This window comes from Nonlabens sp. SCSIO 43208, assembly GCF_050703575.1.
Taxonomy (GTDB): domain Bacteria; phylum Bacteroidota; class Bacteroidia; order Flavobacteriales; family Flavobacteriaceae; genus Nonlabens; species Nonlabens tegetincola.
This window is the reverse complement of the sequence record NZ_CP065365.1, coordinates 2,076,032-2,191,374: the sequence shown is the minus strand read 5'-3', so window position 1 is coordinate 2,191,374 and position 115,343 is coordinate 2,076,032. Positions and strand designations below refer to the sequence as shown.

Here is a 115,343-nt window from a genome sequence, read left to right as displayed (position 1 = left end):
ATTGCTGTATTAGAAACTATTCTTTGTTGGGATGGATTGTACCAAACAACTCGTATACGATTATCCGGTCTCAAAGAAAGTTGGAATCCGCTAGTACCTTCACGTTTAGCAACAATAGTTCTATGATTACCTAAATCGTTACTACCGGCACTTAAAACCCATGCACTAGCAGAAAATGTACTACCTAATCCAGTACCATTATCAATAATTATGTGATCATCAACACCATCAAACACAACTGATCTATCTTCAAATTCAACATAGGAAACACCTATTGAAAAATACTTAGTGCCATCAAAATCATATTGAGTCCTTTGGTAGGCACCATCTTCCCAGAAAAATCTTGTTTCGAAATTAGTGGTAAAGTTAGGATCATCTGCAACTAATAAAACGTATTCCATATCAGTTGTTAGAGCTGGTAAACCGGAAAGGTCACTTGTAGCAACTCTAATTCCAGTTACTGGAATATCAGTTGCCACTTCATTGATTTTCCACACTCGATTCATTCTCTGAACTCTCGTATTTACCGCATCTGTAATACCTAAATCATGACTTATATCTCCACTTCTCAAATTAGTGTCTTGACCATTATGACCCCAAATTAGAAAGTCTTGATCATTATTGAAGTTTTGACTGTTATCTGTTCCTATATCTTCTACATTATTTAATCCTATAGCAACAATGCTTGTGGAGTTTTCACTTTTAGATTGTTTTTGAGTAAGTTCAGATTTATCATCTCTTCCGATACCAGCCACATCCCAATTGTAACCAGAATTACTTGCATAATCCCAAATAACAGCATCATCACTATTTAAATAATCCCAATCTGCTTGATGATCATCACTAGTACTTGATGGGTTTTTAAGAGAAACACCGTTTTTAATAGCTAAGTAGGAATAAATACGTTGTTGTACAGCCGAACTAAGTCTATTTCTATAACTAAAAACTTCAGTGATTTGTCCATCTAAATGTGTATCAAATGGCAATCCATTCATTTCATATCTTCCTGCAGCTAAATAAAAAGGCTTGTTTTCAAATTCTTTAAAATTTAATGTTTGCCCACTTACTGTGGTTGTTCCAGTAACGTTATCAACTTTTCTTCCATTAATATATATTTCAGTACCACTATCAGAAGGGTTGTTTTTTACATTGATAATATGTACATCATCAAAAGTTCTAGTTGGATTTGAATACGCACGACCATAACTGTATTCATTAGCATCATTTTCAGATACAGTACTTACATTGTGTGCTAATACCTCATTGTTGTATCTAGCACTTGTAGGTCCCCAACCTAGACCACTTGGATCCTTTGCAGGGTTAATAGGAGCAGCCTTAGCTCCTAAAAGCATAGTTTCATTGGATATACTACCTGACATATCTAAACTACTTCTAACAACAATCCAGTATTCGTCAGAATTGAAACCTCCTTTACCTCTCATATGTTGTTTTGCAGAACGATCAAAACTAACTGTAGGATTAAAATTGATGTTTTCAACTGGATTATTGGCAAAATTAGGGGCATCGGAAGGATTTTCAAATGCATCATTATCTAGAGCTTGATCTTCCCAAACAGTAAGTAAATCGCCATCAGTTGCTGGAATATCTTGAGAACGTAACCATAGCGATAAATTATCATCAACATCGGCTGGACCATCTGGAGCAACCATAGGTGTTAAAGGAGTACCTGTAATGATGATATTATCGAATAATACTCCATCATCTCTTGTATTGTCTCCATCTGATCTAAAAACTATTCTAAATCTAACAGTTGGATTGTTATTTAAAACGGCTGGTAAACTGTGAGTAGCCTCTTCAAATCTACTTAGAGAAGGATCAAGTACAGAGTTGTCAAGCGCCCAAGCATCAGCTCCATTAGCAAAACCATCTACATCGGTTTCATTATACCAGTTTTCTCCTGAGCCTACACTTCCTAACACATTCCATGTAGTTCCACCGTTTGCACTATATTCAACACGCATACCATCATCATTGTCATTGGTATTTGTTCTAAAATCAATTTTAAAATTCATGTCTACCCATCCTATAGTAGAGATAATAGGACTAGTGATACGAGCGTTTGCATTACTAGGATAATTATTAAAATTATCTGTGTACCAGTAATCACCTTCACCTTTTTCACCAGTGTCACCTTCATTTCCTAATGTCCAAACAGTACCACCTGTATTACTGCTCCATCCAGCAGGTCCATTGTCAAAATTCTCATAATACAATGTATTTTCTGCTGCTACAGATTCACCCGTAATATTAAACACATAAGGATTTTCATCAGCATCATCATTAGTGATGGTAAGTGTGGCATTACTTATACCATAAGTTGCTCTAGAGAAAGAAACATCAAAAGTGGAGCTTGAATTTCCTGGTATTATTGCATTTGGTTGATTATCAATGCTAAAATCTGCAGCATTTACCCCAGATAAAGAAACTGAATTGGCTCCTAGATTTAGGTCAACCACTCCTAAGTTTTGAACAGTAAAGGTTCTTGTTATTGTTCCATTATCTACAACTGTACCGAAGTCAGTACCGTCTGTTAAACTAGGTGTGGTGTCGTTATTTACAATATCATTACCTAACCCTTGAATATTAATTTCTTGCGTGGTACTACCACAGGTTCCTCCACCGCCGCTAACAGTAAAATTATAACTGCTACCTGATGCTCCTCCAGGTAAGTTTTGATCAAAAACAACAGATCCTCCGCTAGTAATTCGGATATACCCTGAACCATTCCATCCATCATTATATCTATCCCACAACCTAGCTCGATAAGTACCGTTAGGTAAACATCCTAGATCTATTGTTGTAGAATAAGCAACAGAACTACCATTATAACAATTAGTTGGATTACAAATTCTAATTATTTCGTTACCTGCATTGTCATATATGATGACATAGTTTTCACCAGACCATTGTGGCCAGTTAATTTCTACATCTACTTGACTAGTTTGACTAATTGAATAAAAACCTATGAATATGATTATTAGGGTTAACCAATTCATTTTAATCGTAGGGGTAATGTTTTTCATACTAACATTTTTTAATATCCGGACTAAAACTATATCCGTTTAACGATAAAAAAATGTTTTTAAACGATAAATCGGTAAAATACAGATTAAATATGCATTTAATCGATATAATTAACCTTAGTTACAATTACTATTTTGAAATAATTGGAGATTATTAACAATTGATAATAATTCGTTATTTATGTATTCTATATATAATAATAAATCCTTAGGAAAAATAAATGCGTGAGAATTTCTAGGGTTAGGGTATGATTATTAAAAAATCAAACTCCGAAGATTACAAATAAAAAAACCGTTTCCTTAGGAAACGGTTTTTAAAGTAGCGTGGGGCGGGCTCGAACCGCCGACCTCAGCATTATGAGTGCTGCGCTCTAACCAGCTGAGCTACCACGCCGTGATTCTGGTTTAGCGGCTGCAAATATACTGTTATTTATTATTCTATTCCAAAGCTTTTTTAGATTTAATTTTCTTCTTAAAAATTTTAACTTTTATAAATATACTTTATATTGCCAGCAAAACCTTAATCCATGGATGAACCAATCAAGTTTGACTTAGAATTCGTAATACAAGTATCTCCTTCATTATTATATAATTACATTGCAACACCTTCCGGTATGTCAGAATGGTTTGCAGACAATGTGAACAGCCGTGGTGAATTCTTTAAATTTATATGGGATGGTCAAGAAGAGAAGGCAAAAATCATAAAAAGAGTTTCTGGTGAAAGAGCTAGATTCCAATGGGATTATGATGAGGATACTAAAAAATATTTTGAACTTAGAATCCAAGTTGATGAAATTACTAAGGACGTGTCTTTGATAATCACGGATTTTGGTGACGACGACGATGAAGTTGAGGAACAAAAAATGTTTTGGGAAAATCAAATTGCAGGTCTTAAAAAAGTCTTAGGTTCTAGATAACTTACTCAAATACATTATATCTTTGATCCCTTTATTCTAAAGGGATTTTTTTATGATTGTTCTCAACGGAGAGTTGGTTTCAAAAGATAAAAGCTTAATACCGTTTAATAATCGCGGTACTTTTTATGGTGATGGAGTATTTGAAACACTAAGACTGTTCAAAGGCAAGGCATTGTTCTTTGAAAATCACTATTTCAGGCTTATGTCTGGAATGAGAATCATGAGAATGCTTATTCCAGAATCATTTACACCAGAATATTTTGAAAAATCTTTCACTGATCTTATATCAAATAATAATTTTGAAAACACAGATCATTTAAGAGTTAGGATTAGTGTGTGGCGAAAAGAAGGAGGAAAGTATACCCCAAATTCGAGAGAGGTCAATTTCTCTATGGTAATGGAACCTTTGGATAGTTCCTTTGAGAATAATGAAACTTGCGAAGTAGAGCTTTTTAAGGACTTCTATATATATGCTGATTTATTGAGCAATCAAAAGACTATTGATAAAAAGGTGAATATTCTTGCCGGTATTTTTGCCAAAGAAAACTCCTACGATGACATGTTTTTAATGAATCATAATAAAATGATTATTGAAACAATTAGTGGCAATGTATTTTTAAGAAAAGATAATATTATAAAAACACCTCCTTTATCTGATGGATGTTTGAATGGTATAATGAGAGAGCAGGTTATTGATCAATTGAAAAAAATGATCAACTATGAAATTGTAGAAGAGACAATAACACCCTTTGAATTACAGAGAGCAGATGAAATTTTTACTACTAACGTCATTAAAGGAATTCAAAGTATTTCAAAATATCGTAAGAAAAAATATTCTAGAGATGCTGCTACTGAATTATTGAGTTTATTGAAAGAAAAACTTTTCTAATTGTAATTAGGATTTTCAGGAGCATTAAGCCATAATTGATAATTACCACCTAATGTTTTCATTTTTTCTTTCCAAAACGCTAGCATGTTCTTTGTTAGTAGTTTCTTTTTATCTGTGTTTTCAACTACAACCCACGAATTAGCATTAAGTTCATTATCTAGTTGTTTTAATTCCCATCCAGAATATCCCAAGAAGAATTTAATATTACTAGGTTCAATTAGGTTTTTGTTAATTAAATCAATAACCACATTAAAGTCTCCGCCCCAGTAAATATCATCCTTAATAAGATGTGAATCAGGAATTAATTCTGGAACATTATGCAAGAAATATAGGTTATCAGTATCAACTGGTCCACCTTGAAACACCTCAAAATTGACACTTACTTCAGGTAATAGTTGGTCAAGAGTACAGTCTAGTGGTTTGTTTAAAATAAAACCTACAACTCCTGCTTCATTGTAATCAGTAATTAGGACTACAGATCTAGAAAACGAGTAATCACCTATTACACTAGGTTCTGAAACCAATAGATGTCCGCGGTCTGGTGCTACTATTTTCATTTTTTGGTTTTTATTTGTACTCTAACTTAGTCAAAAATTCTTACATAACCATAAAAACATGTTTTTAGGTGAATTTTATCGGGTTAAAAGCAAAAAAAAACCTCACTATAAGTGAGGTCTTCTATAAGTTAAACTAAAGAATTCTTAGTTTACTGCTTTTTGTAAGTCGCTACCAGCTTTAAACTTCACTACATTTTTTGCAGCGATTTTGATTGTTTTACCAGTTTGAGGATTTCTTCCTTCACGAGCTGCTCTTTTAGAAACTGAAAAAGAACCAAAACCTACAAGAGATACACGGTCTCCTTTTTTAAGGCTTTTTTCTACACTTCCTAAAAATGATTCTAAAGCTTTTTTTGCAGCCGCTTTTGAGATTCCAGCGCTTTCTGCCATTCCTTCGATAAGATCTGTTTTGTTCATAATAGTAATTAAATTAAAATGTTGGTTAAACTAAAACGTATAACAAATTTAGAGGTAATTCGCGTTCACACAAGTAATAGCTTGATTTTCTCATTATTTTGTTTATAAGTATGAGGAATTGTTAATAAGTTATAGCAAAAAGGCCTATTTCGTCTTAACCCTTATAGAATCTAGCATTAGGATGAAACTGATATCCATTTAATAAGTCTTTCACTTCCATCGCTTTTTTACCCGGTAATTGTAATCGATTTACCTCGATAAAATAATCATTTGTAGCAATAAAGAGTTTTTTGTCCTTTAGTAACAAAGTTCCTGGTGGCACATGATCTGATTTTTCTTCAGAAATTACCGCAGTATGAATTTTACATCGTAGCTCGTCGTCATTATTATAAAACAACGCCTTGGCTACAGGATATGGATATAATCCTCTTATTAAAGAGGTAACTTCAGCAGCAGATTTGGTAAAATCAATTAAGGTGTTCTCATTATTTAATTTGGGAGCAGCTTTTAACGAGCTAGAATTGGATTGAACTCTAGTACTAATTTTATTATTTGCTATATCATTTACCGTTTTAAGAGATAAATCTGCTCCCAAATTCATTAAACGACCATAAAGACTACCTACATTTTCATTCTTTTCAATTTGCGTTTCAACTTGATCGATTATAGCTCCTGTATCAATTTTATCATCTATAAAAAATGTAGTCACTCCCGTTTTTTGCTCCTGATTAATAATAGCCCAATTTATAGGTGCGGCACCTCTATATTCAGGAAGCAAACTCGCGTGCAGGTTAAACGTACCCATTACAGGTATGGACCAAACCACCTTTGGCAACATTCTAAACGCCACAATCACTTGCAAATCTGGATTGATTTCTTGTAATTGTTCAATAAAATCGGGTGATTTTAAATTAGTAGGCTGCAAAACAGGTATATTATTATTTACCGCAAACTTTTTTACATCACTTTGTTGTAGTTTTCTACCACGTCCAGCAGGTTTGTCTGGTGCAGTAACTACTGCTTTTATATTATGATTCGATTCGTGTAATTTTTTAAGTACACCAGTTGCAAATTCTGGAGTACCGTAAAAAACGATATTTAATTTTTTACTCATTTATTTGAAATAAATTGTTCTGTACTTTTTTAAGTTTATTGTTCTCCATCAAGGATTTTACTGATGAAATCAAATTTTCCATTGTAATACCACTTGAAATGGAAACTTGTGATAGGGTAGTTGGGTGATTAAAAAAAGGCAGCAAGTTACTCTCATTTATAATAACGCAGTTACTACAAGATCCACAATTTTCAGTATTCTTTTCTCCGAAATAGGAGAGTAGCATTTTGTTTATACAAATCTCTGTATTAAATACTATTTTAACAAGAGCCTGTAGCTTTTCTGCTTTATGGGAATTCTGTATCTCTAGTTCTCTTGAAATTCTATTAATCGCTCGATCATCATCCCTAGGTTCTAAAAAAGTGATAGAATTATCAGTGTTTATCAAAGTAACATCGGCTAGCTGTTGCTCGTGCATTTTTGATAGAGTTTGTATAACTTGAGCTTCAGTAATATTACTTCTGTGAGCAATGAGCGGTATTTGAACACTTATATTTTGATTACTGCTTCCACCATAGGTGCGCAAAATAGCTTGGATGATTGCGTAATAGGAATCATTAGTTTGGGCAAACTGTCTTGTTTTTTCTGCGCTTTCGCGAAAGCGTACTAAACACTTTCTTTTAAACACAGGAGATAACTTTATAATTCCAAATCTATCTAAAGTATTAAGTGCTGTATGGGCAGGTAATCCTAATAAGTCATAGGTTTTACAAAATTGAGAAAACGATAAGTAATGAGTGGTTTGATAACCTTCTCCAAAAGCAATATTTAAATAGTTATGTAAATGTTTGTAAATCTTTTTTAAGTAATGTTTATCGGGTTGAGAAGCCACAAATTGATGATGAGCATGATTAACATCATTTCGATTAAATATGAAAATGGCATTTGAAGGCTTACCGTCACGTCCAGCACGTCCTGTTTCTTGATAATAACTTTCAATACTATCGGGAAATTGCAGGTGATACACTTGTCTTACATCTGGTTTATCTATTCCCATTCCAAACGCGTTTGTGGCAACCATAACTTGAGAACTGTTATTCATCCATGATTGGGTGTGCTGTTCTCGTTGTTTGGGTGTAAGTCCACCGTGATAGTGAGTTGCAGTAATACCTCGTGCTTTAAGTTGATTAGCAAGGATAACAGTGTTTTTTCTACTGCGCATGTAGATTATACAGCTGCCAGTAAGCTCCTTTAAATATTCTATTAATACACTAAGCTTGTTCTCAGTTTGTACAAATTGATACTTAATGTTATGGCGTTTAAAACTACTTTTTATAACTACAGGATCCTTTAATTCCAGATTAATAGCAATATCCTGTTGCACCTGAGTAGTAGCAGTTGCTGTAAGTGCCACCATAGGTGCTGCTATTCCCAATTCACGTAAAATTTTAATACCTCTATAAGCTGGTCTAAAATCATGTCCCCATTCACTGATGCAATGTGCCTCGTCAACTGCTATTAGGTTTATGGGCATTTTTTGAAGTCTTTGTTGAACAAGGTCTTGTTGTAAACGCTCTGGACTTAGATATAAAAACTTATAATTACCATATATACAATTATCCAGCCGTTCATCCAATTCTTGATGGCTTATACCACTTGTAATTTCGATTACTTTAATTTGTCTAGATCTTAAAGATTGTACTTGATCTTTAATTAAGGCAACAAGTGGAGATATTACAATGGTAATACCATTCATTGTCAATCCAGGAACCTGGTAACAAACTGATTTACCACCACCAGTAGGTAAGAGTGCTATGGTGTCATTACCTTTTAAGATATTCGATATAACTTCTTCCTGATTACCTTTAAAGCAATCATAGCCAAAAGTGTTTTTTAATATCTCTCGAGCGTAATCTATCATTTAAATACGTTCCAAAAGGTATTTTAATCTCTGGTCAACCGGTAAATGAGGTACTTCTATAAGTTCATAATTCAAATTATTGTAATACGTTGTTAAAATTTGAGCAATGGTTACAGCCTGTTCATAGGTTTCATAGCGCTCCTCATCGGTTTGATAAATATCTTTCCAAGGCGGTAAAAAAAACACCTTATCATATCGATAATCCTCACAAGCCTGTTCGTATCGTTGTGGAATTTCTTCGTCTTTATATACATGATAGGCTGGAACATCAGGAATACCTCGATCATAGAAGTTAATTCCCTTTTGCGCTTGTTGGAATTGTTGGATACGTCCTTCTAACAAAGCATCGCTAAATGCAAACGGTTCTACAAGAAATAGTTGATCTATGCCACGTTCTCTCGCTTGAGCTGTAACTTGTCTAGAAATTTCAGGATGAATAACATGTCCAGATTCCTCTATAGCTTGAATTAAGGTAGTTTTACCAGTTCCTGGACCACCAATTAATAGAATTCGCTTAATTTCATTCATAGGTTACAAAATAACTAAATCTAACGCTACGTATAGCCGATCTCTTGAATTATATTTGCACAACTTTATGGCAACACACAAAAACTCAGACGAATTTTACAAAAAATTGAAAGAGCAGTTAGCAGATACGTCTAGCTGGCCTAGTAAATACATGTATAAATTTATAGTTCCATCAGATCAAAGTAAAATTGATCAAATAGAGAACATTTTTGATGGTACTGGCGCGGTGATTAACACAAAAGCCTCTTCAAAAGGCACTTACACAAGCTTATCTATAGTGGTAAATATGCCTAGTCCAGATGCTGTCATTGCAAAATATAAGAAAGTAGGAAAAGTGGAAGGCGTGATAAGTTTGTAATTCAAAGTTATTGCTTACATTGCACCTTACTTCACAGAATTTAAATCAAGACTATTTTGATATCTTCATTAGAATACAACACTGAGCGTAATAAGCTTAATATTCCAGAATATGGAAGACATATTCAAAAACTAGTTGAACACTGTAAATCATTACCCTCAAAAGAAGAGCGTAATAAAATGGCACATGCCATAATTGGTGTAATGGGTAATTTAAATCCACACTTAAGAGACGTACCAGATTTTCAACATAAATTATGGGATCAATTATTCATCATCGCAGACTTTGATCTAGATGTTGAATCACCATACCCTATACCAGATAAGGAAGAGCTAGAGGCACGTCCCGAAAGGATGTCATATCCACAAAAACGACCTAAATATCGTTTCTATGGGAATAACATTCAGAATATGATTGATGTTGCCGTAAGTTGGGAAAAAGGAGAAAAACGTGAAGCCTTGACCTTCATTATTGCCAATCATATGAAGAAGTCTTTTCTTAATTGGAATAAAGACAGTGTAGATGATTCAGTAATATTTGGTCACCTTTTTGAAATGAGTGACGGAGCCATAAACCTGGCTGCAAAAGATGAAGATTTACTAGAGTCTAAATCTCTTATTTACCGTAATACCAATTCTAATAGAAGTCGTAATAACAATCATAGAAGAAATAACGGTAAAAAGAATAATCGTAATAACCAGCGACGTCGTAGATAAGCAATTATTAAGATATATAGTTTATAAAGAAGCTCTAATAACTAGATTATTAGAGCTTTTTACTTTAATAATTCTTGTGCTTGTTGTTTCCAGTTATCTCTTTTAATCCTACCAGGAAAAAAAGCTATTAATTCAGTTATCTCCTTCTCTTGATCATCAGTCATTGAGGCAAGTTGTTCAAACTGGAAAATACCGATACTGTTTAATTTATTCTCTATGGCTGGACCTATACCCGTGATTTTCTTTAAGTCATCAGCATTTTGAGCGTTTCCTTTCCCCAGTGGGAAATCTTGAAAATTAGTAGTGTCATCAGTACTCAATCTAGGGTCAATCAATTCTCCAGTTCTGTCCCTAGTTTGTCTAGCTCTTATTTGTCCTGGTTGTATGTAATCCGTTAACTCTTCCGTATCTAGCATATTAGATTGATCAAACTTTTTACTGGAAGATTTTTTAGGTGGTTCTTTGATGGAAGAGGCACTACGTCCAATAAGGTATGCACCTAGTAGCATTAGGAATAAAACTAATACCACTATGAACTCATTCTGAAAAATTTCCATTGTATCCTATTTTGAACTTATAATCAATTTAATACCACTAGCTGCCATGCCGTTTTCAAATGGAATAGAAGCAACATGAGGACGAACAAGTATCCTTTCTCGAGATATTCCTGTACTTCTTAATAGTCTGGCAATGTAATTACCTCGATTTTCAGCAGCGTTTGTCACCTCATTTTCATCTTGATAACTGTGAATGGTGACAATACTAGTCGGGTACTTTTCTAGTAGTTCTTTTACGGTTACACCGTAGCGACTACAATTAAACGGTAATTTTATCTTAGCTTGATTGTAATACATTTTGACTTGTGAACCACAATCAAATGCTACAGAGTCATCTGGATTAATAATTTTAAAGTCAATATCGTAATCTAAATTTCTTTCCTTGTTAATTACTTCATCTCTAACTCCTGATACTCTATTATCAATAGAAACGTCTTCTTTATTTGTTGTTGAAATACTATCGGAAACTTTAATGGAATTATCTATTAAACTATCGGTTTGTAGTATTTCTGTATTTGAAGTTTCTGTAAAACTCCTTGCTTGCTCAAGTTGTAGATTTTTGGTAGACGTATCTTCTTTATTATCAACAAATTTTGTGGTTGTGTAGATATAATAAAATAGGGTACAGCACACAGCGCTATACAGCAAGAAGAGTAGGGGATTTTGAAAAGATTTGTTCACAGGAACTAAATATTTGTTAAATATAGTAACTGTTTTGAAACTCTTTTGGTTTTTGCTATAAAAACTTAGCTTTAAGTTCTGGTGTTGGAATCATGCAACTTTCTTTTTTACCGAACCATTGATATCTATTTGAGGCAATCCAGTCATAAACTGCGTTGGATATAAATCTAGGAACGATTCTTAGAATAGCGAGTGCTGGCCACAGTCCAGATAATTGTTGAGCAATGCGTAATGCTGCTCCCGCTTTCGCGAAAGCGTTATTATCATCAACCAAAATAATAGAATCGGTTTTTTCTGGATCTATTTGATGTTTTCTCAATAACTTTTCTCCTATCTCACTTTGCAAGGCAGCAAATCTAAAAACATCTTTTTTATCGCGCTTTATAATAAAGACAACAGCACCATTACACAGGTTACAAACACCATCAAATAAAATGATTTTTTTGTCTTGCATTATTTTACCTTCTCTAATTTTTCTAGGTCTACTTGAGTAGTGAACAATCCATAATTTACGATAGCTTTACCTTTTTCAATACTATCAATCGTACCAACAGATTTTGAATCGAGTAGCCTTACTTTGTCATTAAGTTTAAGTTCCACCTTAGGTTGTGGTGGTGTCACATTATTTACACGTTCTTTTACTTTTTGACTTCTTATTTTTTGAACCTTTTGAATAACTTCATTTTCAATCTGTTTATCTCTAGATTTTTGAGTTTTGTTTGCTGGTTTTTTCTTTTGAGCAGGGCGATGTTTTACATTTTCTGTAATCACCAGTTTCATAAGTTCTTCCTGCAGTTTCTTTTTCTTTTTATCTTTATTAAAAGTTGCAGCAAGTTGATCAAATTTTTTACCTAATTGAATGAAACGCTGGTAATTATCATACAATTCTTGAAAGTCCTGAAGTTTTTGCTGTACTCTTTCTTGAGTAACTTCTAGTTTATTAGCCTTTTTGGTAGCTTCGATCTCTTTGTCCCTTAAATTCTCATTATTACGTCTTAAATGAGAACGTTCTTTTTGCAGGGCTGCAATGGACTTATCAAAGCGTATTTTACCTCGTTCGACTTTCTTTTTAGCTTTATTAATTAAGCTATAAGGAATACCATTCTTTTGCGCCACCTCAAATGTGAACGAGCTACCTGCTTCACCCATTTGCAGTTGATAAACAGGTTGCAAGGATCGAGAGTCAAACAACATATTGGCATTGCTCATTTCTGGAACCTCATTTGCCAGCATTTTTAGATTAGTATAGTGTGTTGTAATGATTCCATAGGAAGAACGGCTGTGCAATTCTTCTAACATACTTTCAGCTAGTGCTCCTCCTAATTCTGGATCTGATCCTGTTCCAAATTCATCTATGAGGAATAAGGTGTTTTCATCGGCTGTTTTTAGAAAACCACGCATGTTCTTAAGTCGATAACTGTAAGTACTCAAGTGGTTGTCTATACTTTGATTATCTCCTATATCAGAAAGTATTTTCTTGAATAGGCAAACTCTGCTTTTTTCATGAACGGGTATCAACATTCCTGTTTGAATCATTACTTGTAATAATCCTACTGTTTTTAATGTGATGGATTTACCACCAGCATTAGGTCCAGAAATTACTATGATACGATTATCCTTATCTAATTTTATAGTTTGTGGATAGGTCTTTTCTCCACGAGCCTGATTTGCAACCAACAATAAAGGGTGGTAGGCATCAACCAGTTCTAATTCACGATGATTAACCATCATGGGTAAAATACCTTGTATTTTTTGGGCATATCTAGCCTTACCACTAATGATATCAGTATGAATTAAATAATCTCTATAGGTTTCAAAATCTGGGATAAAAGGCCTTAAGAAGTCGGTAAGTTCTTTAAGAATACGTTTAATTTCGTCCTTTTCTTCTATCTCGAGCTCTGCAAGTTGTCTACTTAGATTTAATACGCGTTCTGGTTCTATATAGGCAATGCTACCCGTTTTAGAACTACCCATTACCTTACCCTTTACCTTACGACGGTACATAGCTCTAACTGCTAGAACCCTGCGGTTTTCCATAACGGTTTCCTTAATGTCATCTAGATATCCTAGCTGACCATAATGGGCTAGCGCTTGTCCAAAACTTCCATTCAATTGTCCACGCACGGCATTCATAGAACGTCTAATGTTCCTTAAATCTGGTGACGCATCATCTTTAATTTCACCATATTTATCAATAACATCATCCACACGAGCAGGAATCAGTTCGTTATAGGGTATACCTTCTAATCGTTCACTTAAAGACGGGAAATGCTCAACCGTTTTTCTAAAAAACTTATGATGCTCATTAATCGTTTTGGGTAACGAGGCTAGTTTGCGTACACCTTCTTTCTCTAGCGTACTGTTTTCTATACCTAAAAGTAGTAATTCTCGTTCAATAGGATCAAATCCATGATTTGGAATTTGATATTCACTAGAGTAGGACGCCACATACTCATTAGTGTGGTTTAAAGCAGTAAGCACTGCATTTTTATTTACATGTGGTTTTTGAAGTAAGGCTTGTTCCTTACCGTCATCGGTCACACAATTTGCTGCCAGCTGTTTTAAAACTGACGGAAATTCTAAATCTTCTAGTGTTTTCTGTGATATCTTACTCATAAATCCTTAGACAAAAATACGCTGCTCGCCATACTTAAGTCGGGATTTTTGATAAAATTATCATTACTCGTGATGGTAGGGCTCATTACGTAGAATGGTAAACGCTCGATAGATTTGTTCTACAGCAAATAATCGTACCATTTGATGTGAAAAGGTCATGGCGCTCAAGGATAATTTAGATTGACCTCGTTCATACACTTCTTGAGAAAAACCATAGGGACCACCTATGATAAAGATCAAACGTTTTAATCCAGAAACACTACGTTTATTTATTAATTGAGCAAACTGACTACTGGAGTAGCTTTTTCCTTTTTCATCTAATAAGGTGACAAAATCGCTTTTGTCAATCTTATTCAATATCAACTTTCCTTCTTCATTTTTTTGGTGTTCGATACTCATATTTTTTGTGTTTTTGAGATCTGGTATAACTTCCATTTCAAAATTCACATAGTGTTGTAGGCGTTTTTGATACACGTCTATCAAATCTGCAATACGATTATCATCGGTTTTACCAACGGCAAGGAGCGTAATTTTCATAGTGCAAAAGTAAGGAGGTAGCTTCATATTCGTCACAATGTTTCTAAAACCGTATTTTTGAACTTTAAACCATATTATGAATTATAATAGTCAGGAATTTCAAGATGAACTCACACGTATTATTACCAATGCTTTGCGTGAGGATGTAGGTGATGGTGATCACTCAAGTCTATCCTGTATTCCCAGTACTGCAACTGGCAAGGCTCGTTTACTCGTAAAGGATAATGGTGTAATTGCTGGTCTCGCTTTCGCGAAAGCGGTATTTCAACAAGTAGATCCCGATTTAAAAGTAGAATTTTTAATGAAAGACGGTGATACTGTTAAGTATGGTGATGAAGCATTCTATGTATCGGGTTCATCACAGTCTATTCTAAAGGCCGAAAGACTAGTGCTTAACGCCATGCAAAGAATGAGTGCCATCGCTACAAAAACCAGAAAATTTGTAGATGTTCTTAAGGGAACAAATACCAAAATACTGGATACTAGAAAAACCACTCCTGGAATAAGAGCTCTTGAAAAATGGGCAGTTGATATAGGTGGTGGCGTTAATCATAGATTTGGTCTCTACGATATGATCATGTTAAAGGATAATCATATTGATTTTGCTGGTGGAGTAGTAGAAGCTATTGAAAAAACTAAACAATACCTAAAAGATACCAAGAAGGATCTTAAAATTATTGTTGAAGCCAGAAGTCTAGAAGAAATTGAAAAAATCTTAAGTGTTGATGGTGTATATCGTATTTTAATTGATAATTTTAATTACAAAAACACTAAAAAGGCCGTAGCCCTTATAGGCGACAAATGTTTAACTGAGAGTAGTGGTGGAATAACCCTTGATACTGCAAAAAACTATGCAGATTGTGGAGTCGATTTTATCTCTAGTGGTTCACTTACTCACAGCGTCTATAATATGGATTTGAGCCTGAAAGCAATGCATGAGTAAAAAGGTTAAAATAGTTCAACGCTTTCCCTTTTTAAAGAAACTGATTGATAAGGCAGATTCTATACATCTTCCTGGTTTTGAAGGAATGACTGCGTGGGATTTATGGGAAACCTATGCCGAAGGAATAACTAATGGGGCTTTTAGCGCACGTGCTAGTTCTATTAGTTATAGTTTTTTTATGGCCATTTTTCCTTTTGTACTATTTATCCTTAACCTGATACCCTTTGTACCTATTAATAATTTTCAAGAAGACGTAATTAGATTTTTGAATGATTTATTGCCTTATCAAGCAGCTGGTGCTTTTGATGGGATTTTTACCGAAATCGCTTTAAAAGAAAATACAGGCTTATTGACGATAGCTTTTTTCTCTTCCTTAATTTTTATGACAAATGGTGTAAATGCCATTTTTGATGGTTTTGAGCGCAGTTATCATTCGGTTTTGAATCGAGGTTTCTTTAGGCAATATGCAGTGTCTTTACTGGTTTCCATCATGCTTGTGTTGTTTTTATTTGTAGGTGTTGTTTTAACCATCGCAGTGGAATATTTTTTAAGTGAACTACAAGCTAGGGAATATGTATCAGAAAGTAGCAGTAGTGTGTGGTTACAACTTATTAGATATGCAACTTTAATATTCATGCTATATGTATTTATAGCAACTTTATACTATGCTGGTACTAAAACTGGTAGACAAACCAGGTTCTTTTCTATAGGCGCGACGGTAACTACAGTTTTGATTCTCGCGGCCTCTTATTTATATGGTATCTATCTAGAAAACTTTGCTACCTACAACGAAATTTATGGTTCGATAGGAGCTATAATTATTTTAATGGTTTATATCTGGCTGAATTCCAATCTTTTACTTGTTGGTTTTGAATTAAATGCATCTCTAAGATCGTTAAAGGCACGGAATTTGAATAACACTTAGTATATTGTAACACATTAAACAAAATACAATGAAAAAATACATTTTTATTTTAGCTGCGGCTTTCATGACCTTTACTGCTCAAGCACAACAAACTGTAGAAGGAGTTGAAGTAGAAGGTTCTCTTTCTAAGTACGGTAAGGAACTTACCTTAAACGGTGCTGGTTTAAGAGAAAAAGTGTTTATCGACCTTTATGTAGGTGGACTTTATGTAACTGAAAAAAGCGATGACGGTGAGACACTTACAAGTTCTGATCAATCAATGGCAATCACATTAGATATCGTGAGTAAATTAGTAACTCAAGATAACATGATAAGTTCTATAGAAGAAGGTTTTGAGAACAGTTGTTCTAGTAAGGAATACAAGGCCCTTTCAGGTAAAATTGAAAAATTTATCGCTCTCTTTAATGAAGAAATCGTAAAAGGTGATGAGTTTGTATTGTTTTACATTCCAGGTGAAGGAACTAAAGTTTCAAAAAATGGTAAAGAGCTAGGTACCATTCCAGGATTAGACTTTAAAAAAGGATTATTTGGAATTTGGTTAGGTGATTATCCAGCAGATGAAGAGTTAAAAGAAGGTTTATTAGGATTGTAATCCATCAACCTTATTGTATATTCCAGCTGTCTCTATTTGAGACAGCTTTTTTTTTTTTAAAAATTAAAACTATGAAATACGCATTTGTACTGTTGTTATCACTAACGAGCTTTTTCAATGTCTTGCAAGTAAGTGCTCAAGAAAAAGATATTACTGGAACTTGGAAAACGATAGACGATAAAACAGGAATCGTCAAATCCCATGTAGAAATCTATAAAAAAGGTAATAAGTATTATGGCAAAGTAGTAAAGATTCTTGATCCAGATGCTCCTGCTAAACCATTGTGTGAGAATTGTGATGGTGAGTTAAAAGATGCACCTATCATTGGATTAGAGATATTAAAGAATTTTGAAAAGGAGGATGATGAATATGAAGATGGTACTATCCTAGATCCAGAAAATGGAAAAACCTATAAAGCAAAACTTTGGCTAGATGAAGAGGATGAGAACAAACTAAATGTGCGTGGTTACATTTTATTCTTATATAGAACTCAAACTTGGGAAAGACTCTAGGAGACAATTTTCTCATATAAATTCTGGAGCTTTTCAAGATCGCCTGTATTCTCTATATGTTCTTTACAGTCGTGCATGAGAAGCTCTGCTTGCTTATGAATACTCTTATAATAATCTTCCTTAGAAGCTGGATTTTGAAGCAATTGTTCATACATGGACATCATTTTCAAGGAAACTATTACATCATTTCTAGAATAAGTACGCAGCGCTGCACAAGTAGTATAAATAAGCTCTTCAAAAGAAACCGTTTTTATTTCAATTAACTCCTTGTCGTCTTCAATTAATAGTTCTAGATCTGGTTTATTCATTCTTACACAAAAAAGCTGTGTTAGATAATTGATCGCATTAATAGCAGTTCCTGGATCATTAATTCCAGGTGACATAGCTTTTACCGCAATTTCTGTAATTTGCTTAAAACCTAAAACATAATTGTCACTTACCAATTCAGGTTCTCTAAATAAAAAATACTCCTGAATCTCGTCTGTAACTTTTTCGTCTATATCTTTATTAATTTTAAACAAGGGACTATTAGCGAGTAGGTAAGTACCTTTTATCTGTAAAAGCTTAATCTTGATATCTTGCTCATTAGCTATCTTTTGGAGACCCGAAATACTAATATTTTGCAGCGTACCGCTGTTTTTTGCTTTAAATGTGATCCAATCATCGGTGTTAGAAAATGAACCATCCTTGTAATTAGAATCGATTACTTTATTCAAACGTTTTAATGCTTTGGAAAACACATTTTTCAAAATATTATTTATCTGAATATTAGAAGAAATGTTATGAATAAAAAATACGAATGCCGCAAGCGAAATAATAGCTGCTGTTAAGCCTAGTAAAACACTTAAAATAGGAATAGTCTGATTTTGTGTAGGTTCATCAATCCCAATTAAAGTAATAATGTTGTATAATATACTTCCTAAAAAAGCTCCTAGTATCAATTGATGCTTTCTATTAGAGATCAAACTAGGTAATACACGCGGAGAATAATTTGCCGCAGCCTGACTGAGTAGAAGCATCACCATGTTAAAGGTGAAAACTAGCATACTTATTCCACCAGCTATTAAGGTAGTAAGTAAATTACGAGCTGTATCAACATCAGTTATTTCTAATCCAGGAAACCATTCTATCAATTGTTTAGAAGCATCTACCGTTTCAATATATTTCATAAAGAAAGCCAGAAAAATAGCCAGTATAGAATAAAAGGTAGGATAGAAGGCTATACTACCGGTCAAAATATTATAAAACGAATTAACCTTGGTAAATAATTTTTTCATATGATTATAAATGTAGGTCGGTTTTAGATTAAGCTAGGTTAATGCTATGCTAATGCATATTATATTTCACAAATAATTAATACCTTGCTACCACACAAAGAAATTATGGGCGATTCTACAACACTTAAAAAAGACTTACTTAACCAACTTATCTTGATGGCTCATCGAGACGGAAAATTAGATAGTAAAGAAATCTCTTTTGTCCTTAATGTAGGTAAAAGACTAGGATTTGAAGAAGTTGATGTTGTAGACATGATTAAAAATCCATCTGCTCAAATTGAAAAACCTCCTAAGGATTTTACACAACGCATTGTACATTTTCATCGTCTTATGATCATGATGTATATTGATGGTCACGTCGATGATAAAGAATTACAATTTCTATATGAACTAGGCCTTACTTATGGGTTTAGAAAGTCGACGATTGACACCTTACTTAGAATGATGGAACGCTATCCAAATGGTGACATTCCTGCAAGTGAACTCATAGAAATACACTCAAGAGACTATAACTAATGTCATAATGTCATTTCAAAACAGCTTAAAACTGTCTTTTTGTCTTATTTTTCAATTGGTATTCAATTTGCCTATTACAGGTCAAATAAGTTGAATAAATAAAAAATTGAAATATGACACTTACAAAAAGAACTAACAACTGGTTACCATCTTTAATTGATGAAATGTTTAATCAAGATTTTAATGGTGGTAGTATTATTAATGAAAAGCCATTTATTCCTGCTGTTAATGTAATTGAAGCAGATAATGCTTTTTCACTAGAAATGAGTATTCCTGGATTTAAAAAGGAAGATGTAAACATTGAAATCGATCAGGATGTCTTGACTATTCAATCAGAAGTTGAAACTTCAAAAGAAGAAAAAACAGAACAATTCACTCGTAAAGAGTTTTCTAAAAAATCTTTTAAGCGCAGTTTTAATTTACCAGAAACAGTAAATCAAGATCGCATTGAGGCTAATTATGAAAACGGTATTCTTAATATAAGTTTACCTAAAAAAGAAGAAGCCTTACCACAGCCTAAAAGAATGATTACTTTAAAGTAACCAAATCAAGATGTAGCTTAAAGCCAGCAGTATTGCTGGCTTTTTTTTAACATAGAACTAGCATCAGTTTAACGTCTAGTTGGGTGAACCTAGAATACACGCCAACTATCTTTAACCTAAAACAAGAATATGAGTAGTAGTGATATACTTTACAGCAAAATAACCAGCGCACAAGACTTTAAAAATAGAATAGTGATGGCACCAATGACTCGTAGTCGTGCTACCGAGGATCACATTCCTACACCTATAATGGCTGCCTATTACGGCGAAAGAGCATCTGCAGGTTTATTGATTACTGAAGGAACATCTCCATCTCCTAATGGAGTAGGCTATGCACGAATACCTGGAATTTATAACGATCAACAAATTGATGCATGGCGTGCCGTGACTAAGGCAGTGCATGCTAATGGAGGAAAAATATTTTTGCAAATCATGCACACAGGACGTGTGTCTCATCCAGATAACATGCCCAATGATGCAAAAATTGTAGCGCCTAGTGCTATTGCTCCAGAAAACACAAAAATGTGGGTAGATGGTAAGGGCGAGCTAGAAATACCAGTACCTAATGAAATGACCTCAAGCGATATAGAACAAGTAATTGAAGAGTTTGTTCAAGCTGCTCAAAATGCTATCGCTGCCGATTTTGACGGTGTAGAAATTCACGGAGCAAATGGGTATTTACTAGAACAGTTTTTTAATCCAGCCTCTAATAAACGAGAGGATGAGTACGGCGGTAGTGTCGAAAACCGAAGTAAGGTAATTCTTGAAATTGCCAAAAGAACCGTAGCTGCTATAGGAGCAGATCGTGTAGGAGTGCGTTTAAGTCCTAATGGGGTCATGAATGATGTAGGTCCTTGGGAATCTCAAAAACAAGACTTTGAATACCTGGTATCACAATTCAATTCTTTGAATCTACTTTACCTTCATTTACTGGATCATCAGGCAATGGGAGCAAATCCTCTACCTGAAGATATACGTACAAGCCTGCAATCTAAATTTGAGGGAATAAATATTCTTTGTGGCGGATACGACAAGTCAACCGCCATTAAGGATCTTACTAATGAAAAAGCCGATATGATTGCCTTTGGACGTCCATTTGTTGCAAATCCCGATTTGGTGGAACGATTTAAACAGGATGCCGATTTGAATGAGGTTGATCAGGATACTCTTTATACTCCAGGGAAAGAAGGTTATCTAGATTATCCTAAAATGGAGCCTATATCCTAATTATTGATTTTATTTTTGCGCTTTCGCGAAAGCGTAAATCCTTTAAACATTTTTATGAAAGTACAAGCATATGGTGCTCACGCATCAGATAAAGATTTAGAACCTTTAACTATAGAACGACGTGAATTACTTAGTAATGACGTTAAAATTAAAATCATTTATTGTGGTGTATGCCACAGCGATATTCACGCCAAAAATAACGACTGGGGTAACGCAAAATATCCTATCGTACCTGGCCATGAGATCATAGGAAGAGTAGAAGAAGTAGGAGCTGAAGTAAGTAAATACAAAGCAGGTGATCTAGTAGGAGTAGGCTGTATGGTGGATAGTTGTCAAGAATGTTCTCAATGTAATGATGATATGGAACATTTTTGTGAAAACGGTAGCACCAGTACCTACAATAGTAAGGATAAACACTTGGGTGGACACACCTTTGGCGGTTACTCTACTCACATTGTCGTAAGAGAGGAATTTGTATTGAGTGTTTCAGAGAAATTGGATACTAAAGCAGTAGCACCACTACTTTGTGCTGGAATTACTACCTATTCTCCTTTGCGTCATTGGAATGTAAAGAAAGGAGATAAAGTAGGAGTTGTAGGATTAGGTGGATTAGGACACATGGGAATTAAGTTTGCTCATGCTCTAGGCGCCGAGACCTATATGATTACCACTTCACCAGAAAAAGCACAAGATGCAAAACGATTAGGTGCCGATGGTGTTATTATATCAAAGGACGATGAGGACATGAAAAAACATTTTGGGACTTTTGACTTCATTTTAAATACTATTCCTGTAGGTCACGATTTAAATCCGTACTTACAAGTGCTTAAACCAGACGGAACAGTATGTTTAGTAGGTGCCATAGAACCGCTAGAACCTTTCCACGGTGGTAACCTTATTTTAAGACGTAAACGTATTGTAGGTAGCTTAATAGGAGGAATTGCGGAGACTCAAGAAATGCTTGATTTCTGTGCAGAACACAATATTACTAGCGATGTAGAAATGATTGATATCAATGAAATAAATACTGCTTTTGAACGCGTTCAAAAAAACGATGTCAAATATCGTTTTGTTATTGATATGGCATCACTTAATTAATCTTTTGCATGGCAGTGATACGCTGCAGCAGGCTGGGATGTGAATATTGAAACCACACTACAGCCGGATGCGGAGTTAAATTACTTAAACTAGTTTTAGTTAGCGTCTTTAATCCTGTGATTAAAGGCGCTGCTTTATAAGTACGCACTGCATAAGCGTCGGCTTGATATTCAAATTTGCGAGAAAGGATGTTCATAAAAATACTTGTAATCATAGATATAGGTGAATACAGCAAGAAAAAGGCTACTAGTCCTATGTGAAATGATGAATTTGAAACACCCAATGCTCGTGCCATCAAATCGCTGTCCACCACAAGAGAAAATAAGTATAGAGTAAATCCTGTGGTAAGCGTACCAGCTAGTAGGTTGTATAAAATATGTTTTTTCTTATAGTGACCAACCTCGTGTGCAAGAACAGCCACTATTTCTTCTTCGGTTAATTGATCAATTAACGTATCGTATAAGGTCACCCGTTTTTCACTTCCAAAACCACTGAAATAAGCATTGGCCTTGGTACTTCTTTTGCTACCATCAATCACAAATATTTTAGTAAGTTCAAAACCTACTTGGTTGGCATATTCAGATATTTTATCTCTTAAACTACCTTGTTCCAAAGGTGCCTGTTTATTGAATATAGGAACGATCAATCGGGCGTAAAACATATTAAGTAATATACTCACGATAAAAATGACGATCCACGCGTACCACCAAAAATTTGAATCTGCCCAATTGTAAATAAGAATAAGAACCGTAAGTAATCCACCACCTAGAATTAGTGTCATAAACCAGCCTTTTATCTTGTCCAGAGAAAATAGTTTTTTTGTGGTTTTATTAAACCCATATTTTTCTTCAATAACAAAAGTACTGTAATAGGATAGAGGAGTAGAAAGTAAATCACTGGCCATAAACAACACCCCAAAAAATAACAAACTAACCACGGTTTCATTATTGGTAATACTACGACACCATTGATCTACTAGGGCAAATCCATCTAGAAATATAAATACCAAAATACCAACAATAGAAATGAAACTATTTAACGTACCAAATTTGAAGCGCTCCTTTTTATAAGCTTGTGACTTCTCGTATTCCTCTTGTTTATAAACATCGGACAGGACTGCTGGTATAGGTTTTGAATACCAAGTATAATTAAGAAAGGACAAAACCTCATTCAGTAAAAAGTCAAATACTAGAATACCGATTATGCAATAAAATAAAACTGTTGGAGTCATGATTAAAAATCTCTTTGACGTTTTGCTTCAAATAATAAAATGGCAGCACTTACTGATACGTTCATACTATCAATCTCACCACTCATAGGAATGATGATGTTTGCCTTGGCTGCATCTCTCATTTCGTCTGTAAGTCCAGTAGCTTCAGTTCCTACAGCAATAGCGCTGGAATTCTTAAAACTGGCTGTATGATATGGAATACTAGTTTGTAAAGTAGCAGCGTATAGATCAATCTCTTTCATTCTTAAAAATTCACAAATCTCACTAGTGCTAGTACTTGCAATTGGTACAGTGAGCGCACAACCTACACTAGATCGTATAACGTTGGGATTATACAGGTCACATTTAGGATCTGCTAGTAGAACAGCATCAACCGCAGCGGCATCTGCTGTGCGCAGTAAAGCGCCTAAGTTTCCTGGTTTTTCAATAGATTGAGCAACAAGGACAAGGGCATTGATTGGTAAGTTAAGATCAGTAAGCTGTAATGTTTTCGCTTTCGCGAAAGCGATACAACCTTCAGTACCGCTGCGATAAGCTAGCTTTTCATAAACCTCAATACTTACGCTTATTAGTTCTACATCCTTACTCACGCCAAGTTGAGCCTGTACAAATTCCTTGGAAACTTGTTCTTGCTGGTTAAATATTTCAGGACACACCAATAGAGTTTGTAGTTGATAACCACCTTTAATGGCAAGTGTGATTTCACGAGCGCCTTCTATAAGAAACAGCTGTTCCTTTTTACGTGCTTTGCTTTTACGCTGCAGCTGTTCTGCCTGACGTATCAACGCGTTGTGTGGACTAGTAATGTGCTTCATAAAAGTAGAATGTATGCAAAAATAAGAGATTGTAACTGGCTGTGTGACTACTCAAACGTTTAAGCATAAACTTTTGTCAACAACCGCATGTATTCAAAACCCGTGCTAGTGGTTTTATGTAACTTTACTACAAATTAAAGCATATGAATTTTCACACTCGTAAATGGATTAAACCAGAAGATTTAAACCCTAACGGAACCTTATTCGGTGGTAGATTACTAGAATGGATTGATGAAGAGGCTGCTCTCTATGCAATAATTCAGCTGGAAAATCAAAAGGTAGTCACTAAGTTTATGAGTGAAATTAATTTTACGGCAAGTGCTCAACCTGGTGACATCATTGAGATAGGTCTCGAGGTTAACAAATTTGGACGTACTTCTATAGATCTTAAATGTGAGGTACGTAATAAAATGACTAGGGAAACTATTATTACAATTGAAAATATTGTTCTAGTGAATTTAGGTGAAGACGGTTCACCAAAACCTCATGGAAAAACCAAAATTGAATACGTTAAGGATCGTTTAAAAGCTTAATTACTCCAATTTTTTAATAATCTTACAAGGATTTCCCATAGCTAGTACATTACTGGGAATATCCTTATTGACTACACTACCGGCGCCTATGGTAACCTTATCACCTATAGTAACACCAGGAAAAATAACGCTATTACCACCTATCCATACATTATTACCAATTACGACAGGTTGAGTAGTGGTGATGTAAGTACTATTTGAACCGTTTGATTTTATACGATCCGATGCTTTAAGAGGATGTGTAGCTGTATAAATTTGAACATAAGGTGCTATTAAAAATTATCACCTATTTAAATACGATTATCATCTAGAAACATACAATTGGTATTCAAAAAGGTATTTTTACCGATAGAAATGTTTTCGCCATAATCACAGTAAAATGGAGATTCAATCCAAACACCAGGACTTTTGTTTCCTAGTAACTCGTTGACTAATTCAGCCTTTTCTTCGATCAAACGAGGATTTAATGTATTGATTTTACTAAGTAATTCACAAGCCTTAAAATATCGTTCTAATAATTCAGGATCCCGCGAGTTATAAGGTAATCCCGAGAGCATTTTCTCTTTTTCTGTCATAGCCTTATGCTGTTTTTTAATGAGAAACTACTTTCAATCCTACAATTGATGCAATTAAGGTGGTCAAAAATAGCAGTCGTAAAAAGGTAACAGGTTCTTTAAAAACAAATATTCCCACTAGCACAGTTCCCACAGCACCTATACCAGTCCAAACCGCGTAGGCTGTACCTATGGGCAAACTTTGAGTTGCTTTAATAAGCAATCCCATGCTTACACATAATGCCACTAGAAATCCAGCGTACCACATATACATTAAGGTTCCAGATGATTCTTTGGCTTTACCTAAACAAAATGCAAAGGCCACTTCAAATAATCCTGCGATGATTAAAATTATCCATTTCATTTATTAAAAATACGATAGATTCCGAACAGGTTGTAGATTAAAGTAATCTAATAATGAGAAGTATCAAAAAGAAGGTACGGTACTAATAATATTCATAGGATCTTGTTACCGTGTGTTGCAAACCATCCTCTGAATCAAAATATTCTCGCTTTAAAAAATTGCCGAATTCATCAGTTCCAGATTCGGTTACTTTGGATTTTTTAAAGGGTAGACGTGTACTGTCATTACTTACCTTCATTTCTACAAGTTGATTGTCTCGATAAGAAAAAACTACTTTGGAGTACAAGCTATTATTCATATCGTTCCATTTTTTACCAGTAGTCGTAGAGGAAAGGATTTTGTAATCTTTATCCCAAGTATGAATTGTCTTTAGCTCATACTTAGTTGTAATAGATTTAGTGTAAATGTGTAATGTACTATCATTGACTAGTACTTCTTTTTTGATTTTAGAAACTTGTCGGTCATCCACGGCGATAGTTTTAGAGTTTCGCTCCGTGTTACTAACCTTTTCAAAGTAGGTTATTTCACCTAGTGCTAGAGAATCTTGCTCTACATATCTGTGATTATAATGATCAATGTGAGTAACAAAACCTTCTTCATTAAAGTGGTAAGTATCTTCAAAAGAAGTACTTGTAGCATGATTTAAAGAATATTCAGTATAACTTTTAATAGAACCCTTTAAATTATTACGTTTCAAGTCATTAGGAAAATTAAAAACAGATGTTTTTAGAGAAGCTATTACTAAGCATATAGAACAAAATACAAGATTCAATTTCATAGTTCACCTAATTAATACATCGTATTTGAATGAGCCAATTGATCCGGTATTTGTTGGATAGCATCCCAGTGTTCACAAATCTTACCATCTTTATCAAACCTAAAAAAATCCATAGTCACGTACTCATCATTACCAGGCCATACTTGATGCGTGTGTAAAGCAACTAGATCATGCTGACCTATACAACGTACAAATTCAATAGTTTTATTAGGATACTCTTGTTGCATTCTTTCAAAATATTCAATAAAACCTTGGGTACCATCAACCACATGTGGATTGTGCTGTATGTAAGTATCGCCTACATAAAGTTCCACAGCTTTACTCGGATTGCCTAGATAAGCCATTTTATAAAAAGCGATAGCATTTTCTTTATTTTTCTCAATATCCATAATAGTAATTAAATCTAAAGATAAGCAAAGTACAACACCTAGCATCTGGCAATTGTATCTGCCTAACGCGATATCTCAATAAAAAAGTAGGAGCGGAGTGATGTTCTATATCGCTATTGCGAAAGCGTAATACAATACAATAACGCCTGCTGATAATCAGCAATTATAGAAGAAAAACTGTTGGATGACACGGTTTATCTTAATACAAAGAACTTCATTCAAATTCAGAACTTAAATACTCCTTTAAACCTTCGTAATTATCTCCACCGCCACAAGTTCGATATAGTATGTTTAAATCAGAGTCCAAAATGATAAAAGTTGGAAAACATTCCACTCTTAAACCACCAATAATAGGTGATGACATATCTCCTGATTTTGGTTTTCCTCTAATTATTCCATTGTACCAATTCATTTGATTTTTTTCGGTATATTCAATTACAGGTTTAGGGTCTAACTCAAAAGCTAAACTTACAAACTGTATTTGATTGTTGTATTGTTGATGTAATTTCACCAATTCAGGGGTAAGTTCCTTACACGGAGCGCACCAAGTTCCCCAGAAGTCGAGAAATAAAAATCCCTTTTGTTTTGCTAATTCTTTGAGGTTTGTTGAATTACCATTTAAGTCGTCGATTGTATAATTTTTCGAAACCTCATTAGTGTTAAAACCGTAAACAAGTTTTAAATCGTTTAATTCATTTATAATTAATCTTGCTGGATTACCAATCAAACTGTCTATTCTAAAATGTTTATCGTTAAGCTTTATCGTATCTTTCAACTTAAATTTTGAGAACAACTGATGATTAAGTGGATAAAAAATGGTATCTGATTTTTTAAAAATGAATTCATTACCAAAAAGCCCTTCATTTACTCCTACACCAAATTCTTCTTCGCTTACATTGAACGTACCGTACAAATAATCATGCTTTAAAGCAACCAATTGCAAACTATGCATGAACTTCTCCTCTTCTGTTTCTTGTTTGTATGTAAAATAATCTGGTGCTGGTAAGAATTGTAAATAGCTTTTTTGCTTGTATAATTTATTTGTTGAAAATTTCGTTATTTCTAATTTTTTAATTTCAAATAAGTCTTGATATTTTTTATTTTCGGTAACATTTTTTTCAAATTCAATTACTTCATCATCACTAAAATCCTTATTGTTGTTAATGTCTATCACATAAAACTGCTTGCCTTTATTGAAACCACTTAATAAATAAATTTTGGTAGTAGCCGAATCGATTGTTTCTTGGTTTATTTTTCCTTGTTTTATCGCATCTTTGACCTTACGATAATTTATAGTATTTAAAAACATAACAAACGAGCTATCTTGATCTTTAATCCCTTTAAATTCATTATTGATGGAATCCACGAATTGTAAAGGACTCATCGATTTAGAGAATGGATTGTCAATTTTGCTAACACTTAAATTCGCAACAATTGTGGAAGAAGCCTTTTCTTTTTTAGAACAAGAAATCATAACCAAGATAAATCCTATAAAGAATATGTTTGTTTTCATTTAATCAATTTGTTTTTTTGGGGACACAATACGCACAAGTTAAAACAAGTTCACAATTAATGCTAAATCTACTATAGTGTAGTGTAGTTAATATTTTGTTTTCTCAAATATACCTATATGTTTGAATACATAATTGCAACAAGGCCCAGATAAAAAAGCCTATTTGAAATTATATCAGGATTTTCCTATGATCCAACTTTGAGTATTTGAATTAATAAAAAACCTATTCTTTATTTTGCTAATATCTTAGCAACAATTTCAATAAATTTTTTATTCCATATTTTGTAATCGTGACCACCATTATATTCGTTGATAAAAGCATCCAAGTCTAGCTCATCGTATTTAGTTTTTAAAAACTCAGCATCTTCTTTCAAGAAAAACGGTTCATCACTTCCATATTCAGAATAAAGAATAGGATATTTTACGTTCTCGTTCCAAATGTTGGATTGAATATTTCCTCCAAATATTGAAAAACAGATGTAAGTCCCAATTGTATTAGGTTCCTTGTTTAACATGCTCATTCCAAAACCAGCACCGTTAGATACACCATAAAAATATCTATCGTTTTTCGTCAGGTTTTGGTTTAAATCTTTTTCTACTGAAGGTATTAATTCAAAATTAAAATAGTTCAAATGATTTGTAAACCTGCTGGAAAGTTGAGGATTATGACTTCCCTCGATGAATTGCTTTTCCACATATTCAAAATATCTATAGGTTAAATACATTTTATCTCCATTTCCCAGCGTGCCGCTGCTATCTGCAACTTTTTTATTAGAATGACTTGAGACAAATATGATTGGTTTAATTATTTGATTATTTATCAAAGAGTCCAAGGTTCTTTTGTAAAAGCTATTCTTAGAAATTTTAGAACCATCTGTTGAATAAATGATGGGATATTTTTTGCTACTCGAGAACCCTTTAGGTAAATAAATATTATGCTTACGATATTCGTTTAAAGAATTACTATAAATTGAATCAGTAAAGTATTTAGATTCGGAATATGCAGTCGATTTTTGCGACGTACAGCTAGAAAGAATCAATGCCATACATCCCATAATTATTATAGCCATATTATACATTCTGGATGTGTTTTTATTGCTCATGGTTTTGGTTAGCCAACTTGTTTATTTATGTGATGTAAAATAAATAAGATATAGGTCTGACAAAATAAATTTCTAGATTATTTTATCGAGATTTTCCTTTAACACTACAACAAATCGATAATAAACAGATATTTACAACCTATACAGTTTTAAAAAAAAGAGCCGTATTTAATAAACAGCTCTTTCATCAATCATAGATGTAAAAAAACACCTATACAAATTCCTTATTATTCTGGGTGATTACCCAATAGTAGGTTAAGGATATCAATCGCAGCATCGCTTATTTTGGTTCCAGGTCCAAAAACTGCCGCCACGCCAGCATCAAACAAGAACTGATAGTCCTTTCTAGGGATCACACCACCTACAATAATCATGATGTCATCACGACCGTACTTTTTAAGTTCTTCCTTCACTTGCGGTACGAGCGTTTTGTGACCAGCAGCAAGGGATGACACGCCTAGTACGTGAACATCGTTTTCTACAGCTTGTTTAGCAGCCTCAGCTGGTGTTTGAAACAGTGGTCCTATATCCACGTCAAAACCTACATCAGCATATCCTGTAGCGACTACTTTGGCGCCACGATCGTGACCGTCTTGACCCATTTTGGCAATCATAATACGCGGTCTACGACCTTCTTCTTGTGCAAATTGGTCTGCTAGTTGTTGCGCTTTCGCGAAAGCGTGATCATTCATAATCTCTTTTTTATAAACGCCTTGTACACTCTTGATCTGTGCTCGATAACGGCCAAATTCTTTTTCCAGCGCATCAGAAATCTCACCCAAGGTAGCGCGGTGTTTTGCAGCTTGTACTGCAAGCTCCAATAAATTGTGTTCACCCGTTTTAGCAGCTTGTGTAAGTGCTTGTAAGGCGTTTTGTACTGCAGCCTCGTCACGACTAGCACGTATTTGCGACAGTCGTTCTATTTGTTCATTACGTACCGCGGTATTATCAACCTCAAGTGTATCGATCAAGTCCTCGTCGGGACTAGGGTATTTATTTACACCTACAATAGTATCAATTCCCGAATCTATACGGGCTTGTTTTCTAGCAGCAGCTTCTTCAATTCTCATTTTAGGAATACCAGCCTCAATGGCTTTGGTCATTCCGCCTAGTTCTTCAACTTCTTCAATAAGTTGCCACGCCTTGTGAGCGATCTCGTGCGTGAGTTTTTCTACGTAGTAGGATCCAGCCCAAGGATCTACCGTTTTAGTAATACCTGTTTCTTCTTGTAAAAACAACTGGGTATTACGAGCTATACGTGCGCTAAAATCGGTAGGCAAGGCAATGGCTTCATCCAGTGCATTAGTGTGCAAACTTTGTGTACCACCAAAGGCTGCTGCTGCGGCTTCAATCGTGGTACGAGCTACATTGTTAAATGGATCTTGCTCAGTAAGTGACCAACCACTGGTCTGACAGTGCGTGCGCAGTGCAAGTGATTTGGCATTTTTAGGTTCAAATTGTTTGATCATTTTGGCCCAAAGCATGCGCGCTGCACGCATTTTGGCGATTTCCATAAAGTGATTCATTCCAATCGCCCAGAAAAAGGACAATCTAGGAGCAAAGGAATCTATATCCAATCCAGCGGCTAGTCCCTTGCGCACATATTCTAATCCATCTGATAGGGTATAGGCTAGCTCTAGGTCACTAGTAGCACCAGCTTCGTACATATGATAACCGGATATGGATATCGAATTAAATTTAGGCATGTTTTTACTGGTGTATTCAAAAATATCTGAGATGATTTTCATACTAGGAGTAGGCGGATAGATGTACGTATTACGCACCATAAACTCCTTTAAAATATCATTTTGAATGGTTCCGGCTAGGTCTTTTTGATCCACGCCTTGTTCCATAGCAGCCACAATATAAAAGGCCATAATCGGTAACACAGCGCCATTCATGGTCATGGAAACCGACATTTTATCTAAAGGTATACCATCAAAAAGGACTTTCATATCCTCAACACTATCAATGGCAACACCAGCCTTACCTACATCACCTACTACACGATCGTGATCACTATCATAACCACGGTGTGTTGCCAGGTCAAAGGCTACAGACAATCCTTTTTGTCCAGCAGCGAGGTTACGTCTATAAAAGGCATTAGATTCTGTCGCACTAGAAAAACCAGCGTATTGACGCACTGTCCACGGTCTTCTTACATACATGGTAGAGTAGGGACCACGCAAGTTGGGCGCGATTCCTGCTACAAAATCACGATGTTCAACATCATCAATATCATCGGGTGAATAATTGGTTTTTATGGCGATACCTTCGGCAGTGTCAAAACTCGCAGCGCTTGCCACTTTTTTTGAGCCGCCGTTAAAATCTATTTCTAATTGTGAAAGGTCTTTTCTTTTCATTTGTGTGTGCTGTAAGTAGGCTTTTACTTCAGTTTTCAATTAGGCTTGTTTCTCAAAATCTTCTGCCAGTCGTTTAGGGACGATAGGAGCGATGAGTGTTTTTCTAGGTTTGGTTTTTACATAAGGATACAGCTCGTATTCCTCTTGCATTCCTTGATCCTGATTAGGATATTTATTTACGCCTACAAGAACTCTGTGCCCTGTTTCTAATGCCTCGCGTTCTTTGGCATCACTTTCTTTGAGTTTGCGCTGCACCGTACCGTCAAACAAGGTTTGTACAAATCCGCCGGCTTTTTCTATTTCCTTAAACAAGTCATTGGCTTTTTCGGCTAGTTGTTTGGTAAGGTCTTCTATAAAATAAGCGCCATCGGCAGCATTGTGAATTTTATCAAAGTAAGCTTCGTCTTTAAGTACTAATAACTGATTGCGCGCTATACGTGTTCCAAATTCATTTTCTTTATTGAAAAAGGCGTCGTACGGTAGGTTATAGATCGTATCGCAGCCACCTAATACAGCACTCATACACTCGGTTGTAGTGCGTAGCATGTTTACGTTATAGTCCAATAAGGATTTGTTACGCAGGCTAGGCGATGCGGTGATGTACGCTTCTAACTCCAGTCCATAGGCTTTACCTAAAGACTTGGTTACTAATCGATAAGCGCGGTATTTGGCAATGTTCATGAAGTAATCGCTGCCTATCGCGGTATCGATGTTGATTCTTTTTTCCGCTTTCGCGAAAGCGGATATCATATCATACTGTTCTAGGTGATTCAAATACTCGTTTAAATGAGCCATATAGTAAGCCAATTCCTGCACGGCAGAAGCACCTGCTTGTTGATACAAACTAGTGTTTACAGTAATATTTGAAAAATAGCCTGGATGTTGTAAAAGAAAAGCCAACCATTTTTCATGATCGGGTTTTAAGTTTTCAAACCAATTACCGTCACTCGCTAATTGATTGATAATATCCAAATGAACATAGCATTTAGGTAGTGCTTGTTGCAATTTTTCTAAAAACCCAAGGTCTAAAAACTGTGGATGCACTTGAATACCTACATGGGGTAAATCCTTAAACAACACTTCTATATCGATTGAGTTGTTAGGTATAATAAAAAGTACGCCTTCGGCACCTCGGGACAAAGCGTCCTTAGCCTTTTCATTGGCTACAGCAGCATCACCAGCATAAATAGATTGGGAAATGTACCAGCTGCCTGTTTGCGTAGCACGAGTAGGTACTTGAATAGGAGTGGCGTCATCACTGTGATAAAAAGGTTTGATATCGATACCTTCGGCAGTATGCGTGATTAAGGTCTCGTTATAGTCGGCACCTTTAAGATCTACATGTATTTTTTGTTTCCATTCCTTGGCGGTAACCGGTGAAAATTCTTCAAATAATTTACTCATTCTCTTTTTGTTTAACAGAGTCTGGATGTTCTATGATAAAAACTTCTTCGTTTTGTTTTTTCATTAAGTAGCGTTCTCTAGCAAATTTTTCTAGACCTTTTTGCGTACTTAATTGACTGATGCGTGCACTGTCGCGTTTGATACCTTTTCTAAAAAAGGCAGCATTTTGCTCCTTTTCAGCAATTTGCTTATCAATTTCATAATGAGAGGTAAACCAGGCATTTGCATCTAGAAATAAAATCCACACAATAAAAAACAAGCTTATAAGCACATACTTGTTGCTAAAAAACTGGTAGTATTTATTCTTTTTGATGGATTTCCAATTCATACCTCACTAAAATAAGCAATTAGGCTATTTTTTGATCAATAATAGTGCGTAAAATTTTAACACCTACTTTATTAAAACGATTGGTAGGTATGATCACATCGGCATAGGCCTTTGTAGGTTCAATAAATTGTTGGTGCATAGGTTTTAAGGTGTTTTGATAACGTTCTAGCACCTCGTTCATATCCCGGCCTCGATCTACAATATCTCGTTTTAACCTGCGAATTAATCGCTCGTCACTGTCACAGTCTATATAAACCTTGATATCAAACAGCTTGCGTATTTTAGGCATTGTAAGGATAAGAATACCTTCTACAATTATAACTTGGCTAGGAGCTGTAGGAACAGTCTCGCCCGTACGATTGTGATCTACAAAGGAATAAATAGGCTGGTCAATCGTAATTCCTTTACGTAGTTGTTTGATGTGCTTTTCCAATAAATCAAAATCAATACTTTCTGGATGATCAAAATTGATTTTTACTCGTTCTTCATAACTCAAATGACTAGTGTCCTTGTAATAACTGTCTTGTGAGATGACAGTAACCTCATTCTCTGGGAATTCATGGACCATTTGTTGTACAACAGTGGTTTTACCGCTACCTGTTCCTCCTGCTACGCCTATTATTAGCATGTTGATTTTGTTTTTGCAAAAATAGGATTTTGTTAGGTGACGACCACGTTAATTTACACGTGCTTTGATAAAAACTATTGACAGATTTCTGAGTCGTTCTTTTGGAATTGTTCATAAGAAATGAAGGCGAGCTTTTTAAGAACCGATAAAGCGATTTATTTTAGCCTAAAGCCGTTTTTTATGTCTATTAAATTAGATCCTAGTTGGAAGGAAATGCTGCGCGAGGAAATTGATGCGCCGTACTTTGAGGAACTTACTGATTACGTGAGAAAAGAATACGAGGAACACACGTGCTATCCACCAGGAAGCAAAATATTTGCAGCGCTAGATCGCACTCCGTTTGAAGAGGTTAAAGTCGTTATTATAGGTCAGGATCCTTACCACGGACCAGGGCAAGCTAATGGTTTATGCTTTTCTGTAGCTGATGGTATTGCACATCCGCCTAGCTTGATTAATATTTTTAAAGAAATAACTACCGATTTACAAAAGCCTTATCCCAAATCGGGTAATTTAGAAAGATGGGCAGATCAAGGTGTTCTACTCTTAAATGCCGTACTCACAGTAAGAGCTGGACAAGCAGGTAGTCATCAAAAAATAGGCTGGGAACGATTCACAGATGCTATAATTAAAAAAATAGTTAATGAAAGAGAAGGAGTGGTGTTTATGCTTTGGGGTGGCTATGCTAAAAAGAAAGCCAAATGGATCGATAAAAAGAAACACCTTATTCTAGAAAGTGGACATCCTAGTCCATTGAGTGCCAACAGAGGTTATTGGTTTGGAAACCGTCATTTTTCAAAATGCAATCAGTATTTACGAGAGCAAATGAAAGAACCTATTGATTTTTAAAAGGCTTACTTAAAATTGAGGATCTGGTTGACGACGTTGATCCCATTTAATATCACTAAGGGCGCTTGCCTTAATACCAATAAAGAAGAACCAAGATTGATTAGGACCAATAGGTGTCCAGTTAAAACTCATTCTGAAACTTTCTAGATCTCTATTGAATCGTAATGTTGTGAATGAAATACCATTATTTGCAAAATCATAACCTGTGTTTCCTCCTACAGACCAGCGCGGTGACAATTCCACATCACCACTCACCATTAAAGATTGACGGTTGATTTCATTTTGTCTTGCCGCATTATTATACGTCATCGTATAAGCAATATTAAGACGCCATGGAATTTTAAAACGATAACGTTTTTCATCAACATTCACTTCTTCTGGATCTTGCTTTTTGTTTTTATAGTTTTCGGCATAATCCAGTGGTTTTCCAAAGAGGTCGTCCTCGCGACCACCTTGAGATAAAGATCTATTTTCTACTTTTTCATCACCAAGATCATCTTCTTCATCGTCCTCACTGCGAGTAAAGTCCTTGTCACTCAAGGTAAAGTTTAATCGAGCTCCAGCGTTGGTTAATCTAAACAAGCTACCACCGTTATTGATATTAAACTCATCTACACGACGATTGTTAGCGTCTAGAGCATACGGATCTAGATTTGCATTTAAGTTTAAGTCAATTTTTTTAGTAATAGGAATTACTGCACTCATATTAATGGGACTCCACTGCAAACTATCACCAGCGAGGTTATAGGCTGTTTGAAAATTCAAACTTTTAATAAGTTGCACCTTTCTAGGTTCTGTTTTTGTGGTATCTCGTTCTCGTACCTTAGCCTCTAGATTATTTTGAACACCTATTCCTATTGAACTAGAGAAGTTGCGTCCTGGTGCGCCAAATAGGGTACGGTCAAATCGGCTCGCAAAACGTTCCTCAGGAAAAATATCTTGACCGCTTTCAGTCAGAACACGATCGTAATATTGATCAAAACTAGGATTTGCCGAATACGAAATATTAGGTCTTATCGTGTGACGTATAGCCTGATACTTTCCCTTTTTATTACTATTTTCCCACAAACCATATATTGTAGTACCTACACTAGCACCATACCTATAGGTTCGATACGAATCAAAACCAGATAGCGTATCAATTTCAGTAGTGGCTAGACCTTGATCGTTAATCACCGCAGTGGTTTTAGTGGTTTGAAATACCCAAGTTTCTTCATAATTGGCATTTGCCGAAACACTAAAAGCACCTACCTTAAAGTTAGTAGCAACTGGAATTGTGTGTCGAATACCGCTTTGCGCACCTTCAAACATTCTATCAGATAGAAAATCCTCGTCAGTAGTAGTGATTCGGTTTTCAGCACGTACATTATACTGTAGATTGATGTTCTCGATAATCCCTTTCTTTGCACCGAATTTAGGAGCAAATGGGAAAACTCGAGAAACGCTTCCTTGAAAATTAGGTAGGTTCATGGTAACCTCACCTGTTTGTACTAACTGTGAATGGGTAACACCTATATTAAAATTAACCTGAGGTTCTCCTTGAAAGGTTTTAGAATAGTTAATCGAACTACTAAAATTGTTGTTTAAGGTAGCCGCTTGATTAATTTGGTTAAAGCTGTTGCTATAAAATCTAGAACTACCTAGGTTTACACTAGCACTAAATCTGGAGTCTGGATTTGCCTTTGGATCCTGACTGTGTTGCCAATTAATGTTATAAATAGTCGATTTTCTAAAGTCTGAAAATCCGCGCTCACTTTGTACTTGATTTTCGTATGAAAATCTAAAATTACCATTGAAGCTGTATCTTTTGGCATAAGAGCTCTCTACCCGAAAACCATAACTACCATTAGTAAAATAATCACCTAATACCGTAAGATCTACATAATCATTAATAGCAAAATAATAACCACCGTTTTGTAAAAAGTAACCCTGATTTACATTGTTACCAAAGCTAGGAACGATTACTCCACTTTTACGTTCCTCAGTCATTGGGAAATAAGCAAACGGTAAACCTATAGGAGTAGGAACATCGGCAATCCACATATTGACAAGTCCTGTTACAATTTTCTTTTTAGGAACAAATTTGATCTTTTGAGCAAGAAAGTAGTATTCTGGATTATCAGGATTTGAAGAAGTAGTAAAACGAGCACGCTTCATGTAAAAAACAGAATCGTTCACCTTTTTTGTAGTCTCTGCAAATACATTAAACTCGCCTTGAGTGGTCCTTGAATTATAAGTTAGTGCTTTTTTAGAATCCTTATTAAAAATGATGCTATCTGGTTCTACGACATTAGTTCCTTGAGTAAAGACAGGTTTTTGTTCATAGGCTTGAGTACTGTCATTTACAATTCCATAAGCAAATACATCACCTGTATTATTATCAATCACTATTTTACCAGCTTCAAGCTTGGTATCACCATATTCAATAATGGCATTATCATATAATGTAATAATATTATTACGTCTATCGATACGCTTTCTATTAGCTTTTGAAACTAATTTATATTCTAAAAATGGTTTCTTTTCAGTTGTGGTACTATCTTTTTTAGTACTGTCTTGTGGTTTAATTAGGTCTTCTGCATTAACCTTAAGTTCCTTTTCTTCTTCAGGTTTTGGTTCTTCCTTTACTGGAATAGGCGTATTGGAGCTAGGTAATTCCTGGCTCCAGCTGTAATTTAAAGCTGTTAAAAAGACGGTGAAAAATAAAAGTGTCCTCAATGGATGGTACAATCTTCTTATTAGTAATTTCGTTACAGAATAGTCTTGTTTTTGAAACGCCAAAACTACGTATAAATTTTGTAGGTAGATGAATTAATTACAGGGATGTATACCGCAGGATAGATCCTGTTGAATTACAGGAAGTTGGTAGAAGTACAAGAAAGTTTGGTTATTACGCTTTCGCGAAAGCGTACCTATGAGCCAGCTTACCGTTATAAAATGGTATAACAATTGTATAAAGCAAATAACAAGTACGTTAATAAGGAAAACGAATTCGATTTTATGAAGATATATATTGCTCTATTGCTATTTCTAGGTTCTTTACAGCTGCACGCAGGTAATGAACCTGTGGATTCCACCATCACAAAGCCGGCAAAAAAGTTTACCGTAGTATTAGATGCTGGTCATGGTGGTAAGGATCCAGGTAAATTAGTTTCTAGCGTACGTGAAAAGGATATTGCCCTAAAGGTGGTGAAATATTTGGGTAAAGAATTAGAGGACCATACGGATATTGAAATCGTTTATACACGTACAACTGATAAGTTTTTAGAATTATACCAAAGAGCAGATATTGCTAATAAAGCCAAGGCAGACCTTTTTATATCAGTTCACTGTAATGCAGCAGCGTCTCGCAGTGCCAAAGGGAATGAAACCTGGGTATTGGGATTACATCGTAATGCCGATAATCTAGAGGTTGTAAAACGAGAAAACGCAGTAATTCTACTGGAGGAAGATTATGAAGAAAAATATGCCGGTTTTGATCCTAATGATCCTGCAAGTTTTGCCAGCAATCTAATTGTGCAAGAAGAATACTTGGACAATAGTATTGAGATGGCGTCCAAGGTTCAATCAAATTTTGAAGCAGATTTAAAACGAAAAAACCGCGGTGTAAAACAAGCTGGATTTGCAGTATTAAGATTATCCTACATGCCTAGTGTTCTTATAGAAACAGGTTTTATTACCAATGCTGAGGAACGTAAATTTTTAAGTAGTTCGACAGGTCAAAAAAAGGTGGCACACGCCATTTATGATGCAGTCATTAAATACAAAGCAAATCGCAGTCTCAATGATTTTGTAATAGAAGACATTACGGATTTAAGTGAAACAGTTGAATCTAATAATACTATTTATAAGGTTCAAATAGCAGCTAGTAAAAACAAAATAGAGGCAAAGTCATACAATTTTAAAAAGTTACCAGCCATATCTAGAGAACAAGAAGGAGCCATCTACAGATATTTTACAGGTAGTTTTAATGATCTTAAAAAAGCACAAGATTTACAGAAGAAAGCGGTTAAGCTAGGATATAAATCTGCCTTTATAGTTAAGTATGAAAATGGCGAGCGCAGTCGCTTGTGATAACTCGTTGTTAATATAGTTGTATACTACATAGAGCTTATTATCTTTACATTTGTGAAAATCTGTAAAGATGAAAGTTTCTAAAGAAGTTAAGGTAGGTATTCTTACTGTTGCCTCAATCGCATTGTTTATATTTGGATATCAATATCTTAAAGGTCGTAATTTATTACAAGACGATCGTAATTTTTATGCGGTTTATGACAATGTAGAAGGCCTTACAAAGTCGGCTCCTGTTACTATAAATGGGCTACGAGTAGGAAATATTGACGATATTCAGTTCCTAGATTCTAGTGGAAGATTGTTAGTAAGTTTTCATGTAGACGGCTCATTTAACTTTTCAAAAGAAAGTACAGCGAGTGTCTATAGCACTGGTTTAATAGGAGGAAAAGCACTTGCTATCGTTCCAAATTTTTCGTCGGACGGACCTATCGCCAAAGATGGTGACACCTTATCATCTAAGATTGATGAAGGACTACAAGGAAAGGTAATGGATGAATTCCTGCCTCTTAAGGACAAGATTGAACATTTGATTACCACGTCAGATTCGGTGATGAGTGATTTACACAAGACCTTAAATAAAGATACAAGAACATCAATCACAAACAGCCTTGCCGAAATTGAAGACGTACTTAGAGAGTTTAAAGGGATAAGTCGTAATACCAATCAAATACTAGGAGATAATAAAGAGGCGATAGATAGGACCATTAAAAATCTCGACAAAACAAGTAGTAATTTTGCAGTTATGTCAGATTCATTGGCACAAATAGAACTAGCTGGTACCATTAAAAATTTAGAAACATCGGTAGGTAAATTCAATAATTTGCTTGATCAAGTTTCAAACGGTGAAGGAAGTTTAGGAAAACTTATGACCGACGACAAACTATATGTGAATTTAGAAAAGGCAACTAGACAAGCCGAAGAATTATTACAAGATATTAAATTAAACCCTAAACGTTATGTTCATTTTTCTGTGTTTGGAAAGAAACCAGGAGAATATGAAGAACCAGAAAATCGAGACAGATAAAGCACTATGAAGATACTTTCCATCATTGTTTTTGCCCTTATTCTAGTGGCCGCAGTAGGTTTATTCGCTAGAAACATCAAGCGTATGATACGCAACATTAAATTAGGTCGAGAAGTTGATCGATCTGATAATAAAAAGGAACGCATGGCGCAAATGCTGCGTATAGCGTTTGGACAATCAAAAATGGTTCGTAGACCTGTATCTGGTTTTCTACATGTGGTTGTCTATATAGGTTTTGTTATCATCAACATTGAAGTACTTGAAATTATAGTTGATGGTTTGACAGGATCACATAGAATTTTTGCTCCATTCCTTGGTGGCTTCTATGACTTTTTAATTTTCACGTTTGAAATACTTGCCTTTTTAGTTCTAGTATCGGTTGTCATTTTTTGGTTACGCCGTAATGTAATGAACATTAAACGCTTCATGATGGGAGAATTAAAAGGTTGGCCTAAAAATGATGCAAACTACATCTTGTATTTTGAGGTTGTTCTTATGAGTTTGTTCCTTACCATGAATGCGACAGACTTTATTCTACAAACAAGAGGAGTTGAAGGATATGCACACGCAGGAGAAATATATGGATCCTTCCCAATAAGTGGTTTTATAGTTCCTTTATTTGAAGGCATGGCCGATAGTACTCTTATTATCGTTGAAAGAGCTGCATGGTGGCTGCATATAGTTGGTATACTGATATTCCTTAATTATTTATACTGGTCTAAGCACCTACATATATTACTAGCATTTCCTAATGTCTACTTGGCAAAACTTACTCCACAAGGTAAGTTCACTAATATGGATGCCGTAACCAAGGAAGTAAAACTAATGATGGATCCTAACGCAGATCCGTTTGCTGCTCCAGACCCATCAGCAGAAGAAGGAGAACCAGAAAGTTTAGGAGCACAAGATATCTTTGACCTCAATCAAGTCCAATTATTAAATGCCTACACATGTACGGAGTGTGGTCGTTGTACGAGTGAATGTCCTGCAAATATTACTGGTAAAAAATTAAGCCCTAGAGCCATCATGATGAAAACTCGTGATCGTTTAGAGGAAGTAGGAGCGGTGATTAATAAAGAAGGTGAGTGGAAGGACGACGGTAAAACCTTACTGAATGACCACATCACAACCGAAGAACTTTGGGCTTGTACTACCTGTAATGCCTGTGTAGAGGCTTGTCCTATAGGAATTGATCCACTTAGTATCATTATGGAAATGCGCAGGTATTTAGTTCTTGAAAATAGTGCAGCGCCTAATGAGCTTAATATTACGATGGGTAATATTGAGAATAACGGTGCACCATGGCCTTACAATCAAATGGATCGATTAAACTGGGCAAACGAATAAAAGAAATAGATTAAGTGATTTAAATTACGCTTTCGCGAAAGCGTAATCATCAAACAAAATATACAATGAGCGAAGCATTAAAAGTCCCTACAGCAGCAGAGTTTTTAGCACAAGGAAAGCAACCAGAAGTGTTGTTTTGGGTAGGTTGTAGTGGTAGTTTTGACGATAGAGCAAAAAAAATAACCAAAGCGTTTGTAAAGTTATTGAATAAAGCAGGCGTAGAATTTGCCGTTTTAGGTGCAGAAGAAAGCTGTACCGGTGATCCCGCTAAACGAGCAGGAAACGAGTTTTTATTTCAAATGCAAGCCATGATGAACATTGAAGTTCTTAATGGTTATGAAATCAAAAAAATAGTAACAGCTTGTCCACACTGTTTTAATACGTTAAAAAACGAATATCCAGAACTAGGTGGAAATTATGAAGTAGTACACCACACCCAATTTTTAAAATCATTAATAGCAGAAAGTCGTTTAAAAATTGAAGGTGGTAAGTTTAAAGGAAAAAAAATTACCTATCATGATCCATGTTATCTAGGTAGAGCAAATGATGAATATGAAGCTCCTAGAGAGTTATTAGAAAAACTAGATGCAGCATTACTAGAAATGAAGCGCAGTAAACGTAATGGGTTGTGTTGTGGTGCTGGTGGTGCTCAAATGTTTAAGGAGCCGGAACCTGGTAACAAAGACATAAACATTGAACGTACTGAGGAAGCTCTAGAAACCGGTGCCGAAATTATCGCTGCAGGATGTCCATTTTGTAACACGATGATGACTGATGGTATTAAGGCAGCAGAAAAGGAAGGTAAGGTAGAAGTGCTTGATGTCGCAGAATTAATCGCAAACGCAGAAGATCTATAACATGAGACACCTATTATCTACCATCTTGTTTTTATTACTAGTAATTACTAGTCAAGCACAGCAGTTTAATGAAGAAGGTATCAATACCTTAGCCGACAAGGTTTGTGAGCAACTGACTAAAGATGACATTAACGCTAGTGAACAAGGTCCAGGTGAAGCGGAAGCCTATTTTGAAAAAACCGTAGTTAATGTGGTGATGAAAAACTACAGGCTTTTTAAATCTAAAGGACTAGATATTAATGAACAAAATGGTGAAGCAATAGGTGAGGAAATGGCCATAGTACTTATGGCAAATTGCCCTAAAGCTGCAGAGCTTTTTACAACCATGGCAATCGAGTCTATGGATGAAGAGGAAGACTCAAGTGAATCAGGTGTTGTTGTAGGAACTGTTGTAAGTATCTCAAGCGATATGATTCCTGTAATTACTGTGAGAGAAAATAATGGGAATATTGTTAAAATCCTATGGCTATCTACTGTAGAAAATTATCACTTGTTATACGACGCAGCAAACGATGGTAAAAAATACCAGTTCACTTTTTACGAGGCAACTATTTATGACGGTCGTATTCAAGAATATCGCGATATGAACGTACTTGAAATGGTGCAAGGCGTTTAAAAAATAAGTATGTCTAATAAATTACCTTATGGAAAAGTACTTATAAGTGCTTTTATAGGTGGAAGCGTGTATGCACTGATAATGAGCGCCTTCTATATTTATATGGAAGAACGCCCATTTAGTTTCATTAAATTCATCATTGATTTAATTTTAGGGATGGCAATTATGTTTGCCGTTACTTATTATAATTACCGAAAAAGAAAATAAAATGCTAGTAGAGTTCAATCAATTACCTGATGATGCCAGAGTTTGGATTTACCAGGCAGATAGACCATTTACTGATGAAGAGCTTGAAACTCTTAAACCACAAATGAATGCTTTTCTTGATCAATGGACCGCTCACGGGAAAGATTTGAATGCTGGTGTAGATTATCCCTACAATCGTTTTATCGTACTAGGATTAGACGAGTCAAAGGCAGGTGCTACCGGTTGTTCTATAGACGCATCGGTTCATTTTATTCAATCCATAGAAAAAGAGTTCGGTATTGATCTTATGGATAAAATGAACGTTACATTTAAAACGGGACAATATCTTGCTCACAAAGATCTTGCTGCTTTTAAAAAAATGGCCAAGGATCGCAGTGTATCTGCTAAGACTATCGTATTTAATAATTTGGTGCAAAGTGTAGGAGAATACCGTGAACACTGGGAAGTTCCAGCTAGCGAGAGCTGGCACGCCAGATTTTTCAAGTAACAAAAATCCATTTACCAACTACTGCCATGTCACATGATATTTTTTTACTTAATATTTCTGGACAAGATAAACCAGGACTTACAGCAGCTCTCACCGGTGCTTTGTCGGATTATGGTGCAAAAATTCTAGACATTGGTCAGGCCAATATTCATGAAACCCTTTCATTAGGTATTCTTTTTCAAATTCCCGCAGGAGAAAAATCTGCTGGCGTTTTAAAAGACTTACTTTTTAAATCTTATGAATTAGATATTCAGGTAAAGTTTTCACCAATATCCAATGAAGATTATGAAAACTGGGTAAATCTTCAAGGGAAAGATCGTTATATCATTACGCTATTAGGAGAACAGCTTACTGCACAACAAATAAGCGCTGTGACAGATGTCATTTCTATAAATGGATTGAATATCGATTCTATAAAAAGATTGACCGGTCGTACCTCATTAATTCATCAAGATGAGTACAAGCGTGCATCGATACAACTTTCAATAAGAGGGAAAATTGAGAATAAGGAACAACTGACTGAGAGTTTTATGAAAATCTCAGAACAAATGGATCTAGATATAGCTTTTCAAGAGGACAACATGTTTAGGCGCAACCGAAGATTGGTTTGTTTTGATATGGATTCTACACTCATACAGACTGAAGTTATTGATGAACTTGCCGATCTCGCAGGAGTAGGAGATGAAGTAAGAGCTATTACAGAAAGTGCCATGCGTGGAGAACTTGATTTTTCCGAGAGTTTTAAAAAACGAATGAAGCTTTTAAAAGGTTTAAAAGAGAGTACTCTAAAAGAAGTGGCGCAGCAATTACCTATAACAAAAGGTGCCAGAAGACTCATTGAGACCTTGCGCAGTTATGGTTACAAAACGGCTATCCTTTCAGGCGGTTTCACCTATTTTGGAAACTATTTGAAAGAAGAGCTAGGCATGGATTATGTGTATGCCAATCAATTGGAAATTAAAGATGGTGAACTCACCGGTAATTACATAGGTGAGATAGTAGACGGTTCTAAAAAAGCTGAATATCTTAAAGAAATAGCTCAAAAAGAAGGAATTGACATTGCACAAACCATTGCAGTAGGCGATGGTGCTAATGATTTACCCATGCTTAATCTTGCTGGTCTAGGAATTGCCTTTCATGCAAAACCCAAAGTTCAAGAAGATGCTCAAAGCGCTATAAACAGTATAGGCCTGGATGGAGTTTTATACTTTCTAGGATTTCACGATAGACATATTGATTTGATGAATCCGTAATCGTTAAAAAACGGTTTAAAAACCACAGAACTTTTAGCAAATTCATCACACACAAGGATACAGTTTTCCTTATCTTTCCTTATTAGGAACAGTTATTGATTTACTGTAATTCTTTAGACTTCTATGAATTTAAAACATTATAACTACTATCTAGTTAGCCTTGTATTTTTAGGTCTCGCTTTCGCGAAAGCGCAGTCACCAACACTGGAATCAAAATCATTAAAATCCGAAATATCACAATCAGTAAATCCATTGCATGCAGATGATGTAATTGCTCAACAAATATGGGTTGACAGTATTTACAATCAGATGACAACTAGGCAAAAAATAGGTCAGTTGTTTATGGTTGATTTGTTTTCTAATAAAGAAAAAGCGCATATCGATAAAGTGCGTAATTTGATTAAGAATCATGAAATAGGCGGAATAATTTTTTCAAAGGGAACACCACAACTTCAAGCTCCATTAACCAATGAGTTACAAGCCTTATCCAATGTACCTCTTATGATAGGTATGGATGCCGAATGGGGACTTGCCATGAGGTTAGAGAATACATTTGCTTATCCATGGAACATGACGTTGGGTGCCAATCCAGGTGATGAATTAACCTACGAAGTGGGTAAACGAATAGGCGAACACTGCAAGCGTTTGGGTGTTCATATCAATTTTGCTCCAGACGTGGATATTAATACCAATCCAGATAATCCTATCATCGGTAACAGAAGTTTTGGTGAGGATAGGGATAATGTTACCAGAAAAGCACTTGCGTTTATGAATGGAATGCAGAGTGTAGGTGTGCTTGCTAGTGCTAAACATTTTCCAGGTCACGGTGATACTGATCAAGATAGTCATAAAACCTTGCCTACCGTAAGTTTTGATGCAAAGCGTATTAATGAAATAGAACTGTATCCTTATAAGAGACTTATTGATAACAATTTAGCTAGCGTAATGGTTGCTCATTTAAATGTTCCTAGCTTGGAAACTAGAGCAGGATATCCAACTAGTTTAAGTGAAAAAGTAGTATCTGGTTTACTGCAAAGGGATTTAGGATTTCAAGGACTCATTTTTACGGATGCACTAAATATGAAAGGAGCAAGCAATTTCAGTTCTCCAGGTGACATTGACCTAGCTGCTTTCAAAGCTGGTAATGATGTGCTGTTAATTTCAGAAAATGTTCCAAAAGCTATTGATAAAATCGAAGAAGCTTTAAAAAATGGTGAGATTACTGAAGATCGTTTAAAACAATCTGTTGTCAAAATATTGCAAGCTAAATATTTAGTTGGTTTGCATCAATATACACCTATAGAGTTGTCCGGATTGCAAGAGGACTTGATTACTAATCAAGATGTTTTGTTGTATGAGAAATCCATTTCAAACTCGGTTACCTTATTAAAAAACACAAGTAATTTGCTACCCTTAAAAAACTTAGAAACTAAGAAAATAGCTTATGTTCAAATGGGTGATGATCATGGAGACGCTTTTATAGAGCAACTTAATAAGTATAGTAGAGTAGATCTTGTGAGGGCTGCTCGTCTTGATGAACTTATGAATAAGCTTTCTGCCTATAACACGGTTATAATTGGATTTCATAAATCCAATGATTCACCGTGGAAATCATATAGTATTTCTGATAAAGAGTTAACTTGGATGTATGAGATTGCAAGAAAACACGATGTAATCTTGGACGCTTTTGTAAATCCGTACACGTTTAGAAAATTAAAATCTACAACCAATTTTGAATCCATAATAGCTTCTTATCAAAATAGTGAAGTAAGTCAACAGGTAAGTGCTCAAATGATCTTTGGCGCAAGAGATTTTAAGGGCAAGCTACCGGTTACAAGTGGAGAATTCAAAGTAGGTACTGGAATTTATCTTCCTAGTATTGGTAGATTATCCTATTCAACTATACCAGAAAGTGCAGGTTTAAGCAGTGCTATGATTGCCAAAATTGATAGCATTGCTAATCATACAATTGATCATCAAGGTGCACCTGGAATGCAGGTCTTGGTAGCTCGCAAGGGTAGGGTTGTGTTTGATACTAGTTATGGATTCCATACTTACGATAAAAGAAGACGTGTAAGTAGAAGTGATAAATATGATATAGCATCAGTTACCAAAATTGTGGCTACTTTACCTTTGGTGATGGAACTTCAAGAACAAGGCATTTTAAGCTTAGATGATACTTTAGGTGAATTACTACCAGCATATAGAAACACCGATAAAGAGAATATTACAATCAAGCAAATGTTAAGTCATTATGCAAGATTAAAACCATGGACTCCATTTTACAGCAACACTTTAGATAGTATTACACAAAAACCTTTAAAACAATTATATAGCAATACTAAAAAAGGTGGCTATTCTTTAATTGTTGCAAATAATTTATATGGAAAATCTGTTTTAAAAGACAGCATTTCAAATAGCATCAGATTATCTAGCTTACGCGAAAAGTTGGAATATAAGTACAGTGATTTTCCTTACTACATCCTTAAGGATTTCATCGAAGGCTATTACAACCAAGATTTAAATGAACTTACTCAGAACCATTTTTATGCCTCTTTGGGTATGGAGAATACAACGTATTTACCAAGGAATAAATTTGATAAATCAGAAATTGTACCTACTGAGAATGACACCGTATTTAGAGATCAACTGGTTCATGGTTTTGTGCACGATCAAGGTGCTGCTATGCAAGGTGGTATTGGCGGACATGCAGGTGTATTCTCTACCTCAAACGACATTGCCAAAATGATGCAAATGTATTTACAAGGAGGCTACTATGGCGGTAAGAGCTATTTCAAAGAAGAGACTATAAATACATTTAATTTCTGTTATTACTGTGATCAAGAGGTTAGGAGAGGAGTCGGTTTTGACAAGCCTCAATTAGATGAAGTAGGCCCAACTTGTGGATGTGTGAGCATGCAAAGTTTTGGTCATAGTGGCTTTACTGGAGCTTACACTTGGGCCGATCCAGAAAACGAAATTGTGTATGTCTTTCTAGCAAATCGTATTCATCCTGATGCGAATAATAAGTTTTTAATTGAGGAAAATATTAGAACTAACATTCAGCAGGTGATTTATGATCACATTATTGAATAAAATATAAATATGAAAATAGCCATAGTTTGTTATCCAACCTTTGGAGGAAGTGGAGTAGTAGCGACCATGTTAGGAACAGCACTTGCAAAACGTGATCACGAAGTACACTTTATTACGTACCATCAACCTGTTCGCTTAGATTTACTGGCTCGTAATATCTATTTTCATGAAGTAAGTGTTGAAGAATATCCCTTATTTCATTATCAACCCTATGATTTAGCATTAAGTAGTAAATTGGTAAATGTGGTTCAAGAATATGGCATAGAATTACTACATGTTCATTATGCCATACCACATGCCTATGCAGGTTATATGGCTCAGCAAATGCTTAAGGAACAAGGAATAGAACTACCAATGGTCACCACGTTACATGGTACTGATATAACCTTGGTAGGAAATCATCCTGTCTATAAGCCTTCCGTAACGTTTAGTATCAATAATAGCAATATAGTATCATCAGTATCAGATAGCTTAAAACAAGACACGCTAGAATTATTTGACATAAGAACTTCAATCGAAGTCGTGCCTAACTTTATTGATATGAGTATGTATTCTGAGGAGTTTAAAGATTGTGATCGCAGTATGATGGCCTTTCCTCAAGAACGCATCATAACACATTTGAGTAACATGCGACCTGTAAAACGCATTCAAGATGTCGTAAGTATTTTTGAAAAAATAAGTAAGGAAATACCTAGTATTTTAATAATGGTCGGTGATGGGCCAGAAAGAGCTGCAGCTGAGGAATATGCTAAAAAACTAGGTTTACAATTAAAAATAAAATGGGTAGGAAATAGTACCGAAATAGACCGCATTCTTTGTTTTACAGATTTATTCTTACTACCATCTGAAAAAGAAAGTTTTGGACTGGCGGCGCTAGAGGCAATGGCTAATAAAACACCGGTAATTTCTTCAAATACCGGTGGATTGCCAGAGGTTAATGAAAATGGTATTACAGGATATACAAGTGATGTAGGTAATGTAGAAGAAATGGCATTAAATGCTATTAAAATATTGAAAGATGATGACACTTTGAGTAATTTTAAAACATCAGCGTATAATAAGGCACAAGAATTTGATATACATAAAATAGTTCCACTATATGAAGAATTGTATCACAAGGCTATTTATAGCAAGCATAATAATGATTAATTTGAACTCTTGCGGTGTTAGCAATGAGTTAAAAGAAAGACGAGAAACCGGATATGAAATACTGTATCAATCACAAATAAGTGACTGTACAGATCAAAAAATTCGAATACTCGATGATGAAGACCAATGGACACAATATGTAGATAGTTTTAGAAATGGCAAATTAGAATCCGTTTCTAATATTGATTTTAACAAAGAATTTATTGCCGTAGTATGTGCTGGCACAAGAAATACGGGTGGTTATCAAATTAAGTCTCCGGTTATTTTTAAAGAAAAAAATACTATGATGTATTATTTTGAAGTAGAAGGACCAGGTAAAGAGGATCTAGTAACTATGGCTATAACACAACCAATGATGGTAGTAAGAATACCATATAGTAGTAATAAGGTTATTTGCAGATGGAAGTAACAAGTACAGTATTCTTCTCAGAATGCTGTGTTTCTATTTGACATAATATTTATTATAGTTCAATATGATTATGTATAAATATCGAATTACGATAAATTCATTAAATGGAGTTATTAATACCAAAAGCATCATTAATTACTGAGTTATATGAAATTATTTATAAGAATCTATTAATAATTAAAGAATCACATATTTAAAGTACAAATAATCATACTGCATTATTAAAATCTCAACAAACCTGTTATATATTGAATGATTCTTATTTATACGTAATTTGAGCGTACGCTTTTTTAATTTTTACTTGAATAAATGATAATTATGCATAGCAAACCGTGTTTTCATCGATTCATACAACAGAATTATCTTACATTTCATCTAAAATATTAATTAATCCCTTTAAAACTAAATATCGGTATTATGCGCGCATAACATATTGATAACGTGGGAAATGTTAACAAATAAGCTTCAATAAATATTTTAACATATGTTAACTATGAAAGATCTCTAACCTTTTCGTAATTAGTTCGTTAAGCTTTATGCACTACATTTGTACTGGATTAATTATCCAAGTTAAGTTTTGTAAATTATAAAGAAGTTGTTTTGACTAGTGTATAAAGGCCATTTGCTCTCGCAAGTGGCTTTTATCTTTTATATCTTTTTTGGGATAATTTGAAAATTCAGTAATTAGCTTGTACTTCATATAAACTACAAATGAAGGCTTTACTAGTTGTTACATTATTCTCTGGGCTTAGTTTTATATTTTATGGATTCAGCTGTTTGTATTCGAAAAAAATGAAAGCAGAGTTCATTAGATTCCGTATACCTCAATATCGCAATATTACTGGATTACTTCAAATATTAGGTGGATCCAGTCTGGTTATCGGTTACTTGATGTCAGTTTGGTGGTTAGCCTTTCTAGGAGCGTTAGGACTAGCCGTTTTAATGGTGTTAGGTTTCTTTACCCGACTTAGAATTAAGGACAGCCTACCATTATCAGCTCCTGCTCTACTCTTCTCCTTGTTAAATGCGTTTCTAGCCTTTAAATTTTACACCTATATCTAATACAAGTAAATAAATAGACACAAGGTCAGAAATAAGGCTGCTGGAAAAGATTTATAAAGCGGATCACCAATTTTTAAATGCATAACTACTGATCCAGTCAACAAGGCAGCCAACCCTAAAGCCGCATAGCTTTCAATTCCACTTACCCATATGGAAGCTATTAATAATAAAGATAATGACACCTTGAGAATACCAACAATATAACATACTTGCACAGGTAATCCATAAACTTTGAATTCCTCAACTAGCGTATCGGCGTCGCCACCTCTCCATTTTGTTTTCTTGTTTCTTTGAACTAACCAAACATTCAATAAACTTACTGCTACAATTATTTTAAGGGCGATAATCACGTACTCCATTTCTAAAACTTTTATTTTTAAAGGTATACGAATGTCTAACAATTTATGTTAATAATTAAACAAAACAATGTTAGCAATTTATTATTTCATGTGAAGATCAAAAAAAAACCCTTCTGTTAGAAGGGTTTTTGATTTTCTATCTTTAATTATACTTATAGACCAACTCTGTAAATAAGATCCAAGCCTACAAAAAAGCTACTGTCAAATTCGGCATTTAATCTATTACGATCATCACCACTCACCTGGAAAGTTAACACCTGTGCTCCTACTTTATCTCCTGTGTTATACACACCATAGTCAGTAGTATCAAAACCTGCTTTAATACGAGCTAAAACTTGGTTTTTAAACAATCCGTAGGAAGCATACAAACCGAATCTAATTGATTCTTCTTGAGCATATAAATCTTGAGAATAACCATTAAGGAAATAAGATTTAACACTTGTCCTTAAATCAGCACCTAGAGCAAATTTCTTACTGAAATAATAGTTAGCCTCCATTTTAATAGGTAATAAAGCGTCTAGAGTAAACTTTCTATTTTTAGTTCTGTAATACACACCAACCAACGGCGTAATTATTTGTCCAAATTCTTCGGTACTAGAATACATTCCAAAACGGTAAACTCTTCTGGAGTTTTTCTTCATCTCCATAAAGGCTATAGCGCCAAATTGAAAAGCATTATCTAAATCACCATCAAAATTTGAAGCAAATTTTGGTAGCAACACATAATTACCCGTCCATTTTCTACTATGTTTCATTTTCACCCCTAAATTTAATCTAGTCATCAATAGTCGATCGTCCTCTAATGAATTAAAAATGTTAGGGAAATTTGCTCCTTGTAGACTAAATAAGTTGTCTATTTGAGTATTCTCAACAGTTAGACCAGTAACTAAGGTCGTTTTGGAACTTAATGGTGTAGGATATAAAATTTCTAAATTAACGTTAGAAATATCTGTTTCTTCAAAATCTCCATCAACATCTTGCATTGAAGTTCTAGCGAGATTTAACCGCACAACATCTAGCGTAGTCTGTGAAAAAGCTACACCAGTCATAAGGAAACATAGTAAAAAGGTAAATTTTCTCATTTGTTTATTAATTAATCGCTCAATGATACTATAAAATTATGAGAAATTTAAGAACACCTAGTAGAAAATGAGAATATAATAAACCTGTTAATAGGTAAACACACTCATTCTAAGATCGTTTACGCTTTCTTTGTCTTGCCTTTTTCTCGCGATATTTTTTTATCCTTTTAGCTCTTTCGGCGAGTTGAATGCTGTCGTAATTAGCTGGTAAAGCCTCGGTATAAGCTTTCCAGGTGGACTTGCCTTCAAAGTAATCGATAGGAATAGCACTTTCTTGTTCCTCAAGAGTTTCCTGTTTAAAGGCATTTATTAAAATGTCTTCTATATAAAAATCATCTACAACCATATGGGGTTTGTACTCTTCCTTTAATGAAATATCAAAAACCTTTGCCGTGTTATTGAACCAGAATGCACTCCAGCCACTACGTAATCGCTTAATCAGTTCAAATGCAGTGTCGCCTGTCTGTCTGTGAATTAATTTAATAAGAATTTGCCCTTCAGTCCGTGTCAATTTCTTCAGTTCGGCAGTGAATTCTTCCTCGATATACTTTTCGACCATTTTTGCATATCGTTTTTTATCCCTAGTATTTTCTAATGTCGCTAGCCTTTTATCCAATTCCTGTAACCTTTCTGCTGCTAGTTTTGCATAGGGCCACACTTTCAAAGTTTTACGTTTTAAGATTAAATACCTTATACGTTCGTATTTATGGTCAAATTTCAACTTTTGAATAAGCATAATTTGGTCCAGTTCCACAGCACTCACTGAATCACCGTCTATAAAATAATATTCTGGCGAGCTGGATTTTACGCTGTCTACTTTTACCTTAAGTGTATCTGGTAATTGCGCTTTCGCGAAAGCGTACACAAAACAAACCAATAGAATAAAAAGTAATTTTTTCATAGCAGTTACCTCTGTTCAAAAGGCATTCCAAAAATAATAAAGCTGCCACTATAAAAAGTGCTAAGTGCGCAGTATATTCACGTTTTTAAATTTTAATCCATGGCAGAAAAAAGTCTTCTTAATAAAAAATCCCTTGAATTTCTAGAAAATTACCTGAACACAGCCTCGCCTACTGGTTATGAGTGGAATGGTCAACGTGTTTGGATGGATTATTTAAAACCTTATGTAGATGAATTTATAACTGACAATTACGGTACGGCTGTAGGAATTATAAATCCCGATGCAAAATATAAAGTAGTCATTGAAGGTCATGCAGATGAGATAAGCTGGTACGTTAATTACATCACCGATGATGGACTTATTTACGTAATACGCAATGGTGGCTCTGATCACCAGATTGCTCCTTCTAAAGTGGTAAATATTCATACCAAAAAGGGTATCGTAAAAGGCGTTTTTGGATGGCCAGCTATTCATACTCGTAGTAGAGCCAATGAAAAAGCCCCTAAACCAGATAATATATTTATTGATTGCGGTTGTACTACAAAGGACGAAGTATTAGAACTAGGTGTTGACGTGGGATCAGTAATCACTTACCCAGATGAGTTCTTTGTCTTAAACGGTAACAAATTTGTTTGTCGTGCCCTTGATAATCGTATGGGTGGTTTTATGATTGCCGAAGTAGCTCGTTTACTTAAAGAGAATAATCAAAAACTGGATTTTGGATTGTATGTAACAAATTCTGTTCAAGAAGAAATAGGTTTGCGCGGTGCCGAAATGATTACACAAACCATTAAACCTAATGTTGCCATCGTGACTGATGTTACTCACGATACCACTACTCCAATGATCGACATGAAGAAAAATGGAGATGCTGCTATAGGTAAAGGACCCGTATTAGCCTATGCTCCTGCGATACAAAATAACCTGCGTAATTTGATTATGGATGCTGCAGATGCTGCAGATATTCCCTATCAAAAAAGAGCTACCTCGCGCAGTACAGGAACCGATACTGATGCATTTGCTTATTCTAATGGTGGAGTTCCTAGTGCTTTAATATCGTTGCCATTGAGATATATGCACACCACTGTAGAAATGGTACACCGTGATGATGTTGAAAACGTGATAAAAATGATTTATGAATCACTGTTAAAAATAAATAACAATCACGATTTTAATTACTTCAATAATGGGAATACAGGTCTTTATTAATTAAGACAATAACTAATAATTTAAAAACAGGTCAAATAACAAATTGACCTGTTTTTTTTGTGCTTCATTTTCTATTTAATGGGTCACTTTATTTATATCTCTTCTTTATTGGTATTTACCTATTATAATATAAGCTATATCTAGTTCCAGCTATTGTATGTGTCGATATGTTGCACTACTTTTACTTTATGACCGAAGTGGAAATAGCCGAAGAAAACAAACTTATTGCGCAAGGATATAAAGACTTGCTCAAGATCAGTTATCAAACTCTTACCGATGAGGATAAAAAACTTATTCGTAAGGCTTTTGATATTGCTGTAGAAGCTCATGCACCACAGCGTCGTAAATCTGGCGAGGCCTACATCTTCCATCCTATTGCCGTCGCAAAAATTGTAGCCAAAGAAATAGGTCTGGATGCCACAGCAATAGCAGCAGCCTTATTACATGATGTTGTTGAAGATACAGAATACTCTCTCAATGACATTGAGCGTCTTTTTAATCCGACAATCGCTCGCATTGTTGATGGTCTTACTAAAATCGCCCATCTTAAAAAGGATGGTGATATTTCTACACAAGCAGAGAATTTTAGAAAAATGCTGCTTACTCTTAACGAGGATGTACGTGTAATCATTATTAAGATTGCAGACCGTTTGCACAACATGCAAACAATGGACAGCATGCCCGATTACAAACAGGTTAAGATAGCGTCTGAAACGCTCTATATCTATGCCCCTATTGCACATCGTTTAGGTCTTTACAACATTAAAACAGAACTTGAAGACCTAGGTCTTAAATACACTGAACCTGAGGTGTATAGTGATATACAAAACTCAATTAAGGAAAGTAAAGAAGAACAAGATCGTTATATAAAAGAATTTAGTGATATTATTGACGATAGTCTTAATAAAGAAGGCCTTGAATATACTATATACGGTAGGCATAAATCAGTCTTTAGTATACGTAGAAAAATGCTTAAACAAGGTGTTTCCTTTGACGAGGTCTACGATAAATTTGCAATACGAATTGTTTTTAGAAGTGATCGTGCAAATGAAAAGTTTCTGGCTTGGAAAGTATACTCAGTAGTAACAGATCATTTTAGACCCAATCCTGTAAGGCTAAGAGACTGGATAAGCTCTCCTAAATCTACAGGTTATGAAGCGTTGCACATCACAGTGATGGGCCCAGATGGCAAATGGGTAGAAGTTCAAATAAGATCAGAGCGCATGCATGAAGTAGCTGAAAAAGGTTACGCAGCGCATTATAAATACAAGCAAGGTAACCAAGAAGACGGACTCGAGGAATGGCTGAATCGTTTACAAGACGCTCTTGAAAACCCAGAGGTGAACGCAGTTGATTTTGTTGAACAATTTAAACTCAACTTATACAGTAAGGAGATATTTGTATTTACGCCAAAAGGTGATTTAAAATCATTACCTAAAGGCTCTACTCCATTAGACTTTGCCTTTGCCATTCACACAGAAGTAGGTATGCGCACTCGTGGCGCGCGAGTAAACGGTAAATTAGTACCGCTATCTCACGAATTAAAAAGTGGTGATCAGGTGGATATTATCACCTCAGAAAACCAGAAACCTACTAAAAACTGGTTGGACTATGCAACAACGGCACGTGCTCGTTCCAAAATTAAAAGTGCTTTAAAAGAAGATCAAACACTAATTGCCGATGAAGGAAAAGTAGTGCTTGCGCGAAAACTGAAGTCCCAAAAAATCAACTTGGATAATAATGTGGTCAATGAAATGGTGAACTTTTTTAAGTTAAAAACCAGTCAAGACCTATTTTACCGAGTAGGAACAGGTGTTATAGACAACAAAGCCATTAAAGATTACGCTAGTAGTCGTAGTAACGCTTTATACAGTTTTATAAAAAACAAAATCCGTAAGCCAAAGTCTAATCCGGATTTGGATAAACAAGAAGTTACCGAAAATTACGACGACATAGTATTTGGTAAAGAACAAGTTCAATTAGATTACACATTATCTAAATGCTGTAATCCAATTCCAGGAGATTCCGTTTTTGGATTTACAACAGTAAGTGAAGGTATTAAGGTTCATAAAAACAATTGTCCTAATGCTATTAGTTTACAGAGTAAATTTGCATATCGTATAATAAGTGCAAAATGGATTGATTCTACGCAACGTGAGCACAAGGCAGATCTTATACTTACAGGAATAGATAGACTGGGGTTGGTTCAAGAAGTGACACAAGTCATTTCAGAATTTATGAGCGTAAATATCAAAAGTATCAGCTTCAGTAGTGATGATGGTATTTTTAAAGGTGAGATTACAGTAGTGGTGACTAATAAAAAGATTTTACAAACGTTGATGCAAAATCTGAATAAAATAAACGGAATAGACAAAGTAACGAGATCGTAATAATGAGTGAAATTATTAACAATTTGGAAAAGGAGCAGGAAATCGTGAAGAATGTTTTCACTCAATTTCTTAGTGATAACAAACACAGGAAAACACCTGAACGTTTTGCCATCCTGGCTGAAATTTATGCCAGTGATGAGCATTTTGATGTAGAGTCATTATACATTAAAATGAAGGAACAAAACTATCGCGTAAGTCGCGCCACGCTTTATAATACAATAGATTTACTTATGGAATGTAAATTGGTGCGCAGGCATCAATTTGGTCAAAATCAATCCTATTATGAGAAATCATATTTTGACAAACAACACGATCATTTAATACTTCAAGACACCAATGAAGTTATTGAATTTTGTGACCCTAGAATTGAGTCAATAAAAAAGACAATTGAAGAGGTTTTTGATGTCCAAATAACCAATCATTCTTTATACTTTTACGGCGTTAAAAATTCAACGGAAAACAATCAATAATGGCAGTAGATTTATTGCTCGGTTTGCAATGGGGCGACGAGGGAAAAGGTAAAATAGTAGACGTTTTAACTTCTAACTACGATATCATTGCAAGATTTCAAGGAGGACCTAATGCTGGTCACACTTTAGAGTTTGATGGTATCAAACACGTATTAAGAACAATCCCTAGTGGTATCTTTCACGACAAAGCTATCAACGTGATAGGAAATGGTGTAGTAATTGATCCTGTAGTTCTAGCACAAGAATTAGACGGTCTTAAACAATTCAACATCAATTATGTTGAACGATTAATAATTTCTAGGAAGGCGCATATCATTTGTCCAACTCACAGACTACTAGATGCAGCAAGTGAAGCGGCAAAAGGTAAAGCAAAAATAGGTTCGACCCTTAAAGGAATTGGTCCTACTTATATGGATAAAACAGGTAGAAATGGTATCCGTGTAGGTGATATAGAATTGGACAATTGGAAGGAGAAATACCGCGCTCTTGCAGATAAGCATGAAGATCTTATTGGTTTCCATAATGTTGATATACAATACGACCTTAAAGAATTAGAAGAAGAATTCTTCACCGCTATAGAACGTTTAAAGGAATTGACATTCATTGATTCTGAAGAATACCTACATCAAGCACAAAAACAAGGGAAATCAATCCTTGCTGAAGGTGCTCAAGGTAGTTTGTTAGATATTGACTTTGGAACATACCCTTTTGTAACTTCTTCAAACACCACTGCAGCCGGAGCTTGTACAGGTTTAGGTGTTGCTCCTAACAGAATAGGTGAAGTATTTGGTATTTTTAAAGCGTATACAACACGAGTAGGTAGCGGTCCATTCCCTACTGAACTTTTTGATGAAACAGGAGAAAAAATGGCTAAGGTAGGTCATGAATTTGGTGCCGTAACTGGAAGACCGAGACGTTGTGGTTGGTTAGACCTAGTTGCATTAAAATATGCCTGTCAAGTTAATGGGGTTACTCAACTTATGATGATGAAAGGAGATGTCCTTTCAGGTTTTGACGCTTTACAAGTTTGTACGGCTTATAAGTATAAAGGAGAAACCATAGAGCACTTGCCTTATAATATAGAAGCGGAAAACATCACTCCAATTTATAGTGAATTTGCTTGTTGGGAAGAAGATCTTACACAAATGACATCGGTAGATCAGTTTCCTAAAGAGCTCAATGAATACATTGAGTTTTTAGAAAAGGAACTAGAAATTCCTATTAAAATAGTAAGTGTAGGTCCAGATCGTAAACAGACCATACACAGATAAACATAAAGCTGGTTTCATTTTTGAACCGGCTTTTTTTAAATAAGTTTATTTTGAAAAAATATCTTAATATAATGCTCAAAGGTGTACTCATGGGTACTGCCGATGTCGTACCAGGTGTTTCTGGTGGAACGATAGCATTTATAACAGGAATTTACGAGGAACTTATAGCCACTATTGATGGGTTGAGTTTTCAGGCTATTAAAGACATAAAACTTATTGGTTTTGGTGGTGTAATTAGAAAGTACAACTTAAAATTCTTACTTAGTTTAATATTAGGAATTGGAATAGCAGTTGTAAGCCTGTCAAAGCTCATTAGTTATCTTCTTGAAACCTATCCAGTTCTAGTATGGGCATTCTTCTTTGGTTTAGTGGTAGCGAGTATACTATACATAGCCAGACAAATCAAAAGATGGAACGGCACTGCCCTGCTTGCCATAATAATAGGAACAGCAATATCGTATTACATTACAATTGCAGAACCTATAGGATCACCAGATACCTGGTGGTACATTATTTTTTCAGGATTCATAGCAATAATAGCTATGATACTTCCGGGTGTTTCGGGCGCTTTTTTATTACTCCTTTTAGGAAGTTATAAAGTAATTATAGGCAGTATATCTGGTCTAGTTGAAGCCTTGTCACAAGGAGATTGGTCTTTAGTCGGTAAATACTTGACTAACTTGATGTTATTTGCCCTTGGTTGTATCGTTGGTTTAAAGATTTTTTCAAGAGTTTTAACCTGGTTATTCAAGAATAAAGAAAATACAACACTGGCTTTGCTTACAGGTTTTATGATTGGTTCTCTCAACAAATTATGGCCATGGAAGAAGGTTATAAGCACACGAGTGAATAGTCACGGTGAGGAAGTTCCTTTTTTGGAAAAAAGTATTTTACCCCAATACTTTGATGGAGAACCTAAAATACTGTTAGTTTTTATTCTTGCCTTGCTAGGTTTTGCACTTATTTTTATCTTAGAAAAATGGGCTGCTAAAAAACAATAACACGTGCGTCAACCTACTCGTAGTTTTACCGATAAGTTATTACTTATACTCAAGGGTATCGCTATGGGAACTGCAAACAAAGTTCCCGGCGTGAGCGGCGGTGTTGTGGCATACGTTACTGGTTTCTATGAAGAATTTATTTACAGCCTTCAAAAACTCAATCTCAAAGCACTTAAGTTACTTTTTAACGGTAGATTCAGGTCTTTCTTTCATTATGTAAACGGTAGGTTTTTAAGCCTATTACTCCTGGGTGAAGCTATAAGCTACTTTACTGTTTCTATAGGGTTTGATGTATTATTAGAATATTACCCTATTCTTATATGGGCTTTATTTTTTGGGATGATATTAGGTTCCATTTATTATATCGCCCGTAATTATAACAGTTGGACTCGACAAAATATCATCATTTTAATGATAGGTATAGCCATAGGCGTGGGAACATCATTACTCGATCCTGCTACACAAAACACCAATTTGTTTTTTGTTTTCTTTTGTGGGATGGTGAGTATTTGCGGTATGACCTTACCTGGATTGAGTGGTAGCTTCATCCTTATTCTTCTAGGTAATTACGTTCTTTTACTGGTGGATAGTATTAATGCTTTATTCAACACCATGGTAGCAATCGCGAGATGGGATTTCTCATGGTGGTACGACAGTGTTCATATGGATTTGTTATTGATCTTGGTAGTCTTTGTTGCTGGTTCTATTTTTGGCTTGGTAAGTTTATCTCATCTATTGGGATGGACGATGAAAAACTTTCGTAATCAGACTAACGCTATGATTATAGGATTTATAACAGGATCCTTAGGAGTTGTATGGCCTTGGAAACAAGCCATTTATCAACGCACAGTTACAGGTGAAATTTCTTTAGATGCTAGTGGTAATGAGATTTTAGTAGATTACAACAGGTACTGGCCCGATCTTGCAACTGCTCAAACATGGATTGCAATTGCTATGATTTTAATAGGATATTTAATTGTGTATTTACTTAGTCGATATGGAAATAAAACAAATCCCGCGTAGCATTTTTGGATTAATCGGTAAGCGATTAGATTACAGTTTTTCTAGATCCTATTTTACAGAAAAATTTGAATCATTGGGCTTACAAGATCATGAGTATAGAAATTTTGAAATTCCTGATGCTAGTGAATTAGTTCGCTTTCGCGAAAGCGTAACCTATGACCTACAAACACGCACTACAGCTGGTAAATCTGAAATTATACGTGGTTTGAATGTAACCATACCTTACAAACAAGATATCATGGATATTCTGGACGAGATAAGTCCAGAGGCGAGAGATATAGGTGCTGTTAATACTATCGCTATTGAAGATAACAGATGGACCGGTTATAATACGGATGCCTACGGATTCGGCAAGGGCTTATCCCCTTTTTTACCCATCAAAAAGAATGCGCTTATATTAGGTACTGGCGGTGCTTCAAAGGCTGTTGCCTATACGCTAGAATCTATGCAAATTCCTTATTTATTTGTTTCCAGAAATCCTAAGGATGAATTTACGATTGACTATAAATCCGTTTCACCTCAAGTGATGAAAATGGTTGGGTTAATTATCAATACCACTCCGCTAGGCACTCATCCAGATATCGAAGTTGCTCCTGAAATTCCTTATGATCAGGTAACAGGTCAACATGTTTTTTATGATTTAGTTTATAATCCACCACAAACTCTTTTTATGAAAAAGGCAAGTGCTCACGGCGCACAGGTCATTAACGGAAAACAAATGCTAGTACATCAGGCTGAAAAAGCTTGGGAAATATGGAATAAGTAAGGCATCATAACGTTGTAATTGCATATCATTCTGATTATCTTGCCCACCTATTTTTTAAATGAAAAAAATGAACAAGAACGACAACCTGCCACAAGCAGATGGACAAAATGATGCAAAGCATCTATCCGACGAGACTAATGCGATTGAAAATGCCTTTATCGCAGAACAAAAAAAGGCCGAAGAATCTGAAAAGGAGCACATCGAGGTGGAACCTGTTAAAGAAACTACGACAGTTGAAGGCACCAACAAAGCTTCTCAAAAAGCAGAAGACCATTCTACTACTCATGAAGACACCATGGTGGAAGAAAGTGAAGCTGTACAAAATGCTACTGATCCTATCATCGATGAAAATGAAGAAGCCGATAAGGATGAAAATCAGGATAATACGGTAGAAATCCCTGAAAAGGAATACGAGACCATGAATCAAAAGGAACTTATTGATGAGCTGCGTCAACTGATGCAAGAATATCCCATCAATAGTTTTAGAGATCAGGCCGAAAAAATTAAAAAGAACTTTGAAAAACGTGATGCAGAGATTCACGAGGAAGAAAAGGCAAAGTTTGAAAAAGAGAATCCACCTTCTGACGATCCACTAGCACCACAGTTTGAATACAATAACGAGCTTACTAAGGTATTTAACGATTTACACCGTACATATCGTAAGGAAAAAGGAGAGTTTCAAAGAAAGCGTCGTGCACAGCAAGAAGCTAATCTTGTAAAACGTCGTGAGATTATTGAAGGAATTAAAACCTTGATTACCGAAGAGGAAAACATTGGTACCACTTTCAAAAAGTTTCATGATTTACAAGAAAACTGGCGTTCTACTGGTCCTATCCCGCATGATGCTTACAATATCACATGGGAAGATTATAGACTTGCTACCCAAAACTTTTATGACTACATAGACCTGTCTAAAGAATTACGTGATAAAGACTTTGAACGTAACCTTGAACTACGTCATAAAATAATAGCTCGCGCTGAAGAATTAGGACAAGAAGACAATATTCACAAAGCGCTACGTGAACTTCAGGAATTACACCGCATGTGGAAAGAAGATGTAGGTCCAGTAGCTCAAGAACACAGAGACCCTACTTGGGAATCATTTAAAGCAGCTACAAAAGTAATTCATGACAAACGTCAAGAATTTTATAAAGAGCGTGATAAACAACAAGAACACAATAAGATGGTGAAGGAAAACATCATCGCCGAGGTTCAAAAAATAACTGAAACAGGTGCTAAATCTCATAAAGAATGGCAAGACCGTTTAAAAGAGATTGACGTACTCAAGGAGTTATTCAAAAATACAGGAGCAGCCCCTAAAGATGTGAATAATGATTTATGGGATCAATATAGATCGGTAACTAGGGAATTCAATAGAGCCAAAAACAACTTTTATAAAGAGCTTAAAGACGAGCAAAATGAGAATCTTAAAAAGAAAATGGATCTCATCGCTATTGCCGAAGAACATCAAAACTCTGAAGATTTCGCTGGAAGCCTACAGGTTATGAAGCGTATTCAGGCAGACTGGAAAAAAATAGGTCACGTACCTCGAAAAGATAGTGACAAGATTTGGAAACGTTTTCAAAAGGCTTGTAACGCTTTCTTTGATAAAAAGAATGCTCAAAAAGAAGCTGCTACTGTAGAAGAGAAAGAAAATTACGAAGCAAAGCTTAAGATTTATGATGCTTTAAAGGAAATGTTGCCACAGGATGATAAAGAGGCTATGCAGTCGGATATTCAATCTTTCATGGATCAATGGTCTGCGATAGGACGCGTGCCTTACTCAAAACGTTTTATTCAAGATAAGTTTGAGAAACTCGTTAAAGCTAAATTTAAAGCAGCTGGTTTAAGTGAGGTAGATGCAGAAATGCTAAAATATCAAAACAAATTGAGCTCGTTAGAAAATGGTAATGAAAGAGACTTTAAAAACGAGCGTTTTTACTTGAGAAAACGTCAGGATGAGATAAAAAAGGAAATTTTACAACTGCAAAATAACCTTCAGTTTTTTAATTCTAAGGATGACAAAAATCCATTGATACTAGCACAAAAGAAAAATATAGCAGATTTACAGAAAGAGCTAGACGTGGTAAAAGAAAAACAAAAGCAGGTTAATATACTTGAACGTCAATTGGCTCAACAAGAAGAAGTAACCACTGAGGTTACATCGGAAGAATAAGCAGATTAAACTTCTCTTAATTCTAAAAAAAGCCTTGAACGATTGTTCAAGGCTTTTTTATAGGAGAAATATCCGATTAACCTACACCCTATTCATCTTTCTATATCCTTAAACAATTAAAGGAAACATAAAGCCGAAATATAAATTAAATTAAGTCCGTAACTTGGGCCTTAATATGATGACGTTTATCGTAATTCTTACAGTTTCTGCAGCTTTAATTCTTGGAGCCGTTTGGGGTATTTATGGTTCATTATCTAAAAAAATAGAAGGTTTTTTAGTCGCTTTGGCTGGTGGAGCTTTATTAGTTTCAGCAATCTTGGAATTAATTCATCCATCATTGAAAAACGATTCTGTTGGGATCACGTTGCTCTGTGTATTTTTAGGCGCTACTATTTTCACAGGTTTGGACTATTTAATCAAAGAAAAATGGGGATCTAATAGCGGTGCTGGTTTACTGGCTGCCATTACTTTAGATGGCATACCAGAAAACCTAGCTTTAGGAGTTGCTTTGATAAGTGCAAGCCCATTATCTGTGGCAGCGCTTTCTGGTTCCATCCTATTATCAAATTTACCCGAAGCAGCTGGTGGTGCTAAGGAGATGGCTGAAAACACCTCTTCCAAACGGAAAATATTAATTCTATGGATCGCTACCGCCATAATCTTATCTATGGCAGCTTTAATAGGTCATTTTCTATTGGATGATGTTCCAAAGAGTTATTTAAACTACATAAAATGTTTTGCTGGCGGTGCAGTTGTAGCTTCCCTGGCGATAGAAGTATTTCCAAAGGCTTTTAAGGAGAATAAATACTGGAGTGGAGTAGCTACTGCTATAGGTCTTATTCTAGCTCTATACTTAAATACTTTAGGAGAATAGTAAGAAACCTTGTTTGTCAAATTTCTACCTTGCCATAAAAAAGATGACTCCATATCCTAAATCATTTTCCCATATAGGGATTACAGTACCCGATATTCATAAAGCAGTTGAATTTTACTCAGAAATAATGGGCTGGTATGTAATTATGCCACCATCAACAGTGAAAAAAGAGACTGACACGGCCATTGGTCAAATGTGTATTGATGTGTTTGGTGAAGATTGGGAAAGTTTTGAAATCGCTCATTTATCTACATCTGACGGAATAGGAATTGAACTCTTTGCATTCCCTTTTGGTCAAAAAGAAGCACCAGAATTTAATCCTTTCAATACAGGATTATTTCATTTTTGTGTTCAAGATCCTGAGATTGAAAAATTAACTGAGCGTATTGTTGATGCTGGAGGAAAACAACGTATGCCTATACGAGAATATTATCCTAATGAAAAACCGTATAAAATGGTTTATGTTGAGGATCCATTTGGAATTGTGTTTGAAATTTACACACATAGCTACGAACTCACCTATTCCTCTGGAGCTTATCAAAATGAGGATTAATCCCTTTTAAGACATTAATTATAACGCCCAACAAAGTACCTTCATTTGGAATTTGTGGAATTTTAAACTGAACAAGTTTCGCAAATTCCTTGAAGTAGCACATCAGTCTTGTGTATAGTTCGACCTGAGATTTTAGGAATATTTACCGAGGCTTCTTCTAGACAATCTACTTTACCACAATTCGTACATTGAAAATGAGGATGATCATGCACGTGTGAATCCTTATTACAATCCTGGCAAATAGCGTAACGCTTAATCCCATCACGGTCTAAAAAAGAATGTACTAAGCCATCATCCTCTAGCCTTTCTAATGCACGATATACCGTAGTTTTGTTTACTTTTTCTTTTAAGCGATCAACTAATTCTACAGCCGCAATAGCTTGATTACTTTTCTTAAATTGATCAAGCAACAGTCCAATTGTCGATGTCTTACGTTGTATGCCCATAACGCAAAATTATACTTTCATAGAGTTACTACCAACTTTACTTCTTACTTTTGCAACTGTGTTGCATTAAAATATAAAAATGAAAGTAAACTTATTAAAACCTGATGTATATGGAGCTACAGCAAGCATTATGTGTATCATACACTGTGTCGCAACTCCTATTCTTTTTATCGCACATGCGCACACTCATGGCACGATTGATCATCATAATCACGCCGCAGCACCTATCTGGTGGGATTATCTTGATTTTATATTTCTGTTTGTTTCCTTTATAGCTATCAAGCAAACCCTACAAAAAAGTTCTAGGAACTGGATGAAGTACGTTTTATGGTCAACTTATAGTTTACTGTTTCTCTTAATTGTTAATGAGAAAATAGAAATTATAGCCTTGGCAGAATCTGTTACTTATGGCGTTGCTATTGTGCTTGCAGGTTTACACCTATTTCATTTAAAGTATTGTCAATGTAATGATGAACAATGCTGCCTTCATTAATAATTGTTACATCCAATTACGATTACTTTTTATAACCGTATTATTTATATAATTCAGTAAGTGGTTGACAGCGTCTTTTTTAAAATACCTCAACCCATTACTGCCAGAGGCTGTATGAAACTTAACATGCATTTCTTCACGCCTTCTTATAAAAATACTGTCCCATTTTTCAACTGCTTGCGCTTTAAATACAGGACTTATAGAAAAACTCTTGAATAACCAGCCTTTTTTAAATCCTATAAAACCTTTATCTGTTACTATACCACTATTGCTACCATACATATAGCTCCAAAAGACAATCAATACCGCTGGTATAAGCATAGGTACCACCCAGTTATAATCTCCAAAATATGCAAGCGGAACCAACGTAGGAATCAAAGTAGCAAGCATGATATAACTTGCTAATCTCATGTATGAAAAACCATTACAGGGAATATCAATAGTAGCATCAACAACGCTATCCTTAAAAGCTGTTTCTTGTAGTATTTTAATATGCTCTTTTTTACAGGCAGGAATACTAACTTTAGACGCCTTATTAGCATCTGACTGAGCTTGATAAATATAGGCTGTAGAATAGCCTAACCACTGTCTTAAAGGGTTTGTTCTAAATTCGAGAGATTGAATTTTCTCAATAGGAACACGGATTTCTTGACGCTTGATTAATCCCATAGAAAGTTCAAGATGACTTTGATAAACTACAGCCTTAAAACCATAGTAATTACTAAAAACAGTTATTAAGCTTACCACTATGGAGAATACCAAGAATATCAATAAAAAACTAAATAGCATACCCAAACTAGCAAAACTCATTAGATTTTCCCATTCCCAACCATCTAAATAATCTCCGAAAAACTGCTTAATTACATCCTGAAATTTAAAATAACTTCCTACTACAAGACCTATTGCTACGCCACCACTGCGCAAGTGGTTTTGGGTCATACCTACTTTGAAAAGATCTAAGAAACTTAATTTTAGCAAGGTAGATGAAACCTCGTTGGAAGTAGGATTTACTGTTTTCTTTTCTGGTTCTGTAATTTCAGTTTTCTCCTGCTCTACCCTTTGGTTACTTATGTCGAGTAGAGCTTGTTTAAGAGAAAGCGCTGCCGACTCGTCCAGTGCTTTAATCTCCAGTTCTTTCTCCTTGGAACCAGCTGTTTCTATTTGTACACTGTATACCTTAAGTATACGTTGTAGCAAATTTTGCTCTAGATTTACAGATTGAATGCGTTCTAGCGGAACCGCTTTTTTTTCCTTAAATAACCATCCTTTATTCAGTATAAATTCATCTTGTTCTATGTAAAATTTGAAAAACAAGTATTGAATTACTGGTCCTATTAAGCTGGTAGCCGCAACAAAAAGTACTAATCCTGTAAAAGCAAGCCCTTCAAGAAATCCTCGCATCCCAAAAGCTGCAAAAACGAAAAAGAATATAAAACCCCTTAAGCTCTTAAAGGCATACAGAGCAATAACTTTTTTGCTTTGTCGCTGTGGAGTTGATAAATCAAACATGTGTGCTCGTTTTTCCTGCTACAAATGATTTTAAATTTTGAGCATCTTTAGGATCGAGACCGCTTATGGATAAATCACTAGAAGAACCTCCAGCGGTATAAATCTCTAGCTCACAAAGATTAAAGAGTCTGTCTATAGGTCCATGATTGATTTCAGTATGTTGAATGCGATTGAAGGGTACTGTGATTTGATGGTGAAAGATCCATCCTTTGCGATACGTTATATCGTGTTCTCTTAAAGTATAACCTCGAACAAAATATTCCTTATAATTCACAAATAATGAAAACAAAAGTATAAAAGCCCATAGACCCAATCCACTCCAGCCCAACCAAGGAAACTCTGAAAAATTATAAAACAAAAAGCCTACCGCTATAGCAAGTGGTATCATGTATAAGGTGTTGGCTATTAGTTTTTTATTTAAAAAACGCTTAGGATGTTTCTCAAATGAAAAGCTTTCAATGTCCGGTAGTGAATGGGTAAGAATTTGCTCGTTTGTCATTATCAACTATTAGACTCATAAAGTTAATAGCTGTTACGCTTTCGCGAAAGCGTAATAAAGAAAATATTAAAAATTCTAATTAACAATCGCTCAAACTCACATTAACTGCAAGTCCGCCTTCACTAGTTTCTTTGTATTTGGAATTCATATCTTGAGCCGTTTGCCACATGGTATTAATAACCTTATCTAAAGGTACTTTGGCATGCGAGGCGTCGGCGTCGAGAGCTAGTTCACAAGCATTTATAGCCTTAATTGCTCCCATAGCGTTGCGTTCTATACAAGGAACTTGAACCAATCCTGCAATAGGATCACAGGTAAGTCCTAGGTGGTGTTCCATGGCAATTTCCGCAGCCATTAGAACTTGGTCTGGTGTGCCACCCATAAGTTCTGTTAATCCAGCAGCTGCCATTGCGCTACTTACACCAATTTCTGCCTGGCAACCACCCATTGCAGCACTTATGGTCGCTCCTTTTTTAAATAAAGCTCCTACCTCACCAGCTACCAGTAAAAACTTCTTGATGTCCTCAAAGTTTGCGTCGTGGTTTTCAATTACCATATAATACATGATTACAGATGGAATAACACCAGCGCTACCGTTGGTAGGAGCTGTTACCACACGACCCAAGGATGCATTTACTTCATTAACCGCAAGGGCAAAACAGGACACCCATTTTAAGATTTCTCTAAATTTTACTTCGGTATCACGTATAGCTTCAATCCACTCTTCTTTATTAGAATAGGGTTTACCCTTTTGAAGCTTTAGGTGGTTGTCATAAGCGCGACGTCTTACGTTTAATCCACCTGGTAAAGTTCCCTCGGTATGGCAACCTGTGTACATACTATCGAGCATGACGTCCCAAACAGCTTTAAACTCTTTATTGATTTCTTCATCACTGCGCATGTATCGTTCGTTTTCTAAAACGACCTCGCTTATTGCCATGCCGTCTCGATGGCAATAGTTTAATAATTCTGTTGCTGTTTGTACCGGTCTAGGAAAACAACTGAAGGTCACTTTTTTCTTTTGCGCTCGCTTGCGTTCTTTTTGAACTACAAATCCGCCTCCTATACTATAAAAATGCTCGGTTCTAGATTTACCGTCTTTGTAAAAGGCTTTAAATCTTAATCCATTAGGATGATAAGGTAAAAATTTACGGTGGAAGGTTATGGCATCAACTGGATCAAACTCAAATTGAATACCGTCATTTAATTTGATACATTTTTCACTGCTTAAAGCCGCTACATCGTGCGGAATTTGAGCAATATCACAAGTCACAGGATCTTTATCCATCAATCCCATCATCACTGCAATGTCGGTGGCATGACCGCGACCGGTCAAGGATAAGCTTCCATAAAGATCTACTTGAATGCGTTGTACTTGCTTTAATTTATTCACTTTGCGTAATTTCTCAAGAAACCTATTGGCTGCACGCCATGGTCCTAAAGTATGTGAACTAGAAGGTCCTACTCCTATTTTAAGCATGTCAAAAACGCTGATTGCTTCCATGTTGTTTCTTTTTCATTCGAAATTCAAATATACTTTTATCCTTTGTCATAGCCGAAAAATTGTAGCATTATCCAACCCTATTTTTAGTAATTTTTCTAGTGGTTTAAAAGTGTCATTCGGTACATGGGTACTTATTGATAAGTAGAACTCTTGTATACAAATAAGTAGTTGCGCACTGTCAGCTTTTCTGTAATTATGACATCCTGTCACTGGCATTTGCTTGGCACAAACATTGACTTATGCAGAGTGTAAAAATTTGAATAAACTTAAAATTGATATAATGAGTAAAATAATAGGAATCGATTTAGGTACTACAAACAGCTGTGTTTCGGTAATGGAAGGAAGCGAGCCTACTGTAATACCTAATGCAGAAGGAAAACGCACAACGCCATCTGTAATTGCGTTTGTAGAAGGTGGTGAAATTAAAGTGGGTGATCCTGCAAAAAGACAAGCAGTAACTAACCCAGAAAAAACCATCTACTCTATCAAAAGATTCATGGGTAACAAATACTCTGAATCTCAAAGAGAAGCCGATCGCGTACCTTACAACGTGGTAAAAGGTGACAACGACACACCACGTGTTGATATAGATGGAAGATTGTACACTCCACAAGAATTGAGTGCTATGATCCTACAGAAAATGAAAAAAACAGCCGAAGATTATTTAGGTACTGAAGTAACAGGAGCTGTAATTACTGTACCAGCTTATTTTAACGACTCACAACGTCAGGCGACTAAGGAAGCTGGTGAAATCGCAGGTCTTAAAGTAGAGCGTATTATCAACGAGCCTACTGCTGCTGCACTTGCATACGGTCTAGATAAAAAAGATACAGATCAAAAAATCGTTGTATTTGACTTTGGTGGTGGTACTCACGATGTTTCTATTCTTGAATTAGGAGATGGCGTGTTTGAAGTATTATCGACTGATGGTGATACACACCTAGGTGGTGATGATGTAGATGAAGCAATCATCAACTGGCTAGCTGATGAATTCCAAGCAGCTGAGCAAATGGACTTACGTAAAGATCCAATGGCGTTACAACGTCTTAAAGAAGCTGCAGAAAAAGCTAAAATTGAACTTTCATCAAGTGCTCAAACTGAAATTAATCTACCTTATGTAACTGCTACCGCTAGCGGTCCTAAACACTTGGTAAAAACGCTTACAAGATCAAAATTTGAGCAATTAATTGATGATTTAGTAAAGCGTACTATTGAACCATGTAGAACTGCTCTTAAAGCAGCTGATCTTTCTACTGGTGATATTGATGAAATCATACTTGTAGGTGGATCTACTCGTATCCCAGCAGTACAAGAAGCAGTTGAAAAATTCTTCGGTAAAAAGCCTTCTAAAGGTGTAAACCCTGATGAAGTTGTAGCAATTGGTGCTGCTATTCAAGGTGGTGTACTTACAGGTGATGTTAAGGATGTATTACTTCTAGATGTAACTCCTCTTTCTCTAGGTATTGAAACTATGGGTGGCGTTATGACTAAACTTATCGATGCTAATACAACTATTCCTACTAAAAAGTCACAAGTATTCTCTACAGCAGCTGATAATCAGCCTAGTGTAGAAATTCACGTACTTCAAGGTGAGCGTTCTATGGCTACAGATAACAAGACCATTGGTCGTTTTCACTTAGATGGTATTCCACCAGCACGTCGTGGTACACCGCAAATTGAAGTGACTTTTGATATTGATGCCAACGGTATCATTAAGGTAAGCGCCGAGGATAAAGCAACTGGTAAGAAACAAGACATTCGTATCGAAGCGTCATCGGGTCTTACTGAAGAGGAAATCCAAAAAATGAAGCAAGAAGCTGAAGCTAATGCTGAAGCTGATAAGCAAGCTAAAGAAAAAGCCGATAAATTAAATCAAGCAGACCAGTTGATTTTCCAAACTGAAAAGCAATTAGAAGAATTTGGTGATAAACTAGGTGATGATAAGAAAAAGCCAATTGAAGAAGCTCTTGAAGAGTTGAAGAAAGCTTATGAAACTAAGGATATCGCACAAATTGATCCTGCTCTTGAGAAAATGAATACTGTATGGACTGCAGCTAGTGAAGAAATGTATAAAGCTCAAGCCGAGGCTCAAGGTGGTCAACCTGGTCCTGATGCTGGTGCTCAACAACAAGCTGGTGACGATACAAGTGATGTAGAAGATGTTGACTTTGAAGAAGTAAAGTAAACTCATAAACAAACCACGAGTTTGGTTGTAGTTTCTTTATTTGAACTACGATATAGTACAAGAAAGGCCTTGATTAAGTTCAAGGCCTTTTTTATTACTTCTGAATTATAAAACACACTTAAAATTACTACTTACTGGTAGGATTTAACAAATCGATAATACGTCAAAACACGAAATATATCTACCTTATGAACTATGTTAAAATCAGCTTTTCACAGGATTTTACTTTTTGGTTTATTGGTATTTTCTATCCTAGGAAACAGTCAGGAAAAAGAAGCTGAACCAACTCGTGATTTTCCTAAATTATCCGATACCATATCTGAAGCAGGTACCTACCAATCAAATCCTATTGGAGCGTATAACGAGGCTTTTTACATTGTTAATAGACTAAATGAAAACATTGGGTTACCACCTAATCATTTAAACTTTCAAACACCACAGGCAACGCTTGAACAATTTATATCTAGCTGTAGAAACAACAACTTTGAAGAAGCCGGTTATGCCCTTAACTTAAATCTTTTTCCCAAGGAAGTAACTAAAAAAGAAGCGGCAATTCTCGCAGAGAAATTTTATTTCGTGCTCAATCAACGAGTCAAAATTGATTGGAACAACATATCAGATAGACCCGATGGACAAATTGATATAACTACTTCAACAAACGGAGCTATTGCTGGAAACCCTAGACGAAGTGTGGTTTTTGGAGAAGTAGATTTAAACAACCGCGATGTAGTCCTGCGATTACAACGTGTTAAATTAGACGATTATGGTGCTTTTTGGATGATAGCATCTAATACGGTAGAAAATATTGAACCCTTGTATGAGGAGTATGGTCCTAGAAAACTTGATCGTATCATGCCTCAATGGGCCAGAGTTTCATTTCTAGGATTTCCTGTTTGGAAATTTGTAGCGACCATTCTCCTTTTCTTTATGGCATATGCTGTAGGAAGAGTTTTTAGCTATGTAACAAGAAGATTGTTACTTAAGTCAGACAGAGCCTGGTTAAGAACAACAGCTAATAAGTTGGCCAAACCAGCAGGAATAGCCCTAAGCATGCTATTCTTTTATATCATACTTAATAAACTCATTTCATTTTCTGGGCCTTATTCTAGTACTATTTACGCAATCCTTTTGGTCTTGGTAATTGCTTCCATTGCCTGGTTGCTCATGAGTTTTATTAATGCTGTAATGACCTACATTGCCGAACATAAAATAGGTGATTCATCTATAGAGGAAAACACACAAGCTCGTATGATGATGACTTACATTTCGGTAGCGCGACGATTATTGACCATCATTATCATCTTTGTAGCTATTTCGGTGGTATTATCACAGTTTAGATCTTTAGAAAAATTAGGCATATCCTTACTGGCGTCTGCTGGTTTGATTACCATAATATTAGGTGTAGCAGCACAAAATACCCTAGGTAATATCATAGCAGGAATACAAATAGCACTTACAAGACCGTGCAAAATTGGTGACACTTTGTATATAGGTGACGAATGGTGTTATGTAGAAGACATACGCTTTACCTACATGGTTACACGTACCTGGGACAGTCGTAGGCTTATTATTCCTCTTAAAGACATTATCTCAAAACCATTCCAAAATTGGTCCATGACCAATGCTCACCGTTTACAGCCCATTGTTGTTTATGCCGATTATAATACCGACGTACAGCTAGTACGTGAAAAGTTCTCTGAATTATTAAAACAAGAAGAAGAGTATGATGAAGAACATCCACCTGTTGTCCAAGTTACCGAAGTAACTGAAAAAGCAATAGCCATAAGAGCGCTTTGCAGCGCTCAGGATGCTAATTCGGCATGGGAATTACACTGTAAGTTAAGGGAAGAACTAGTGAAATTTATAGCTCAATTAAACGATGGTAAACACTTGTCCAAAGAGCGCATCTTGATTCAAAAGGAACCTACCTAATGGAAATACTGCAAGTGAAATTAGGTTATGATCCCTAATAAAGGTAATTTAAGTAGCGATGGAATTATCACCACAATACCACGCTGAACAACTTCTTGTAATAACTTAATAACAAATCGTAAATCAAGATAAATACCTTCTTATCTTTATCCTTTATGAGTAGAAAGAATATTGAACACCGCATTTTACACGAGGACAACCATTTAATTGCGGTCAACAAAGAATCTGGTGAACTAGTTCAAGGTGATAAAACCGGTGATCCTATTCTACCCGATGCTATTAAAAAATATATAGCTCACAAATACGATAAACCAGGTGCTGTTTATTTGGGTGTGACACACAGGCTAGATAGACCTACTAGTGGTGTTGTAGTTTTTGCACGTACTTCAAAAGCGTTACCGCGTATGAACAATTTATTTGCCGATCATAAAACTGAAAAGATCTACTGGGCACTTGTAGAAGGAACGCCAAAATCTAAAGAAAAACGGCTCGTTCATTACCTAGTGCGCAATACCAAACAAAATAAAAGTTATGCTCACGATCATGAAGTGCCGGATTCAAAAAAGGCAGTACTCACCTATAAAATCATTAAACAGTTAGAACGTTATACGCTGTTAGAAATAACGCTAGAAACAGGTAGGCATCACCAGATAAGATGTCAATTAAGTAAAATAGGTCACGTTATAAAAGGAGATCTTAAATACGGTGCACGCAGGTCCAATAAGGATGGCAGTATACACCTGCATGCCAGACAACTGTCGTTTATTCATCCTGTTAAGAAAGCACCTGTTACAATCGTGGCACCAGTACCCGATCATGATAATTTGTGGCTTGCTGCAAGTAAATAATTACCTATGAATGTATCCTACACACACCGTTTACAACAGCAATTTTTTAAAACTGGAGCTAGTAAAGAATTAAATTATAGAACCCAAAGTTTACAGCGATTAAAAAACACGTTAGAAACTAGAGAGCAAGACGTATACAACGCACTTAAAAAAGATTTGGGTAAAAGCGAGTTTGAAGCTTATGTTACTGAGTATAATGTAGTCATGGCCGAATTGCGCAAGTTTCTTTACAAACTTAAACGCTGGACAAAACCTAAAAAAGTACGTGCGGCCTTACTTAATTTTCCATCCCAGGCTAGACAATATCCCGAACCTTATGGTAACGTTCTCGTTATATCACCGTGGAATTATCCCTTTCAACTAGCGCTAGCTCCAGTAATAGGAGCTGTAGGAGCTGGTAATACTGTGGTTTTAAAACCTAGTGAATTTGCACCACACACCTCTCAATTACTCGAGGAAATTATTGCTACAAGCTTTTCTCCTGAACATGTAACCGTATGTAAGGGTGATGCCGCAGTTGCCAAAGAGCTTACAAGCCTTAAATGGGATTACATTTTTTTTACTGGCAGTCCACAAGTAGGTAAACTTATCTACCAGGCAGCCGCACAGCATCTTACTCCTGTAACACTAGAATTAGGCGGTAAAAACCCTTGTGTCGTTCACCAAAGTGCTGCGATAAAAACGGCCGCAAAACGAATTGTATGGGCCAAATATCTAAATGCTGGTCAAACTTGTATTGCACCTGATTACATACTGGTTCATGCAAGCGTAAAACAGGAATTGGTTAAACAATTGCAAATAAGCATAGCACAGTTTTATGGAGAACAACCGCAATCTAGTCATGATTATGGCCGTATTAATCGCAAGGACCACTTAGAAAAATTACTTTCTTACCTAGATGGTGAACAACTAATCACCGGTGGTGATTACAACCTAGAGCAGTTGTACCTAGCTCCTACTCTACTTGACGAGCCTGGTGAGGAAAGCGCTGTCATGCAACAGGAAATTTTTGGTCCCATACTACCCGTCATTAGTTATCAGGAACAAGACGATATTGAAAAGTGGATTCACAGATATGAAAAACCCTTGAGTGGTTATGTTTTTGCTACTCAAAAATCGTTTATTAATTGGTTTACAAAACGTTATAGTTATGGTGGTGGCGTGATTAATGATTGTATAGTTCATTTTGTGAACGATAGATTGCCTTTTGGTGGTGTGGGCAACAGCGGTATAGGAGCCTATCACGGCAAGCACAGTTTTGACTGTTTCAGTCATTATAAAAGTGTGGTACACAGGAAAAACTGGCTGGATATTACTTTAAAATATCCACCTTATGCTGGTAAATTAAAAGCAACAAAATCCTTTTTAAAGCGTTTTTAACAACGATATAGGTACAACCTTAAAACTGTCACAATGTGGTGGTAATGTTTTGTTAGTACGCTTTCGCGAAAGCGTAATGATCAACTACCTTTAAAATAAAAATAGCTATGATTAAGGAAGGAACCAAAGTAAAATGGGAATGGGGAAACGGTACAGCAACCGGTACTGTACAGTCCACATTTACTAAAAAAGTGACACGTACCATAGACGGCAATGAGGTAACTAGAGAAGGTGAAGAAGGAAATAAAGCCTTGTATATCGAACAAGAAGACGGTAGCAACGTTCTAAAATTAGAGAGCGAAGTAAACCGAGCAGATTAATTTTTTACGTATATTTAACTGTACATTTTTTACACACTACTACCCTATATGATGAATTGGATGGAACTAGGAACTGCTACTGTAGCCATTGTACTGGCTGCCGTTTTTATACTTGCCGCTGTGATTGCCTACCGCAGCTGGGTAGAGTTATGCAGTCCTAAGGATAGAATGGGTATTAAAATTGATCGCAATGGTAGACATCGCTATCAACCTGTACCACAACCCGATGTAGAACAAGTTAGACTGTGGACGCAATTGTTTATCGCGGTACTTACAGCAATAATAACCCTATCTAGCTTGCACTATTTATTTTTAAGGGATTAATATGGCCGATTTTATTAAAATTTATGAGGATAATCCTAATCCTAGAGAAATTAAACGCGTTGCCGATGCCATGCGCAATGGTGCGCTTGTAATTTATCCTACTGATACGGTTTATGGTCTGGGATGTGATATTACCAATAAAAATGCCCTAGAAAAAGTGGCTCGTATTAAAGGTGTAAAATTAGAAAAAGCCAACTTCTCATTTATTTGTGAGGACTTAAGTAATTTAAGCGATTACGTAAGTCAAATAGATAGCGGTACTTTTAAATTACTTAAAAGAAATTTACCAGGACCGTATACTTTTATTTTGCCGGGCAATAATAACTTACCTACTGTTTTTAAGAAAAAGAAAACTGTAGGTATACGTGTACCTGATCATCCTATCGCGATTGCCCTGGTGCGTGAGCTAGGTCGTCCTATAATTTCTACTTCTATAAAGGACGATGATGAGGTAATTGAATATACTACAGATCCCAGCCTGATCTGGGAGAAATGGGACCATCTTGTTGATATAGTCATTGATGGCGGTTATGGTGGTAATATAGGATCTACTATAATTGACCTTACTGGTGATGAACCGGTATTGGTACGTGAAGGAAAAGGCAGTGTAGAGCTTTAAACCCATGAGTGCCCTACTCGCCTTAAGTCCCCATTAAGGATATCTTGCATTTATTGTAAAAACTGCATCACATTAGGAATTTTGTCCAAATGAATGCGAGATACGTGTGTATATATCAAGGTCGTTTTAATATCGTTGTGACCTAGTAATTCTTGAATCACTCTAATATTCACACCAGCCTCCATAAGATGAGTGGCATAGGAATGTCGCAAGGTGTGTAAAGTAACCTTTTTATTTATTCCTGATTTCTCTAGAGCATTAGCCAGTACGGCTCTTAGACTAGATGCACTATAGCGACTGTGATTATATCCTTCTATCAAGTACTCTTTGGGCTTGTATAATTTGTAGTATTCTCTCAACCTTACTTTCAGATCCTTGGGTAAAGGTAAGTACCTATCCTTGCGACCTTTACTGGCCACAATTTTGACCTGATCACGCTGCCCATCTATGTGGCTTATTTTAAGGTTAATGAGCTCGCCACTACGCAATCCTAATGCGTATATCACAAGTATTGCTGTGTGGTGTTTTTTATTGGTAATTGAATTTAAAATTAAGTTGATCTCGTGTGCGCTTAAGACATCGGGTAATACTTTTTGAGGTTTACGAGGTGTTACGGTGGTTAATTCGATGGACCTGTTGTGCATGGTGTTTAGGTATAATCTTATAGCGCTAGCAAGTTGTTTTTGGGTGGAATAGGCCAGATTTTCTTTAAGAACTTTTTGAGTAAATGTTTTTCTTATAACACTAGAATCAGCTTGATGAATGGGTATAGTTTCACCTAAAAACTGTTGAAAGGAATTGAGTAACCCTAGATATGTTTTGGCGGTGTTTGGACTGTAACGTTTTATAGCTAGGAATTGTTTAAAGTCATCAAACATGTGTATATACCATTTATACAGCAATATAATAAAAATGCAACAAACCTATTTATATACTCACATTTTGGGTGGTATAGTGCTAATTTTTGGTATATTGCTTATATAAACTAGTTGTAGCCAATATAAGAAACGCCTATGGGAACTTGGGGAACAGGAATTTCTTCAAACGATATTTACGAAGATATTAATTATGAATTCTTTGAATTATATAATCAAGGAATGGAAGTTTCTGCGATTACCGAAAAGTTAATTCAAGAAAATAAAGAACTTATTGATTCTCACGAAGACCAAAATAATTTTTGGATAACTATCGCAAAATCTCAATGGGAATGTAAATCACTTGACCCAAAAGTTCTTAATCGGGTTAAAGATATTGTCGAGTCTGGAAAAGATATAGAATTGTGGAAAGAACTTGACGCTTCAAAATCTGACTTGACTAAAAGACAGAAAGTTTTGGATAGCTTTTTAAAGAAAATATCAAACGAAAAAAAGACATCTCGAAAACGGAAAGTAAAAAAATCACGAAATGCAATTTTCGAAAAAGGAGATTGTTTAGTTTTTAAATTAAATGATGGAGATTATTGTGGAGTTTTCGTGCTGGAATCGGAAAAAGAAACGGAATTCGGACTGAATTTAATTGCTGTAACTGACATTAAACAGTCGGAAAAACCAACTGAAAAGGATTTTGAGAATGCAAAATTATTATTTAGACTTGAACAGCAAATAAACAAAGAGTTTAAACCAAAGGAACAGATTAGTTGGTATTATTCTCAACATTTCAAAAAATCGGAAACGGAATTTGAAAAAATTGGACAATTAAAAGTTAATAAAGATTATTATTCAAATAAAGACTATCAGAGTTTTTCGAATTGGGATAATCTGAAATTATTTCAAGATGAATTCTATTCTGACTTTGAAAATAATAAGTGCAAGAACAAAATGAAATTAAGTAGTTTAAGGAAAAAATACTGGCTACAACAACGTATATAATCCATTGCTAGTGAGAGCCTACTTACGAAAATCCTCGCGGATTTTCTATTCGGTTTTTATTTACTAAATTTAGTGCTTAAACCTCGCAACGTATCATATACGTATTCCAAGGTAAAAAACAAGCTTTTAATCAATAATTTGTTGCAGCTATATTAACGAATGGTGTACCTCTTTTGATAACAGCAAAACTGCGTGCTAAAATCTTGTTTCTCACGTTGTTTAATGCTATCATTTTATGCTTCCCTTCTTCGAGTTTACGATGGTAATAATTTCTTAACTCTTGGTCTGATTGAATTGCTGAAACGGCCGCCATACTTAATAAAGTCTTCATCTTCCTATCCCCTATATAATGACTCTGTTTCCTGCGCCGGATAGAGCTGCCCGAACTGTATTCAAATGGCGCTATTCCACAATAACTCGAAAAGCTACGCCAGTTGTTGAATTTCATAAAATTACTGGTATGATACAGCAGTTGGCAACTTAGTATCAATCCTACTCCTTTTACCGATCTTAACAAATTATAATTTGTTTGTAAACTATCATCTGTTTCAAGCAGCTCCTTCATACGTCGCTCTATATGTTGGACCTGTTTGTCTATATGCTTGATACTGCGCTCTAGCAGTTTACAGCAACTATCTGTTGACGGACTTGATAACAAGTGCTTTTGCTCTTTTAAAGTCGACTTCAATCCACTGCGATCTCTTACTAATTGATCTCTCAATGACAAAAGCCTTCCTAGTTCCTGAAATTCCTTTGGCTTTATCTTACTAGGCTCCAGTTCTTCTCTATACATCCAACCATATCTGGCAATCATATAAGAGTCTAACTTATCTGTCTTCTCTCTAGTAAGACCGGTACTACGTTTTATACGCATGGGACTTTCTTCTACATAAACCAAGTCCTTTGAGCTTAGAAATACAGAAAGCTTTAGTGAGTAATTACCCGTATTTTCAAAAATGAAAAAGTAACTACTAACTTCTAATTGATCAGAAACCCATGATAATAATTGAGCATAACCCTTATCATCATTTGTAAATACCGCATGTTGCTTAACGTGATAAAGAGTTGCATCTAATGTATTTTTTGACACATCGATACCTACTACTTCTCTTACATTTTTCATACTTTTATAAATATTAATGATTATTGATGCTTGGCAACTATTTCCTTTAATGAGCTTTTTAAGCTAGGTATTCCAAGTAGTTCAACTAAGCATCCTACAAGAGACTGAGAGGACTATTACGTATAATAGGTAATGCCTAAAGACCGTTAAAGTTCTCCTCTCTTCTCTTGTTAAAATTAATAAGGTCAAAGTAAAGGAAACCGTTGTACTGCATTTATGAAAACCGAAATAGGCAATGAATAAACTGCTGATTTTATTATGTATCATCGTGATGATTTTGTCTTGTAAAAGGGATTTAATCAAAGACGGAATTCTAATGGCGGAAAGAGAAGCTCCAATCGGATTTAATCACTTGAGAGTATTTCGAGACAGCACTTTCGAATTTGAATACAAAAGTTTTCCAAATAGTAAATTGCACAGCGGAAAAATGAAAATAGTAAATGATACAATCATTTTTGAGTATTCTGATTCAATTCCAGCTTTCGGAAATAAAGCAATTATTGATGGAAATAAATTAATTTATACAAATGGAAAATACAGCGAAATTCTCGAAATATGGCTTGATAGTATATCGGACTAAAAAACGCAGTACAACAATGAACTAAGCTAAAAACCAAGTGTTTTTTTGATTAGTTTCTAGCATAATTAGGATCATAACATAATCCTGATTTTGCAATGGCAAAAGCCTGTTTGATCAGTTTGTTACATACTGCTATTAAGGCTAATTTTTTACTCTTGCCTTTGGCTACGATGCGGTCAAACAATTCTTTGCATGGAATGTTGTGAATACAAGCCGTGAAACTGCACATGAACAAGTGGTTTCTCACTAGACCATCTCCTGTTTTACTTATTCGTGTTTTACCTCTCACTGAGCTTCCTGAACTACGCTCATTTGGGGCTAATCCTAAAAAGGAAGATACTTGTTTATAGCTCGCAAAATCTTTAAAGCAATTTGTACTCAACATTAACAGAATAGCTGTCTTGTCGCCTATCCCTGGTATTGTTTTTAATCTTGAAAATAACGATGCCTCGTTATCTTTTATTAAAGCTAGTAATTCGGCTTCTAGAAGCTTGCACTCCTTTTTTAAGTTACGTAACTGGCGAGTTATAGAAACAATAACCTTACTACGCTTATCATGAACACTATTCAATGCGTGTAATTTATTTTTCAAACTCGTTGATTGCTTTAAGTACATCTGTAGTAGTGATAAAATCTCTCTTCCTTTTACCACATAACCCGCATCAGGTCTCCATAATTCTAGCTCTTGTTCAGTGCCATAACTATAGATCATAAATGCATCACTCTTATCGGTTTTAATGCGTCTTAATTTCATCTGGGTATAACGTTTAATCACTAATGGATTAACCACACTCACAGCTATACCTTGATCAAATAAGCCCATCGCTAAACGATGATGATAACAACCTGTAGCCTCCATGACGCAAATAGCTGTTTCTGGCAACGCTTTCGCGAAAGATGTAATACCTTTAACCGTATTACGATACTGTGAATAACCTGTTTGCACATTATAAACATCAAAGGTATCTTTACTGATATCAATCCCAAAAATCATTGTACTTTTAGTCATAAGTTTTAATTTTAAAGAACTACCTACTTCTTATACAACATCCTAAAACAGGTTCTTAATTGACCTAGCGAACTAATCGTATTTGGAGTAGAAAAAGAGCAGGGATTTGCATTGTTGACGGAATCTGTAGTTCCTACGGCTATAGTAACCTTACTCTGCTCTTTTGTTCTTTTTAGTTAATATCTAAATTTATTAATAACAAACTTAGGACGGCTATAGTTCATTGCGGCGGAATTTCCGAAAGGAAATTCCTGCGTATTTGCTAACTTTGGTTTACGGCGGAATAGTTCTGCCGAACAATTCCGCAACGAAACCATAGCCAAGACCGTTGCAAGTAATAGCTCAAGAAACATTCCTCTGAACAATAAAACTGAAAAATAATAAAGATTCTACCCAAAGGTTGTAATTTAAAACCTCACTTCTCGACTTTTCGTATTTATATGTAGTACCAAAAGCAAAAACTTAAATAACGAATTTAAAACCTTGATATTTTTTTACAATAAATGAAATACAACCTAACTACTCTATTTTTACTATTATTAAGCGCAATAGCATTATCCCAAGAAACCACAGGAAGCCTTCAAGGTAAATTAAAAGATAGCCAAAATAACCCCATATCTTTTGCCAATATCGTTCTGACAGACACAGAAACCAGTTTTAATTATGGTGCCATATCGCAAGAAAATGGTTTTTATAGACTTAACAACATCCCACCAGGAAATTCATATAAAATTAGTATTTCATTTTTGGGCTACAAAACCATAGAGGAAGTTAATATTACCATTAATTTGGGTACCACTACCATAAGGGATTTTGTTTTACTGGAAGAGAATACATCATTACAAGAAGTTGTTATAACTGCAGAGTCCACGCCTAAGAAAAGTGGAAATGAAACTTTATTGAACCGTAAAACTATCAAGGCAACACCTACCATTAATAGAAGTATTCAGGATTTGACAAAAAATCTTCCCGAAAACAATCTAAACTCTTTTGGCGGAGCAAGTAACCGATTTAACAACTTAAATATTGACGGAATAGCCAATAACGATATCATAGGCTTTCAAGAACCTGCAAGCGGTGCGTCGGGTTCCTCTGCAAACGGAACACCAGGAAGTTTATCCCGAAGTCAACCTATTGGACTTGGGGCCGTTAAACAAGTTAGCGTGAAACTATCACCGTTCGATGTAAGTATTGGTAATTTCAACGGAGCGAGTATCAACTTAGTGACCAAAAATGGAACTAACACAACTAAAGCCGAAGTTTATGGCTTCGGAAACAATCAAAATTTGATAGGTAGATTTGCTGGTGGTGCTGAACAGAATGTAGAATCATTTTTTGACGTACAATTTGGTGGTGGTATTGGAGGTGCAATAGTAAAAGATAAGTTGTTTTACTATGTTAATTTTGAACAGGCATTGTCCAACTTTCCTGTTCTAAATGCCCCTGGTAGCAGCACATCTGATATTTCTTTAGAAGATGTGACAGCAATACGAGATAGATTAATAAATGAGTATAATTATGACCCTGGCGCTTTTCAAAATGCAGACCTACAAACCGCAAGTACAAAATTATTTACAAGATTAGATTACAACCTGTCCGACGTACATAAAATAACGCTTCGTAATAATTACGTCAATAGTTTTACTGATAATCTGGAATGGAACAGTACGTTCTTCAATTTTGGAAATCAAGGATATAGACATAACAGTGTTGCCAATAGTCTTGCTGTAGAATTAAAATCAAATTTCAAGTCCGGAAGCACAAATAAACTTTCTGTTGGATATAATACAGTACAAGAAAATCGTGATTTTGAAGGACGTGTATTCCCTCATATTCAAATTGCTACATCATCTGCTGCTCGTATTTTTGCAGGAACCTATCGCGAGGCCTCTGTGTACAACACCGATTTCTCTACGCTACAAATTGCGGATACATATACTTTCGATTCTGGTCAACACCATTTTACAACTGGAGTTTTTGGTCAATTGCACGATGTAGATTATGGGTTTCTCTCTGCGTGGAACGGTCGCTGGGAATATCGCTCAGTTGACGACTTTCTAAATGACAGACCAGCACGAATACGAGGAGTTTACAACATAAATGATAATAGTTTTGATTTTGTAAGCAATCGTCCTTCAGCCACTATTGGCGTATTAGAAGCTGCTGCCTTTTTTCAGGATAACTTCCGTATTAATGAAAAACTGGAAATAACTGCAGGTATTCGGTTAGATGGTCAATATTTAACACAACGATTGCCTGTGAGCGAAGAAGTAAACAATACACCAGAATTTTCAAGATTTGACAACACCATATCAAAAGCACCACAGCTTAATCCAAGATTTGGTTTCAACTATAAAATCGATGAAGATGGAAAGTTTACCATAAGAGGTGGTACAGGACTTTTTTCAGGTAGAATACCTTATTTATGGTTTGCATACGCGGAATATATTTCAGGTACAGAATATTTTAATATTGATTTAAGGCCAGACGAAGCCATAGCATTAACCGAAAACTTGGAAGATTTAAGAAGCCTACAACCTAATCTGGCTGAAATAAATCTTTTAGATCCTGACTTTAGTCTTCCAAGAGATTGGAAAACAAATATTGCATTTAAAGCCAAATTGCCAAATCGATGGACAATAGATATAGAAGGTACTTATACAGAAGTGGTAAATGGGTTGCTTTTTCAATCCATTAATAGACAAAACAACGTTGGTAATTTTAGTGGAGCTGATAATCGTCCCTATTTTTTAGAAACAGGAGATGATATAAAGATTAACCCGAATTTTACAAATGTATTTTTACTTACCAATACGGACAAAGGGTTTAGATACAACATAACTTTTGGTCTTAGCAAACAGGCAGGTGGTTACCGCGGATATTTTGGTTACACCTATGGGATGAGTAAAGATATATCCAGTACCGTACGCAGTTCGCCAGCAGCAAATTTTGAATGGAATCAAGCCTTAATTGCCAATGACCCTTCGTTATCTTTTTCAAATTTTGACCTAAGACATAAATTTGTAAGTAGCCATTCCTATAATTTTAACATAGGAAAAAATAGCACAGGATTTATCTCTTTTCTATACAACGGCAGGGCAGGAAGTCCTTTTTCATATGTATATAGAGGCGACTTAAATCGTGATGGTTCTTCAAGAAACGATATTATTTATGTGCCAAGAGATGCCTCTGAAATTAATTTAATTGATATAGTCGATGCTTCTGGCAATGTAACTGTAAGTGCCACCGAACAATGGCAACGATTAAATGCTTTTATCGAAAGAGACCCTTATCTAAGAGAACGAAGAGGACAAGTTGCAGAGCGTAATGGAGCAAGAACACCTTGGAACCACGAATTGGATATGAAATTAGAATATGGACTAGCATTAAAGAATGGTGATAAAATATCTTTATCTGTAGATATGCTTAATGTATTTAATTTTATCAATAAGGACTGGGGACGATTGGTATTTGTGCCTAACGTAGTCAATTCCAGTTTTAGTCTTTTAGATTTTAGAGGTATAGAAAATAATCAACCGCAATTCCAGTTCAATATCCCAGAAGGAACAGACCCTTATGTTACAGATTTATTCAATTCTCGTTGGAGAGCACAATTAGGTGTGAAATATAATTTTTAAAAGATTAGAAGAACTACTACTTGCAACAATGTATATAGCCCATAGCTGGGAAAATGCGCGAATAAAGGCTTGGGTGTATTTTGCGATGACTGCCAAATTTTTAAATTTGAATCTTTGCGAAAAAAATATAAAGAGAAAATTTAAAAATTCGGCTCAGTGTTTAACCGAAAAGTCCGTACCTTTTTGCACGCTACGAGCCATATACTAGACCGTTACCACACATTTGAGAAAAACGCATTTCATATCGATAATTTTAGTTTTAAACACATTCTTTTCGTTTGCCCAAAACAAAATTGAATTGTTTTCCAATGATTGTAGTGAAGAAAATGGTTTTACTATGTTTAAACTAGACAGAGCAAAACCAAAAATTCTGACTAACCAAAAATTTGAACAAACTGAAAAATACTGGGGAAATGAAAAAATGATTATCGTAAATAACTCAGACTTTTTAAGAATCGAGTACACAAATATTTTTGGACAGCAAATCGACACTACTTTCACAAACGCAAAAGAACTGACTGAAATAAAAATCTGTGTAAATAAATACAAAGATTACGATAAGAAATCTTTAATTAAAGAATCAATTAAAAACAATGACAGTTGGGTTTTAATTTCATCTTGGGGACATCAGACTTTTGAATCTGACAAACTGATTTTAAAGCCTAAAAATGAATTTTTAAAATTTAAATATTACAAAAACGGAAAAATAATAAAACGCGGAAAAATAAAAATAACCGAATCAATAATTGACAGAATAGCTCTGTTTGAACGCAAACTGACTTTAATGCAAGATGCTGACAATTCTTGTAATTTCGGAGTGAGTTATAATCTTGAAAACGGAACTGAAAAAATAAGATTTCAAGACGACAGTTGTTCTGGATTTTCGAATGAACAATTACTAACTGAATTAAAAATTATAAAATAAAAAAACGTGTGGTAACAACGTGTATAGCCCATTGCGGCTGAATCCCTAATCGGAATTCATTGCAATTTGCTATCTTTCAGTCACGGCGGAAAATCATAGCTGATTTTCCGCAACGAGCCATACACAAAACCGTTGCCCATAATTATGAAAAAAATCCATCTGACATTAACAATTGGAATTTTAATATCAAGTTTTGGTTTTTCACAATCAAAATCTGAAATTGAAAATCTGCTCGATGGAATTTCAAAAATTGAGAACTCAAAAGAAATAATTAAAGCCGAACAAACCGAAAAACTGATTAAATATGGCTGGCGGATTTTACCAACTCTTGCGGAATTTTTCACCGACCAAACTCTGACTGAAATAAAATCTGAATGTCACGACCGAATTTTAAAAAAAGGAGAACTTGCGATAATAGTAGCCGACCGAATTGAGGGAATGCCATATTTTACGCTAACTGGAATGCAAAATTGTATTTTGACCTTTTGCGAGAACAATCCGAATTTAGTCGAGTATTATCTTCCTGCAATTGTAGCTCAAGGAATGGCTGAATTCCAAGAAAAGTATAACGAGTGGTTAGCAAGTAATGACCGAATTGATTGGACACCAATGCTGAATTATAAATCAAAAAAAGAATTGCGAAAAATAAAGCGAGAGCGGAAAAAAGCGATTCGTGAAATGCAATCGAAAAAATAACTATGGGCAACAATGAACTAAGCTAAAAACCAAGTGCTTTTTAGATTAGTTTCTAGCATAATTTGGATCGTAAGGTAATCCTGATTTTACTTTAGAAACGAATAGTTTTCTCAGTCCTCACTCCTGCTATATTTTCTTCTATTTAGGTATATTTGAGAAAACTAAGTACTAACCAAACCAAAGGCTATCGTACACTTTAGATGGCGAAGCATTCTGCGTGAACTTGCCATTACCTGTACATTTTACCTGCTAGCAGAAAAAAAGAAACCCGAAATGAAGCAAATCAATTTCCTAATTTTTATCACACTTCTATTTGGTTGCAATGAAAAAGAATCGGAACAAAAAGAAGTCGTTTATCAAAAATGGAATAGTGAATTTCAATTAGATTCGACAATCGAATTTCAAGGTGCAAGACATGCTGCATATGGATATACATATATTTACCCAGAAAATTTTAAAGAAAAAATAGATACAAGAAATGTTCAAGTCGACAGTACAATTTTTAAGTCTGAGAATAAAGATGCAAAACTTAAATTATTTATTGAAGGAGAAGTAATAAGAGAACAAAGAAAGTTAACTCAAGAGGATAAAGAAAAAGAAAGATTAGCATTAATTGAATATGCAAATCTCATAAAAAAAGGGAAGCATGAATTAGCTAAGAATTTAAATATCATAAAATCGAACTTGAGATATGGGTATTCTGGAGAAACCAAGCCAGCAAGATTGGAATTCCTCGGTGAAAAAGATGATAAAGAAATAATTTGGGGAATTGAATTATCTGAAATACCAATAAGCGGAGATTTAACCTTTAAGAATATATACTTTGAATATCCAAAAGCAAAAAAAGAATTCTACAATCCAATTGGAATAGAAATGTTAAATAATTTTGGAATGAAATAAAAAAAGAAGCCAGTAGGTAACAAAGAACTGAGGTAAAAAATAAGTGTTTTTTCGATTAATTTTTAGCATAATTTGGATCGTAAGGTAATCCTGATTTTACAATTAAATAGGCTCATTTTCTCAGTCTTCACTCCTACTTTATTAGTATGGAATTCAATATATTTGAGAAAACTAAGTACTAACCAAACCTACAGCTACCGTACACTTTAGAATACAACGCTTTCTGCGTGAACTCGCCATAAGCTGTGCGTGTTACCATACATTTAACCAAAACTGACTATGAGCGAATTTAACGAATTCACTGAATTAAAAACTGAACCGAATATTGGAAAAAGAATTTTAGCTGGATTCATAGATTATCTAATAACTTATGTCTTCTTTTTCATTTATATCTACGCGTTTGGAGAACCAAATGCAGAAGGTGAATATTCTGTAAATGGATTGCCAGCACTTGTGCCAATTATCTTTTGGGGAATTATGACTGTTGGACTTGAAATCGGACTGGGAGCAACACTCGGAAATTCACTCGCAGGACTGAAAGCAATTCCAAAAAACGGAACTAACCGAAAATTGACTTTTGGCGAATCTTTTAAAAGACATTTGCTTGACCCAATAGATATGTTCTTTTTTGGACTAATTGGAATAGTAACGATAAAAAACACAGATAAAAATCAAAGATTGGGAGACATTTGGGGAAACACAATTGTCGTGCGGAATGAAAATCTGACTGAATAAAAAACTGAATAAAAACGTATGGTAACAACGTGTATAGCTCATTGCAGCTGAATTCCTAATCGGAATTCATTGCAATTTTCTATCTTTCAGTTTCAATCGGAAAATCGGTACGATTTTCCGCAACTGAAATTTATACGCTAACGTTACTGGACGATACCTACGGTCGTTCAGGCCATTTCGCTAGCGCTCAATTCTCTCCTGAACTTATAAATTAGATCCACGCGTGTCTTCCTCTCGCAAACTGCGTTTGCTCGTCGGAGACAAGTCGCTGTAATTTGCTTTTATCTAACTATATTTATAACCTAAACATTTAAACACTAACCAGCGTTACTGGTACCGTCCACAACTTCGGTTATAGCAAATTTGTGCATTCCTCTCATGCCGCTTTCGCGAAAGCGCACTCGTCGGATGCAAGAATGGCTACCGTACACTCTAGAATACTACGCATTATTCGTGAACTCACCATAACCTGTGCGTGTTACCCAACATTTGAGAAAATTGTGAAAAAACGTAAAATTATAGGATTTCATTTCTTGACTTATGTCATTTTAACAGTTGTTCTTTTCTTTTCAGCTGAACCATTGTTGAACAAATTTGCGTCAGGAATTCACAATGTTGGAATATGGTTAAATTTCATAATTTTCGGAACAATAGGAATTCTGATTGTGACTATTGTTTCGTGTTTAATTATTATAAAACGGACTAATTAATGTTTTGGAGAAAGAACAAAAATAAGCCAACTGAATTTAAATGCTCTGAATGTGGACAAGTCCATTCAGATTGGCCAGCTTTAGCCTTTAAATCACCAGCTAATTATGATTTCCTTTCTGACCAAGAAAAGTCTGAACTTGGGAAATTGGATCCTGACTTTTGCGAAATTCATTATAAAGACCAAATTGACCGATTTATAAGGGTAACACTGACTCAAAAAGTGAATGACACATGTGAAAACTTGGATTATGGACTTTGGGTTTCGTTAAGCGAGAAAAGCTATTCAGATTATAAGGCTAATTTTGACAATGAAAATCACGAAACTGGATATTTTGGTTGGCTATGTAGCAATATTCCTGAATATGGAGACACTATGTCAATTCCCTGTGATGTAGTAACTAAAACAGGAAATAGTAGACCTGAAATTTTCCCTTATCAGGATTTTGACCATCAACTCGTTAAAGATTACTACGATGGAATTACAAAAACAGAAGCGGAAAAAAGAATAAATGAAATGACGAAGAGATTGGGTAACAATGAACTAATCTAAAACCAATCGTTTTTTTGACTAGTTTCTAGCATAATTCGAATCCTAACACAATCCTGATTTCACTATTCAATAGGCTCATTTTCTCAATCTTCACTCCTATTTTATTAGTATGGAATTCAATATATTTGAGAAAACAAATAACTAACCAAACAAACAGCTACAGTACACTTTAGAAGGCGAAGCGTTCTGTATATACTCGCCATAAGCTGTGCGTGTTACCTGCAAGCTGAAAAAAGAAAACCGAAATGAAGCAAATCAATTTCCTAATTTTTATCACACTTCTATTCGGTTGCAATGAAAAAGAATCGGAACAAAAAGAAGTCGTTTATCAAAATTGGAATAGTGAATTTCAATTAGATTCGACAATCGAATTTCAAGGTGCAAGACATGCTGCATATGGATATACGTATATTTACCCAGAAAATTTTAAAGAAAAAATAGATACAATAAATGTTCAAGTCGACAGTACAATTTTTAAGTCTGAGAATAAAGATGCAAAACTTAAATTATTTGTTGAAGGAGAAGTAATAAGAGAACAAAGAAAGTTAACTCAAGAGGATAAGGAAAAAGAAAGATTAGCATTAATTGAATATGCAAATCTCATAAAAAAAGGGAAGCATGAATTAGCTAAGAATTTAAATATCATAAAATCGAACTTGAGATATGGGTATTATGGAGAAACTAAGCCAGCAAGATTGGAATTCCTCGGTGAAAAAGATGATAAAGAAATAATTTGGGGAATTGAATTATCTGAAATACCAATAAGCGGAGATTTAACCTTCAAGAATATTTACTTTGAATATCCAAAAGCAAAAAAAGAATTCTACAATCCAATTGGAATAGAAATGTTAAATAATTTTGGAATGAAATAAAAAAAGAAGCTAGCAGGTAACAATGTATATGTGTTCATGTCGAGTAAAAGCTCGTCACGCCACATATACGCGGCCGTTTCTGGACGATACCTACGGCCGTTCAGGCCATTTCCCTAGCGCTCAATTCTCTCCTGAACTTATAGGTTAGAACCACGCGTGTCTTCCTCTCGCAAACTACGTTTGCTCGTCGGAGACAAGTCGCTGTAATTTGCTTTTATCTAACTATATTTATAACCTAAACAACTAAACACTAACCAGCGTAACTGGTACCGTCCACAACTTCGGTTATAGCAAATTTGTGCATTCCACTCATGCCGCTTTTAGAAAAGCGCACTCGTCGGATGCAAGAAAGGCTACCGAACACTCTAGAATGCTGCGCATTCTGCGTGAACTCGCCATAACCTGTGCGTGTTGTGTGCAACCTAAAAAAACGAATGACTAACGAACAAACTGCAATACGAACAACATATTTTAGCATAATTGGAAACATCAGTTTAGCTTTGATTAAAGGGTTTGCAGGATTCTTTGGTAATTCATATGCACTCATTGCTGATGCAATAGAATCAACAACCGATATTTTCTCTTCTCTACTTGTGCTATTTGGTTTAAAATACGCAAAACGACCAGCAGACGAAAACCATCCCTACGGACACGGAAAAATTGAACCGTTAATAACATTCTTGGTAGTCGCTTTTCTTGTAACATCAGCAACCATCATTGCCTACGAAAGCATTCAAAATATTCAGACACCTCATAAAGTTCCAAAATCTTGGACTTTGATTGTACTTGGTACAATTATCTTATGGAAAGAAGTGTCATTCAGGATAGTAATTAAAAAAAGCAAAGAGACCAATAGTTCTTCACTTAAAGCAGATGCTTGGCACCATAGAAGTGATGCATTAACTTCTATTATGGCATTCATAGGAATTTCAATCGCTATAATTTTCGGAAAAGGATACGAAACGGCTGATGATTGGGCGGCTCTGTTAGCTTCAGCTTTTATTCTTTATAATAGCTATTTAATTTTCAGACCAGCTTTAGGAGAAATAATGGATGAACATTTGTATGACGACCTATTGGAAGAAATTCGAGAAGAATCTCTAAAAGTAAGAGGTGTTGTTGGAACAGAAAAATGTTTTATTCGAAAAGCAGGAATGAAATACCAAGTTGATTTACACGCAATAGTTGATGGAGAAATTTCCGTTAAAAAAGGACACGATATTTCACATCAATTGAAAGACCATTTGAGAAAAGAAATCCCGAATTTAGGACACGTTCTAATTCATATTGAACCGAATGAATAAAAAGGCAGCACACAACAATGTATATAAAAAAATAGGCGATATAGCAGTAAAATCAAGGATTTTGGCCCGTATCAAGCTTTAATCTTAACTGAAAGTTTTGTGCTGCGTAATCGCCTACTTTTCATATACTAACCGTTATATGCAAGCCAAAACCTACTTATACATCACTTTGTAAATGCTAGATAAACAAAACTTTAATGGAAATATAGGAGAATCACGAACTAATGCAATTTTAAGTGAAAACTTTCTGGTTCTTCGTAGAAGTGTTGACATCGATGGAGCAGATTTTATAGTAGAAATTCCCTTCAATACTATTCAGGAGTTTAGAAATTTCAAGGAACAAGGAATAGTCCAAGCAAAGTTTTTTGAAAATGGTAATGAAGTTAAAATAGCTAAGGAATATGTTGAAGATATTGACACATTAAGAACCAACTTTTTCGCAATTCTTCATACAAACAATCAGACAGGAGATAAAGTTCATTACTTCTTTACGGCTAGTCAAATAAAGAAAGAATTTAGATTAAGGACAGATAAGAATACAAATAAGGATTACTTCATCTTCAACTTGACAATTAAAAGAACATTTGATTCATATAAGAATTTAAGTGATATTGAAATCAGCAGAAAAATAAAAGAGGGAATTTTAGCAACTGAAGAATATTCTAGGCAAAAGCTAATACGAGAAGTTGAGGAAAAACAAAAAAAACCAGTAAAACCGGTATTTGAAACCACAAATGTGGAGTTGTTTAAAAGCATTAAAGGCAAAAACATTGTTGATCAATTATATATATGCCTAAATACATTCAATGGCTTTAGAAGAATAACTTCATGGAGATTAGTTGACAAAATTTCTTTTTCAAAAAAAATTAATACTAGAACTTACTACAATGGTTTTAAGTTGCATACTACACATGAAGACATCTGGCATTTTTTTTCATCTTTAGAAATTAACAAAGAAGTAAAAATTAAGGACAAAAAGATTATTGAAAATGTCGAAGATGGTAAATATAAAGTTCAACGTATAATTGAACTTTTAAACAACAATTTAATAATTCAAGTAAAAAAAGGAGTATCTACTGAAAAAATTGATATTCAAATTAAAAAGGATGAGGTTTGTGATTGTAGTTGCTGTTCATACAATAGTCTTAATTTCGCTTTTGTTTCAGAACAGCTAAAAAATATTAAGGCAGATTCAACCAATTTGTGGTTATCACTTCAACATTCCATATCATTAATAAAAATAGGTCAGTTTGAAAACGCAAAAATTTTACTTGAAGATATATCTGCCTTAGCAAAAGAAAATAAAGAACCTGTTATTTATTTTGTTTCGCTTTATAACCTTCGTGATTTAGCTTGGAAAAATTTTGAAGAAAACATTCCAGATATTGAAATAGAAATTGACAAACTAAATGTTTCCTCGGAGTACAAATCCATTCTTAAAGTAATCAATAATGGCAAATTATCCAGTGATTATTCAAATTCTATAGATGAGATTTATTCAAAAATTAAAGAATATAAACAAAGAAAAAGTGTTAATGACACCTCAAGTTTAACATGGAAACTATATTATAAATTTGGAGAATATATTAACTTCATAGAAGGCAACTATTTAACAACATACAAAATACATGATACAATTACTGAAAAAGTGATAGAAAGCTTAATTGTCTCATATTCGATGACTGATAATTTCTCAAGTCATTATGATGGTTTTAACGATTTTATTTTAGAAAGAATAATACATTTTTGTGAACCAGATAACTTATTAAAATATTTCCAAAGAAATAAAGTAAACGATTTTCCCTACCAATCAGACACAGACTATTTTAATAGGTGTTTATTAAATTTTTTCTCTAGTAGTAACATAGATTTTTTAAAATCTGAAATAGTTTATAAAGATAATAGAACTAAAAATGTAGAACTAAGAAGAAATACTGAAAAAATATTTCAGAATCTATGTATTCTTCTTGCCTATTTAAAATTTGAGTTTGATAAGAGTATTTTGAAAAAAGTTATATACTTCATTCAAGAATTGGATTTGTCTATTCACGAACTTTCAATTTTAGCGCATCCGCTATTGAGAAAATCAAGTTTGTTTGATACAAAAGATATTATAAAATTAACGACTACTCTTATTGAAAAAAAGCTTACAAAAGGATTCCTAATCACCAATTTAATTTACACTTTAAATCAAAAAAATTATAACTTCAAACACTCAGATGAAAACCTACTGTTATCTATTTTTGATATTGCCTTAAAGAATCCTGAGTATGGAATTTTAAAAGCTATACAAAATACACTCTCTTTGGAATATAAAACCTTATTATCCCAAAGATTAGAAAACGAATTAAGAACAACATTTAGTGCAGAGTTATTTTATCATGGAATTATTAGTGATTCCGTTATAAACTCAAACGAATTTATTAAAAAATATATCGAATCCTTCGAAAATGTTGTAAACGGAAAACCTGCTGTTTTATTTAGAAATATCAGTCCACACACAGGTATTGCTTATAAATTTAGAGATCCACTTAATAAATTAGTTACCGTAATATATAAATTAGACGATAAATCAATTTTAAATTATCCTACCATTAAAAGAATTAGAGAGTTTGATTCTTACTATGATTTTATATTGGATTTAGATCGTTTTAGATTGCACAAAGAATTCAATATAAATTGGCTACTCGAGAATCAATCAAAATTTATTCTAAAAAAATTGGCTAAATCAAGTCATTTAAAAGAGCGGTTAAAAGAAGAATTATCTAAAGATTACAATGAATATTTAGGTAAAATATATTTTGATTATTTTCAAACTAATAAATAGGCCAGCATATAACAACGTGTATAATTCATTGCTTCTGATTTTCCTATCGGAAAATCCTCGCGCTGAATTATCGCCTTTGTTTTTTTACTAAATTAGTTGCTGAAACACGCAACGAAATCATACACGTATTCCAAGGTAAAAAACAAGCTTTTAATCAATAATTTGTTGCAGCTATATTAACGAATGGTGTACCTCTTTTGATAACAGCAAAACTGCGTGCTAAAATCTTGTTTCTCACGTTGTTTAATGCTATCATTTTATGCTTCCCTTCTTCGAGTTTACGATGGTAATAATTTCTTAACTCTTGGTCTGATTGAATTGCTGAAACGGCCGCCATACTTAATAAAGTCTTCATCTTCCTATCCCCTATATAATGACTCTGTTTCCTGCGCCGGATAGAGCTGCCCGAACTGTATTCAAATGGCGCTATTCCACAATAACTCGAAAAGCTACGCCAGTTGTTGAATTTCATAAAATTACTGGTATGATACAGCAGTTGGCAACTTAGTATCAATCCTACTCCTTTTACCGATCTTAACAAATTATAATTTGTTTGTAAACTATCATCTGTTTCAAGCAGCTCCTTCATACGTCGCTCTATATGTTGGACCTGTTTGTCTATATGCTTGATACTGCGCTCTAGCAGTTTACAGCAACTATCTGTTGACGGACTTGATAACAAGTGCTTTTGCTCTTTTAAAGTCGACTTCAATCCACTGCGATCTCTTACTAATTGATCTCTCAATGACAAAAGCCTTCCTAGTTCCTGAAATTCCTTTGGCTTTATCTTACTAGGCTCCAGTTCTTCTCTATACATCCAACCATATCTGGCAATCATATAAGAGTCTAACTTATCTGTCTTCTCTCTAGTAAGACCGGTACTACGTTTTATACGCATGGGACTTTCTTCTACATAAACCAAGTCCTTTGAGCTTAGAAATACAGAAAGCTTTAGTGAGTAATTACCCGTATTTTCAAAAATGAAAAAGTAACTACTAACTTCTAATTGATCAGAAACCCATGATAATAATTGAGCATAACCCTTATCATCATTTGTAAATACCGCATGTTGCTTAACGTGATAAAGAGTTGCATCTAATGTATTTTTTGACACATCGATACCTACTACTTCTCTTACATTTTTCATACTTTTATAAATATTAATGATTATTGATGCTTGGCAACTATTTCCTTTAATGAGCTTTTTAAGCTAGGTATTCCAAGTAGTTCAACTAAGCATCCTACAAGAGACTGAGAGGACTATTACGTATAATAGGTAATGCCTAAAGACCGTTAAAGTTCTCCTCTCTTCTCTTGTTAAAATTAATAAGGTCAAAGTAAAGAAGACCGTTGTATGCAAGCGTGACTCACCTCATTAATTCTAAAAATGGAAATAATAATTAAAGAAAGTTACAATAGACCATTTGAATTTATTCCTAAAACAATCTTGTGGATTATTAAACAGAGAGATTTAGATATAAATAATGATAATTTAATTGGAATAAACTCATCTATAATTCTTAGCTTAACTTCACTAATTGAATCTTTTAACAAGGAACTTATGATTAGTTGGGTTAAGTTTCATTTATCAGAATCCAAAACTGAATTTGATATTGATTCAGACGGTATGCCTATATGGGATGATACTATGGGAGACTATTTATTGGAAAGGTTGTCAGACGAATTAATTCTTGAAATAGAATCATCTGAATGGAATAAACAACTTAAATTATTTACAAAAATCACAAACGATGAACTAAAGCGTATAATTAAAAAAGATACTCTTATCGGCATGAATCAATTGTTCAATTACCGTAATATATTAACTCATGGAAATAAACTTAGCCTTATTGAATGGATTAATAATAATAAAACTACTGAAAGGCTAGAGCCTAATAAATTTGAAGCTATCTTTTCTTTTTTAAAGCAACAAAACCTTATTGAGGGAAAATTAAAAGACATTAAAGCAAATATTTTTGAATTGACCTTTTCAAATAACGTAATTGATTATTTTATATCAATAATAAATTTATATTTAGAAGAAGTCAAAGAATCATTTGGTATTACCGAAAAGATGAATAAAACAATATATAATTTAAAAATATAAGCCAGCATACAACAATGTATAACAGCAATTACGGTGGATTCCAACTTAGTCCGAATCCACTCGGTAATTACTGACGTCTGTACTTTATCCGAAAATACTTGCTAATTTATCCCGTATCTAACGGTTATATCTAACATTACCTATAAGCTGAACTAAAGCATTTCACCTCTCGCAGGATAGCCTGACTGAACAATATAATCAACCGCTTTTACAAAAGAAGGCAAATAAGGTCTTCCCCAAGGATTACTGTTTATTGCTGAATAATAAACTTCATTTTTACTATCAATTAAAAATAGCCCTGGTTCACTAAACTGACTTGGTTCACCATCTTTTACAGATGCACTTAAATACAAAGCCCAATTCCTTGCTGATTTTTCAGGTAAACCATAGCCCAAAGTAAGATTAGATAATTCCCATTTTTGTTGAGAAAGAAGAGCTCTCTTTTCGGTATCCATACTTACAGCTACGACGTTAACGCCTCGTTGCTCAAATTGGGGTAACAACTCTAGTAATTGTTGCAAATACTTTTTACATAAAGGACAATGCAATCCTCGATAGAATACTAGTAACGTAAAGTTTTCTGGATTTTGATCTGCCAAATTCCATTGATTTCCATCTAATAATGAAAACCGTAATTCTGGGGCTTTACTTTTTGGTGTTGGTCTACTCATATTAAATACGTTAAAAGTTTGCCTTCAAATGATTTTCAAAACGATTAAAATCATTCTCTATTTCTGGATTTTTCATTACATCATATGCCATAAATGTGGGTAATGCTTCAAGACCAAACCATTTGAAATTAAGATGCATTGGTTTTAAAAGTTCATCTTCACTTATTCCATTAAAAAATGTTTCATTTGGATTATTAAAAGCTTCTTTTGGTGCATTTGCTGTTACTGACATCATATACTTTCCCTTTAGCTTTCCTCCTAGTCCGTAATTCTTCTTTGGCGCTTCTTTACTTCTACCATCACCATCAGACATTTCGCCCATCATACCCATGGAAAATACTTCATCAATGTATTTTTTAAACGACCAACTTACGCTCATCCAGTTCAATGGTGTTTGAAAAAAGACTACATCTGCCCATTTGAATTTTTCAATTTCTTCATTGACATCATAATCATCTGCCATTGTGGTCTTTTTGATATTGTAACCATTGCTCTTAAAGTAGCTTTCCGCTTTTTCAATTAAAGCAGCGTTTAATTTACCTTCAGAAAATGGATATTTTTGATGTCCGTTGATTATAAAAATATTTTTCATTTTAAATTTTTAATTACATTTGTTTCACAAAGAAACTAATAATGGTTTAATTTAGAAACTATTGTGCCTGCATTTGAATAAATATGTGGTAACCAAAAAGTAACTAATGGCTAGAAAATTTATAGACAATCCAAATGCTTGTTCCCTTGTTCATACGATGAACATAATTGGTAATAAATGGAAACCGATTATTATATATTTATTATCAAATGGATCTATGCGATTTGGAATGCTCAATACACTAATTCCAACAATTTCAAAAAAGGTACTTACGAACCAATTGAAAGAATTGGAAAATGATGGATTGCTTTTAAGACAGTCTTTTGCTGAAATTCCGCCAAGAGTTGAATATTCATTGACTGAAAAAGCGGTTGGACTTTTACCTGTTTTAAGAATGTTAAGCGATTGGGCAAATGAGTCGTATCCCGAAATGGACTTTGAACAATGTAGAATTATAGAGAATGAAAAAAGTCAGGCCATAACAGAGAATTGAGATAAAATACAACTTATTATAACACTTTTTTATTTCATTGAACTTTTGAATTACAGGGCATAACACAATCCTGATTTCACTATTCAATAGGCTCATTTTCTTAGTCTTCACTCCTACTTTATTAGTATGGAATTCAATATCTTTGAGAAAACGAATAACTAACCAAAACAACAGCTACCGTTCACTTTAGAAGGTTTAGCATTCTGCGTGAACTCGCCATAACCTGTGCGTGTTGTAAACAAGCTGAAAAACGAAGACTATGATATATTTAATTTGGTCAATAATAAACGGAATAATTCTTATTTACTTTCTTTATCTGATTGTTGGATTTATCGCAAAAGGAAAGAAAATATTTAAACCACAATTTAAAGTTGTCTCTATTTTCATAATGGTAATTGGAATTGTTCAAATAATTTCGGCTTCTAATTCTGAGAAAAATTCAAACCGAATTTCAATAACTGAAGATTATAACAGAAAAAGCAACTCAGCAATAAAAAAAGTAAAACTGGAAGACAATTGGACTTTCGACATAAATATGCTTGTAAAGTATTCGATTGAACAAAACCAATATATCCCAATAGAAAGTAACAGCTTTTTGACTGGACTCGTGAGTGGTTACAATTGGGAATTTAATTCGATTGACACAAATAACTTGAACCCGAATGGAAAGGCTGAATTTATAGCTAACGGAATTTTAAAATGGAATCTTTTTGGAATAACAGTTTATAGTGAATCCAAAACATTTAATGGAACAATTGAATAAAAGCCAGCGTACAACAATGAACTAAGCTAAAACCAAGCGTTTTTTTGATTAGTTTCTAGCATAATTCGGATCCTAACACAATCTTGATATCACTATTCAATATGCTTGTTTTCTCAGTCCTCACTCCTACTTTATTCGTATTGATTTAAGTATATTTGAGAAAACAAAATTCTAACCTAACCTACTATTACCGTAAACTCTAGAATGCTGGGCATTCTGCGTGAACTCGCCATAACCTGTGCGTGTTGCCTGCAAGCTGAATCAAACAATGAAAACTTTCAATATAATTACATCAGTTATTCTTTCAATTCTGATTTTATGCATTGCATTTTTGATTCCAGAATATGAAAGTATCCAAGTTGACCCAATGGGAGATGGACAATCTGGTATTGGAAAAGGAGTTATAGGACTATTGATATTAGGATTGGGAATTTTGAGCCTAATTTTTGCATTAATTTTTATCCTTCTTTTAATAATTCGAGCTACAAACCGAAATATTTGGAGTTATATAAATTTGATAGCATCATTATTAATTTCAGTTTTTACTTACAAATATTTTTTTGCTTGAAATGAAAAAAATAATCGGACTTATATTATTACTGACTTTAACGAGTTGCTCTTACGAAACGGATTTTTATATTTTCAATACAACAGAAAACCCAATTTTCGTGACATATGAATGTGGGCCAAATGGAGATGTGTTTGTGACTAATCCAAGAATTGTGGAATTTGACTTGGATTTTGAAATATGTGAAATTAAAAAAGCTTACGAAATCGGAACTGAATCTAAAACTGATTCTGAAAACAAAATCATAACGTGTGAATTAAAAAGCGGACAAGCATTATGGATTGGAAATGATTTAAATTTTTCACTTAACAACCCGAACGATACGTTGATTTTAAAAGAAAATCTGAACGAATTAAAAGTCGAACAAAACGGAGAAAAATTATTTCGAGTAGATGATAGATATGTTGTTGACTTTTTTGAACCGATTGACAGACATACTGTTGGAATAAAAGTAAAAAAAGCCAGCAGGTAACAATGAACTAAGCTAAGAACCAAGTGTTTTTTCGATTAGTTTCTAGCATAATTCGGATCATAACATAATCCTGATTTTACAATTAAATAGGCTCATTTTCTCAGTCCTCACTCCTACTTTATTAGTATTTATTGAAGTATCTTTGAGAAAACGAATAACTAACCAAACCAACAGCTACCGTACACTTTAGAAAGCATATCATTCTGCCTGAACTCGCCATAACCTGTGCGTGTTGGGCACAATGTAAGCCAATCAATGAGCAAAAAAATATTAACCATAATGCTTTTAACTTCTATACTTAACTTTTTTGGTTGTAAAGGGAAAAATGAACCTGAAAAAACAAAAGAAGATGCTGAATTTGAACAGTTTCTTGAACAGTCCAAAAACAGCATTGATGAATTCAATAATCGGAAAATCTACAAGGAAATGACAACTGAAATTTTGGACTCAATTCCTGATGATAAGATTGAACAAGCAATTTTTGACAACATTTACGAGATTATCGGAGATGACTATGAAAATGAATTAAGTAATGTAAAAAAACTTTCAATAGGACAGCGAGCCTTCTTCTCGACATGGATAATCGAAGGAGAAGTCAATAATGGTGGATTTAATCAATTCTACTTTAATTCGAGCGGACAATATGCTCAAATGGCTGAAATTGGATTTATGACAATTGGAGCTGAAAAGTTTTCGGAATTGACAAAGCGGGCGAATAAAATTTACTCGGAAAATAAGGAACGACTTGAGGAATTTGACGATGGAACGATGGAAAGTTTTAGTGAATCCTATAAAGACAATCCGCTCAATGATTTGGACACTGAATTTTATAACCTTTATGATTCCGAAAAAATTGGAGAATTAAGAATAAAATACATTCGAGAAAACAAAAACGAATTTATAACTGAATAATAAAAACACAGTGGCTAACAATGTATAAAATTAATTGCTAATTACAGCCTACTTACGAAAGTCCTCGCAGACTTCTATCTGTGATTTATTTGTTAACTTCAGTGCTCAAACCACGCAACGAAATCATACACAAATACGTTAGGCAATAATTATGAAAAACCTATTACTAAAGAAAGGATTACCTCTGACAATAATGCTAATTTCATTCAACTCATTTGCTTGTGACTGTGAATGCGAAGGAGATTGCTCTTTTAGCGGAGTGGCAAGCGGAATGGAATTCGTTGCTCTCGTCAAAGTGATTGAATACTCTGATTTTCTTGATGAAGAAATAATGGGTTATGATAGAAAAATGCCTTTTTCTATGACAGTTGAAATCATAAAAAAATATAAAGGTGCTGAATCACGAAAACGAATTAAGATTTGGGGAGACGATGGAGCTCAATGTAGACCTTATATTGCGGAATTTGAAATTGAAAAATGTTATTTAATTGCACCAACTCGAATAGAAAAAGATTCTGAACTAGGAAAACAATGCGATTATGATTTTTCCTCTTGTTGGACAGATTATTTGACTGTCGACATAGACAAAGGAATTGCACTCGGAGAATATTCTAAAATGCGGAATAATATAACTCTGAAAGAATTTGAAAACGAACTGGAAAAATAACTATTCCACAACAATGAACTAAGCTAAAAACCAAGGGTTTTTTCGATTAGTTTCTAGCATAATTATAATTGCAACATCAATAAAAAATCAAACTACACGCCATTTTTTTACTAGCTTTAAACCACACAAGCAACACTAACCAATGAAAAAAATAAAAAGAATTGCGCTCGTTTTACTCGCGCTTGTAATTTGGACAGCATTTGTAGGCTTTGGATTTATTGACGGCTTTCTATTGCGCCCTATTACCTCAAAAAAAACTTCTGATAGTTTTATAAACGCTACCCAGGATGTGGTGGATCAAGAGTTCGTGGGCAATTTTGCCATGACTCTTATAGAAAACGGTGAGGTTTCACAAGAATATTTCTATGCCCAACAAGGTAACGTAGATCAAAATACCGTTTTTCCTGTTGCCTCTATAAGTAAATGGATCACCTCGTTTGGAGTTTTAAAACTGGTACAACAAGGTAACATAGATCTAGACACACCGGTTGATAAGTACCTAACTCGATGGCAATTGCCCGACAGTGATTTTGACAACAATAAAGTAACAGTAAGACGCTTATTATCACATTCCTCAGGATTGATTGACGATTTAGGTTACAGTGGTTTTGCGGCTACTGACAGCATACAAACAATTGAAGAATCCCTAAATAAAGCTGCAGACACAGATTACTCTGATGGTGTGGCAATGGTAGGAGTTGAACCTGGAAGCCAGTACTTGTATTCTGGCGCTGGTTATACCATCCTACAATTACTTATTGAAGAAGTAAGCGGTCAACCCTTTACCCAGTATATGAAAAACGAGGTTCTTGACCCTTTAGAAATGTACCATTCTACCTTTCAATATCAGGACGCAACCAATAAACAACTAGCCCAAGTCTATAAAGAAAACGGTGAGATACGACCTATGAACAGGTTCACCGCACTAGCTGCTGCCGGATTGTACACTACTACTCACGATCTAGCTAAATTTTTAAACGCAAATGTGTCTGAAAATCCCGTGCTTTCAAGCTCAACTATTAATGAAATGGCCACTGCCGAAACCTTTATAGGCACCACTGGTATTTATGGTTTGGGACCTCATCTTTATAGTCAAAATGACAAAGACTCTCAAATAATTGGGCACGATGGTAGCGGTAATAATGCCATCAATACGGCGGCTAGAATTGACCTTAAATCCAAGGACGGTATCATTATTCTGGAAACGGGTAATTATGATATCGCATCGCGCATGGCAGATGAATGGATCTTCTGGAAAGCAGGAATTGCCGATTACGTAGTAATGCAACGCAATAAATCCTACCTTTTGACCTTGTTGCTGGTAGGTTATCTTCTAATTATTATCGGCGCTATTTTTATATTCAAAAGCAGTAGCAAGCAGTCATAAAGCCTTATTGTATGCAATAGTAATCGCAGTTTTTAGCTCTTGACTATGATTAATCGTACCTAATAGTAGGAAGGTTATTCCGCTTTCGCGAAAGCGTAAACACCACACCACTACTCTATAACAACAAACACGTTAAACCTGCACACACAGCCATCATGAACGAACTGAAAAATTTAAAAAAATTAGGCTACAACTTACCAGAAGCTTCCACTCCAGGTGGTAGTTATGTTTCGGTTAATGTAAGAGGTCGTATTGCCTATATAGCGATACAATTTCCCATTTTAAATGGAACCTATAAATTTCAAGGAAAACTGGGAAAAGAAGTGACCACACAGCAAGGATACCAAGCCATGGAATTGTGCGCGTTAAACGTACTAGCGCAAATAAAGGAAAAAATAGGCTTTGATAATCTACTAGGGATTAACCACATAGATGCGTATTATCAAGCTGCACCCGATTGGGATGAATCACCGCAGGTAGTTAATGGAGCCTCTGATTTATTTATAAAAATTCTGGAAGAGAAAGGACAACACAGTAGGGCAATTTTTGGAGTGCACGACCTGCCTCGCAACTTCTGCGTTGGGTTAACGGTTACTTGTACGTTACACAATTAGGCAGCTATTGATTGAATAAAACATTCCATAAATAAACTGATTATAAGGTATAGTTGCTATTCGTTATGGAATAATCGATCAAATAGTTATTGAAATTGTACTTTTAGAAACTTAAAACCCAACACGAGATACAACCACCACAAGGAATGAGTAGAACGCATTTTCACACCTTTGACGCCATGCGTTTTTTTGCCTTTTTACTGGTGTTTCTATTGCATTTACCCAAAACCAATATTCCCTATGTCGATTTTTTCTTAAAAAGCGGTTCTATAGGTGTAATTTTCTTCTTTGTATTGAGTGGTTTTCTTATTACATACATCCTACTTTATGAAAAGGAAAACCGTGGTAGTATTTCCCTTAAAAAGTTTTTTGCACGCAGAATTCTTAGGATCTGGCCGTTATTTTATTTGCTAGTAGCATTTGCTTACTTATCGCCTTTTTTACTCAGGCTATTCCATATTCCTTTTGAAAATCAAGGCTATGAACCTAGGCTATGGGTATCCTTACTATTTGCAGAAAATTACATGATGATGATCACCGATCAATTTCCCGATGGTGCTCCTTTACGAGTAATGTGGTCCATTTGTATAGAGGAACATTTTTATATTCTTTGGGGCATTTTATTCTATTTGCTGCCAGTCAAACGCATTCTTCCTCTATCGCTTTGTTGTATATTGCTCGCTCATATGGTGCGGTTTATTTATGCGTATTACGACATTGCTCCTATAGATTTATTTACACATCTGGACTATTTTGCCTTTGGTGCTATACCTGCGTACTTGTTCATGTATAAAAAACACACGATTGAGCAACTCAATAAAATTCCTAAGGCAGTCAAATACCTTTTTGCATTAATAACACTAGGCGTAGTATTCACTATACCTAACCTAGAATGGGAACAAATAGATTATCTTTTTCCTTTATTATGGGGAATACTTTTCTCAGTTTGTATTCTCTTTACCTTGGGAAGCAATCCGCTAAGAATAAGTAACAATTCCTGGTTGACAAAGTTGGGTTTATACACCTATGGTTTGTACTTATACCATACCATTATCATCTTGTTGCTGTTGAAATTTATTCCCGTATTACAATTCTCGCATTGGCTATTACTATCGGCTAGTGCATTACTGCTCACAATACTTGTGAGTATCATCTCCTATCGTGTATTTGAAAAGCCCTTTTTAAGATTGAAAAAGCACTTCTATTAATTTTGATAACCAAAGTTGCACAACCCATCAATAAGGTATATCTGCAGGAATGACAGGATCCCGCAAAACAATCTAGATAATCATGGAGTTGAAAGTTGTTGGGTTGTTGAGTACGCTTTCGCGAAAGCGTACTAATTCAAAACCCTATGTTAATACTCAGACTTTATCTAATTAAAATGTTGGTCCAAAAAATGGTGGTATTTGGTTAGCTCTTTTTCAACATCGGCATTTTTTTCAATATCATGAAAATGAGTAGTGCCCAGTAAACTAAGACCGATGAATTGATTCATTTTGTGAAAACCGAACAAAGGTCCATCATCGACGCTGGTTTGATTGAAAAACTCATTTTTAAGAGTAAAAGCCTCTTGCGGTGCATTCCAACTGGTGGTAAGTAGGTACTTTTTACCATGCAAACTACCACCTGTACCATAGTTTATTGCAGGATTGCTCCTGCTCCTACCATCACTTTTATAAATGCCTTTTTGGTGTCCGGCTGTAAAAACTTTATCCAGGTATTCCTTAAAACCAAAAGGTAGTTGAAACCACCAAATAGGTGTGTGATAAATGATAACATCGGCCCAAACGAATTTGTCCACTTCTTCTTGTAACTCATAACTATCGCCTACTTGAGTGGTTTTAATTGTATAATTACCAGTAGACTGTAAATAGGAAACTGTAGTTTCTAATAAGGTTCTATTGAATCGGCCAGGTGAATGTGCAAAAGCATGACCACCATTGATAATAAAGATATTTTTCATTGTTTCTAAATTCAAATTTTAGACAAAACTACAGGCCGTACATGTATTATAAAAATAATATAAATTATACATTTGTATAAATATTTTAATACATGATGAATTTAGAATGGTATAGGACATTCATAGCGATTTATGAAAAACACACCTTGACTAAGGCAGCTGAATATTTATATACCTCACAACCAGGAGTAAGTGTTCATTTAAATGCGCTGGAATCCTACATTGGTAAAAAGCTATTTGAACGTACATCTAGGAAAATGATTCCTACTAAAGACGGCAAGCTCTTGTACAGCAATATCATTGAACCTATTAAAAAATTAGAACGCGCCGAACAGCACTTTAAAAGAACTTCAAAAGATGTTATTCCTTCTATTAATATAGGCATGTGTACAGAAACGTTCCAAAGCATTCTTGAAAATGAAGTGCCTACTTTACCCTTTAATCTAGTGGCAAAATTTGGAGAACATCAAGACCTAATGAAAGATTTGAATAAAGGTTTGCTTGATCTAGTTATCACACCTCGTAAACATGATAAGTACACGCTTACACAGTACGAGGCGTTTGCGCAAGAACATATTGTTATGGTTGCTGGTAGCGATACAGATGTCAAACAGATTACAGCATTAATCGAGGAACAGAATTTCGATCTTTTAGAATCCGAATTAAAAACAAGAGTATGGTACAGTGCTTCTAATGAAATGGAGCATTTTAGACGCTTTTGGTACGAGAGTTTTAAGAAGCGAGTAGATTTTAAACCTAATTATATTTTACCGAATATTGGTTCTATCATAAGATGTATTGAAAATAACAACGGATTTGCCATTGTTCCCGATTTTTTGGTCAAATCATCAATTGAAAGTAATAAAGTAAAACTTGTCTGGCGTGGTAAAAAGGCTGTTTCAAATACCTTATATTTCGCTACTAGAGAAGATTTAAAATTTAAGAAAGAGATCAACTGTATCAAAGATATCTTTATAAGAAAAATGAAGAATACTTCGGTGCTTGGTGTATAGCCAGAAGTTTGTCAAAATATGAGTAATGCAGACTATAAACCATTTTTATAGAGTTAAATGAGCACTATTATGTTCTACCCTATTAAATCTTCCTTCAAATTATAAATTATGTTGTAACCACAAATACTACTAACTCAATATGTTTTTTCCTAAGGACATTCTTTATGTCAAATTATACCTAGATAAGATTGAAATTAGAAATATTCGCACTTTAAAATCCATTACTTCTTATCCACAATTAAAATACTCAAATGATAGGCTGTTAGTTGCTAATTTTGATCATGCATGTACTGAATTAAAAAAGAGTATTGCCCAAGTAACGACCAATAATAAACTTACTAAAATTGCAACTGTCGTTTTTCAACCCATTCATACTAGTATTACTGATTTTAGTCAGGTAGAATTAATGAGTTTTAGGGATTTATGTAACACTTGTGGAGCTTGTAAAGTATTTCTTTATTTGGAAAAAGACACATTAACAGATGCAAGTATTTTACAAAACTTAACTTCTAAAAATTCCGTTTTTACCATTTGATGAAAACCCTGAATTGCTGTGACTAGATAATTCTGGTTGCATTTATTCCGTGGACAGCACATTCAAAAGTTTATTTAAAGAATAAAGTATTTAAGTATAATCAGTTGTTATAAATAAGCAATCTAGGTATACCCATCAAAAAACAAAGCTAGATTCTTGATGATTTAAGTATATTTGAAAGGATAAGCATTAGCCACACCAAAGACCAACTTGCAATCTGGAATAACATGTTTCTAAATAAACAAACCATGCATGTATGTTTTTCGGTCATTTAAAACCTACTTGAAAATTACAGTTCATGAGTTTTTTAAGAAAAAAAGATCAAATTTTAGCTGCTCTTGGAAATATTAGAGCTATGGAAAGGTTACACGTTGATACCTATACCGAAGGGAAAATTAAAAACATTACGGGTAAAAAAATAGCAGAATCCAAACAAGGTCAACTTTGGATCAGTTTTCAAAATTTAAATGGTTTTTTGTTTATGAATTGTACCATACTCACTCGTAAATCTTTAAAAACTTCACGCGGCTCTAAACTATTACTGCTTACAAAAGAATATGAAATTGAATTAGACTCAGATGAAAAAATAATCGAATCTGACTTCTCAAATGTTTCAAATACTTGGATAACAAAAATGAGCTTTGTTTTATCAAATAAAGAAAAGAAAATAATTGAAGAGAGAAGTTTTGAAGAAATCGGATATCATTTTAAAAAAGATAGACTAAATTTTAAAATGAAAAAATAAAAACGATTAGAGCAAAAATCTAAAGAGAAAATTGTCTTATTCAATTTTCATTACATATTCAATTACTCGCTTTTTCAGCATGATATCAATTCTTTAGATTTTTCTGTTCATGGCGTAATAGTTTCATAACAAAAATAAACTTAAAATAAAACCATAATATGAAGACAATTTTATAATGTTCTCTCTTCATTTTTGATGATGAATTTTAAATGTCATCAAATGGATTTATCAAAAGTTTTTGAATATTATTACCAAATTGAAAAATTAAAACAAGCTTACAATAATGCCAGAAGTATTAAAGACAAATGGCTTATTTATGGAGAATATTATAAAATATCGAAATCAAAAAGAACAGAATATTTTTCTCAAAATAGACTCGCTTTTTACGGAAAATATCCTTTTAATTGGTACTCTAGTTTTTCTTATTTAGAAAAAAGGACTTGGGAAGATATATCTTATATAAATGTTCCATTATATCCACAATATCCTGTCAAAAATTTCTTTATTGATTTTGCCAATCCAGATCTAAAAATAGGTCTTGAAGTTGATGGTTCCAATTATCATGACATTGAAAGGGATTTTAAAAGAGATACTAAACTTGCAACATTTGATTGGAAAATATATCGATCTCCTTATTCTGAATCAAAAAGAGAATATATGGATATTATCGATTTAGAAAAAAATGAAATTACTGGTTCAGAAAAGCAAGAAGCTATAGAACATTGGATTATGAAAACAACTAATGGACTTATCCATGCTATTAAATATTGGTATTTTTTGAATCAAGAACAAAAGCTTCATAATTATCGTTTTCAATTACATCCTGACGATTTTCAACATACTGTAGACTTTCATCAGTTGGCGCGAAGATCCCTTATAGAACACAGATTAGCTATTTTTGATATAGGTAAACCTTATATAAAATGATAATAAGATTGTTGGTTTATGAAAATATATTTACACATAACCCAATTAAGCTATTAATAAATAATGATGCTGACCGAAAAAGAACAATTATCCAAGTATTTAAATAGATATGCCTATATAGCTCAGGAAGAAGTTGACCTTATGTTCAGATTAATGGAAATTCGTAAAACAAAAAAATCTGAATTCCTTCTAGAATCAGGCAATATTTGTAGATATCAGTACTTTATTTTAAACGGTTTAACTAGAACCTTTTACATTGACAGTAATGGAAATGAAAAAATAACTCAATTTGCTATGGAGAATTGGTGGCTTACTAATTGGCATAGTTATAAAAGTGAAACACCATCTGAGAGTTACATACAAGCATTGGAAAATACCACTGTATTACAAATAAGAAAATCTGATCTAGAACACGTATTCGAGCAAATTCCCAGCCTTGAACGAGCATTCAGAAAAATAACCGAAAATTGGCTTATCGCCATTCAAAGGCGCAGCGAGTTCTATCTTAAATTGGACAGTAAAAGCAGGTATGAAAAATTCATTTCAGCTCTACCTGACTTCGCACAGCGCGTACCACAATACATGATCGCTTCCTATTTAGAAATCACACCTCAACATTTAAGCACGATAAGAGCAAAACTTGTTTATTAAGATATCTTAACTTATTTCGTATTTCTGAAAAATACATTTGTTCCGAATAAAACAAATAAAACATGGAACGAATATCATTTAAAGAAATCTCTAATAACGTATTGGAAAAACTAATAGGTTTAGAAAACTATATCAATAACTCAAACCTAGATATAACATTATTAGAATTAATGCGCCTAAGGGTAGCACAAATTAATGGATGTGCCTACTGTGTTGATATGCATTACAAAGAATTGAAGAACTTGGGAGAAACCGATTTACGTTTGTCCACGCTCGTGGTTTGGGAAGAAACAAGTTTTTATACCGATAAGGAAAGAGCGGTATTGCGTTTTACAGAAGTACTTACTACACTTAACGGTAAACCTATTTCAAATGCTCAATATGATGCTTTAAGTAGTTTTTTCATCAATGATGAGATCATCACTTTAACTTTAGCGATTGCTCAAATCAATACATGGACCAGATTAATGAAAACATTTCAAATAGAGGCTGGTAAGTACAAAGTGAATCGTTAAAAACATAGGTATTTAAACATTTTTCAGATAGATCCTACTTGATCAAAATAGACCTTTATGGATTACGCTTTCGCGAAAGCGTAAACACCACCATCCTAGTGTATAATTAGTGTCATACCTTTAATGAGCAAGCATCTATAGGCATAGGTTTTCCTATTCTTGTTACTTAAAACATGGTATCTTTAACCACAATTAAATGCTTAAGCCTACTTGTAACCTTATAACAATATGAAAATGAATATTCATAAAATGGTAATTATCGTGTTAATGATAAGCTTTATAAGTTGTAAAAAACAAGATGTAAAGGATCACTCCGATCACGTGGAAATGAATATGGATTTGAAAAATGAATTGGAAACCATTTTAATCAAAGATCAAGGAATAAGGGAACTTGTAAATGGAAATGTAAGTGATGAAAGAAAAACAGTATTGCTAGTACAAATGCAAATCAATGAATCGGATATTGAAGGAAATAAACGATTTGAACTCATGCAACAAATTGACAGTATTAATCTAGCTAAAATCGAAAAAATCATTGAAGAATATGGCTATCCTGGTAAATCCCTAGTAGGAGAACCTGCAAATAAAGCGGCTTTTTACGTCATACAGCATTCCAAACAAATAGGCACCTATTTACCATTGATTAGAAAGGCTGCAGCGGCTGGTGACATAGCTCAAACATCCCTTGCGATGATGGAAGATAGGAACCTGATGGAGCAAGGTCAAGAACAGATTTATGGAACTCAAATCAAAGGAAAAGCCAATAAACAAGGGGCATGGATCTATTTCTTGTGGCCTGTTAAAAATGCAGATTCGGTTAATTTGAGGAGAAAGGAAGTTGGATTTGACCAAAGCCTTGAAGAATACCTAAAAAGTATGGATGTAGAGTTCCAATTGTACACGTTAAATGAAGTAAATGAACTGTAACATCTTTTACAACAACTAATTAACTTACATAAACTCTTTTTTATCTATCTTTAAAAGATTATGACTCATGCTTAACGACTGGTTAGAGGTGCATGCAGTCAATCAATCAAAAAATTAAAAGAGTTTGAAGTATTTTATTGTAACCCTAGCAGTCGCTATTGTCATCGGTTTGATAGGCTGTGACAGTAAGGAAAAAACATCCCAAATAGCCTACGCCTCACAACCTATCACCACGCCTACTCCTTTTGCCGAAGGAGTAATTTCAACTAGTGACAATAGCGAGTTTGATATTACCTTTACTCCAGATGGACTTACAGCCTACTTTTCTAGAAGAGCTCCAGGAGAAAAACAAAAGATCTATGTCACTCGATTTATAAATGAATCCTGGTCAACTCCTACCCTAGCCCAATTCTCGACAGACCGTGACGAAACGGCCTTTATTTCTCCTGATGGCAAGTATTTTTTCTTTGGATCAGAACGACCGATTCCTGATAAACCCAATCAAGGGAATTTTGATATGAATATCTGGATGATGGAAAAAACTAAAGATGGATGGAGCGATCCAAAACCTTTACCAGAACCTATTAATGAAGTTCAAATTAAAGAGGAAGAATGGCCGTCATCCAACAATAATTTCTTTTTTTCCAACGACAATTACAGGTACTATTACACCACGATGATGCGCGGTACCCAAAGTGTAAAACTGTATACAACTACCTATGATGGAGAAACATTTTCACAACCCGAAGTGATTAATGGCATTTTTGATGATGATAAAACCTGGATTTATTCTGCTGTACTTTCTCCAAATGGTGAGTATCTTGTCTTTAACTCTTACGATGCTCCAGGAGGAACCGGTGGTGAAGATATATTCATTTCAAAAAAAACAGTTGACGGTTGGAGCAAGGCCAAACCTATAGGAAGCCTGATCAACACAAAGGATGAGGAAAGCAGTCCTCGATTTTCTAGAGACGGCAAGTATTTCTTTTTTAGCCGTGCAGAAAATTTAGGTAATTATGAATACGGTGAATGGAGTATTTATTTTATCGAAACAGAATCGCTCCACCTAGAAAACCTATTTGAACAGTAATTGAAAAACCTAAATGTTCTTCTGAAAAAAAAACCTAGTTCCATGAAAAATACCTCGTACTTTTTTTATTTCACTCTATTAGTTGCTTTGCTTTTTGCTGTGCAACCTGCTATAGCGCAAGAAGATGACTTTATCAATGAATATATTGAACGGCTGGAACGATCTAAAGAATATTTGATTCTGGTGGCAGAAACCATGCCCGAAGAGCAATACTCCTATCGCCCTACTGAAGAATCTCTCAGTTTTGCCGAAAACTTAATGCATATAGGTTGGGCCATGGATTGGCACAGTCAATCCTTAATGGGCGGAAGACCTGCTAGAGATTGGAACACCGATACAGAACTAAAAGTGGATAAAAAAAGTAAAGCGGAGATGATTGCCAAAATCAAAGAAACCTTTAATCTTACTATAGCGTTTATCAAAAGTTTTGATACGAATAAATTAAGCGAGCGACTGGATTATTTTGGTGCCAATAGAACTAAAAGACAAATTTTATTATTACTTACCGATCATATTACCCATCATAGAGGTCAAATGCTTGTCCACTTGCGTTTAAATGGTTTAAAACCGCCTAGGTATGTTCTTTATCAGTAGTGTATTTGTTTTAGGTGTTGCAAGGGTTATAATGATTATCTAATTGCTCAAATCATTTCTTATTGCTTTAAATTTGTGGTTGAAGCCTTACGCGACCTACTTAATTACAACCAATCATGACCCATATAGAAGCTCAGAGAAATAATTTTACTATTTCGACAGATAAAAGCAAATTGGACCTGATTAGTATTCATGAATTTCTTTCTAAAGAAACCGATTGGGCATATGGTATTCCTATTGACACTGTAAAGAAGTCGATTGAAAATTCTTTGTGTTTTGGTGTATATGATCAAGGTCAACAAATTGGTTTTGCTAGGGTAATTTCAGACTTCTCTACTATTGCTTACCTAGGTGACGTCTATGTTTTAAATGAATATCGCGGTAATGGTTTGAGCAAGTGGCTCATGGAAGAAATTATGAATCATCCCAACCTACAAGGGTTAAGACGCTGGATTCTACTTACCAATACGGCTGAATGGTTATACAAGAAATTCGGATTTACAGAAATTCCAAATCCAGAATTTTACATGGAGAAACACGATCCTAATGTCTACAAGGAAGATTAAAAAGTTCTTTTATTAGAAAAATGAACACTTTCACACCACAAAGAACTGAGATAAAAAACGTAGCTATTTAGCACTTTCTATTTAATTAAGCCTGTAGAACATAGATAATCAGGTAATCCTGATGTTATTATAAAAAGGGTTTGTTTTCTTACTCCTTACTCCTACTTTATCGGTATTGATTTGCGCATGTTTAAGAATAAATAAAATAGCAATTAAGTCATGGGCTACAATGGATTGTAAAGGCCGATATTTCCTGCATGAACTCAATTTTACTAATGTCATAGTAGCCATTACAACTTTTTCACTATCACAATAAAGTAAGTTCTTACAGAAATACAAACGCAACAAAGTTGCATTAGTGTCATTTTGAACTATTTTTGCTAAAAATTTTTAATACAAATAGGTATGCATAAGAAATTGCCAGTAACCGTTTTGAGCGGATTTTTAGGTGCAGGAAAGACAACTTTACTTAATCATATTTTGCATAACAAGGAAGGGTTAAAGGTAGCCGTAATTGTAAACGATATGAGCGAAGTAAATGTGGATGCTGATTTGGTAAAAAGCGAAAACACTCTTTCCCGTACAGAGGAAAAACTCGTTGAAATGAGCAACGGTTGTATTTGTTGTACTCTACGTGAGGATTTAATGGTAGAAGTAGAAAGATTGGCAAAAGAAAATAGATTTGATTATTTACTTATAGAAAGTACAGGTATAAGTGAACCGGTTCCTGTAGCACAAACCTTTTCTTTTATAGATGAAGAAAGCGGTATCGATTTATCTCGATTTAGTTATGTAGACACCATGGTCACAGTTGTAGATGCTTTTAATTTTTTCAAAGATTTTGGAAGTCCAGAAACATTAATAGATCGAGAACTTACCGATATTGAGAATGACTTTAGAACCATTGTAAACTTACTAACAGACCAAATCGAATTTGCCAATGTTATCGTGCTAAACAAAACCGATTTGGTTACCGCCGATCATCTTGGAGTATTAAAAGCTGCTATTAGAAAATTGAATCCATCTGCAAAGATTCTTGAGTCCTCATTTAGCCGGATAAATCCAAAAGAGATATTGAATACTAATTTGTTTGATTTTGCAAAAGCAGAGCAAAGTGCTGGATGGATAGAAGAGCTTAACAAAGATGAACATACTCCAGAAACTGAAGAATATGGTATTGGCTCATTTGTTTATCGTTCTAAAGAGCCTTTTGATCCTATAAGGTTTAGAGACTATATACAAAACAAATTCCCGATGAATATTATTAGAAGTAAAGGTTTATTTTGGATAGCCTCACGTCCTAAACAAGCACTTGTTTGGGGACAAGCAGGTGGCTCTTTAAGAACAGACAGTGCTGGAGTTTGGTGGGCTAGTATGTCTTTTGGTGAGAGGTTTAATAATTCAGTTTTTATTAATAATCAACAAGAAATAGAAAAGGATTGGGATAGTACATATGGAGATAGGAAGAATGAAATTGTCTTCATAGGTCAGGATATGGATGAAGGCCTTATAAAATCGCAATTAAATGATTGTCTTGCCACAGAAGAAGAGTTAGCTACTGGAAAATGGTTAATTGGATATGAAGATAACTGGCCTGTACAAAGAGCTTATTAATCGACTTGAATACCTTAATCAATAAAGAGATAACCTAAGAGCATTTTTTTCAATTAATTTCTAGCATAAAACAAATCATAGAGCAATCTGATATAATAACCAAGAAGGCTAGTTTTTGGAGTTCTCATTCGTGCTATTTCTTTTACGATTTGGGTATATTTGAGAAACAAAGAACTAACCACACCAAAGACTTCTTTACTTTATGGTAGGCCGCGCATTTTGTTTGAA

General features: G+C 34.8%; 116 protein-coding genes and 1 tRNA gene (1 of these 117 cut by a window edge). 76 read left to right on the top strand and 41 right to left on the bottom strand.

Translation table 11 applies throughout. The annotated features are described in order from the left end of the window. Both I5168_RS10120 and I5168_RS10115 read right to left on the bottom strand, forming a co-directional pair. Positions 1–3,044, bottom strand: the 5' portion of a protein-coding gene (locus I5168_RS10120; protein ID WP_431471683.1) for a LamG-like jellyroll fold domain-containing protein. It extends 2,314 nt beyond the left edge of the window; only the first 3,044 of its 5,358 coding nucleotides appear in the window; the start codon lies at positions 3,042–3,044; the stop codon falls past the left edge of the window. Between the two features lie 320 nt (positions 3,045–3,364). Then, positions 3,365–3,438, bottom strand: a tRNA-Met gene (locus tag I5168_RS10115). Between the two features lie 133 nt (positions 3,439–3,571). Between I5168_RS10115 and I5168_RS10110 the strand changes: the two genes are divergently transcribed. Beyond that, on the top strand, positions 3,572–3,961 hold the full coding sequence (locus I5168_RS10110; RefSeq protein ID WP_042280172.1) for an START-like domain-containing protein: 390 nt from the start codon (positions 3,572–3,574) through the stop codon (positions 3,959–3,961). Between the two features lie 52 nt (positions 3,962–4,013). After that, positions 4,014–4,850 (top strand): aminotransferase class IV, encoded by an 837-nt coding sequence (locus tag I5168_RS10105; RefSeq protein WP_431471682.1) that lies wholly within the window; start codon positions 4,014–4,016, stop codon positions 4,848–4,850. Here the strand turns inward: I5168_RS10105 and I5168_RS10100 are convergent. The 5 genes from I5168_RS10100 to I5168_RS10080 all read right to left on the bottom strand — a co-directional run bounded on the left by I5168_RS10100 (position 4,847) and on the right by I5168_RS10080 (position 9,327). Beyond that, entirely contained in the window at positions 4,847–5,407 is a 561-nt protein-coding gene (locus I5168_RS10100) for a YqgE/AlgH family protein (protein ID WP_431471681.1), read from the bottom strand. The genes I5168_RS10105 and I5168_RS10100 overlap by 4 nt on opposite strands. A gap of 144 nt (positions 5,408–5,551) precedes the next feature. Continuing rightward, a complete protein-coding gene (locus I5168_RS10095; protein WP_042280177.1) occupies positions 5,552–5,824 on the bottom strand; it encodes an HU family DNA-binding protein in 273 nt (90 codons plus the stop codon). Positions 5,825–5,978: 154 nt separating this feature from the next. Next, positions 5,979–6,938 (bottom strand): methionyl-tRNA formyltransferase, encoded by a 960-nt coding sequence (fmt, locus tag I5168_RS10090; protein ID WP_431471680.1) that lies wholly within the window; start codon positions 6,936–6,938, stop codon positions 5,979–5,981. Beyond that, positions 6,931–8,799 (bottom strand): RecQ family ATP-dependent DNA helicase, encoded by a 1,869-nt coding sequence (locus tag I5168_RS10085; RefSeq protein WP_431471679.1) that lies wholly within the window; start codon positions 8,797–8,799, stop codon positions 6,931–6,933. The genes fmt and I5168_RS10085 overlap by 8 nt, the downstream gene beginning before the upstream one ends. Continuing rightward, positions 8,800–9,327 carry an AAA family ATPase gene (locus I5168_RS10080; protein WP_105019006.1) on the bottom strand — a complete coding sequence of 176 codons (528 nt, stop codon included), beginning with the start codon at positions 9,325–9,327 and terminating at the stop codon, positions 8,800–8,802. Positions 9,328–9,394: 67 nt separating this feature from the next. Between I5168_RS10080 and I5168_RS10075 the strand changes: the two genes are divergently transcribed. Together I5168_RS10075 and I5168_RS10070 are read left to right on the top strand one after the other, a co-directional pair. Continuing rightward, positions 9,395–9,685, top strand: a complete 291-nt coding sequence (locus I5168_RS10075) for a DUF493 family protein (RefSeq protein WP_431471678.1) — start codon at positions 9,395–9,397, stop codon at positions 9,683–9,685. Positions 9,686–9,741: 56 nt separating this feature from the next. After that, entirely contained in the window at positions 9,742–10,401 is a 660-nt protein-coding gene (locus tag I5168_RS10070; protein ID WP_042280188.1) for a DUF4290 domain-containing protein, read from the top strand. 59 nt (positions 10,402–10,460) lie between these two features. Here I5168_RS10070 and I5168_RS10065 read toward each other — a convergent pair whose 3' ends face one another. The 5 genes from I5168_RS10065 to rlmH form a co-directional block, all read right to left on the bottom strand. Further along, entirely contained in the window at positions 10,461–10,958 is a 498-nt protein-coding gene (locus I5168_RS10065; RefSeq protein WP_431471677.1) for a hypothetical protein, read from the bottom strand. A gap of 6 nt (positions 10,959–10,964) precedes the next feature. Continuing rightward, positions 10,965–11,639, bottom strand: coding sequence for a hypothetical protein (locus tag I5168_RS10060; protein WP_431471676.1), 675 nt, complete (start codon positions 11,637–11,639; stop codon positions 10,965–10,967). A gap of 55 nt (positions 11,640–11,694) precedes the next feature. After that, positions 11,695–12,093: a thiol-disulfide oxidoreductase DCC family protein gene (locus tag I5168_RS10055; RefSeq protein WP_105019010.1), complete on the bottom strand. Its 399-nt coding sequence runs from the start codon at positions 12,091–12,093 to the stop codon at positions 11,695–11,697. After that, complete coding sequence (locus tag I5168_RS10050; protein WP_431471675.1) at positions 12,093–14,255, bottom strand: endonuclease MutS2; 2,163 nt, start codon at positions 14,253–14,255, stop codon at positions 12,093–12,095. Before I5168_RS10050 ends, I5168_RS10055 begins: the two co-directional genes overlap by 1 nt. Before the next feature lie 63 nt (positions 14,256–14,318). Beyond that, positions 14,319–14,792, bottom strand: a complete 474-nt coding sequence (rlmH, locus tag I5168_RS10045) for a 23S rRNA (pseudouridine(1915)-N(3))-methyltransferase RlmH (RefSeq protein ID WP_431471674.1) — start codon at positions 14,790–14,792, stop codon at positions 14,319–14,321. A gap of 76 nt (positions 14,793–14,868) precedes the next feature. On the opposite strand from rlmH, the gene nadC reads away from it, so the two are divergent. The 4 genes from nadC to I5168_RS10025 all read left to right on the top strand — a co-directional run bounded on the left by nadC (position 14,869) and on the right by I5168_RS10025 (position 17,764). Further along, complete coding sequence (gene nadC / locus I5168_RS10040) at positions 14,869–15,735, top strand: carboxylating nicotinate-nucleotide diphosphorylase (protein WP_431471673.1); 867 nt, start codon at positions 14,869–14,871, stop codon at positions 15,733–15,735. Beyond that, entirely contained in the window at positions 15,728–16,660 is a 933-nt protein-coding gene (locus tag I5168_RS10035; RefSeq protein ID WP_042280198.1) for a YihY/virulence factor BrkB family protein, read from the top strand. The genes nadC and I5168_RS10035 overlap by 8 nt, the downstream gene beginning before the upstream one ends. Positions 16,661–16,688: 28 nt before the next feature. Further along, complete coding sequence (locus I5168_RS10030) at positions 16,689–17,252, top strand: chalcone isomerase family protein (RefSeq protein WP_105019014.1); 564 nt, start codon at positions 16,689–16,691, stop codon at positions 17,250–17,252. A gap of 71 nt (positions 17,253–17,323) precedes the next feature. Further along, a complete protein-coding gene (locus tag I5168_RS10025) occupies positions 17,324–17,764 on the top strand; it encodes a DUF2147 domain-containing protein (protein ID WP_105019015.1) in 441 nt (146 codons plus the stop codon). On the opposite strand, the gene I5168_RS10020 is transcribed toward I5168_RS10025, so the two are convergent. Continuing rightward, on the bottom strand, positions 17,761–19,041 hold the full coding sequence (locus I5168_RS10020) for a DUF2254 domain-containing protein (protein ID WP_431471672.1): 1,281 nt from the start codon (positions 19,039–19,041) through the stop codon (positions 17,761–17,763). The genes I5168_RS10025 and I5168_RS10020 overlap by 4 nt on opposite strands. Before the next feature lie 105 nt (positions 19,042–19,146). On the opposite strand from I5168_RS10020, the gene I5168_RS10015 reads away from it, so the two are divergent. From I5168_RS10015 to I5168_RS10000, 4 genes are all read left to right on the top strand, one after another. Further along, positions 19,147–19,557, top strand: coding sequence for a TerB family tellurite resistance protein (locus I5168_RS10015; RefSeq protein ID WP_060522481.1), 411 nt, complete (start codon positions 19,147–19,149; stop codon positions 19,555–19,557). Positions 19,558–19,670: 113 nt separating this feature from the next. Next, entirely contained in the window at positions 19,671–20,099 is a 429-nt protein-coding gene (locus I5168_RS10010) for an Hsp20/alpha crystallin family protein (RefSeq protein WP_431471671.1), read from the top strand. 129 nt (positions 20,100–20,228) lie between these two features. Continuing rightward, positions 20,229–21,326, top strand: a complete 1,098-nt coding sequence (locus tag I5168_RS10005; protein WP_431471670.1) for an alkene reductase — start codon at positions 20,229–20,231, stop codon at positions 21,324–21,326. Between the two features lie 54 nt (positions 21,327–21,380). Continuing rightward, on the top strand, positions 21,381–22,424 hold the full coding sequence (locus I5168_RS10000) for an NAD(P)-dependent alcohol dehydrogenase (protein WP_431471669.1): 1,044 nt from the start codon (positions 21,381–21,383) through the stop codon (positions 22,422–22,424). On the opposite strand, the gene I5168_RS09995 is transcribed toward I5168_RS10000, so the two are convergent. Both I5168_RS09995 and I5168_RS09990 read right to left on the bottom strand, forming a co-directional pair. Beyond that, positions 22,417–23,655 (bottom strand): M48 family metallopeptidase, encoded by a 1,239-nt coding sequence (locus I5168_RS09995; protein ID WP_431471668.1) that lies wholly within the window; start codon positions 23,653–23,655, stop codon positions 22,417–22,419. The two genes, I5168_RS10000 and I5168_RS09995, sit on opposite strands and share 8 nt — an antisense overlap. Positions 23,656–23,657: 2 nt before the next feature. Then, on the bottom strand, positions 23,658–24,470 hold the full coding sequence (locus I5168_RS09990; RefSeq protein WP_431471667.1) for a TrmH family RNA methyltransferase: 813 nt from the start codon (positions 24,468–24,470) through the stop codon (positions 23,658–23,660). 143 nt (positions 24,471–24,613) lie between these two features. Here I5168_RS09990 and I5168_RS09985 point away from each other — a divergent pair, with 143 nt between their 5' ends. Further along, positions 24,614–25,003, top strand: coding sequence for an acyl-CoA thioesterase (locus I5168_RS09985; RefSeq protein WP_042280216.1), 390 nt, complete (start codon positions 24,614–24,616; stop codon positions 25,001–25,003). Here I5168_RS09985 and I5168_RS09980 read toward each other — a convergent pair whose 3' ends face one another. The 11 genes from I5168_RS09980 to udk all read right to left on the bottom strand — a co-directional run bounded on the left by I5168_RS09980 (position 25,004) and on the right by udk (position 34,427). Further along, positions 25,004–25,129, bottom strand: coding sequence for a hypothetical protein (locus tag I5168_RS09980; protein WP_431472764.1), 126 nt, complete (start codon positions 25,127–25,129; stop codon positions 25,004–25,006). It lies immediately after the preceding gene. A gap of 164 nt (positions 25,130–25,293) precedes the next feature. Next, positions 25,294–25,578 (bottom strand): maltose acetyltransferase domain-containing protein, encoded by a 285-nt coding sequence (locus I5168_RS09975; protein ID WP_431471666.1) that lies wholly within the window; start codon positions 25,576–25,578, stop codon positions 25,294–25,296. Between the two features lie 16 nt (positions 25,579–25,594). Then, positions 25,595–25,921 carry a DMT family transporter gene (locus I5168_RS09970; protein WP_167342003.1) on the bottom strand — a complete coding sequence of 109 codons (327 nt, stop codon included), beginning with the start codon at positions 25,919–25,921 and terminating at the stop codon, positions 25,595–25,597. 82 nt (positions 25,922–26,003) lie between these two features. Beyond that, on the bottom strand, positions 26,004–26,699 hold the full coding sequence (locus I5168_RS09965) for a hypothetical protein (RefSeq protein WP_146105008.1): 696 nt from the start codon (positions 26,697–26,699) through the stop codon (positions 26,004–26,006). Between the two features lie 11 nt (positions 26,700–26,710). Further along, positions 26,711–27,088, bottom strand: coding sequence for a nuclear transport factor 2 family protein (locus I5168_RS09960; RefSeq protein ID WP_338350680.1), 378 nt, complete (start codon positions 27,086–27,088; stop codon positions 26,711–26,713). A gap of 214 nt (positions 27,089–27,302) precedes the next feature. Beyond that, positions 27,303–28,601, bottom strand: a complete 1,299-nt coding sequence (locus tag I5168_RS09955; RefSeq protein ID WP_431471665.1) for a TlpA family protein disulfide reductase — start codon at positions 28,599–28,601, stop codon at positions 27,303–27,305. A gap of 230 nt (positions 28,602–28,831) precedes the next feature. Beyond that, entirely contained in the window at positions 28,832–29,647 is an 816-nt protein-coding gene (locus tag I5168_RS09950) for an alpha/beta hydrolase (protein WP_431471664.1), read from the bottom strand. A 284-nt stretch (positions 29,648–29,931) separates the two neighbouring features. Beyond that, positions 29,932–32,067, bottom strand: coding sequence for a methylmalonyl-CoA mutase (gene scpA / locus I5168_RS09945; protein WP_431472763.1), 2,136 nt, complete (start codon positions 32,065–32,067; stop codon positions 29,932–29,934). A gap of 39 nt (positions 32,068–32,106) precedes the next feature. Then, positions 32,107–33,471 carry a methylmalonyl-CoA mutase subunit beta gene (locus I5168_RS09940; RefSeq protein ID WP_431471663.1) on the bottom strand — a complete coding sequence of 455 codons (1,365 nt, stop codon included), beginning with the start codon at positions 33,469–33,471 and terminating at the stop codon, positions 32,107–32,109. Then, the gene (locus tag I5168_RS09935) at positions 33,464–33,799 is read right to left on the bottom strand and encodes an FtsB family cell division protein (RefSeq protein ID WP_042280225.1); all 336 of its coding nucleotides are present in this window, start codon (positions 33,797–33,799) and stop codon (positions 33,464–33,466) included. Before I5168_RS09935 ends, I5168_RS09940 begins: the two co-directional genes overlap by 8 nt. Before the next feature lie 19 nt (positions 33,800–33,818). Continuing rightward, the gene (udk, locus tag I5168_RS09930; protein ID WP_042280226.1) at positions 33,819–34,427 is read right to left on the bottom strand and encodes a uridine kinase; all 609 of its coding nucleotides are present in this window, start codon (positions 34,425–34,427) and stop codon (positions 33,819–33,821) included. A gap of 180 nt (positions 34,428–34,607) precedes the next feature. On the opposite strand from udk, the gene ung reads away from it, so the two are divergent. After that, a complete protein-coding gene (gene ung, locus I5168_RS09925) occupies positions 34,608–35,273 on the top strand; it encodes a uracil-DNA glycosylase (RefSeq protein ID WP_431471662.1) in 666 nt (221 codons plus the stop codon). 9 nt (positions 35,274–35,282) lie between these two features. Here the strand turns inward: ung and I5168_RS09920 are convergent, their stop codons facing one another. Then, entirely contained in the window at positions 35,283–37,991 is a 2,709-nt protein-coding gene (locus tag I5168_RS09920; RefSeq protein WP_431471661.1) for a putative LPS assembly protein LptD, read from the bottom strand. 282 nt (positions 37,992–38,273) lie between these two features. On the opposite strand from I5168_RS09920, the gene I5168_RS09915 reads away from it, so the two are divergent. The 12 genes from I5168_RS09915 (at position 38,274) to I5168_RS09860 (ending at position 50,854) form a co-directional block, all read left to right on the top strand. Beyond that, the gene (locus I5168_RS09915) at positions 38,274–39,347 is read left to right on the top strand and encodes an N-acetylmuramoyl-L-alanine amidase (RefSeq protein WP_085774726.1); all 1,074 of its coding nucleotides are present in this window, start codon (positions 38,274–38,276) and stop codon (positions 39,345–39,347) included. Between the two features lie 70 nt (positions 39,348–39,417). Then, positions 39,418–40,371 carry an MlaD family protein gene (locus I5168_RS09910; protein ID WP_431471660.1) on the top strand — a complete coding sequence of 318 codons (954 nt, stop codon included), beginning with the start codon at positions 39,418–39,420 and terminating at the stop codon, positions 40,369–40,371. Between the two features lie 6 nt (positions 40,372–40,377). Then, entirely contained in the window at positions 40,378–41,718 is a 1,341-nt protein-coding gene (locus I5168_RS09905) for a (Fe-S)-binding protein (protein WP_042280228.1), read from the top strand. A 65-nt stretch (positions 41,719–41,783) separates the two neighbouring features. Next, complete coding sequence (locus I5168_RS09900) at positions 41,784–42,575, top strand: (Fe-S)-binding protein (RefSeq protein WP_042280229.1); 792 nt, start codon at positions 41,784–41,786, stop codon at positions 42,573–42,575. A 1-nt stretch (position 42,576) separates the two neighbouring features. Then, a complete protein-coding gene (locus I5168_RS09895; protein WP_431471659.1) occupies positions 42,577–43,191 on the top strand; it encodes a hypothetical protein in 615 nt (204 codons plus the stop codon). Positions 43,192–43,200: 9 nt separating this feature from the next. Then, positions 43,201–43,398, top strand: coding sequence for a hypothetical protein (locus tag I5168_RS09890; RefSeq protein ID WP_060522463.1), 198 nt, complete (start codon positions 43,201–43,203; stop codon positions 43,396–43,398). Between the two features lies 1 nt (position 43,399). Then, positions 43,400–43,885, top strand: a complete 486-nt coding sequence (locus I5168_RS09885) for an ABC transporter ATPase (RefSeq protein WP_431471658.1) — start codon at positions 43,400–43,402, stop codon at positions 43,883–43,885. A gap of 26 nt (positions 43,886–43,911) precedes the next feature. After that, positions 43,912–45,138 carry a phosphoserine phosphatase SerB gene (serB, locus tag I5168_RS09880; RefSeq protein WP_431471657.1) on the top strand — a complete coding sequence of 409 codons (1,227 nt, stop codon included), beginning with the start codon at positions 43,912–43,914 and terminating at the stop codon, positions 45,136–45,138. Between the two features lie 123 nt (positions 45,139–45,261). Then, on the top strand, positions 45,262–48,234 hold the full coding sequence (locus tag I5168_RS09875) for a glycoside hydrolase family 3 N-terminal domain-containing protein (protein ID WP_431471656.1): 2,973 nt from the start codon (positions 45,262–45,264) through the stop codon (positions 48,232–48,234). Positions 48,235–48,243: 9 nt separating this feature from the next. Continuing rightward, positions 48,244–49,383, top strand: coding sequence for an N-acetyl-alpha-D-glucosaminyl L-malate synthase BshA (gene bshA, locus I5168_RS09870; RefSeq protein ID WP_431471655.1), 1,140 nt, complete (start codon positions 48,244–48,246; stop codon positions 49,381–49,383). A 1-nt stretch (position 49,384) separates the two neighbouring features. Then, complete coding sequence (locus I5168_RS09865; RefSeq protein ID WP_431471654.1) at positions 49,385–49,792, top strand: protease complex subunit PrcB family protein; 408 nt, start codon at positions 49,385–49,387, stop codon at positions 49,790–49,792. Between the two features lie 711 nt (positions 49,793–50,503). After that, positions 50,504–50,854 carry a DoxX family protein gene (locus tag I5168_RS09860; protein WP_431471653.1) on the top strand — a complete coding sequence of 117 codons (351 nt, stop codon included), beginning with the start codon at positions 50,504–50,506 and terminating at the stop codon, positions 50,852–50,854. Here I5168_RS09860 and I5168_RS09855 read toward each other — a convergent pair. The 3 genes from I5168_RS09855 to I5168_RS09845 all read right to left on the bottom strand — a co-directional run bounded on the left by I5168_RS09855 (position 50,851) and on the right by I5168_RS09845 (position 53,196). After that, entirely contained in the window at positions 50,851–51,213 is a 363-nt protein-coding gene (locus I5168_RS09855) for a DoxX family protein (protein ID WP_042280287.1), read from the bottom strand. The genes I5168_RS09860 and I5168_RS09855 overlap by 4 nt on opposite strands. Positions 51,214–51,365: 152 nt before the next feature. Next, a complete protein-coding gene (locus I5168_RS09850; protein ID WP_042280237.1) occupies positions 51,366–52,295 on the bottom strand; it encodes a hypothetical protein in 930 nt (309 codons plus the stop codon). Positions 52,296–52,404: 109 nt separating this feature from the next. Then, on the bottom strand, positions 52,405–53,196 hold the full coding sequence (locus tag I5168_RS09845) for a DUF4294 domain-containing protein (RefSeq protein WP_431471652.1): 792 nt from the start codon (positions 53,194–53,196) through the stop codon (positions 52,405–52,407). A 99-nt stretch (positions 53,197–53,295) separates the two neighbouring features. Between I5168_RS09845 and I5168_RS09840 the strand changes: the two genes are divergently transcribed. The 10 genes from I5168_RS09840 (at position 53,296) to I5168_RS09795 (ending at position 64,929) form a co-directional block, all read left to right on the top strand. Next, positions 53,296–54,405 (top strand): M42 family metallopeptidase, encoded by a 1,110-nt coding sequence (locus I5168_RS09840; protein WP_431471651.1) that lies wholly within the window; start codon positions 53,296–53,298, stop codon positions 54,403–54,405. Positions 54,406–54,593: 188 nt separating this feature from the next. Then, entirely contained in the window at positions 54,594–56,795 is a 2,202-nt protein-coding gene (locus I5168_RS09835; RefSeq protein ID WP_431471650.1) for a RelA/SpoT family protein, read from the top strand. Positions 56,796–56,797: 2 nt separating this feature from the next. Then, the gene (locus I5168_RS09830) at positions 56,798–57,265 is read left to right on the top strand and encodes a Fur family transcriptional regulator (RefSeq protein ID WP_042280240.1); all 468 of its coding nucleotides are present in this window, start codon (positions 56,798–56,800) and stop codon (positions 57,263–57,265) included. Next, positions 57,265–58,536, top strand: a complete 1,272-nt coding sequence (locus I5168_RS09825; protein WP_105019042.1) for an adenylosuccinate synthase — start codon at positions 57,265–57,267, stop codon at positions 58,534–58,536. The genes I5168_RS09830 and I5168_RS09825 overlap by 1 nt, the downstream gene beginning before the upstream one ends. Before the next feature lie 50 nt (positions 58,537–58,586). Next, positions 58,587–59,537 carry a DUF368 domain-containing protein gene (locus tag I5168_RS09820; RefSeq protein WP_431471649.1) on the top strand — a complete coding sequence of 317 codons (951 nt, stop codon included), beginning with the start codon at positions 58,587–58,589 and terminating at the stop codon, positions 59,535–59,537. Positions 59,538–59,540: 3 nt separating this feature from the next. Then, the gene (locus tag I5168_RS09815; protein ID WP_338350324.1) at positions 59,541–60,560 is read left to right on the top strand and encodes a DUF368 domain-containing protein; all 1,020 of its coding nucleotides are present in this window, start codon (positions 59,541–59,543) and stop codon (positions 60,558–60,560) included. After that, the gene (locus tag I5168_RS09810) at positions 60,535–61,326 is read left to right on the top strand and encodes a shikimate dehydrogenase family protein (RefSeq protein ID WP_105019045.1); all 792 of its coding nucleotides are present in this window, start codon (positions 60,535–60,537) and stop codon (positions 61,324–61,326) included. Before I5168_RS09815 ends, I5168_RS09810 begins: the two co-directional genes overlap by 26 nt. Positions 61,327–61,393: 67 nt before the next feature. Beyond that, complete coding sequence (locus I5168_RS09805) at positions 61,394–63,502, top strand: DUF349 domain-containing protein (RefSeq protein WP_431471648.1); 2,109 nt, start codon at positions 61,394–61,396, stop codon at positions 63,500–63,502. 175 nt (positions 63,503–63,677) lie between these two features. Then, entirely contained in the window at positions 63,678–64,376 is a 699-nt protein-coding gene (locus tag I5168_RS09800) for a ZIP family metal transporter (RefSeq protein WP_338350326.1), read from the top strand. 43 nt (positions 64,377–64,419) lie between these two features. Continuing rightward, positions 64,420–64,929 (top strand): lactoylglutathione lyase family protein, encoded by a 510-nt coding sequence (locus I5168_RS09795; RefSeq protein WP_431472762.1) that lies wholly within the window; start codon positions 64,420–64,422, stop codon positions 64,927–64,929. Positions 64,930–64,991: 62 nt separating this feature from the next. Here I5168_RS09795 and I5168_RS09790 read toward each other — a convergent pair whose 3' ends face one another. Next, a complete protein-coding gene (locus I5168_RS09790; protein ID WP_105019048.1) occupies positions 64,992–65,375 on the bottom strand; it encodes a Fur family transcriptional regulator in 384 nt (127 codons plus the stop codon). A gap of 79 nt (positions 65,376–65,454) precedes the next feature. Here I5168_RS09790 and I5168_RS09785 point away from each other — a divergent pair, with 79 nt between their 5' ends. Beyond that, positions 65,455–65,868 (top strand): MerC domain-containing protein, encoded by a 414-nt coding sequence (locus I5168_RS09785; RefSeq protein WP_167342029.1) that lies wholly within the window; start codon positions 65,455–65,457, stop codon positions 65,866–65,868. Positions 65,869–65,874: 6 nt separating this feature from the next. On the opposite strand, the gene I5168_RS09780 is transcribed toward I5168_RS09785, so the two are convergent. The 3 genes from I5168_RS09780 to I5168_RS09770 all read right to left on the bottom strand — a co-directional run bounded on the left by I5168_RS09780 (position 65,875) and on the right by I5168_RS09770 (position 69,380). Further along, positions 65,875–67,377 (bottom strand): PH domain-containing protein, encoded by a 1,503-nt coding sequence (locus I5168_RS09780; protein ID WP_431471647.1) that lies wholly within the window; start codon positions 67,375–67,377, stop codon positions 65,875–65,877. Further along, complete coding sequence (locus tag I5168_RS09775; protein WP_042280254.1) at positions 67,370–67,876, bottom strand: PH domain-containing protein; 507 nt, start codon at positions 67,874–67,876, stop codon at positions 67,370–67,372. The genes I5168_RS09780 and I5168_RS09775 overlap by 8 nt, the downstream gene beginning before the upstream one ends. Positions 67,877–67,955: 79 nt before the next feature. Next, positions 67,956–69,380 carry an L-serine ammonia-lyase gene (locus tag I5168_RS09770; RefSeq protein WP_338350332.1) on the bottom strand — a complete coding sequence of 475 codons (1,425 nt, stop codon included), beginning with the start codon at positions 69,378–69,380 and terminating at the stop codon, positions 67,956–67,958. Between the two features lie 280 nt (positions 69,381–69,660). Here I5168_RS09770 and dnaK point away from each other — a divergent pair, with 280 nt between their 5' ends. From dnaK to I5168_RS09735, 7 genes are all read left to right on the top strand, one after another. Continuing rightward, positions 69,661–71,565 carry a molecular chaperone DnaK gene (gene dnaK, locus I5168_RS09765; RefSeq protein WP_042280255.1) on the top strand — a complete coding sequence of 635 codons (1,905 nt, stop codon included), beginning with the start codon at positions 69,661–69,663 and terminating at the stop codon, positions 71,563–71,565. A 195-nt stretch (positions 71,566–71,760) separates the two neighbouring features. Next, positions 71,761–73,497: a mechanosensitive ion channel family protein gene (locus I5168_RS09760; RefSeq protein WP_431471646.1), complete on the top strand. Its 1,737-nt coding sequence runs from the start codon at positions 71,761–71,763 to the stop codon at positions 73,495–73,497. A 155-nt stretch (positions 73,498–73,652) separates the two neighbouring features. After that, positions 73,653–74,345 (top strand): RluA family pseudouridine synthase, encoded by a 693-nt coding sequence (locus tag I5168_RS09755; protein ID WP_431471645.1) that lies wholly within the window; start codon positions 73,653–73,655, stop codon positions 74,343–74,345. 6 nt (positions 74,346–74,351) lie between these two features. Beyond that, the gene (locus I5168_RS09750; protein ID WP_431471644.1) at positions 74,352–75,725 is read left to right on the top strand and encodes an aldehyde dehydrogenase; all 1,374 of its coding nucleotides are present in this window, start codon (positions 74,352–74,354) and stop codon (positions 75,723–75,725) included. 107 nt (positions 75,726–75,832) lie between these two features. Beyond that, positions 75,833–76,045 carry a DUF2945 domain-containing protein gene (locus I5168_RS09745; RefSeq protein ID WP_042280261.1) on the top strand — a complete coding sequence of 71 codons (213 nt, stop codon included), beginning with the start codon at positions 75,833–75,835 and terminating at the stop codon, positions 76,043–76,045. A 48-nt stretch (positions 76,046–76,093) separates the two neighbouring features. Then, positions 76,094–76,369 (top strand): hypothetical protein, encoded by a 276-nt coding sequence (locus I5168_RS09740; RefSeq protein WP_146105011.1) that lies wholly within the window; start codon positions 76,094–76,096, stop codon positions 76,367–76,369. 1 nt (position 76,370) lies between these two features. Continuing rightward, entirely contained in the window at positions 76,371–76,988 is a 618-nt protein-coding gene (locus I5168_RS09735; protein ID WP_060522442.1) for an L-threonylcarbamoyladenylate synthase, read from the top strand. A 50-nt stretch (positions 76,989–77,038) separates the two neighbouring features. Here the strand turns inward: I5168_RS09735 and I5168_RS09730 are convergent, their stop codons facing one another. Beyond that, the gene (locus tag I5168_RS09730; protein WP_431471643.1) at positions 77,039–77,866 is read right to left on the bottom strand and encodes a tyrosine-type recombinase/integrase; all 828 of its coding nucleotides are present in this window, start codon (positions 77,864–77,866) and stop codon (positions 77,039–77,041) included. Positions 77,867–78,001: 135 nt separating this feature from the next. Between I5168_RS09730 and I5168_RS09725 the strand changes: the two genes are divergently transcribed. Beyond that, positions 78,002–78,856, top strand: a complete 855-nt coding sequence (locus I5168_RS09725) for a hypothetical protein (RefSeq protein ID WP_431471642.1) — start codon at positions 78,002–78,004, stop codon at positions 78,854–78,856. Positions 78,857–78,986: 130 nt separating this feature from the next. On the opposite strand, the gene I5168_RS09720 is transcribed toward I5168_RS09725, so the two are convergent. Further along, positions 78,987–79,979: an IS110 family transposase gene (locus tag I5168_RS09720; RefSeq protein ID WP_060522439.1), complete on the bottom strand. Its 993-nt coding sequence runs from the start codon at positions 79,977–79,979 to the stop codon at positions 78,987–78,989. Positions 79,980–80,214: 235 nt separating this feature from the next. Between I5168_RS09720 and I5168_RS09715 the strand changes: the two genes are divergently transcribed. Beyond that, positions 80,215–80,559, top strand: a complete 345-nt coding sequence (locus I5168_RS09715) for a hypothetical protein (RefSeq protein ID WP_431471641.1) — start codon at positions 80,215–80,217, stop codon at positions 80,557–80,559. Positions 80,560–80,608: 49 nt separating this feature from the next. Here I5168_RS09715 and I5168_RS09710 read toward each other — a convergent pair whose 3' ends face one another. Then, positions 80,609–81,568, bottom strand: a complete 960-nt coding sequence (locus I5168_RS09710) for an IS110 family transposase (protein ID WP_431471640.1) — start codon at positions 81,566–81,568, stop codon at positions 80,609–80,611. 503 nt (positions 81,569–82,071) lie between these two features. Here I5168_RS09710 and I5168_RS09705 point away from each other — a divergent pair. The 9 genes from I5168_RS09705 to I5168_RS09665 all read left to right on the top strand — a co-directional run bounded on the left by I5168_RS09705 (position 82,072) and on the right by I5168_RS09665 (position 94,726). Continuing rightward, positions 82,072–85,206, top strand: a complete 3,135-nt coding sequence (locus I5168_RS09705) for a carboxypeptidase regulatory-like domain-containing protein (RefSeq protein WP_431471639.1) — start codon at positions 82,072–82,074, stop codon at positions 85,204–85,206. 337 nt (positions 85,207–85,543) lie between these two features. After that, positions 85,544–86,131 (top strand): hypothetical protein, encoded by a 588-nt coding sequence (locus I5168_RS09700; RefSeq protein WP_431471638.1) that lies wholly within the window; start codon positions 85,544–85,546, stop codon positions 86,129–86,131. Between the two features lie 144 nt (positions 86,132–86,275). Then, entirely contained in the window at positions 86,276–86,827 is a 552-nt protein-coding gene (locus tag I5168_RS09695) for a hypothetical protein (protein WP_431471637.1), read from the top strand. Positions 86,828–87,100: 273 nt separating this feature from the next. Further along, positions 87,101–87,727: a hypothetical protein gene (locus I5168_RS09690; protein ID WP_431471636.1), complete on the top strand. Its 627-nt coding sequence runs from the start codon at positions 87,101–87,103 to the stop codon at positions 87,725–87,727. Positions 87,728–88,006: 279 nt separating this feature from the next. Beyond that, the gene (locus I5168_RS09685) at positions 88,007–88,462 is read left to right on the top strand and encodes an RDD family protein (RefSeq protein ID WP_431471635.1); all 456 of its coding nucleotides are present in this window, start codon (positions 88,007–88,009) and stop codon (positions 88,460–88,462) included. 709 nt (positions 88,463–89,171) lie between these two features. Beyond that, on the top strand, positions 89,172–89,723 hold the full coding sequence (locus I5168_RS09680; protein WP_431471634.1) for a DUF2199 domain-containing protein: 552 nt from the start codon (positions 89,172–89,174) through the stop codon (positions 89,721–89,723). Between the two features lie 245 nt (positions 89,724–89,968). Further along, positions 89,969–90,595: a hypothetical protein gene (locus I5168_RS09675; protein WP_431471633.1), complete on the top strand. Its 627-nt coding sequence runs from the start codon at positions 89,969–89,971 to the stop codon at positions 90,593–90,595. 434 nt (positions 90,596–91,029) lie between these two features. After that, positions 91,030–91,899: a cation diffusion facilitator family transporter gene (locus I5168_RS09670; RefSeq protein ID WP_431471632.1), complete on the top strand. Its 870-nt coding sequence runs from the start codon at positions 91,030–91,032 to the stop codon at positions 91,897–91,899. Between the two features lie 175 nt (positions 91,900–92,074). Further along, a complete protein-coding gene (locus I5168_RS09665) occupies positions 92,075–94,726 on the top strand; it encodes a hypothetical protein (RefSeq protein WP_431471631.1) in 2,652 nt (883 codons plus the stop codon). Between the two features lie 154 nt (positions 94,727–94,880). Here the strand turns inward: I5168_RS09665 and I5168_RS09660 are convergent, their stop codons facing one another. After that, complete coding sequence (locus I5168_RS09660; protein ID WP_060522439.1) at positions 94,881–95,873, bottom strand: IS110 family transposase; 993 nt, start codon at positions 95,871–95,873, stop codon at positions 94,881–94,883. A 240-nt stretch (positions 95,874–96,113) separates the two neighbouring features. Between I5168_RS09660 and I5168_RS09655 the strand changes: the two genes are divergently transcribed. Next, positions 96,114–96,833: a hypothetical protein gene (locus tag I5168_RS09655; RefSeq protein WP_431471630.1), complete on the top strand. Its 720-nt coding sequence runs from the start codon at positions 96,114–96,116 to the stop codon at positions 96,831–96,833. Between the two features lie 152 nt (positions 96,834–96,985). Here I5168_RS09655 and I5168_RS09650 read toward each other — a convergent pair whose 3' ends face one another. Together I5168_RS09650 and I5168_RS09645 are read right to left on the bottom strand one after the other, a co-directional pair. After that, positions 96,986–97,504 (bottom strand): redoxin domain-containing protein, encoded by a 519-nt coding sequence (locus I5168_RS09650; protein WP_431471629.1) that lies wholly within the window; start codon positions 97,502–97,504, stop codon positions 96,986–96,988. Positions 97,505–97,514: 10 nt separating this feature from the next. Next, positions 97,515–98,096 carry an NAD(P)H-dependent oxidoreductase gene (locus tag I5168_RS09645; RefSeq protein WP_431471628.1) on the bottom strand — a complete coding sequence of 194 codons (582 nt, stop codon included), beginning with the start codon at positions 98,094–98,096 and terminating at the stop codon, positions 97,515–97,517. 106 nt (positions 98,097–98,202) lie between these two features. On the opposite strand from I5168_RS09645, the gene I5168_RS09640 reads away from it, so the two are divergent. The 9 genes from I5168_RS09640 to I5168_RS09600 all read left to right on the top strand — a co-directional run bounded on the left by I5168_RS09640 (position 98,203) and on the right by I5168_RS09600 (position 105,180). Beyond that, positions 98,203–98,589: a winged helix-turn-helix transcriptional regulator gene (locus I5168_RS09640; RefSeq protein ID WP_431471627.1), complete on the top strand. Its 387-nt coding sequence runs from the start codon at positions 98,203–98,205 to the stop codon at positions 98,587–98,589. A 259-nt stretch (positions 98,590–98,848) separates the two neighbouring features. Beyond that, complete coding sequence (locus I5168_RS09635) at positions 98,849–99,352, top strand: hypothetical protein (RefSeq protein ID WP_431471626.1); 504 nt, start codon at positions 98,849–98,851, stop codon at positions 99,350–99,352. Positions 99,353–99,620: 268 nt separating this feature from the next. Further along, positions 99,621–99,920 (top strand): hypothetical protein, encoded by a 300-nt coding sequence (locus I5168_RS09630; RefSeq protein WP_431471625.1) that lies wholly within the window; start codon positions 99,621–99,623, stop codon positions 99,918–99,920. Position 99,921: 1 nt separating this feature from the next. After that, a complete protein-coding gene (locus I5168_RS09625; protein ID WP_431471624.1) occupies positions 99,922–100,392 on the top strand; it encodes a hypothetical protein in 471 nt (156 codons plus the stop codon). A gap of 279 nt (positions 100,393–100,671) precedes the next feature. Then, entirely contained in the window at positions 100,672–101,304 is a 633-nt protein-coding gene (locus tag I5168_RS09620; RefSeq protein ID WP_431471623.1) for a DMP19 family protein, read from the top strand. Between the two features lie 151 nt (positions 101,305–101,455). Continuing rightward, positions 101,456–101,971: a hypothetical protein gene (locus I5168_RS09615; protein WP_431471622.1), complete on the top strand. Its 516-nt coding sequence runs from the start codon at positions 101,456–101,458 to the stop codon at positions 101,969–101,971. Between the two features lie 142 nt (positions 101,972–102,113). Continuing rightward, positions 102,114–103,358 (top strand): serine hydrolase domain-containing protein, encoded by a 1,245-nt coding sequence (locus I5168_RS09610; protein ID WP_431471621.1) that lies wholly within the window; start codon positions 102,114–102,116, stop codon positions 103,356–103,358. A 155-nt stretch (positions 103,359–103,513) separates the two neighbouring features. Next, positions 103,514–103,972: a RidA family protein gene (locus I5168_RS09605; RefSeq protein WP_431471620.1), complete on the top strand. Its 459-nt coding sequence runs from the start codon at positions 103,514–103,516 to the stop codon at positions 103,970–103,972. A 146-nt stretch (positions 103,973–104,118) separates the two neighbouring features. Further along, positions 104,119–105,180 (top strand): acyltransferase family protein, encoded by a 1,062-nt coding sequence (locus I5168_RS09600; protein ID WP_431471619.1) that lies wholly within the window; start codon positions 104,119–104,121, stop codon positions 105,178–105,180. A 167-nt stretch (positions 105,181–105,347) separates the two neighbouring features. Here the strand turns inward: I5168_RS09600 and I5168_RS09595 are convergent, their stop codons facing one another. Next, positions 105,348–105,938: an NAD(P)H-dependent oxidoreductase gene (locus tag I5168_RS09595; RefSeq protein WP_042279147.1), complete on the bottom strand. Its 591-nt coding sequence runs from the start codon at positions 105,936–105,938 to the stop codon at positions 105,348–105,350. A 92-nt stretch (positions 105,939–106,030) separates the two neighbouring features. On the opposite strand from I5168_RS09595, the gene I5168_RS09590 reads away from it, so the two are divergent. The 11 genes from I5168_RS09590 (at position 106,031) to I5168_RS09540 (ending at position 115,115) form a co-directional block, all read left to right on the top strand. After that, positions 106,031–106,951, top strand: coding sequence for a LysR family transcriptional regulator (locus I5168_RS09590; protein ID WP_431471618.1), 921 nt, complete (start codon positions 106,031–106,033; stop codon positions 106,949–106,951). 139 nt (positions 106,952–107,090) lie between these two features. Continuing rightward, positions 107,091–107,486, top strand: a complete 396-nt coding sequence (locus I5168_RS09585; RefSeq protein WP_431471617.1) for a hypothetical protein — start codon at positions 107,091–107,093, stop codon at positions 107,484–107,486. Between the two features lie 298 nt (positions 107,487–107,784). Then, the gene (locus I5168_RS09580; RefSeq protein WP_431471616.1) at positions 107,785–108,231 is read left to right on the top strand and encodes a hypothetical protein; all 447 of its coding nucleotides are present in this window, start codon (positions 107,785–107,787) and stop codon (positions 108,229–108,231) included. A gap of 219 nt (positions 108,232–108,450) precedes the next feature. Then, positions 108,451–109,158 carry a DUF559 domain-containing protein gene (locus I5168_RS09575; RefSeq protein WP_431471615.1) on the top strand — a complete coding sequence of 236 codons (708 nt, stop codon included), beginning with the start codon at positions 108,451–108,453 and terminating at the stop codon, positions 109,156–109,158. Between the two features lie 63 nt (positions 109,159–109,221). Next, positions 109,222–109,809: a Crp/Fnr family transcriptional regulator gene (locus I5168_RS09570; RefSeq protein ID WP_431471614.1), complete on the top strand. Its 588-nt coding sequence runs from the start codon at positions 109,222–109,224 to the stop codon at positions 109,807–109,809. 62 nt (positions 109,810–109,871) lie between these two features. Beyond that, entirely contained in the window at positions 109,872–110,324 is a 453-nt protein-coding gene (locus I5168_RS09565) for a carboxymuconolactone decarboxylase family protein (RefSeq protein WP_431471613.1), read from the top strand. A gap of 234 nt (positions 110,325–110,558) precedes the next feature. Continuing rightward, entirely contained in the window at positions 110,559–111,251 is a 693-nt protein-coding gene (locus I5168_RS09560) for a DUF6624 domain-containing protein (protein WP_431471612.1), read from the top strand. A gap of 124 nt (positions 111,252–111,375) precedes the next feature. After that, the gene (locus tag I5168_RS09555) at positions 111,376–112,341 is read left to right on the top strand and encodes a hypothetical protein (protein ID WP_431471611.1); all 966 of its coding nucleotides are present in this window, start codon (positions 111,376–111,378) and stop codon (positions 112,339–112,341) included. 42 nt (positions 112,342–112,383) lie between these two features. Next, positions 112,384–112,935 (top strand): DinB family protein, encoded by a 552-nt coding sequence (locus tag I5168_RS09550; RefSeq protein WP_431471610.1) that lies wholly within the window; start codon positions 112,384–112,386, stop codon positions 112,933–112,935. 116 nt (positions 112,936–113,051) lie between these two features. Beyond that, the gene (locus I5168_RS09545) at positions 113,052–113,501 is read left to right on the top strand and encodes a GNAT family N-acetyltransferase (protein WP_431471609.1); all 450 of its coding nucleotides are present in this window, start codon (positions 113,052–113,054) and stop codon (positions 113,499–113,501) included. Between the two features lie 405 nt (positions 113,502–113,906). Further along, entirely contained in the window at positions 113,907–115,115 is a 1,209-nt protein-coding gene (locus tag I5168_RS09540) for a GTP-binding protein (RefSeq protein WP_431471608.1), read from the top strand. The last annotated feature ends 228 nt before the right edge of the window (positions 115,116–115,343 follow it).

Excerpts from the sequence above, each read along its gene's own strand:
- I5168_RS10110 (WP_042280172.1), top strand. The coding sequence starts at position 3,572 with ATGGATGAACCAATCAAGTTTGACTTAGAATTCGTAATACAAGTATCT.
- I5168_RS10105 (WP_431471682.1), top strand. The coding sequence starts at position 4,014 with ATGATTGTTCTCAACGGAGAGTTGGTTTCAAAAGATAAAAGCTTAATA.
- I5168_RS10100 (WP_431471681.1), bottom strand. The coding sequence starts at position 5,407 with ATGAAAATAGTAGCACCAGACCGCGGACATCTATTGGTTTCAGAACCT.
- I5168_RS10095 (WP_042280177.1), bottom strand. The coding sequence starts at position 5,824 with ATGAACAAAACAGATCTTATCGAAGGAATGGCAGAAAGCGCTGGAATC.
- fmt (WP_431471680.1), bottom strand. The coding sequence starts at position 6,938 with ATGAGTAAAAAATTAAATATCGTTTTTTACGGTACTCCAGAATTTGCA.
- I5168_RS10085 (WP_431471679.1), bottom strand. The coding sequence starts at position 8,799 with ATGATAGATTACGCTCGAGAGATATTAAAAAACACTTTTGGCTATGAT.
- I5168_RS10080 (WP_105019006.1), bottom strand. The coding sequence starts at position 9,327 with ATGAATGAAATTAAGCGAATTCTATTAATTGGTGGTCCAGGAACTGGT.
- I5168_RS10075 (WP_431471678.1), top strand. The coding sequence starts at position 9,395 with ATGGCAACACACAAAAACTCAGACGAATTTTACAAAAAATTGAAAGAG.
- I5168_RS10065 (WP_431471677.1), bottom strand. The coding sequence starts at position 10,958 with ATGGAAATTTTTCAGAATGAGTTCATAGTGGTATTAGTTTTATTCCTA.
- I5168_RS10055 (WP_105019010.1), bottom strand. The coding sequence starts at position 12,093 with ATGCAAGACAAAAAAATCATTTTATTTGATGGTGTTTGTAACCTGTGT.
- I5168_RS10050 (WP_431471675.1), bottom strand. The coding sequence starts at position 14,255 with ATGAGTAAGATATCACAGAAAACACTAGAAGATTTAGAATTTCCGTCA.
- rlmH (WP_431471674.1), bottom strand. The coding sequence starts at position 14,792 with ATGAAAATTACGCTCCTTGCCGTTGGTAAAACCGATGATAATCGTATT.
- nadC (WP_431471673.1), top strand. The coding sequence starts at position 14,869 with ATGAATTATAATAGTCAGGAATTTCAAGATGAACTCACACGTATTATT.
- I5168_RS10035 (WP_042280198.1), top strand. The coding sequence starts at position 15,728 with ATGAGTAAAAAGGTTAAAATAGTTCAACGCTTTCCCTTTTTAAAGAAA.
- I5168_RS10030 (WP_105019014.1), top strand. The coding sequence starts at position 16,689 with ATGAAAAAATACATTTTTATTTTAGCTGCGGCTTTCATGACCTTTACT.
- I5168_RS10025 (WP_105019015.1), top strand. The coding sequence starts at position 17,324 with ATGAAATACGCATTTGTACTGTTGTTATCACTAACGAGCTTTTTCAAT.
- I5168_RS10020 (WP_431471672.1), bottom strand. The coding sequence starts at position 19,041 with ATGAAAAAATTATTTACCAAGGTTAATTCGTTTTATAATATTTTGACC.
- I5168_RS10015 (WP_060522481.1), top strand. The coding sequence starts at position 19,147 with ATGGGCGATTCTACAACACTTAAAAAAGACTTACTTAACCAACTTATC.
- I5168_RS10010 (WP_431471671.1), top strand. The coding sequence starts at position 19,671 with ATGACACTTACAAAAAGAACTAACAACTGGTTACCATCTTTAATTGAT.
- I5168_RS10005 (WP_431471670.1), top strand. The coding sequence starts at position 20,229 with ATGAGTAGTAGTGATATACTTTACAGCAAAATAACCAGCGCACAAGAC.
- I5168_RS10000 (WP_431471669.1), top strand. The coding sequence starts at position 21,381 with ATGAAAGTACAAGCATATGGTGCTCACGCATCAGATAAAGATTTAGAA.
- I5168_RS09995 (WP_431471668.1), bottom strand. The coding sequence starts at position 23,655 with ATGACTCCAACAGTTTTATTTTATTGCATAATCGGTATTCTAGTATTT.
- I5168_RS09990 (WP_431471667.1), bottom strand. The coding sequence starts at position 24,470 with ATGAAGCACATTACTAGTCCACACAACGCGTTGATACGTCAGGCAGAA.
- I5168_RS09985 (WP_042280216.1), top strand. The coding sequence starts at position 24,614 with ATGAATTTTCACACTCGTAAATGGATTAAACCAGAAGATTTAAACCCT.
- I5168_RS09975 (WP_431471666.1), bottom strand. The coding sequence starts at position 25,578 with ATGACAGAAAAAGAGAAAATGCTCTCGGGATTACCTTATAACTCGCGG.
- I5168_RS09970 (WP_167342003.1), bottom strand. The coding sequence starts at position 25,921 with ATGAAATGGATAATTTTAATCATCGCAGGATTATTTGAAGTGGCCTTT.
- I5168_RS09965 (WP_146105008.1), bottom strand. The coding sequence starts at position 26,699 with ATGAAATTGAATCTTGTATTTTGTTCTATATGCTTAGTAATAGCTTCT.
- I5168_RS09960 (WP_338350680.1), bottom strand. The coding sequence starts at position 27,088 with ATGGATATTGAGAAAAATAAAGAAAATGCTATCGCTTTTTATAAAATG.
- I5168_RS09955 (WP_431471665.1), bottom strand. The coding sequence starts at position 28,601 with ATGAAAACAAACATATTCTTTATAGGATTTATCTTGGTTATGATTTCT.
- I5168_RS09950 (WP_431471664.1), bottom strand. The coding sequence starts at position 29,647 with ATGGCATTGATTCTTTCTAGCTGTACGTCGCAAAAATCGACTGCATAT.
- scpA (WP_431472763.1), bottom strand. The coding sequence starts at position 32,067 with ATGAAAAGAAAAGACCTTTCACAATTAGAAATAGATTTTAACGGCGGC.
- I5168_RS09940 (WP_431471663.1), bottom strand. The coding sequence starts at position 33,471 with ATGAGTAAATTATTTGAAGAATTTTCACCGGTTACCGCCAAGGAATGG.
- I5168_RS09935 (WP_042280225.1), bottom strand. The coding sequence starts at position 33,799 with ATGAATTGGAAATCCATCAAAAAGAATAAATACTACCAGTTTTTTAGC.
- udk (WP_042280226.1), bottom strand. The coding sequence starts at position 34,427 with ATGCTAATAATAGGCGTAGCAGGAGGAACAGGTAGCGGTAAAACCACT.
- ung (WP_431471662.1), top strand. The coding sequence starts at position 34,608 with ATGTCTATTAAATTAGATCCTAGTTGGAAGGAAATGCTGCGCGAGGAA.
- I5168_RS09915 (WP_085774726.1), top strand. The coding sequence starts at position 38,274 with ATGAAGATATATATTGCTCTATTGCTATTTCTAGGTTCTTTACAGCTG.
- I5168_RS09910 (WP_431471660.1), top strand. The coding sequence starts at position 39,418 with ATGAAAGTTTCTAAAGAAGTTAAGGTAGGTATTCTTACTGTTGCCTCA.
- I5168_RS09905 (WP_042280228.1), top strand. The coding sequence starts at position 40,378 with ATGAAGATACTTTCCATCATTGTTTTTGCCCTTATTCTAGTGGCCGCA.
- I5168_RS09900 (WP_042280229.1), top strand. The coding sequence starts at position 41,784 with ATGAGCGAAGCATTAAAAGTCCCTACAGCAGCAGAGTTTTTAGCACAA.
- I5168_RS09895 (WP_431471659.1), top strand. The coding sequence starts at position 42,577 with ATGAGACACCTATTATCTACCATCTTGTTTTTATTACTAGTAATTACT.
- I5168_RS09890 (WP_060522463.1), top strand. The coding sequence starts at position 43,201 with ATGTCTAATAAATTACCTTATGGAAAAGTACTTATAAGTGCTTTTATA.
- I5168_RS09885 (WP_431471658.1), top strand. The coding sequence starts at position 43,400 with ATGCTAGTAGAGTTCAATCAATTACCTGATGATGCCAGAGTTTGGATT.
- serB (WP_431471657.1), top strand. The coding sequence starts at position 43,912 with ATGTCACATGATATTTTTTTACTTAATATTTCTGGACAAGATAAACCA.
- I5168_RS09875 (WP_431471656.1), top strand. The coding sequence starts at position 45,262 with ATGAATTTAAAACATTATAACTACTATCTAGTTAGCCTTGTATTTTTA.
- bshA (WP_431471655.1), top strand. The coding sequence starts at position 48,244 with ATGAAAATAGCCATAGTTTGTTATCCAACCTTTGGAGGAAGTGGAGTA.
- I5168_RS09860 (WP_431471653.1), top strand. The coding sequence starts at position 50,504 with ATGAAGGCTTTACTAGTTGTTACATTATTCTCTGGGCTTAGTTTTATA.
- I5168_RS09855 (WP_042280287.1), bottom strand. The coding sequence starts at position 51,213 with ATGGAGTACGTGATTATCGCCCTTAAAATAATTGTAGCAGTAAGTTTA.
- I5168_RS09850 (WP_042280237.1), bottom strand. The coding sequence starts at position 52,295 with ATGAGAAAATTTACCTTTTTACTATGTTTCCTTATGACTGGTGTAGCT.
- I5168_RS09845 (WP_431471652.1), bottom strand. The coding sequence starts at position 53,196 with ATGAAAAAATTACTTTTTATTCTATTGGTTTGTTTTGTGTACGCTTTC.
- I5168_RS09840 (WP_431471651.1), top strand. The coding sequence starts at position 53,296 with ATGGCAGAAAAAAGTCTTCTTAATAAAAAATCCCTTGAATTTCTAGAA.
- I5168_RS09835 (WP_431471650.1), top strand. The coding sequence starts at position 54,594 with ATGACCGAAGTGGAAATAGCCGAAGAAAACAAACTTATTGCGCAAGGA.
- I5168_RS09830 (WP_042280240.1), top strand. The coding sequence starts at position 56,798 with ATGAGTGAAATTATTAACAATTTGGAAAAGGAGCAGGAAATCGTGAAG.
- I5168_RS09825 (WP_105019042.1), top strand. The coding sequence starts at position 57,265 with ATGGCAGTAGATTTATTGCTCGGTTTGCAATGGGGCGACGAGGGAAAA.
- I5168_RS09810 (WP_105019045.1), top strand. The coding sequence starts at position 60,535 with ATGGAAATAAAACAAATCCCGCGTAGCATTTTTGGATTAATCGGTAAG.
- I5168_RS09805 (WP_431471648.1), top strand. The coding sequence starts at position 61,394 with ATGAACAAGAACGACAACCTGCCACAAGCAGATGGACAAAATGATGCA.
- I5168_RS09800 (WP_338350326.1), top strand. The coding sequence starts at position 63,678 with ATGATGACGTTTATCGTAATTCTTACAGTTTCTGCAGCTTTAATTCTT.
- I5168_RS09795 (WP_431472762.1), top strand. The coding sequence starts at position 64,420 with ATGACTCCATATCCTAAATCATTTTCCCATATAGGGATTACAGTACCC.
- I5168_RS09790 (WP_105019048.1), bottom strand. The coding sequence starts at position 65,375 with ATGGGCATACAACGTAAGACATCGACAATTGGACTGTTGCTTGATCAA.
- I5168_RS09785 (WP_167342029.1), top strand. The coding sequence starts at position 65,455 with ATGAAAGTAAACTTATTAAAACCTGATGTATATGGAGCTACAGCAAGC.
- I5168_RS09780 (WP_431471647.1), bottom strand. The coding sequence starts at position 67,377 with ATGTTTGATTTATCAACTCCACAGCGACAAAGCAAAAAAGTTATTGCT.
- I5168_RS09775 (WP_042280254.1), bottom strand. The coding sequence starts at position 67,876 with ATGACAAACGAGCAAATTCTTACCCATTCACTACCGGACATTGAAAGC.
- I5168_RS09770 (WP_338350332.1), bottom strand. The coding sequence starts at position 69,380 with ATGGAAGCAATCAGCGTTTTTGACATGCTTAAAATAGGAGTAGGACCT.
- dnaK (WP_042280255.1), top strand. The coding sequence starts at position 69,661 with ATGAGTAAAATAATAGGAATCGATTTAGGTACTACAAACAGCTGTGTT.
- I5168_RS09760 (WP_431471646.1), top strand. The coding sequence starts at position 71,761 with ATGTTAAAATCAGCTTTTCACAGGATTTTACTTTTTGGTTTATTGGTA.
- I5168_RS09755 (WP_431471645.1), top strand. The coding sequence starts at position 73,653 with ATGAGTAGAAAGAATATTGAACACCGCATTTTACACGAGGACAACCAT.
- I5168_RS09750 (WP_431471644.1), top strand. The coding sequence starts at position 74,352 with ATGAATGTATCCTACACACACCGTTTACAACAGCAATTTTTTAAAACT.
- I5168_RS09745 (WP_042280261.1), top strand. The coding sequence starts at position 75,833 with ATGATTAAGGAAGGAACCAAAGTAAAATGGGAATGGGGAAACGGTACA.
- I5168_RS09740 (WP_146105011.1), top strand. The coding sequence starts at position 76,094 with ATGATGAATTGGATGGAACTAGGAACTGCTACTGTAGCCATTGTACTG.
- I5168_RS09735 (WP_060522442.1), top strand. The coding sequence starts at position 76,371 with ATGGCCGATTTTATTAAAATTTATGAGGATAATCCTAATCCTAGAGAA.
- I5168_RS09730 (WP_431471643.1), bottom strand. The coding sequence starts at position 77,866 with ATGTTTGATGACTTTAAACAATTCCTAGCTATAAAACGTTACAGTCCA.
- I5168_RS09725 (WP_431471642.1), top strand. The coding sequence starts at position 78,002 with ATGGGAACTTGGGGAACAGGAATTTCTTCAAACGATATTTACGAAGAT.
- I5168_RS09720 (WP_060522439.1), bottom strand. The coding sequence starts at position 79,979 with ATGAAAAATGTAAGAGAAGTAGTAGGTATCGATGTGTCAAAAAATACA.
- I5168_RS09715 (WP_431471641.1), top strand. The coding sequence starts at position 80,215 with ATGAATAAACTGCTGATTTTATTATGTATCATCGTGATGATTTTGTCT.
- I5168_RS09710 (WP_431471640.1), bottom strand. The coding sequence starts at position 81,568 with ATGACTAAAAGTACAATGATTTTTGGGATTGATATCAGTAAAGATACC.
- I5168_RS09705 (WP_431471639.1), top strand. The coding sequence starts at position 82,072 with ATGAAATACAACCTAACTACTCTATTTTTACTATTATTAAGCGCAATA.
- I5168_RS09700 (WP_431471638.1), top strand. The coding sequence starts at position 85,544 with ATGTTTAAACTAGACAGAGCAAAACCAAAAATTCTGACTAACCAAAAA.
- I5168_RS09695 (WP_431471637.1), top strand. The coding sequence starts at position 86,276 with ATGAAAAAAATCCATCTGACATTAACAATTGGAATTTTAATATCAAGT.
- I5168_RS09690 (WP_431471636.1), top strand. The coding sequence starts at position 87,101 with ATGAAGCAAATCAATTTCCTAATTTTTATCACACTTCTATTTGGTTGC.
- I5168_RS09685 (WP_431471635.1), top strand. The coding sequence starts at position 88,007 with ATGAGCGAATTTAACGAATTCACTGAATTAAAAACTGAACCGAATATT.
- I5168_RS09680 (WP_431471634.1), top strand. The coding sequence starts at position 89,172 with ATGTTTTGGAGAAAGAACAAAAATAAGCCAACTGAATTTAAATGCTCT.
- I5168_RS09675 (WP_431471633.1), top strand. The coding sequence starts at position 89,969 with ATGAAGCAAATCAATTTCCTAATTTTTATCACACTTCTATTCGGTTGC.
- I5168_RS09670 (WP_431471632.1), top strand. The coding sequence starts at position 91,030 with ATGACTAACGAACAAACTGCAATACGAACAACATATTTTAGCATAATT.
- I5168_RS09665 (WP_431471631.1), top strand. The coding sequence starts at position 92,075 with ATGCTAGATAAACAAAACTTTAATGGAAATATAGGAGAATCACGAACT.
- I5168_RS09660 (WP_060522439.1), bottom strand. The coding sequence starts at position 95,873 with ATGAAAAATGTAAGAGAAGTAGTAGGTATCGATGTGTCAAAAAATACA.
- I5168_RS09655 (WP_431471630.1), top strand. The coding sequence starts at position 96,114 with ATGGAAATAATAATTAAAGAAAGTTACAATAGACCATTTGAATTTATT.
- I5168_RS09650 (WP_431471629.1), bottom strand. The coding sequence starts at position 97,504 with ATGAGTAGACCAACACCAAAAAGTAAAGCCCCAGAATTACGGTTTTCA.
- I5168_RS09645 (WP_431471628.1), bottom strand. The coding sequence starts at position 98,096 with ATGAAAAATATTTTTATAATCAACGGACATCAAAAATATCCATTTTCT.
- I5168_RS09640 (WP_431471627.1), top strand. The coding sequence starts at position 98,203 with ATGGCTAGAAAATTTATAGACAATCCAAATGCTTGTTCCCTTGTTCAT.
- I5168_RS09635 (WP_431471626.1), top strand. The coding sequence starts at position 98,849 with ATGATATATTTAATTTGGTCAATAATAAACGGAATAATTCTTATTTAC.
- I5168_RS09630 (WP_431471625.1), top strand. The coding sequence starts at position 99,621 with ATGAAAACTTTCAATATAATTACATCAGTTATTCTTTCAATTCTGATT.
- I5168_RS09625 (WP_431471624.1), top strand. The coding sequence starts at position 99,922 with ATGAAAAAAATAATCGGACTTATATTATTACTGACTTTAACGAGTTGC.
- I5168_RS09620 (WP_431471623.1), top strand. The coding sequence starts at position 100,672 with ATGCTTTTAACTTCTATACTTAACTTTTTTGGTTGTAAAGGGAAAAAT.
- I5168_RS09615 (WP_431471622.1), top strand. The coding sequence starts at position 101,456 with ATGAAAAACCTATTACTAAAGAAAGGATTACCTCTGACAATAATGCTA.
- I5168_RS09610 (WP_431471621.1), top strand. The coding sequence starts at position 102,114 with ATGAAAAAAATAAAAAGAATTGCGCTCGTTTTACTCGCGCTTGTAATT.
- I5168_RS09605 (WP_431471620.1), top strand. The coding sequence starts at position 103,514 with ATGAACGAACTGAAAAATTTAAAAAAATTAGGCTACAACTTACCAGAA.
- I5168_RS09600 (WP_431471619.1), top strand. The coding sequence starts at position 104,119 with ATGAGTAGAACGCATTTTCACACCTTTGACGCCATGCGTTTTTTTGCC.
- I5168_RS09595 (WP_042279147.1), bottom strand. The coding sequence starts at position 105,938 with ATGAAAAATATCTTTATTATCAATGGTGGTCATGCTTTTGCACATTCA.
- I5168_RS09590 (WP_431471618.1), top strand. The coding sequence starts at position 106,031 with ATGATGAATTTAGAATGGTATAGGACATTCATAGCGATTTATGAAAAA.
- I5168_RS09585 (WP_431471617.1), top strand. The coding sequence starts at position 107,091 with ATGTTTTTTCCTAAGGACATTCTTTATGTCAAATTATACCTAGATAAG.
- I5168_RS09580 (WP_431471616.1), top strand. The coding sequence starts at position 107,785 with ATGAGTTTTTTAAGAAAAAAAGATCAAATTTTAGCTGCTCTTGGAAAT.
- I5168_RS09575 (WP_431471615.1), top strand. The coding sequence starts at position 108,451 with ATGGATTTATCAAAAGTTTTTGAATATTATTACCAAATTGAAAAATTA.
- I5168_RS09570 (WP_431471614.1), top strand. The coding sequence starts at position 109,222 with ATGATGCTGACCGAAAAAGAACAATTATCCAAGTATTTAAATAGATAT.
- I5168_RS09565 (WP_431471613.1), top strand. The coding sequence starts at position 109,872 with ATGGAACGAATATCATTTAAAGAAATCTCTAATAACGTATTGGAAAAA.
- I5168_RS09560 (WP_431471612.1), top strand. The coding sequence starts at position 110,559 with ATGAATATTCATAAAATGGTAATTATCGTGTTAATGATAAGCTTTATA.
- I5168_RS09550 (WP_431471610.1), top strand. The coding sequence starts at position 112,384 with ATGAAAAATACCTCGTACTTTTTTTATTTCACTCTATTAGTTGCTTTG.
- I5168_RS09545 (WP_431471609.1), top strand. The coding sequence starts at position 113,052 with ATGACCCATATAGAAGCTCAGAGAAATAATTTTACTATTTCGACAGAT.
- I5168_RS09540 (WP_431471608.1), top strand. The coding sequence starts at position 113,907 with ATGCATAAGAAATTGCCAGTAACCGTTTTGAGCGGATTTTTAGGTGCA.